The sequence below is a fragment of the Rufibacter sediminis genome, assembly GCF_014269285.1.
Classification (GTDB): domain Bacteria; phylum Bacteroidota; class Bacteroidia; order Cytophagales; family Hymenobacteraceae; genus Nibribacter; species Nibribacter sediminis.
Map to the genome: position 1 here is coordinate 56,395 of NZ_JACOAF010000041.1, position 115,343 is coordinate 171,737.

A 115,343-nucleotide genomic window follows, 5' to 3' on the forward strand; every position below is an offset into this window, starting at 1 on the left:
CTGGCGCAAAAAAGCGGTGAAGCTGCTGGAGCCCATCAAGCCGCAAATGGTGCTGGATATTGCCACCGGAACCGGCGATTTCGCCCTGGAAACGTTGCGCCTCCAGCCCAAACAGATCATCGGGATTGATATCTCCGAGGGCATGCTGGAGGTAGGCCGCGAAAAAATCAACAAGCGCGGGTTAAGCCATCTGGTTCAGTTGCACCTGGGCGATTCAGAGAATATCCAGTTCCCTGACAATCATTTTGACGCCATCACGGTGGCCTTTGGAGTGCGTAATTTCGAGAACCTGGAGAAAGGCCTCTCGGAGATGCTGCGGGTGCTGAAGCCGGGCGGCATGGTGGTGATTCTGGAATTCTCCAAGCCGCAGGCGTTCCCCATGAAACAAGGATACAATTTTTACTTCAAACATATTTTACCCGTTTTCGGGAAACTGATCTCAAAAGACAATTCCGCCTACACGTACCTGCCCGAGTCTGTGCAGGCGTTCCCGGATGGCAATAACTTCCTGAGCATTTTCCAGAGAATCGGCTTTAAAAACACAAAATGGCATTCACTTACCTTCGGCATCAGCTCCATTTACACCGGAACAAAATAACCGTTTTCTTATTTCTGCTGCTGCTGGGCGCAGGCCAGCACGCCACGGCGCAAGGCAAGCTCAAAGGCGAGAACCTGCCCGGCTATGAGTACAAAAAGCTGCGCTGGGGTTTCTCTCTGGGGTTGAACGCCTCTTGGTACCAGCTGGAGCATTCGCAGTACTATGTAGACCTGATGAAATCTGAGCCTGAGTTTTCCATGAATGAGAAGACCGGCATCGGGTTCAACGTCAACTTCATTACGTCTTACCGGCTTTCTCCCAACTTCTCGTTGCGGGCGCAGCCGGGCGTGGGCTACCACAGCCGGATCATTGAGTACAAAGGCGTGCCCGCCGATGACAACACCGCCGGGGGCGAAATCAACCAGGAGATCAACACCTTTGCCGGGGAACTGCCTTTGCTAGTGAAGTATGAGTCCAAGCGGCGCAAGAACACGCAGATGTATTTTGTTGCGGGCGTGAAGCCCTCGCTGGTCGTGGGCGGCATGAAGAAAGGGAACGACATCCTGCAAGTCAAGAACATGGATTTCGCCATTGAGTATGGCGTAGGGCTGGATATGTTTTACCCGTTTTTCAAGTTTGCGCCGGAGATCCGGTTTTCCAGGGGCATTGGCAACCTGCACAAACCCACCAACAGCGTCTTCAACAACAGCATCCAACAGCTGAACACCAACACCATCACCCTGTACCTCAACTTTGAATAAGTCGCGTATGAACCAAAAGATTGCCTTGGTGACCGGAGCCACCTCCGGTATTGGTAGGGCCACCGCCGTTAGCCTGGCGCAAAATGGATTCAAGATCATCGCCACCGGCCGTCGCACGGAGCGTCTCCAGGAACTGGTGCAACAGTTTGGCGCAGAAAACATTTACCCGCTGGAATTTGACGTGCGCGACAAAGAAGCCGTGCGGGCTGCCATTGCAGGGCTGCCCGCCGAGTGGCACAGCATAGAGGTGCTTGTCAACAACGCCGGGAACGCCCACGGGCTGGCCCCTTTCCAAAGCGGCGACCTGGATGATTGGGAAGCCATGCTGGACATCAACGTGAAAGGCCTGCTGTACGTGACCAAAGAAGTGCTCCCCATCATGATTGAGCGCAAAGCCGGTCATATCATCAACATTGGGTCCATTGCGGGCAAAGAGGTGTACGCCAACGGAAACGTGTACTGCGCCAGCAAATTTGCCGTAGACGCGCTTTCCAAAGCCATGCGCATTGACCTGGTGCACGAAGGCATAAAAGTGTCGGAGATCAACCCCGGGGCGGTGGAAACCGAGTTCTCAGAAGTGCGCTTCAAAGGCGACAAAGAACGCGCCGCCAACGTCTACAAAGGATTTGAACCGCTGCTCGCCGAAGACCTGGCAGAACTGATTCTGTTCATGGTGACCCGCCCCAAACGTGTGAACTTAGCCGAGGTGCTGATTCTGCCCGCGGCCCAGGCATCGGCTACCATCATCAACAAACAGTAACTGCCTCTTAAATAAAACAGAAAGGCTCACCGGTGTTACCACTGGTGAGCCTTTCTGTTTTGGGGCCGTTTTGCCGAAAGTAGGCCCAAAACGAACATCTTTCACGTTGGCTTTTCCGTTGCAGGAGAAAAGACGAAGCCCGATGGAATTTACCCAAATAAAGGAAACGTGTCTCTACGTGCAGGACCTGGACCGCACCGCCGCGTTCTACACCCAGGTGCTGGACTTGCCGGTGATTGGCCAGGTAGCCGGGCGGCATGTGTTCTTCCAGGTGGGCAGCTCGGTGTTGCTGTGTTTCAATGCGCAGAAAACCCGCGAAAGCAAAGACCTGCCGCCGCACTTCGGGCAGGGGCAGCTGCACCTGGCATTTGAATGTAACGCCGAAGAGTACGAGGCCTGGAAGGAAAAGCTGCGGCAAGCCGAGGTACCCATTGAACACGAACAGACCTGGCCGCACGCGCGCCAATCCTGCTACTTCCGGGACCCCGATCAGCACCTGCTGGAAATTGTGGTGCCCGGCATCTGGGAGAAATGACCCTGCTCCGCCGTTTAGATGAAAGTTACTTTAAGCCTTGTTTTGCGAAAACAGGCCCAAAACGGTTCCCTGCACCGGGGTTAGGACGAGCTTTGATTTTTGAGTAGCCGCAACACTTCCTGGTTTAGTTCGTGCTTTCCGGCAAAGGTGATGACCTCTGGGTGCAGCCCGGCCGCTTCCACCCGGACGAGTTGCGCCTGAACCTTGTCATCGGCTACAAAGGGATCTTGCAGGCCATAGACGTAGGTCAAATGGGTTTGCGAAAGGGTACGGCTGGCCGAGGTTATTTCCATGTCCTCGGGGAACACGCCCGCCCAGAGCACCAGTTGCTTCATGGGCCATTGCGCCTGCGCCAGCCAGCGGCAGGCGGTGGCACCTCCCTGCGAGAAACCCAGCACGTGCAACTCCGCATCAGGTGCCTCGTTCAGGGCCATTTCCCGCACCTGGTTCAAATAGTTTATATAATCGGTGATCTCGTGCAGGCGTTCTTCTTTCGTCATCCAGGTGGCACCTACGCGGCCGGAGAAGCCCTCCAGGTAAAACCTTGACAAGCCTTCCGGCGCCAGCACGGCAGTCTGCGCATCAGTTATGCCCTCAAAATGCCTTATGAAATAGCGGGCCAACTGCCCATACCCGTGCAGAACGATCCATAGGTGCCTGGTCTCAGGGGAAAGCGTGCCCAGTTGGTGGAGGTGCGCCGTGCGAGGTACGGAAATGGTGCGATGAATGGCGGCCAAATCAGAGCTGATCTTTGGTGAACATAAACGGCAGCAAATCCTCCACCGATTTCAGGCGCGTGATTTTTCCGTCCTCGGCCTGCATGATGAGCCGGATAGGCGCGTTCTGCCGGTTTTGGTACTCGGCCATAACCTGTCGGCAAGCGCCGCAGGGACAGGCTTTCAGGAAATGGGTTTCGTTTCTGCGGCGTACCGTCACCGCCATCATCTCCATCTTTTTATCAGGGTGGTTGGAGCCTACGCCAAACAGCAAGGTGCGTTCCGCGCAGAGACCGGAGGGGTAGGCGGCGTTTTCCTGGTTGGTGCCCTGGTGCAGGCTGCCATCCGAGAGGAGCAAAGCGGCACCCACCAGGTAATTGGAATAGGGAGCGTACGCCTTGTCGGTGGCTTGTTGGGCCAGGAGGAGGACCTGCCGTTCCTGAGGGGTTAATTCATCGGGGGAAGACACTACCTCATAGGTAATGGTGTGTTGTACTTGTTCTATCATAGGGTGCGGATTCCGCACGAGCACGTACGGGAGTCAAAGTTAACACGCTGGCCCGAAAAACCAAGAAGTGGTTGCCTAGCCCAGAGAAAATGCCCATTTTAAGGGTTCCATCTGTTCTCCCGCTATGAAAAAGATCCTGCTCCTGGGCGCTGGCCGCTCCGCTACCGTGCTTATCCAGTACCTGCTTTCCAACGCAACTGCCTATAACTGGGAGGTTTCCATCGGGGATGTGTCCGTAGATCACCTCGCGGAGCAAGTTCAGGTCTATCCGCAGCCCCGCACTTTTAATTTCGATGTACAGAACGAGGCGCAGCGAAATGCGGAGATCGGCGCAGCCCAAGTGGTGATTTCCATGCTGCCGGCTATGTTTCATCCGGTGGTCGCCCAAACGTGTCTGGCGCTGGGCAAACACCTAGTCACGGCCTCGTACGTACCGCCGCAAATCAGGGAGTTGCACGCTGAAGCCCAAGCGAAAGGACTGACGTTCCTGATGGAGTGCGGTCTGGACCCCGGCATTGACCATATGTCTGCCATGCGCATTATTCACCAGATCAAGGAGCAGGGCGGCACCATCACCTCGTTTAAGTCCTTCACCGGCGGCCTCATGGCTCCGGAGTCTGACAACAATCCATGGCACTACAAGTTTACCTGGAACCCGCGCAACGTGATTCTGGCCGGGCAGGGGACCGCCAAATACATAGAGAACGGCACCAACAAATACATTCCGTATCCGCAGCTCTTCCGGCGCACCGAGGCGTTTCAGGTGGAGGGTTTCGGGGCCTTTGACGGGTACGCCAACCGCGATTCGCTCTCGTACCGCGAGCCCTACGGCTTGCAGGACATTCCTACCATGCTGCGCGGCACGCTTCGGCGGCCCGGGTACTGCCAAGCCTGGCAGGTGCTGGTGCAACTGGGCCTCACCGATGATTCTTATCTGCTGGAAGACGCGAACCGCATGACCTACCGGCAACTGGTGGAAAGTTTCTTACCCGCCACGCTTCCGGGAGTTTCCTTAAAAGAGCGCGTGGCAACGTACGTGGGGCTTTCCGCGGAGGCCGAGGAACTGCGCCTGGTGGAGTGGACCGGTTTGCTGGACGATGTTCCCATCGGGCTGGAGCAGGCTACCCCGGCGCAGGCGCTGGAGAAACTGCTGGTGCAGAAATGGAAACTGAGCCCCGGCGACAAAGACATGATTGTGATGCTGCATCAGTTTGAGTACGAACTCCACGGAGAACTGAAAAGACTGACTTCCTCCCTGGTGGTAACGGGCGATGATAAGGTGCACACGGCCATGGCCAAGACGGTGGGCTTACCACTGGGAATTGCCGTCAAGCACCTGTTGGAAGGGAAACTGCACACCCGAGGCGTAGTAGTGCCTCTGCAAGCCGATCTGTACGAACCTATTCTGGCGGAGCTGGAACAGTACGGCATCTGCTTTACTGAGCGCGAGGAGTAAGGTTTGTTTTGAGCCCGTTTTCCGGAAAAGAGGCCTAAAAGATGAGGTAATAATCTTTCAGCAGCTCCCGGAAAGCGGCCGTGTACGCGTGGTCTTTCTCCCGAACGGCCAAAACGCTTTCCGTAACTGTGCTTGGCCTGCGGGAATAAGTGTGGATGGCCCGGAGCAGTTTGCCCTGCGGGGTTGCCTCCAGCCAGAGGATGTGGTTTGTGAAAAAGCCTTTTTGGTGCGCCTCCTGCGCAAACACCTTGGCTTCATGCGGCGGCAGCAGAATGTGCAACCGGCCCTCAGCCGTCAGGAACCGATGGGCGAAGGAAAGGATTTCTGTGAAGGAAAGCGTCTCCGTGTGTTTCGCCTGGTTTTTGGCCGCATCCGCTGATTTTAAGGAAGCTTGGAAAAACGGCGGATTGCTGATGATCACCTCGAACGGTTGAGGCTGGGTGGCTTCAAAAGCCTGCAAACTCAGCGAGAACAACTGGATGCGGTCTGCCCAGGGACTGGCCGCAATGTTTTCCTGCGCCTGCCGGGCGGCGGCGGCGTCAATCTCCACGGCCTCCAGAAAAGCCTCCGGTGCCCGTTGTGCCACCATCAGACTCAACAAACCCGTTCCCGCCCCAATATCCAGCACCCGCCGCGCACCAGAAACATCGGCCGCCGACCCCAGCACGCAGGAATCGGTGCAGACTTTCATCGCGCACTGGTCCTGCCTGATCAGGAACTGCTTGAACCGGAAATAGTTGTTGGCCACTTTTCTAGATGTGAAGATGAGGTAATTGGGAGATTTGAAGATGTGAGGATTGTGAAATACAAAAATGGAAGGTGATGGTTGAGCATGAGAGCTTCATCTGCACATCTCCATATCTTCACATTTCCTAATCAGCCAGCCGTTGGATTCGCTTCAAAGCCTTTGTCGGGGGGGAGGTTGGGTTGGAGGGCGGCGGCGACGGCCAGTTGGTCGCAACGCTCGTTCTCGGCGTGGCCGGCGTGGCCGCGTACCCACACGAAGCGCACCTGGTGTTTCCGGTAGATTTTGAGGAAACGCTGCCACAGATCGGGGTTGGCTTTGCCGGTGAAGCCTTTCTTCTCCCAACCGAAGACCCATTTCTTCTCCACGGCATCCACCACGTATTTCGAGTCGGAGTAAATGGTCACCGGAATACCGGGCTTGGTGATGGACTCCAGGGCTACGATCACGGCCAATAGCTCCATGCGGTTGTTGGTGGTTTTCCGGAAACCCTCGCTAATTTCTTTCACGTGCGGCCCGTACCGGAGAATCACGCCGTAGCCCCCTGGGCCAGGATTGCCCCGGGAGGCACCGTCGGTAAATACTTCTATCAAAATGCAGGCGGTTAGTCTGGCGCAAAATTACCCATACTAGGGCAAGCGGGGGCATGATCGGGTGAGAATATTTTAGAGCCTCGGGGTGAGCATCCTCCGGTTAGTGTCTTGGAACTGGTCCTCAGCGTCTTTGTCGCAGCCCGCGAGGCGTTACGGTACTGAGTTGACAATAGAAGATGTTGCGCTTTGGGGCCGTTTTCCGGAAAACAGGCCCAAAGCGGGAAGAACATGGGAGTTACTTCGCGTAGCCGAGAGTGGCGTTGAATCCCAGCCCCTCAAGAGGAATTGGGTGCTAGGTGCTTTGGCTGCTCTGCCGGAAATAGAAGTTGTCTTCTCTTTAGATGACGCCCGGTTGTGGTAAGTTGCTTAAGTGAGGCAGGCGATGCTATCCGTTTCTGGGGCTTTTTTACAAAAACAGGCCCTAAACAGGGTTAGATGCTCACGTGGGTTTTGAACAGCTTAATGGCGATGGCCAGCAGAATCACCCCGAATACCTTCCGGAGCACCTCGGTGCCGTTCTGGCCCAGTTTCCGCTCCAGCCAGTTAGAGCTTTTGAGCACGATGTACACAAACAGCAGGTTCAGCAGAATGCCGACCAGTACGTTGGGCAACGCGTAGGCCGCCCGCAGCGAGAGGAGGGTCGTCATGGTGCCCGCGCCCACAATCAGGGGGAAAGCCAGCGGCACAATGGAACCGGTTTTCACCTCGGGGTTGGAATGGAACAGGTGAATGCCCAGCACCATCTCCATCCCCATCAGAAAAATGATGATGGCCCCTGCCAATGCGAAAGACGCGAAATCAATTCCGAAGAGCCGCAGAATCCCGTCGCCCAGAAACAGGAACACAATCATGAGAATGCCCGCCACCAACGTAGCCTTCTCAGACTGGATGATTCCCTCGCGCTGGCGCAACTGGATGATGATGGGAATGGATCCTAGAATATCAATGATGGCAAAAAGAATGAGGCTAACGGAAACAATCTCTTTGAAACTGAAGTGGGGCATGGCGCGGTAAAACGGTTGGTTCCGCGAAATTAGTGATAATGGTTGGAAATGAAATTGCGGAGCGTTTCATATTCAGCATCCGCGATGGCCGGGAAGTTAGCGATCCGGAAGGTGGTCTTGGCCCAGGCACCGTAACCGTTTCCCAGGGTGATGCCCTGAAGGATGGCCAGCCGTTTGGCTTCCTGCACCCAGCGGTCGGGGCCCTTGACGGCAAGCACGGTAGGGGAGCGCACCTCGGGGTTCTCCACCAGCACTTCCACGTCGGTGAGTTCATCCAGGAACGCGTACAGCTCCTGCGCCCGCTGGGTGAGCAGCTGGTCTACGTTCTTGATGAGGGGCCGTTTCTCCAGTACTTTCTTGAGCAGGAACAGGTTGAGCACGTTGGGCGTGAAGGTAGTCTGGTAGTTCAGCATTTTCTCGTGCATGAACACCAGGCTGTTGTAGTACTTGCGGTCATTGATGCCCTTGGCCCGCTGAATGGTGCGCGGCGAGCAAACCAGAATGCCCATGCCAGACGGTAACCCAAAGCACTTCTGTACTGAGGCGAACCAGATATCGGCCCTGATGAATTTCAGGTTGAGACCGGCCATGCTGGAGGTGGCGTCTATAGCCAGCAGTGGGTCTTTGAACTGGTTCTGGAGTTTCAGGAGCGTGTGCATGCTCACCTGCGTGGCATTGGAGGTCTCGGTCTGGGTCACGCAAATCACGTCGGTGTCGTCTTCCACCGGCAAGTTGGGCACGTCCAGCACTTCCTCCAGCCCGAAGGCCTGTCCGTAGCAGTCGGGCCGCAACTTCTTGGCGTACTCGTACCACTTCTCCCCGAACGCCCCATTGTAGAGGTGTAGGCTTTTGTGCGGCGTGAGGCTCTGCGCGATAATCTCCCAGCACTCGGTGGCCGAGGAGGTGAAAAAGATAAAGTAGTCCTGCGGAATGTTCAGTTTCAGGCGCAGCAGGGCCACCAGCTCCCGCATCATCAGCACAAAGCGTTCGCCGCGGTGCGGAATACTGAGCATTCCTTCGTCATAGGCCATGGTCAGATAGTCACGTACCTCGGGGTAGACTTTGGACGGACCCGGATAGAAATTAAGCATGGGCAGGAGTAGTTGTGGTGGAACGAAGCGCGTGGTAAGCGGAAACAATACGGGGCATCTCAGGTAGGGGAGAAACTGTTTTAGGGCTGTTTTTCCAAAAACGGGCAAAAAACGAGCCAGACAGGCACCCCACTGAAATGACCTACACGTGAAAAACGTCTGCTGGTTACGCTTTGGTGTAGGTAAATCCTACCTTATTGGGCTTCTGCCGCTCAAAGTACTGCAAGGCAAGCCGATAGCTTTCTAACCCAAATCCGCTGATGCTGCCCACACAGCGACCGCCAATGTAGGTCACGTGCCGGGTGGCTTCGCGCGCGAACACATTGGAGATGTGCACCTCAATCACCGGTGTCTCAATGGCGGCAATGGCATCTGCCAGGGCCAGACTGGAGTGCGTGTAAGCCCCGGCGTTGAACACAATGCCCTGGTAGTGGAAACCCACCTCGTGCAGTTTGTCTATGAGCGCCCCTTCTGTGTTGGATTGGAAGTATTCCAGCTCCATGCCAGAGAACGCCGGAATGAGGTCTTTCTCCAGATAGTCTTCAAAAGAGCGGGAACCATAGATAGATTTTTCACGGCGACCTAATAAGTTGAGGTTTGGACCGTTAAGTATAAGAATCTTCATAGTAAGTCAGGCTTATGCGGCCTTTGGGAAAGTCCGCCGGATCACCCCCAAATGTACGTAATAACTACCTTTGCGTAACAATCTGCTTTTCGGCTAGAAAAGAATGCTAAAAAAGTATTGGCTATATAAAACACTTCTATATCTATATTAGCTATATTTATGCTTTACCTCCCCCAATGAAGTGGTCTGTTAGTCTCACCCAATTTAAAGGATATCTCCAACTGGAGAAGTCCTTGTCCAGCCATTCTGTAGAAGCCTATCTGCGGGATGTACGTAAGCTGGTGCAGTATTTTGAAGTCATCAATGAGAAAGTGGGCCCGCTGGCGGTGGAGGCCCATCACTTGCGAGGCTTTCTGGAATGGATCAATTCCTTGGGGATGACGGCCCACTCACAGGCCCGCACCATCTCCGGCATCAGGGCTTTCTACAAGTTCCTGATCATGGAAGACCAGCTGAACGCCGACCCCACCGAGACCATTGAAGCCCCCAAACTGCAGCGTAAACTCCCAGACGTACTGAGTTACGACGAGATTGTCACCCTCTTTGAGGCCATTGACGTGAGTACCCCCGAGGGTACCCGCAACAAGGCCATGCTGGAGACCCTCTACAGTTCCGGGTTGCGGGTAACGGAGTTGATTGAATTGAAAATCAGCAACTTGTATGAAGATCTGGGTTTCCTGCGGATAACGGGTAAAGGGAACCGAGAACGCCTGGTGCCCATTGGGAAAGACGCCCTGAAATACATCCGGCTGTATCTGGACGGGGTCCGGCGGCACCAGGTCATCAAAAAAGGCAACGAGGATTTTGTGTTCCTCAACCGCCGCGGCGCGAGTCTCAGCCGCGTCATGATCTTCAACATCATCAAAGACCTGGCCGCCAAGACCGGGCTCCAGAAAAGCATCAGTCCGCACACGTTCCGCCACTCGTTCGCCACCCACCTCATTGAAGGCGGCGCCGACCTGAGGGCCGTGCAGGAGATGCTGGGCCACGAATCCATCACCACCACCGAGATCTACACCCACCTGGACCGCGACTACCTGAAACAGATCATGCAGGAGTTTCACCCCAGAAGTTAGCCCATTATTCCAACTGGTAATAAGTGTCAATCTATTACCAGCGCGTTAAAATGCTTCTATTTTCTGTTTTTCGGCCGGAAAACGGGAAAAGGTCCTTGCCCGACACCTACTCCTGAGGCAGCAGAAAATGGCCTTCCGTAAAGTGCAAAACCGCTTTGTGCCCCGTTGAGAATGGTGCAAAGCGGTTTTTTACTATTCAGCTTGAAGAGATTGCTTGTCTTAAAAGACCCTGGAGCTGTTATTCTTCTGTTCAGGGAAAAATTATCTAAATCTCTCGCATATTCCTGCTTATTGACTGAAAAATTGTATTTTTAATCAACGGTACATTCTATTATTCCAAATCTAACTATCCTCTATTTCATATTTTTACTAAATCTATCATGAAGCGTTGGCTGTGTGGTGTACTCCTGTGCATTTTTTTCTCCTTTCATCTAAATGCAGCTACGAAAGCTGTCGCCACCGGTCCGGAACCCGGCTGGATCGTGAAAACTCAGTTCCGGGATAAACCCTCCACTTCCAGAAACGAAGGCTCCAACGGGTACCTGATCATCTTAAAGGATAACCAGGTGCATGTGGGGGAAGAAACAAGTTTCAGTCATTATACCCGTAAAATCACCACCAAGGCGGGAGTGCAGTATGCGTCTGAGATTGCGGTCAGCTATGATCCAGATTACCAGAAACTGGTTTTCCACCGGGTCATGATCTACCGCAACGGAAAACCTCTGAACAAACTGAACCCTTCTGAATTCAAGGTGGTGCAGGAGGAAAGCGAACGGGAACGTTTCATCTACAATAACAACCGTACCGCCACCCTTACCTTAGCCGATGTCAGGGTGGGAGATGTGATTGATTATTCCTTCTCCGTGACGGGGTTCAATCCCATTCAGCCCAAATATGCTGAGTTTTTCCGGTTTAGTACGCCAGAGGCCCTGGACCAACTTCTGGTTCGGGTGCTGGCACCCGCTAACCGTCCGTTGCAGCATAAGGTGTACAACACCAAACAGCAGATGCAGGTGAAACCGCTAGGAAACGTGCTGGAATACACCTGGAAAGCCGATCAGGTGCCGGCGCATGCCAGTGAGGACAATACTCCTTCCTGGTACGTTCCTTATTCCTACGTGTGGCTGTCTGAGTTTACGTCCTGGGCGCAAGTGAATGATTGGGCGCTCACCCTGTACACCAAACCGGTGGGTAAAAGCAAGGAGCTGGAAAAGACCATAGCGGCGATCAAGCAGGCCGATGGCTCAGACGAGGCGCGTCTGGCGGCGGCTCTAAAGTTTGTGCAGAACGAGGTTCGCTACCTGGGCAACGAAGGTGGCATCTATGGCTATCAGCCCAATGACCCCGCCAAGGTGTTTGAACAGCGCTACGGCGACTGCAAAGACAAGGCCTGGCTCTTGTGCTATATGTTAGGTCAGATGAACATCAAGGCGTATCCGGTGCTGGTCAATACGGGCATGCGCCAGTTTGTAAAGCAGGAGTTGCCTAGTCCTTATTCGTTTGACCATTGTGTGGTGAAAGTAGAGCTGTTAACCAAAAGCCTTTGGTATGACGCCACCATTTCGCACCAGGAAGGGGCCTATGACGAGATCTATTTCCCCAGGTATGAGACCGGGTTAGTCATAAAACCGGGCACCAAAGGCTTCACTGATATTCCGGTCAGCACCAATGCCACCATAAAATCAGTGGAGGAGTATACTTTGGGTGCCGTGAAGGATGAGGTCTTTTTCAATGTGCAGACTGATTATACCGGCTATGAGGCAGATTACATAAGGTCACATTATGCAGCCAATAGTCATCAGGAGATTGAAAAAGGCTACCTGAACTTCTATGCCAGTTCTTTCCCGGGCATAACTACCGAGCAGGAGCTGCTGGTCAATGACCAGGCCACGGCCAACCGGTTTACCACGTATGAAAACTACAAAATTGCCGATTTCTGGCAAGAGGGCACCAGCGACAACGGGAATCTCTGGACCGCCAGCATCTTGCCTTTAACCCTGTATTCCAAACTTGAACTGCCGTCTACCAGAATAAGAAACAGCCCGTTGGCCCTGGAGTATCCGTATGACTATGACCATACCATCAAAATACATGTGCCCAGCAACTGGAACGTCAAGGATGACGAGGTAGAAGTAGAGAACAAGGCCTTTTCCTACAAGCAAACCACTACTTATGATGCCCAAAACAGAGTGGTTGTGTTACACTTTACTTTCAAAACGCTCAAAGATCATGTGTCGGTTGAGGAAATGAAAGCCTACTTCACCGCCATCAAAAAGATCAAGGACGGCATGGGCTTTGAACTGACCCATTCTGGACCAGGCACAGGATCGGCTATCAAAATGGACGGAGACTGGATGTCTTTCGTGCTGGTCATGTTGTGTTTGGGGGTTGCCGGGTACGGTGGCTACCGGCTGTACCAGTATGATCCGGCGCCCGCCGATGTAACCCAGACCCATGCCCGCCAAATTGGCGGCTGGCTTGGCCTGGTAGGCTTTGGGCTCGTGCTGACACCTTTCCGGTTGATGTATGAAATTGCCACGGGAGAATGGATCAGCCTTGACATTTGGAACAAACTGGGTGACGCTGACTCGTCGCTCTACAACCCAGTGGCCTTGTGGGTGCTGGTGCTCACCATCGTGTACAACGTTTTCTTTTTCTGCTACTCCGTTTTAATTGTCACCCTCTTTTTCAAGAAAAGAAGCAGCTTGCCCCGGTTGGTCACCATCTTCTACGCGGTTTCGTTGGCCGGAATGATAGCAGACGCATGCGCCGTTAGTGCTTTGGGGGGAGATGTCACCACTGCCTATTCTTCCATCACCCGCTCCTTGTTTGCGGCGGCCATCTGGATTCCTTATTTCAACTTGTCCCGCAGAGTGCGCGAAACTTTCATCAACCGGTTATTTCCCAAGCAGGAAGATAGGGAAGAAGAGGCCTATTCCTCTTTCTGGGATGAACCTGAACTCCAGGAAGAGAAGCAGAAAGAACCAGTTGCCTAGAGTAGTTTGAAATCAAACTACTCTAGGCGCGAACCGGGATTTCTGACTTACTAGTGAGGTGTCAAAGATGTAAAAGGGAGAAGGTGCACTACTTTCTCCCTTTTGCTTTTATTTCTTCCTTGGCCGGCGACAGAACATTACGAAGCAATTGTCTGCCAAGGATTTTCTCTTCTAATGTTGCCCCGGTCATTTCTGAGCCGTTTTCTGAAAACAGCCTTAAAACAGAAAAGCTAAGACAGCAAGTCAAACAACTCAGCGGCGGCGGCGAACGGCGATTTCTGACCCTGGGTCACTTGCCCCGACACCGTTTCCCATTGGACTTTCACCGCTGGGTGTTGATAGAACCGTTCCTCCAGCTGCTGCCGGATGCTGTGCCGAAGCCAGTGCAGGTTCTGTTCTTGCCGCCGTTGCAGAAAATAGCCGTTCTGCTGCGTCAGGGTGACGTACTCGGTGACTGCATCCCAGATGGGCGCCAAGCCCGTCTTCTCATAGGCGGAGCAAACCGTTACTTTGGGGCTCCACTTGGAGGCACCTAACGGGAAAAGGTGCAGCGCACCCTGGTACTCGGCCTGGGCGCTGGTGGCAGCGTGGAGATTGGCGCCGTCGGCTTTGGTGATGGCAATGGCATCGGCCATTTCCATGATGCCTTTCTTGATGCCCTGCAACTCGTCACCGGCCCCGGCCAGCATCAGCAGCAAAAAGAAGTCCACCATCTCGTGCACCGCCGTCTCTGACTGGCCTACGCCCACCGTCTCCACAAAGATCACGTCAAAGCCCGCGGCCTCACACAAGAGAATGCTCTCGCGGGTACTGCGGGCCACACCGCCCAGCGTTTTACCGGCCGGCGAGGGCCGGATGTAGGCCCCGGGGTTCGCCGACAGCGTTTCCATGCGGGTTTTATCACCCAGAATGCTGCCGCCTGTGCGTTGGCTGGTGGGATCAATGGCCAGCACCGCCAGTTTCTTGCCGTGCTGCTCCAGCAGGTAATTGCCAAAAGCCTCAATAAACGTACTCTTGCCCACGCCCGGCACCCCCGTAATGCCTATCCGGATGGACTTTCCCGCGTGGGGCAGCACCTGTTCCATGACCGCGTGAGCCAGGGCCTGGTCTGAAGGAAGGGTACTTTCCGCCAGCGTGATGGCGCGGCTCAGGAGTACCCGGTTCCCGGATAGAACTCCGGCGGCGTACTCGTCTGGGGTGAATCGTTTCGGCACTCGTTTTGGGGCTGTTTTCTGAAAAGTACGCGAAAAATAGGAAATCGTCCTGCCTTCGGGTGTGGTTTCTGGAAAGTAGGTGGTAAACAGGTGCGGGTTGAAGGTCCTGGAGGTGTATTCGGGTGCGCCTAGAGCTGAGTGAAACTTCTGTGATGAGTACGCATATCGTCCCCCTTTGAAGGGGGTAGGGGGATGACCATGTAGTTTCAAAAGCCAATAGCTATTCTATCGCGCAAGGGCAACCACAAGGGATTGCCCCTACAAAACCCTTGCAATGCCTTTATCAGCATGCGTCATCATCTCCCTACCCCCTTCAAAGGGGGACAATCAGGTATCGACATAAATGCGCGAATTACAATAGATGCGAAGAAGCCTTAAAGCTTAGTTAGAAGGCAGCACCGCAGTGGTGGAAGGCTGTACGTTCTGGAAGTAGAAGGCCGGAAAGTTGGGGAGGCCCAGGGCGCTTTTCTGGGTGCCCAGGTTGATGCCGCTGTCTTTGTAGTCGCAGGATTCGCCCAGGCCGTTGGGGTTCCGGATGACGCCCAGCCAGTTGCTGTTGTTGCGGGCCACGTAAATGCGGCCATCGGGGCCGAGTTGCAGGGCGCCAATCTTGCGGCTGACACTTTTGGCCACTTGTTTGCCCGAGTGGATGATGGCATCTGGGCTGCCGGCGGCCAGATCGAACTGGAAGATGCGGGCCTCGCCACCGGCAATTCCATTTTTGCCCCCGTACAGCTTGGTGCCATCGGGCGAGAATTCCACGCCGTAGGCTTCGTCAAACTTCCCCAGATCCACGGCGATGGCTAGTTTCCCGTTTTCGTTGTTGAAACTGAAGACCTCAATCTTGTTCACGGCGGCCCAGGTGGCCACGGCTAGTTTATCGCCGCTGGGCGAGGCTTTCATGTAGCCAATGGTGGCGCCGTTGTCGCCGGAGTGAATGCTGCCCAGATGGCTTTCCACGGGTTTGAAGGTGATGCCGTCGGCGCTGACCAAATAGGCATAGAAGGCCGAGCTGTTCCAGCGGTGGGTGATGATCCAGTAGTCGCGGCCGTTGCGGTGTCTGATGGCGGTGAGTTTCTCGGTGACGGGCGCGAAGACGAGGTTGTTTCTGGAGACCACTTCGCCTAGGCCGCCGTTCCGGCTCAGGTCAATGAGATGGTACTGCAGCCCGTGGCTCTGGCCCTGGAAATCGGTGGTGAAAAGATAGTACAGGTGCTGCGAGCCGGGTTTGGGCACAATCACCGCCGATTGGGTGGAGGATTCATGGCCCTTCAGGGAATCGCCGCCGGCCATGATCTGCTTGTTGCGGTTCCAGACCTGCATGCCGTTGGTGTAAAACAGGAGATTCCCCAGCGCATCAGAGAGCACGGCGCAGCCTTCCTCCGAGAACATCTTGCCGTCTTTGAGCGGCTGCGGATTGGCCGGGTCCGCGAAGGACAAACCGGCATTGTTCCCGAAATACCAGGTAGTGACCTCCTTCTGGGCGACCGCCGCCAAAGAAATAAACCAAAAAGGAAGCAGCAGGAAAAATCTGTGGGTGTTCTTCATTTTCAATACCTCATTCATGTTGCCTGTCAATTTCAAAGATTAGGCCAGAAACCCGCCGGAGGTTTCCCCTTCCGCCTGCATGAAAACAAGCGCCGCGCTGCAGCGAAAGCAAAGCCCTAGAAGTAAACGGGTTACTCTCGGAGCTCCCTCTCCGGAACGACTTTCAGCTACCGTTCCACTGCTTGAATCGTAGCTATAACGCGAAAAACAGGCTATAATATTGTTCTCCGTTTTACGCCTCTTTTCCTGAAAACGGCCTCAAAACCCACTAGGCAGGTTCTTAAAACGAAAAAAGCGGCACCGGGTGGGTGCCGCTTTTTAGCGTTGGAAAGCCGGAGAAGGTTAGCTTCTCGGGTTCAGGGCTTCGTTGATCCGGTCAGAAAGATCCAGCAGGTGGTAGTTGCTCAGAGAATCTGACTGCCCTGCCGCCGAGGCCTTGATCAGGTTGTTGATGTTGCGTAACTCCGCTTTGGCCACGGAAATAACATCGCTTTGCTGAATGTCCATGGTAGGGCGGGAGCTGCCTCTGCCCGCGGCAGCCTGCGCGGCCGCGCCGGTGGGGGCCGGGGCTGGTTTCACCAGGTCAATCAGTTGCTCCACGTAGATTTTCTGCAGGTTCCGGCGGTACACATCAATGGCTTGTTTGTTTTTTACCTCCTTAAAGATGGAATTGTTCATGTCATTGAAGAAATCGGTGACCTTGTAGGCTTTGGCGCCGTCCATGGCTTCGCCGGCGATCAGTTTAGTCAACGTGCTGTTGCTGATGAGGCGGTTGAGCACCGTCTGCTGGCTCCGGGACACCACAATCATGGGGTTGGTACCGATGTTGTTGAGCACGTTAGGAGCCAAAAGCCAGGTTGGAGTGGTGAACAACTGCTTGTCCAGGAACGTCATGGCCTCTTTCTGCGTGGCGGCTGGCGTACGCTCGTACACCGCACCTTCCTGCTCCACGGTTTTAGGGTTCTCATAGATACCGCCGATGTTCTTGGCTACGTGGCCCATGTAGCGGTTGTACTGGGTCGTCAACTGGCCGTACATAGTCTCCAGGTTTTCATAGCCTTCGTTATCGGCTTTGGTCCACTCCGGTAACTTGGCCAGGATGCGCTGCAGGTTTTTGATGCCGTACTCAGAGGCTTTCATGGCGTTGTCGCTCAGGTCCTCGTTCTGGGAATGCGGATCATCGGGGTTGGTCTCCGTCCCGAACCAGTTGCGGCGGTTTTTCAGTTTCTCCACCGTCATCTTGTTCAGCATTGGAATCTCGGCCTGGGCGCTTTTGGCGTTGGGCAGCATGCGGTAACCCCACTCAATGGCCCACAGGTCATAATCGCCAATTCTGGGGTAAATGCCTTTGGGAGAGATGTTGTCCTCGGGCTGGGCCACGTAGTTGAAGCGGGCGTAGTCCATGATAGACGGCGTGTGGCCGTGCTCTTCCACCCATTTCTTGTTGCGCAGGTTCTCCACGGGCACCGTTGAGCTAGAGCCGTAGTTGTGGCGCAGACCCAGGGTGTGGCCTACCTCGTGCGAAGACACAAAGCGGATCAAGTCACCCATGAGTTCGTCAGAGAACTCCATTTTGCGGGCGCGCGGGTCAATGGCAGCCGTCTGGATGAAATACCAGTCATGCACCAGTTTCATTACGTTGTGGTACCAGTTGATGTGGCTTTCCATGATCTCGCCGCTGCGCGGATCCGCGATGCTGGGGCCGCTGGCATTCGGGATCTCGGAAGGCTTATACACGATGGCCGAGTGACGGGCATCGTCCAGGCTCCAGTTGGGGTTTTCTTTGGCGGAAGGGGCTTCTTTCCCGATGATGGCGTTCTTGAAACCGGCTTTCTCAAAGGCTTTCTGCCAGTCGTTCACGCCCGCAATCAGGTACGGTACCCATTTCTTCGGCGTAGCCGGGTCAATGTAGAACACGATGGGCTCTTTGGGTTCCACCAACTCGCCGCGCTTGTACTTGGCCAGGTCTTTGTCCTTGGGCTCCAGTCTCCAGCGTTTCACCATCTGGATTTCCTTGATCCCCTGGGGGTTGGCATCGAAGTCCGTATAGCCGACGGTGAAATAGCCTACGCGCGGGTCAAAGTAACGCGGCTGCATGGGCTTCTTAGGCAATACCACCATGGAGGTGTTCACTTCAATGGTGGAGGAACCGTTGAGGGTAGAGTTGGCTGCGCCCGCCGGAGCGGCTCCAAAGCCCGTGGTGGGTGGGGTGAGCACGTAGGTTTTCACGGTGGTCACCTCCACGTTCTGCGGGAAGCTGCGCACGTTCTGGATGTAGCTGCGATCTGGGATGAAGTTACCCAACCGGAAACGCGTTTTCCCGGCCGCCGAGCTGAACGAGAATATCTCGTTTTCGCCTTTGATGTAGTCGGTGATGTCAATCACGCTGCCTTTGTTGCCCGGGCTGTACGCGGCCACGTTGAAGGCGGCCACAATGGCCTGGATGTTGGAGCGCTGCACCGCCTGGTACATAGACTTGGTGCTGTCTGGGCTGTAGGTGGCGTAGGAGATCTTCCGCATGAAAATACGGTCGTCCGGTCCTTTCTCAAACATGATCACGGCGCTCCCGATCTGGTCACCGGCGTACCCCGAGGCGGAACGCACATCGGCCCCGGCTTTGGAAATACGGTTCACCACCAGAATCTCGCGGCCCAGCACCGAGTCTGCTAATTCAAAGAAGTACTTGTCTTCTACTTTGTGGGTCTTGAAAAAGCCCGCCTTGGATTGCGCTTTGTCGGTGATGACCTGGTCGTAAGGCTTGGGTTTGGCTTTCTGGTTGGCTGTACCGGCCATACCGGCGGCTCCGGCTACCCGCTTGGTGGAATCAGCGGGCTGGGTGGGACGCGTTTGGGAGACGGCAACTCCGGCAAAGGAGGAAACCAGCCCCAACGTCAAGAGGAATTTCTTCATGCTGCTGTAAAAGCTTGTTAGTTGTGTAAAGGGTTGCGTTGTGTAGGATGCACCCGCGTTAGACAAACAAGCCCTGGGAAGGTTTAATGAGGGGGGGAGAAAAGCAGAAAGTTTTGAGAAGTGGGTTTTGGGCCTGTTTTGCGAAAAGAGGTTCAAAAGGGCGTGTATAGGTTCACGCCTTTTTTGTTTACTCCTCCTCGAAAAAATCTAGATCAAGCTTCTTCACTTCATACGATTTAGATACTGAAACTCCCAGATTATAGTCAATCATATATTGAGCTAATTGCTGCCCATCAATTAAAACTATCTTGGTTTCATTTCGAGGTGTATAAGCAATGGCGTCTGTTGAAAATCTAGAAGTAGTAATGAAAACTCCTTTTTTAGCACCTTGACCTGCAAGAGCACCTACAAAGCTTTGTATGTCTGGTCTACCTACCGGGTTGTTGTCCCAGCGCTTGGCTTGGATGTAAATGACATCTAATCCAAGAATGTCTTCTTTGATAATTCCGTCAATACCACCATCTCCAGATTTACCAAGGGCTTTGCCAGCTTCTCTAAATGAACCACCGTAACCCATTTTAACTAAAAGTTGAACAACCAGTTTCTCAAAGAAGGCAGGAGTTAAAGCCTTAATCTTAGTTAAGATTTCCTCCACCAACTCTTGCCTAATTCCTTGGTAGGCGTTCTCAAGTATTTCTTCTGGAGTCGCAGTTGATTCAGTAATTGGTAATTGTTGTGCTGAGCCGGAACCGTTTGAATTTGTAGCTAATTTAAAATCTATAAATTCAGGAAATTGATTTAAAAACTTTACATTGATTGAAGGCGGATTTTGAGCTAAAACTTTCCGGCCTCTTTCAGTGACGTTGAAGTAAGATTTCTTTGAAGATTCTAATAAACCTGCCTTTTTGAGATAAGTAGTTGCCCAACCTACTCTGTTTGAAAAAGTAGGTTGGGTACCACTTGGTAAAAGCTCTGTTAAATCCTCTTGAGATAGGTTGAAATAGGTAGCAAGTGCCTCAACTGCTTCTCTTGTTTTATGTTCTTTGCCATCTGAAGCAAATTTCAGAAGAGGGAGCATGATTGTCTGGTAATCCGGAATAGCCATTGTTCTTCTTTAGAACTTCAAGATAGCTTTTATTTTACCCCTTCAGCAACTTCTCCAGGATCTCCTGCGCAGCTACGCTAATCACCGTTCCTGGCCCGAAGACGCCGGATACACCCGCGTCATACAGGAACTGGTAGTCCTGCGCCGGGATCACGCCGCCGGCAATGACCATGATGTCTTCGCGGCCCAGCTTTTTCAACTCAGCGATTAACGCTGGAATGAGGGTTTTATGCCCAGCGGCGAGGCTGCTCACGCCTACCACGTGCACGTCGTTCTCGGCGGCTTGCAGGGCGACTTCCTCTGGGGTTTGGAACAGCGGTCCGAGGTCCACATCGAAACCTAAATCTGCGAAGGAAGTGGCGATGACTTTGGAGCCGCGGTCGTGGCCGTCCTGGCCCATCTTAGCGACCATGATGCGGGGCCGACGACCTTCCTGTTGGGCAAATTGGTCGGCGAGCGCCTGGGCCTTGCCGAAGTTCTCATCGTCTGAAATCTCTGAACTGTACACGCCTGCTATGGATCTGATGGTGGCCCTATGACGGCCGAATACTTTTTCTAAGGCATACGAAATCTCGCCTAGGCTGCAGCGCACGCGGGCGGCCTGTACGGCTAGTTCCAGCAGGTTGCCCTCTCCGGTCTCGGCGGCGTTGGTGAGCGCGTCCATGGCGGCGAACACGGCGGCATCATCACGGTTTTCCCGTAACTGCGCCAGTCTTGCCAGCTGGGCCTTGCGTACGGCGGTGTTGTCAATGTCCAGAATCTCCAACTGCTCCTCGGTCTCCGGACGGAATTTGTTTACGCCTACAATCACGTCTTTGCCTGCGTCAATGCGGGCTTGCTTACGGGCGGCGGCCTCTTCTATGCGCATTTTGGGCAGACCGGTTTCGATGGCTTTGGCCATGCCGCCCAACCGTTCCACTTCCTGAATAAGATCCCAGGCGCGGTGCGCGAGTTGGTGGGTGAGAGCCTCCACGTAGTAAGAGCCGCCCCACGGGTCCACGGTTTTGGTGATGTGCGTTTCCTGCTGCAGGTAAATCTGGGTATTGCGGGCAATGCGCGCCGAGAAATCGGTGGGCAGGGCGATGGCCTCGTCTAGGGCGTTGGTGTGCAAACTCTGGGTTCCGCCCAGGGCGGCCGCCAAAGCTTCCACGGTGGTGCGGGCCACGTTGTTGAACGGGTCCTGCTCGGTGAGGCTCCAGCCGCTGGTCTGGCAGTGGGTACGCAGGGCCAGGGATTTATCACTCTTCGGGTTGAACTGTTGGATGAGCTTGGCCCAGAGCATTCGGGCGGCGCGCATCTTGGCAATCTCCATGAAGTGGTTCATCCCGATGGCCCAGAAAAACGACAGGCGCGGCGCGAAGGTGTCAATGTCCATGCCCGCGGCCAGGCCGGTGCGCACATATTCCAAGCCATCCGCCAACGTGTAAGCCAGCTCCAAATCTGCCGTGGCTCCGGCTTCCTGCATGTGGTAGCCCGAGATGGAGATGGAGTTGAACTTGGGCATGTGCCGGGAGGTGTACGCGAAGATATCGGCGATGATCTTCATGCTGGGCTCCGGCGGATAGATGTAGGTGTTGCGCACCATGAATTCTTTCAGAATATCGTTCTGGATGGTGCCGCTCAGCTGCTCGGGTTTCACGCCCTGTTCCTCGGCGGCCACAATGTAGAACGCCAGAATGGGCAACACGGCCCCGTTCATGGTCATGGACACGCTCATCTGGTCCAACGGAATCTGATCGAACAGAATCTTCATGTCCAGGATGGAGTCAATGGCCACGCCCGCCTTGCCCACGTCACCCACCACCCGCGGATGGTCTGAGTCATAGCCCCGGTGCGTGGCCAAGTCAAAGGCCACGGAGAGACCTTTCTGCCCGGCGGCCAGGTTGCGGCGGTAGAACGCGTTGGAGGCCTCGGCGGTGCTGAAGCCGGCGTACTGCCTAATGGTCCAGGGGTTTTTCACGTACATGGTGCTGTACGGCCCGCGCAAGTAAGGCGGCAGGCCGGCAGCGAATTCCAGGTGCTCAAAGGCAGCCGTGTCTTCTTTGGTATAGAAGTTCTGCAGCGGCAGGCGCTCGGCGGTCTTCCAGGGCTTAGGTGTTGTTTTAGGCTTCTTTTCAGAAAAAGGCCCCGAAAACGTGAATGGTATCTTGGTGAAATCTGGTTTCATATTTTTAGACGTAAGACGTAAGACGTAAGACACAAGACATTTTCCTGCTCTACATCTGGTTTCTATTCCTTATTCTCCTCTAAGGAACATAGTACTTGATCTTGTGCTTACTATGTAAACCGGTCCTGCCCACTTTTTGTCATCCTGAAAGGACCTTGTGGGCGACCTGTAACTCAGTTGGCTATTTACAAGAAGTCCAATTACGTGTTGATCCATTCTTTTCCGGATCAATGCCAACGTTTATTACACGTTGTTTTATTGGTTCTGCCTATCTACATCGCCTACCAGACCCTTGCAGGAGGATCAGCGGGAGGGAGGCGGCTTCGTCCGTTTTGGGCCTGTTTCCCCAAAACAGGCTCAAAACCGAAAAGAACTATTTACAATTCTAGACTCAGAACTCGCGACTCAGAACTAGCGCACTACGTGCGCTTATGCCCCCAGTCGTTCCTGGATGCGGGTGATGATTTCTTTGGTGTCACAGCCCTGGAAAAGGAACTCGTCGAAGCCGTGGGCGCGGAGCTCGTCTTTCAGGTGTAGGGGATCATCGGCTAAAATCAGCGCGGGGCCTTGTTTCTGCTGGGAGCGCATGCCCTTGGCGAAAGCCTCGGCAAAATCATGGAAAGCCTTTTCCGGAGCGGCCATGACAATCACCTGCACGTCCAGGTCCTTCACGCCCTGCAGCGCCGCCGAGACGTTGTCAAACTTCAGGACCTGCGTGGTGAAGCCGGAGCAGGTGAAAAACTCCCGGGCAAACGAGGCGTGGATGTTTTCCTGCAGGGCGTTGCCCATGTGCACCACCAGAGCGTGCGGCCGCCGTTTCTTCTTCCGGAAATGCAGCTCAGTGGCCAGGCGCATCACTTCGTAGGAGTACGCCGCGCGGGTGTTGTCAAAGTGTTTGCTCTGAATCAGCTTCTCGGGATCATAGTCCTGCTGCTCGTTGGTGTTGGGGAACTTGTTGGTGCCCACCAGTACCTCTTTGCCGCTGGCGATGTCCTTGAACTTCTGGTTGGTGGTTTCCTTGATTAGGTCCTGGATGAAACCCGCGTTGGAGGCTGGAATAAAGCCGCCCTGCGCCTCGATGTCCTGGAACAAAGCCCAGGCTTTCCCGGCGATCTCCTGGGTGAGGTACTCCAGGTAATAGGAGCCCGCCGCCGGGTCAATGGCCTGGTGCAGGTACGCTTCCTCGCGCAGGATGATGGGAATGTTACGGGCCAGGCGCTCACTGAACGCATTGCCCTCCCGGAAAGTACTGTCAAACGGCTCCACTTCCACAGAGTCAACCCCGCCCAGAATGGCGCTCATCATCTGGGTGGTGTGGCGCAGTAGGTTGGTGTGCGGGTCCAGCGTGGTCTGGTGCCAACGGGAGGTGGAGGCATGGATGCGCAGGGCCCCGGCCGCCTTTTTGGGTGCCCCGAAGGCTTCCACAATCTTGGCCCACAGCAGCCGCACCGCCCGAAACTTAGCGATCTCGAAAAAATAGTTGGTGCCCGCCGTCAGGTGAAACTGCATGTTCTGGAAGAGGCGTTCCACCGGCACAATCTGGCTGCTGAGGCCGTTGGTGTAGCACACCGCAATGGCCAGCGTAATGGCGATTTCCTGCACCAACGTAGCGCCTTTGTTGCTGAAATGCGCGCCGTTGATGGTGAGCGCGTAGAAGTTGGGGGCGTCCATGGTTTGCTCCAGCAGGTGCAGGGCGTGCTCCATGTCCAGTTGCCGGTAACTCTCTGAAGAGAGAATGGGCGCGCACTTCAGGAAACCCTGCAGCTGATCCACGCTGATTTGTTTCCGGTACAGACCGGTAAGCAGGTGGTGGAGAAAGTTGGCGGCTTCGGTGGAAACGGTGTAGGAAACCGGCGTCTTAGTTAAATCGATCTCCTGAATAAGGTAATCGGCGTCAAAATCATAGCCGTTCTCAATGATGAAATGGATACCGTCGGCCCCGCGGGAGAGGGCATCCAGGGCTTTGTCCACCGCCGCGCGGCCTTTGCCCTCCGCCTGAACGGGTTGCAGGTTCAGCCAGCTATTGGTGTCGGTTTTGGTGGAGCGCACGTACGGGAACTGCCCCGGCAGCGTCTGGTAGGCGGCATGCTGCGGGAGGTGCTCGCGGGTATAAAAAGGGGCCACGTCAATGCCCTCGTAACTCTGCCAGTGCAGGTCAGCGGGATCGGTGCCTTTCAGGTCTTGTTTTATTTTGGCGGCCCATTGCTCGGCCGTTACCGGTCCGAACTGAGGGAATAAAGCCTCAGAGGAGGTCGTGTTCGTCATAGAAAGAGCAGGCAAATGTGTGGTAAAGATAGCTTTTTGCCCGAACTGTTCTACGGCTGCCGGGGGATTCTGATGAGCGTTTCGGGGCTGTTTCCGGGAAAATAATCCCAAACTGGAAGAATCCAGAGCGATGTGCGCCGAAGAAGCCATTCAAACAGTGGCTAAGCCGATCAAAGGTGCTTTTTATGCCGATGTCGCCAAAAAAGGGGAGTAGCGGCGAGCCAAAGCTGCATTGGGGACGAGGGCACTGGCCGCCAGTTACCTTAAGGCCGTTTTGAGGGCGTTTTCTGAAAAGAGGCGAGCAACGAAGATAACCCGCGGCCCAATTCTGCGTCTGTATGCAGCATGGACATTGCAGAAAACACCTTATACATCGGCACCTCGGGCTACAGCTACGCATGGAAAGGCATCTTTTACCCCGAGGATATTAAATCAGCGGAGATGCTGCCTTTTTACGCCCAGCACTTCAACTGCACCGAGGTCAACAGCAGTTTCTATCATTTCACCATGGAGAAGACCATCCTGAAATGGCTTGAAACCACACCCGCGCACTTCAAATTCGCGCCCAAGCTGCACCGGTCCATCACCCACGAGAGCCGGCTCCAGAACATTGAGGAACCCCTGCGCAAGTGGATGGACCGTTTCCTGCTAATGGGTGAACGGCTGGGGCCGGTTCTGGTGCAGTTGCCGGGTTCGTTTCATTACAACGAGCTCATCGCGAAGCATTTCTTCACCCTGTTGCGCAACCTGTACCCCACTACCGTGTTCGCCCTGGAGGTTCGGCACGCCTCCTGGCACACCGAAGAGGTTTTGGAGCTGCTGGAGGAATTCGAAATATCATTGGTGGTAATCAGTGCCGGGAAGAAATGGCCCGCCCTGGCCACCGCCACTACTGATACGGTGTACATGCGCCTGCACGGCCACGAGCAACTGTACCGGGGCGCTTACCCCGAGGAGGAACTGGAGCGGTTTGCCTACATGGCTCAGGATTGGCTTCTGGACGAGAAAACGGTGTGGTGCTTCTTCAACAACACCATCGGCGGAAATGCTACCCAAGATGCCCAGAAGCTGCGGCAGGTTATCCTGAATCTGTAAAATGGTGTAAAGGGAAGGCAATCGGCGCAGACGCTCGCAGGTCTTTCAGACGCTACGAGGTCTTGTGAGTAAGCGGTATAGCGCTGGCAACGCCCTTTGGGCACCCCTCTTAATTTAGGATGGGTGCCCAAAAGGCGGGGGAAAGAGCGGTTAACGGAGTTGTGACCTTACTTCAGAGTCTCGCGCCGGCGTTCGGGGGAATTATTGCGATCCTAACCAACCATTACACGAAAATCTCCGCCAGCATGCAGCGGGCGCTTCCGCCGCCGTGGGCCTCAATGGTGCGCAGATCAGAGCGGACCATCTTGGTGCGGCGGTTGAGGTCTTCGTACTGGTCTTTGCGCAGGGCTTTGTAGGCTTTGTCTGACATCACCAATACCGGTTCGCCGGCTTTGTTGCGCACCTGCAGCATGTTGCCGGCCATCTTCTTCACCTGGGCCAGCGACAAGTCGAATATCTCTTTGCCCGTGTCTACCAGCGCTTCCAGCAACAGGCCTTGTTCCTCATCGTCGGGGATGGCTTCCAGGCACACCAGCGCGAAATCGGTGCCGATGCTCAGGATCACGTTGGTGTGGTAAATGGGCAAGTCGTTGCCGTCATAAGCATGAAACACCACCGGCCGGAAACCCAGTTTCTCGCAGAACACTTGAAGCGGCTCCAGGTGGGTGCGCTCCGAGAGGCAGGCGTACGCGATCTTGTGCTGCCGGTCCAACACCAGGCTGCCGGTACCCTCCAGAAATTTCCCCTCGTTCTCAAAGTGGGTGAGGTCGATGACTTCCTTGAACTCCAGGCCGTGCTCTTCCTGCAGCTGGGTCAACAAAGCTGGGTGACGCTCCAGGCGACGGGTGGGGGAGAGCATGGGGTACAGCACCACTTTGCCGCCTTTGTGAAAGGAAATCCAGTTGTTGGGGAAAACGGCATCGGGGGTGATGGGGTCTTCCACATCGTCCAGCACCACGGCGTCTATGCGGGCGGCCCACAGTTTCAGCAGAAACTGGTTGAATTCATCCAGTGCTTTTTGCTGTACTTTGGCCTCGGTGCCCGCCGGAACCTCCTGCTGGAAGCCGTTGGTGGCGGCCGTCTCGGAATTGGAGCCAAAGTGCGCCGGGCGCACCAGCAGGACCTGGGTGGCGAGCGGAACGTTGGGGTAAGCAGGTAGTTTATTTTCGGTTTCCATGGAATGCCTGGGTTTGGGTTCTGCAAGATACGGCAAAACCGGGAATGGTCTACCTCAAGGAGAAAATGCAGTGCCTTGGGGAATGATCGCCTCACTGGGTGCCAACTTCTGTTTTGGGGCTGTTTTCTGGAAAAGGGCCTGAAAGCAGCATCCCCGTTTCTGCTCTCAGGGAGGGAAGAAACGGGGATGCATTTACGATTATAACCAGGTTGTTGTGTTAGGCTATGGTTTTAGGTGAAGCACCGGCAGCAGCGCGGTTCCGCCAGAAATACCGGAAGCAACGGCCCATAATACCTCTGAATCGTTTAGGGAAGGTGGCCCGGCACCAGCGCTTTAGTTCCCTGATTTCGTGGGTGAGCAGCAGGCGCAAGCATTTCCGGAACTCTTTTTCAAACAGCACAACGTCAAAACTAACTTTTAAAAGAATGAATTTACTGTACTGTAAATAGGAGGTGTTCATGGTAGTGATGGTTTTGGATGATGTTGGGGGTTACAATAGGTGATTATCCAAGCCTCGCCGTGTAGGGGAGGAAGTAGTGGAACAGCCATAACGAACATTTGTTTGTCTACTGTACAGGGTATCTTGGAGAGATTAACAGGACCCCGGAGGATGTGTAGTACGCGCCACCGGAAGAACAGTTGCACGGGGCGGTAAGGCCGTGACTCGTTGTTGCGTGAAGTACTGAAACCGCGTATTACGCGCAGTGAGAGCCCTTTTTACAGCCAGCAAGCGGCTGCCATCTTGTTTGTCATCAGGACAGTAGGCAGGGCAGAGTTGCTGTAACTGCTGGGGCTGCGGGTATCTGTTTAGGTGATGAGGAAGCCTGATGAATGGGAGCATAGTTGATCTCTGTGGGTTAACCTATTCCATAAAGCTTGTAAAGAGAAGAGAAACAAGTATAGAGATAAACAGATTAAAAGTCAAGTGGTTAAAGGGTGGGCGCTTGGCCTGTGTAGGTAGTTTCTGGAACCGTTTTTGCCCTTAAATGCCAAAACTAACCCAAAAACGCCGTTAGATTTTTTAGACTGGCCCCCGTACCTTTGCTAAAATCAGTATTTAAACATGTCTTTATTTTCATACCTGCGCACCCGCCCGTTGTCCCTCAGTCTGGGAATTGCCCTGGCGCTGGTGGGCTGCCAAAAGGAACTGGTCCCCTCGGCCAGCCTCTCCACCACTGACATCCCGGTGAATACGCAGCTCACCGCTGACCCCACCGCCGAGAGCACCATCACGCCGTACCGCACGCGGGTAGACCAGACCATGAACGAGGTCATCGGGCAGGCGCCCGAAGCCATTGACCGGGGCCAGATTGAATCTCCCCTCGGGAATTTCGTGGCCGACCTGAGCCGTACCCAAACCATGACCGTGTACGGCAAACCCATTGACATGGGCGGCATGACCAACGGCGGCCTGCGCAACCCGCTGGACAAAGGCCCGGTGACGGTGGGCGATGTGTTTGAGATGATGCCCTTTGAAAACGAGATGATGGTGCTCACCCTCTCCGGCGAGACCGTGCAGGAGTTGTTTGACTTCGCCGCCCGCACCAAGATCCTGTTCGTGGCCAACGCTTCCTACACCCTGCGCAACGGCAAAGCCGAGAGTATTTTCATTGGAGGGAAGCCCTTCGATGCGAACAAAACCTACACCCTGGCCATCTCAGACTACCTGGCCAACGGCGGCGATAACATGGGTTTCCTGAAAAAGGCCCTCAAAACGGAGCAAACCGGTCTGCTGGCCCGAGACGCCATCCTGAACGAAATAAAGCAACTCACCGCCCAGGGCAAACCCGTGGTCTCCCAAAAAGACGGCCGCGTGAAAGTGGTTAATTAGATGAGGAGATTAGATAATGAGGAGATTTGGAAATGTGATAATGTGGAGATGAAAAATCATTTGCACATCTTCTCATCTTCAGATTCCCACATCTTCTCATTTTCACATCTTCAAATTCCCGAATCTTCAAATTGAAAAAGATGAATCGTCGCGATTTTATAAAGAACACGGTGGCCGGAACGGCTGGTCTGGCGGTGTTGGGGCTGCCGAGTTTGGGGAATGCGGCTGCTGCTCCCATCAAACTCACCATCTTACACACCAATGACATGCACTCCCGCATTGACCCGTTCCCCAATGATGGGCGCAAGAACGGCGGTATGGGCGGCATGGCCCGTAGGGCTACGCTGGTGAAGCAGATCAGGGCGCAGGAGCCCAACGTGCTGCTGCTGGACGCCGGCGATATCTGGCAGGGAACGCCCTATTTCAACTTTTTCGGGGGCGAGCTGGAGTACAAGCTCATGACCCAGATGGGCTATGACGCCGCCACGCTGGGCAACCACGACTTTGACAACGGACTGGAAGGGCTGCAGAAGCAGCTGCCGCACGCCGGTTTTCCGTTCCTCATCGCCAATTATGATTTTACAGACACTATCCTCAAAGATCGGTTCAAACCCTACAAAGTCTTCGTGAAGGAAGGCGTGCGCGTGGGCGTATTCGGGTTAGGGATTCAGTTGGCCGGTTTGGTAGCCGATAATCACTATGCCGGTACCAAATACTTAGACCCGGTGGCCACGGCCCAGAACATGGTGCAGACGCTGCGGGAAAAAGAGAAGGTAGACCTGGTGATCTGCCTGTCACACCTCGGCTACTCGTATGAGTACGACAAGATTGATGACCGTAAGCTGGCCCGGCAAGTAAGCGGCATCGACCTGATCATTGGCGGGCACACCCACACGTTCCTGGACGAGCCGGAGAAAGTCACCCACGCAGACGGGCACGTGACGCTGGTGAACCAGGTGGGCTGGTCGGGCATCAACCTGGGCCGCATAGATTTTACCTTCCATCGGAAAAACAAGGCAAAAACGGCTACAACGGCTTCTGTGCTCCCTTTGAATGACCGTGTTATAATTTCGTAATCTTCAAGTTTTTTTCTCTCAAGTTTTTTTCCATTTTTGTACCCCCCTGAAAAATTCGTCACTCAACAAAAGCGGGATTGGAAGAAGCGATGTTAATGGTAAAAGACTGTACAACCGTCTGGCATAACTGTTTACAGGTTATCAAAGACAACATAGGCGAGCAGAGCTACAAAACGTGGTTCGAGCCGATCGTGCCCTTGTCTTTGGCCGGAAACGTACTCACAATACAGGTGCCCAGCCAGTTCTTCTACGAGTGGCTGGAGGAGCACTATGTGGGTCTGCTCAAGAAAGTAGTGTTCCAGGAACTGGGCAGCGAAGGCCGCCTGGAGTACTCCATCATTGTAGACCAGGGCAATGACCACAGCAAACCGCAAACGGTTAACATTCCCACTAAAAAGGTTCCTACGGCGGTAGCCAACTCGTACCGCCCGGAGCAGAGTTTCCTGAAGAACCCGTTTGAGTCGAAAGCCATTGACCGGCACTTCTTCAACTCGCAGCTGAACCAGAGCTATACTTTTGAGAACTACATTGAGGGCGACTGCAACCGTCTGGCGCGCTCGGCGGGTTACGCGGTGGCCAACAAACCCGGTACCACGTCTTTCAACCCCTTGATGGTGTATGGCGGCGTAGGTTTGGGTAAAACCCACCTGGTGCAGGCCATTGGCAACCACATCAAGAGCAACAACCCAGACAAGTTCGTCCTGTACGTGTCGTCAGAGAAGTTCGTGAACCAGTTCATTGAGTCGTTGAAAACGAACAACGTGCAGGATTTCGCCAACTTCTACCTGCTGGTGGACATCCTCATCATTGACGATGTGCAGTTCCTGAGCGGTAAGGAGAAGACCCAGGAGATGTTCTTCCACATCTTCAACCACCTGCACCAAAGCGGCAAGCAGATTGTGATGACCTCAGACTGTCCGCCGCGAGATTTGAAAGGCCTGGAAGAGCGGCTGTTGTCCCGCTTCAAGTGGGGTTTGACCGCCGATTTGCAGAGCCCAGACTTTGAGACCCGCATGGCCATCATCTACAAAAAGATGCAGTCAGACGGCATTCACATCCCCGATAACGTGATTGAGTACCTGGCCTACAGCGTGGATACCAACGTGCGGGAACTGGAAGGGGTGTTAATTTCGTTAATTGCACAGTCCTCCTTGAACCGCAAAGAGATTGACCTGGAATTGGCGAAAGCGGCCCTGAAACACATCATTGAAGATGTGGAGACTGAGGTGAACCTGGACTTTATCCAGAAAACCGTGGCCGAGTACTTCCAGGTGAGTTTAGATTCACTCAAAGCCAAGACCCGCAAGAAAGAGATTGTGACGGCGCGCCAGGTGGCCATGTACTTCGCGAAGGAGTACACCAGCCACTCGCTCAAGTCCATCGGGTACCATTTTGGGGGCCGCGACCATTCAACGGTGATTCACTCGGTGCAGACGGTTTCAGACCTCATCGATACCGATAAAAAATTCAAGGCTTCCATTCAGGAGCTGCAGAAGAAGTTCAAGGTGAAGGCGGTTTAAATAACGCGTTTTCTCTAACATATGATTTCAAAAAAGGCCAAGTACGCCCTCAAAGCACTTCTTTATTTGGCGAAGCAGCATGACCGTGGTCTGGTGCTGATCTCTGAGATTGCCGCCGCAGAGCGCATTCCGCGCAAGTTCCTGGAAGCCATTCTGGTGGATTTAAAGGTGCAGCAGATTGTGCAGAGCACCCGAGGCAAGAACGGCGGCTACACGCTGGTGAAAGACCCGGCCCAGATCTCGGTGGGCAACGTCATCCGGATGGTAGACGGTCCCCTGGCCCCCGTGCACTGCGTAAGCCACCTGTATTACCGCAAATGCGAAGAATGCGTGGACGAGGCCACCTGCGAGATCCGCCTGCTCATGAAACGCGTGCGGGATGCCACCTGCGATATTCTGGATACCACCTACCTCGCCGATTTCTCCAAAGTCACCGCCTTGGTAGTGGAGAAAGAAGCCAATCAGATTTAAAGCGGTTTTAATAAATCAGAGCTGTCTGCCGTTTCGGGACTGTTTTTTGAAAACAGCCCCGAAACGGCAGTTTCGTTTGCAGCCTGTTCAGCTTCTGGTTTTTCTCTTTGAACTGAAATACTTCTCCTCCTCTTTCAGGCTCCCTTTCTGAAAAACGCTTCCAAAGTGCAGTGTCCCCCTTTGAAGGGGGTAGGGGGATGACTTCTGGTGTTTATCTTGTTTATTTTTGAATGGACATCTGCCGATGTTGCTTGCTGTCTCGCCGGTGTTAGTGTCTCTGCCGTCGTTGGTGTTCTCACCAACGACTTCAACTACCTCTCAGATTAGCTATCCGCTTTTGCTCTCTACTTCCTTTTTGCCAAGCCTCAGGGCTGCAGATGCGCTCTGTGGGCGTTTGTCAGGTTGATCCTTGCTGTTCAACCTAACCAAAAGAATCAAGAAGCCTCAAACTCGCTGACGCTCGAACAGTGAGGCTTCAGTTAGGTACAACCTGTTAAAAGCCTTCTGTTGCATAGGGAGCGTTGGCCGTTGCTGCTGGTGATGTTCTTGCGTGCGGCAGGTCGTGCCTCGGCCTCACGTAGGCCTTCGTGCCGCCCTGCCGCAGGGGCTTGTATGTTGAAGGGTGCTATGCATTACTTCACTGGGCAGGAAAGTAGAACTTGAGTTGATTTTTCCTTTGTGTCTTTAACTGCGAATATTCTGGTTGGGGAAGGATTTTCTTAGAAGCTTGGCAAGTTTCTGCAAGTTTAGTTGTATTTCCAGTAATTGGTTTCTTTATTTGTCTACTTCATCTATAGAGTTTATAAAGCCTTGTTGCTGTTTTGGCTCTGTTTTGCTCGTCTAAACAGGAGGGAGGATGAAGGAACAGATTGGAATCTATTCTCAAATCAAAAGATAAAACCATGGCATTACGATTAGGCGACATCGCTCCTGATTTCACGGCGGAAACCTCAGAAGGCACTATTCACTTTCACGAATGGATGGGCGATGGCTGGGCTGTGTTATTCTCGCACCCACGGGACTATACCCCGGTTTGTACCACCGAGCTGGGTGCCGTGGCCCGCATCAAAGACGAGTTTGACCGCCGCGGCGTGAAAGTGGCCGCCCTGAGCGTAGACCCCATTGACTCGCACCACGGCTGGATTCAGGACATCAACGAGACGCAGAACACCACGGTGAACTTCCCCATCATCGCGGACCCAGACCGGAAAGTGTCTGACCTGTATGACATGATTCACCCCAACGCCAGCGATACCTTCACCGTGCGCAGCGTGTTCATCATCGGGCCAGACAAGAAAGTGAAGCTGATCTTCACCTATCCGGCCTCCACGGGACGTAATTTCGCCGAGATCCTGCGCGTGATTGACTCGTTGCAGTTAACCGCCAACCACAGCGTGGCCACGCCCGCGAACTGGGAAAACGGTCAGGATTGTGTGATTCTGCCCTCGGTGAAGCAGGAAGAAGTAGAAGCCAAGTTCCCCAAAGGGCACGTGGTGGTGAAGCCTTACCTGCGGCTGACCCCCCAACCCAACCTGGACTAAGCGTTTTAAGCCTCCTTTCCAGTTTTTAAGCTAAAAGGAACGGGCCTAAAACAGAATCGGCCATTCTCTACAGAGAATGGCCGATTCTGTTTTAGGCCCGTTTTCAGGAAAAGACGCGGAAAGCGGGTTTAACGCCGCGCTGAAACCGAGGTGTCGGTGACCGGGATGGCGTGTTTGTCGGCTACTTCCATCAGTTTGGCTTTGGCAATCTGCTGCCCTTTGCGGCTACTGATGAGTTTGAGGTTCACCAGGCACTTGCTGCCGTCCCGCATCGTGAAACGGGCCTGGGCGTTGTTCAGGCTGATGCCCAGCACATCTTGCAGGTGAATGGCCACTTTCTTCTTGAAATGTCCCCGTTTCTCCACCACGTACGCCGGGGTGATCTCCAGGTAAGACTGCTGCCCGAACACAGACGTGTTCTGCGCCAGAATGAACAGCAGGTAGCCGAAGGCCAGAATCAGGAAGACATAATGGATGAAGTGGCGGTCGTTGGTAGAGGAATCCGGTTCCGTGAAAATAAGGAACAACCCGTAGGTCATCCACAGCAATACCAGGGCCAACTGCACCCCGAAGGAAATTTTATGGTCACGTGATGGCCGTAACCCAACTCTAGCCAATGATCTCATGCAATACTGTTATTGGACAAAGATAGTGAAAATTTAATACCCGGTCCTGCGGGGGCTACCGGATTAAGCGCCTTTGAGCGTAGCGGTGAGGGTCATCTCCGGTACAGAGGCCAGGGCTCTGGAGATAGGGCAGCCTTCTTTCGCTTTCTGCGCCAGTTCCTGCAGTTCATCGTTGGACAGGCCGGGGGCTTCCACCTCGGTGGTCAGGTCGATCTTCCGGATGTAGGGGCCGTTGTCCTGGCCCAGATGCACCTTCGCCTGCGTTCTCACGGAAGTAGCGGTTTTTCCCGCGCCTTCCAGCAGGCTGCTCAGGAACATGGAGAAGCAACCCGCGTGGGCGGCGCCTACCAGTTCCTCGGGGTTGGTGCCGGTCACGTCTTCCTCAAAGCGAGAGCCAAAAGAGTAGCGCGCATCCAGCGTGCCGCTTTGGGTGGAAACTGTTCCTTTTCCGCTTTTCAGGCCGCCTTCCCAGACGCCTGTACCAGTGTTATTTGCCATAGTCTTGGTAGATTTGGTTTGTTTATCCCTCAAGTTACTGGAAAAAAGCAGATTTGGTTCTCTCCGGCCGTATGCCCAAGGATACCAGCCGCCGCGTGCTTTTCTGGCCGATGCGGGAAATATCAAATCTCTCTCGTGCAGAATAGGCCCCATGTTTTCAGGCCGATTTTCTGAAACGATGCTCAAAACACGCGGGAGCCGATCTTCCTCCGGCGGACGCGAAGCCCAAATTCTGAGGGGAGAAGAAGCGTACGATAATCGCTTTCGGGCTGTTTAGCGGAAAACAAGCCAGAATCGCGGCTGCTCCCCTAAGCGAAGCAGAACTTCAAGAAGATTGCTATATTTACTCCCATTCACGTATGGGAACCACGGCAAATGCCAACGTTGCCGAGCCTGATCTTCGCAGTATTTCTTTCTAGCCAATTGACTACATGGGTATAAAAGCGTTCTTGAGTAAACCTTTAGCGGCATGGGTGCATAGCCAGCAGCAAAGCTGGATGGAAAGACCGGCCCAGGCCCAGCAGCAGGTTTTTAAGTCGATCATCGGCAAAGCCGCCAACACGGCCTTCGGGAAAGACCATTATTTCAAGGACATTCAGACCCCCAAGGAGTTCGCCCAGGCGGTGCCCGTGCGCGATTATGAGACCCTGCGGCCGTACTTTGACCGCCTGAAGCAGGGCGAGCGCGATGTGCTGTGGCCCGGCTTGCCGCTGTACTTCGCCAAAACCTCGGGCACTACGTCTGGCACCAAATACATTCCCATCACCCAGGATTCCATTCCCAACCACATCAACGGGGCCAAGAACGCGCTCCTGAACTACATCCAGGAGACGGGCCGCGCCCAGTTTCTGGACGGAAAGCTGATCTTTCTGAGCGGCAGCCCGGTGCTGGAGCAGATTTCGGGCATTAACACGGGGCGCTTGTCCGGGATTGTGAACCACCACGTGCCAGCCTATCTGCGCACGAACCAACTGCCCAGCTATGACACCAACTGCATAGAAGACTGGGAAACCAAGCTGGACGCCATCGTGCAGGAGACCCTGGACCAGCGCATGACGCTTATCTCGGGCATTCCGCCGTGGGTGCAGATGTACTTTGACAAAATCATGGCCCGCACGGGCAAGCAGATCAAAGACGTGTTCCCAGATTTCAACCTGTTTGTGTACGGTGGGGTGAATTTTGCGCCGTACCGGGCCAAACTGTACGAGAGCATCGGGCGCAAGATTGACTCCATTGAGACCTTCCCGGCCTCCGAGGGCTTCATCGCCTTTCAGAACACCCAGGAAGACCCCAGCTTGCTTCTGTTAGCCGACAGCGGCATTTTCTTTGAGTTCATTCCCGCCGAGGAGTACCACCAGCCCAACCCGCGCCGCCTGACCATGGCCGAGGTGAAGACCGGGGTGAACTACGCCCTCATCATCAACAGCAACGCCGGGCTGTGGGGCTACTCCCTGGGCGACACGGTGAAGTTTACCTCGCTCAATCCGCATAAATTGGTGGTGAGTGGCCGCCTGAAGCATTTTATCTCCGCCTTTGGCGAGCACGTGATTGGCGAGGAAGTGGAGGGAGCGTTGCAGGAAGCCATGAAAGAGTTTCCCGAGGTGGCGGTCACCGAGTTTACCGTGGCCCCGTATGTGAGCCAGGGCGATGGTGCCTCTTACCACGAGTGGTTCATCGCTTTTGACACGCCGCCCCACGAACCTGAACGCTTCGCCAAAGCCCTGAACCTGCACCTGCGCCGCCGCAACAGTTATTATGACGACCTGATCTCGGGTAACATTCTGGCTTGTTTGAAAGTGACCGCCCTGCCCCCAGATGCCTTTCAGCAGTACATGAAGCGGCAAGGCAAGCTGGGCGGCCAGAACAAAGTGCCCCGCCTGAGCAATGACCGGGCCCTGGCAGAGGGTTTATTGGAGGTTTGCAGCCTTTAAACCGGCGTTTTCGTTAGGCGATTACACGCTGCCACACCCTTCCGCGTTATCAAAGCACTTTCTGTAGATTGAAAACCCTGTAAATGGAAATACTCATCATCCTTATCCTTACGCTGCTCAACGGGTTTTTCGCCCTTTCAGAAATTTCCATCATCTCAGTGAAGAAAAGCCGGATTGAGCGCAAAGCCCAGGCTGGCAGCAGCAGTGCCAAAACCGTGCTGCAACTCCTCGCCGAGCCGGAAGATTTCCTTTCGGCGGTGCAGGTGGGCATTACACTCATCGGGATTGTGTCCGGGGCGTACGCGGGGGCGGCTTTGTCAGATGACATGTACCGTTTGCTGGTGCAGGTGCCGTTTCTGGCTCCGTACGCCAGTGCGCTCTCCATTGTGCTGGTCATCGGGCTGATCACGTATTTCTCCATTGTGGTGGGCGAACTCATCCCCAAGACGCTGGCCCTGGGCAACAGCGAACGGATTGCGCTGGCGGTGGCGCCCATCATCAAGGTATTTACCACGCTCACGCTGCCGCTGGTGAAATTGCTGTCGGTGTCTACCAACGTGGTGATCAAGCTGCTGGGGGTGAAAGATCCGCCGGAGGAGCAGCTGTCTGAGGAGGAGTTGCGGCAAATCATTAAGACGGCGGGCAAGCAGGGCGTGCTGGATAAAGACGAGAGTGACCTCCACCAGAACATCTTCAACTACTCGGCGCAGCGCGCCCGCGACCTGAAAACCCACCGCATGGACGTGGAATGGATCAACCTGCAGGATTCTATAGAGGTGATCAAGGAAAAACTGCAGCGCAGCGTGCACTCCCGGTTTCCGGTGTATGATACCGTGTATGAGAAAGTAGTGGGCGTGCTCACCTCCCGCGATTTCTATGAGAACCTGCTGGGTAAGAACCTGCCGCTCAAGAGCATTCTGCTGGAACCCCTGTTCATTCCCGAGACCATGTACGCCCACGCCGTCCTGAATTTGTTTCGGCTGCGCAAGCAGTACCTGGGCATTGTGGTAGATGAGTTCGGCTCTGTGGAAGGCATTCTCACGCTGCATGACATCCTGGAAGCCATTGTAGGCGACATTCCGGATACCGATGAACTGGCCGAGCCGCTGGTGGTGCGCCGTGACCAGCACTCGTTCCTGGTGAGTGGTTCCATTCCCGTACGCGAGCTGAACAAGAGTCTGAAAAAGAAGCTGCTGGAAGAAAAGTCCCCGGATTTCGCCACGCTGGCCGGTTTTGTGATCCAGCACCTGGGCCGTCTGCCCGAGGTGGGGGAGAAGTTTGCTTACCGAGATTTCAGTTTTGAGGTGGTAGACATGGACGGCATGAAGATTGACAAACTCATTGTGCAGGCGCTGACTGCCCCTGCGGGAGCAACCTCCGGAAACCCGCCAGTCGCTTAATCTCACCGGTTTGTCGCTCTAAAGCTGGGTTGATAGAACGGGTAGAAAACATTGGCTGGCCTGGAGGGTTACAGCCAGGTGAAAGGCGACGGTTTAGGGCCCCTTTTTTGAAAAACAGCCCCACAACAGAGAAAGCTATGCCCACGAGAGGCGTTTTACGGGACGGGTTTGGGCTTGGCAAGTGAAGAACTGCAAAGAAACTGCTGTTTTTCACCTAATTTCGCAAAAGTAGCCTCAAAACGGCTTCAAGAAGATTACATGAAGAAAAGAATAGCCATTCTTGGCTCTACGGGTTCCATTGGCACGCAGGCGTTGGAAGTGATACAGGCGCAGCCGCAGGCGTTTGAGGTGGAGGTGCTTACGGCCCATTCCAACGCCAATCTATTGATCAGCCAGGCCATCGCCGTGCAGCCCAACGCGGTGGTGATCACGCAGGAAGATCTATACGAGCAGGTGCGCAACGCGCTGGCGGCCCATCCCATCAAAGTATACGCGGGCATGAACGCCGTGAACAGCGTGGTGCAGATGGACACCGTGGACATTGTGCTCACCGCCATGGTGGGTTACGCGGGCCTGCAACCCACCATCAAAGCCATTGAGGCCGGCAAAACCATCGCCCTGGCGAACAAAGAAACCTTGGTGGTGGCCGGGCAGCTCATCACCCAACTGGCCCGTGAGAAAGGCGTGAACATCTATCCGGTAGACTCTGAGCACAGCGCGATCTTCCAGTGCCTGACCGGCGAGTTCCACAACCCCATTGAGAAAATTATCCTGACCGCCTCGGGCGGGCCGTTCCGGGGCAAGAACCGGGAGTTTCTGCAAACAGTCACCAAAGCGCAGGCCCTGAAGCACCCCAACTGGGAGATGGGTGCCAAAATCACCATTGACTCGGCGTCGCTCATGAACAAAGGGCTGGAGGTGATTGAGGCCAAATGGCTGTTCGGGCTCAGGAACGACCAGATAGAAGTAGTGGTGCATCCGCAATCTATCGTGCATTCGCTCGTTCAGTTTGAGGACGGTTCATTAAAGGCCCAGATGGGCTTGCCTGACATGAAGCTGCCCATCCAGTACGCCCTGAACTACCCAAACCGTTTGAAATCTGATTTTCCGCGCTTCAACTTCCTGAACTATCCGCAACTCACCTTTGAGCAACCTGATCTGGAGACGTTCCGCAATTTAGGATTGGCCTTTGCCGCCATGGAGAAAGGCGGTAACGCGCCCTGTATCCTGAACGCGGCCAACGAGGTTGCGGTGGCGGCTTTCCTGCGCGACGAGGTGGGCTTTTTGGAGATGTCTGACCTCATTTCTGACTGTCTCGCTAAAGTTGCGTATATTGCCGAGCCTTCTTTGGATGACTATGTGCAAACCGACCGGGAGGCCCGCCAACTAGCGTTACGCTTGCTACAGACGTAATCTTTACCCAACACATTTGACAGATAAACGACCGGGGCAGCGCATGCTGTTGCCTTGGCACAGACCTTATAAACACAGTAGATGGAAGCATTAGTAATGGCTGGCCAGTTAATTCTGGGCCTGACCATCTTGGTAGGAATACATGAGTTAGGCCACATGCTTACGGCCAAATGGTTTGGGATGCGCGTAGAGAAATACGCCATCGGGTTTCCGCCCAAACTGGTAAGCAAACAGGTAGGAGAGACCGAGTACATGATTGGCATGATCCCGCTGGGCGGCTTCGTGAAGATCTCGGGCATGATTGACGAGTCCCTGGACACGGCTACCCTCAACCAGGAGCCGGAGCCGTGGGAGTTCCGGGCCAAACCGGCCTGGCAGCGCCTCATTGTGATGATGGGCGGCATTATCTTCAACGTGATCACCGGTATCCTCATCTTCGCGGCCCTGACGTATATCTACGGCGAGAGCTACCTGCTGGCCAAAGACGTGAAGTACGGCATTGTCACCAACGAGGTGGGCAAGCAAATGGGCCTGCGCGACGGCGATAAGATTGTGGCCATCAACGGAAAGCCGCTGGTGGAGTTCAATGACGTTTACAGTCCCGATGTGTTGCTAGGTCAGAACGGTTCTTACACGGTAGAGCGCGACGGGCAGCAGGTACAGGTGCCGGTGCCGTCCAACCTCATCGACAAACTCGCCGATAACGACAAAGTAGGCTTCATTAATGCCCGGGAGCCGTTCGCGGTGAAATCCATCAAGGCGAAAACCCCGGCCGCGGCCGCCGGTTTGCAAGCCGGAGACCGCATCACCAAGATCGGCGAGAAGCCGGTTCAGTTTTACCACGAAGCCACTCAGGAACTGCAGAAAAACAAAGGCAAGACCATTGCGCTGCAAGTGGAGCGGGCCGGCCAGCCTAAAACTTTGAAACTGACCGTAGACGAAGACGGCACCATCGGGTTCTATCCAGAGCCCTTGCTGCCCCGCGCCACCCGTGAATACAGCCTGTTGGGCGCTATTCCGGTAGGGGCGGAGAAAGCGTTCTCTGTGATCACCACCAACATCAAAGGCTTCGCGAAGATTTTCCGGGCCGAGGTTTCTCCTTCCAAAGCATTGAGCGGCCCTATTGGCATCGCGCAGATCTTTGGCGGTAACTTCTCCTGGATTAACTTCTGGGCCATCACGGCCATGCTGTCCATGGTGCTGGCCTTCATGAACTTCCTGCCCATTCCGGCCTTGGACGGTGGTCACGTGATGTTCCTGACCTATGAGATCATCTCGGGCCGCAAGCCTTCAGACAAGTTTCTGGAAAATGCCCAGAAAGTAGGCATGGTCTTGTTGTTGGGTTTGATGGGATTCGCTATCTTTAACGACTTCTTTAAGTTGTTATTCAACTAGTTAGTGCCGCGTAAAAGATTCTGTTGATAAAAAAATGCCGGAGAAGACGCAAGATAACTGCGTCTTTCTCTGTTTGATGGGTAGAAGTAAAAACGATGATGAAAAGAGCAGTTGGTTCTGGATTTTGGCTGGCCCTGCTGGTAGGTTTCTTGCTCCCGGCCGTCGCCTGGGCGCATGAGTTCCACACCAGCATTACCGATGCCCGGTACAACCCCAAGAACCAGACCTACGAGTTGTCTGTGCGCGTCTTCGCCGATGACCTGGAGGAAGCCCTCACCCGCCGCCATAAAACCACCATCCGGCTAGACCGTTCTGAGCGCGTGAACAAACTGATGGCCGAGTACCTGCAAACGCACCTGGCCATCTCCTCGGTGAAAGGCACCCGGGCTACCCAGAAATTCATTGGCGCGCAGGAAGAGGCCGATGCTATCTGGCTGTACCTGGAAATCCCCGCCGGAAAAGTGCCCGCCGGGCAACTGTGGGTCCAGAACGCCCTCCTGATGGAGATTTTCGATGACCAGACTAATATCTTGAACCTGGAGATAGCCGGCAAAAAACGTTCGGTGCTCTGTCGCGTTGGTGAAACCCAACACACCGTGTCCCTCTGATTTTTTCTGAGAAATACCTGAGACGGCTGTAGGGGTTTACTTGGCCATCAGTATCTTTCTATGGGGTTGCAGCAGGTGCGGGATATGGAAATTAGGAAAGGTGAGAGCCTTGTATTGAAAAAGGAACCAAGTCGGCTACCCGCAGAGCGATCCAAGAGAAGGCGCTTTTATGTCTCTTTTGGACGGGTAGATTACAAGAAGGATGCTGTTTTGTCTCGCTGAGGAGCTGGGAAGAAGGGACGGGGAGACAGTGAATGTAAATTGATAGTACTACTTTATGAGAAAAAGCTTTCTACGCGTAATGGGTTTATTGGTAGGGTTAGGAGCCAGCAGCTGTTCCTCGGTGTACATGCCCAATGTGCCCAATACCCCCATGCTCACGTCTAAAGGGGAATTAAGTACCAGCGGGCACATCACCCTGAAAGGAAACGCCAGTTTCAACTCTGCTTACGCCGTCACTGATCACGTGGGCGTGCTGCTCAGCGGCGCCATGATGAACAATGACAACAAGAAGAAAGACTTCCGCCATAATCTACTGGAGGCGGGCGGCGGCTACTTCACCACCTTCGGACCCAACCAGAACCGCGTGCTGGAGGTGTATGCCGGCCTGGGCTACGGCAGCAGCGACAGAACCTACAAAGACAAAACGTCGGAAGGGCTCACCACCTATGACCGCCAGGAGACTAGCTTCAATAAATATTTCCTGCAGGTCAACTACTCCTCCAAGAAGAAGCGGATGCTGAAGCTGTTCGGGAATGAGCACTTCCTGAACTACGGCACGGCGCTCCGGCTAAGCTACGTGAATATGAGTGAGTTCGTACGAAATGATATCAAGCAGCCCACCGAGGACAACATCTTCTTTGAGCCCATCTTCTACACCCGTATGTCCCTGACGCCTTCCATCCAGCTCCAGTACACCAGCGGCAGCAATTTCGGGTTGAAGAACCGGGACTTTATGACGGCTGGTAACTCGGTGTTCAGTATTGGGTTTATCGTGAACGTAGGCGGCAGAAAACTGAAGCAAGACGCTCCCCGGCCAGAAGACAGAACGCCGGCACTGCCCTCTATTCCTAAATGGAACAAGAAAGGGAATACCATTAAGTTGTAGGAGCGCTAATCGCAAGAAGGTATTTCCAGTTGAAGTGTTTCAGGGCTGTTTTCTCAAAAAGAGCCTTGAAACACTTTTTCATTTTTGTAGTGGTAAGGGAGATGGGGGATTTTACCGTTGTAGGAACTTCGTGCATTTTCCTTTTATGATGAGTTTACTTCCATAGCTTTCTCTTCTACTTGTTTAGCTCCTTCTATTACTTTCTATGGTGCGGAAGTTACTTCCGTGCCTTTCCTTCTTTTCGAGTTGCTACTCCGTCCGCCGTTGTTGGTGTTCTCACCAACATCCAAGTGAACTTCCCTTAAGCAAAGATTCCCCCTTTGAAGGGGGCGAAGGGGGATGTTTACACCTGTTGATCCACTTTCTTTCCGCCTTTGCTCTTCATTTCCCTCCTCCCAAGCCATGAGGCTGCAGATGCGGCCTGCCCGCGTTTGTCACTTTTCTCCTGGATGAGAAAAGTAACCAAAAGAATCATGAAGAAAAGAAACTCGCTGACGCTCAGACAGTCTTTTCTTCACTTGTTATGACACCTGGTGAAAGCCTTCTGTTTCATAGCGAGCGTAAGCCGTTGCTGCTGGTGACGTTCTTGCTTGCACCTCCTCTGCACTGGGCTACGCATGCGGCCCAGTGCAGAGGAGGTGTATGTAATCGCCTCACTTCAGAACCGCAGCAATGCCTGTAGCGTCCTATGGACGGAGATGAATGTCTGTGTGCTGACTGGTTTCGCTCGCCTTTGTTGGTGTTATCACCGACAACTAAGATGGCGGATCAATTGCTCAAATTCCCCAGCTCGGAGGGGTAGGGGTGGTTCATCTTCTCCATAGTTCAAGTTTCTACCTTGGAACTGCTATGCGCCGAAATTTGCCAACGGGGAGGCGTTAACCTCAGGAAAACGTTGCTGATAAACCAACGCCAGGGAACCTCCAAATGAAACAGCCCTACTCACTAAGAGAGTAGGGCTGTCTGATGTTTTCGGGCCGTTTTCTGAAAAGTAGTCTTGAAACGTTAATGCAAGAATCACTTCAAAATTGATTACCAGTCTCCGCCGCCGGTGCCTGCGTCTTTGGGTTTGATCAGTTTGAATTCCACGCGACGGTTTACGGCGCGGTCTTCCAGGGTTAGTTCCGGTTTAATGGGTACTGAGCTGCCTTTGCCGATGGCGTCTATGCGGCCGGTGGCCAGGTTGCCCTTGCTTTCCAGGTACTTCTGGATGGAGACCGCCCGCCATTGGGAGAGTTCCAGGTTGGCAGTGGGGTCGCCGCTGCTATCGGTGTGGCCTTCAATGCTGAGGCGTACCTGCGGGTGATCCACTAAAAACAGCACAATGCGGTCCAGGGTGGGTTTCATGTCTTCCTTGATCTCGGCCTTGCCTTCGTCAAATTCCAGGTTCTTGAAGATCAGCGGGATGCTGTAGTCAATAAGGCTGGTCATGATCTTCATCACGGTGTCTTCCTTCAGGTTGATTTCCTTTTCAATGGAGAAGAAATCGGAGCTCTGGATGAGCATCATGTAGCGGCTGTTGTCAATGAGATCAAAGTCAAAGGAGCCGTCTTCGCGCAGGTATTTGGAGGCGACTTCAATGCCGTTGTCCAGGTCAATGATGGAGATAATGCCGTTGAGGGGCTTGTTGGTGGTAGAGTCCATCAGAACGCCCGTGAGTTTGGTCACCGCCAGCGGATGCGCCTCCATGGGCAGCGGGAACGAATACAGATCCAGGTTCTTGAGGTCGGTTGGCTCTGAGCGCGCGTAGTACAGGTTGGTGGAGTTGGCGTTGATGGTGAAGTAATACTCGCTGCCTTTGCCGTTCACCAGCGGGCCGATGTTGCGCGGCTCCTGCCAGTTCCCGTTAAGCCGATAGGCCTTGTAGATATCAAAGTCCCCGAAGTTGAGCAACTGCCCGCGTGAGCTGAAATACAGCACCTGGTACAGCGGGTGGAAGTACGGGCTCACCTCACTCTCGCGGGTGTTCACGATAGGCCCCAGGTTCTGCGCAGGCATCCACTGGCCGTTTTTGCCTTTGTGGGTGAAGTAAATATCGCTCATGCCAAAGCCGCCCAGGCGATCAGAGGCAAAGTAGAGGGTGTCTTCCTGCGGCGAAAGCGTGGGTTGTGAGTCCCAAGCCTTGCTGTTCACGTTGGCACCCAGGTTCTTGAGGTGCCCCCAGGAGCCGTCGGCCAGGCGGGTGGCCGAGTAGAGATCGCAGTTGCCCAAGCCATCGGGGCTTTCGCAACGGGCGAAGTACAGGGTGTTGCCATCGCGGCTGAGGCAGGCCGAGCCTTCGTTGTAAATGCTGTTGATGGGCTTGCCAAAGGACTCGCCTTCGTGCCAGAAACCGTTCTCAAAGCGGGAGAAGTACAGGTCCTCATCGGTGCCGGTGGCTTTCACGCCCTTGCGGCGCGAGGTGTAAATGAACAGTTCCTCGTCTGATCGCACGGCCGGGCCGTAATCCTCGGCTTTGGAGTTGATGGCGTCTCCCATGTTGGTGTACACGCCCCGCGGCGGCTTGAATGTCGCCACTGACTTGCGGTACTCCACCAGCTCATAGTAATACTGCAGCGGTACGTACAGGTCTTTGTTTTTCTTTTCCAAAGAGTCATAGTACTGCTGCACCTGCCTGATGTCGGTGCGGTGGTGTTTCAGGACCAGCCGGTAGTACGCCACCGCTTTGTCACGTTGCCCCAGCCGTTCGTAGAGTTGTCCCAAACGCCAGAGAAGTTTTGTATCTTTATAGAAATTTTCAATCCCGAAGTTGCCCACGTACTCGGTCAGCAGCGGAAGCACCTTGTCCCAGGCCTTCTTCTTCTCCAGTTTCAGGATGGTCTCGTACTTGGACTTATGATAGTAGTAGGGTACCCGGTTGATGTTAGGAAAATGCAACACGGGTTCGGCCTCCGGGGCTTTTTTGCGGAGCGAGTCCGTCACCGGCCGTTGTTTCAGGCGCAGGGTAGGCTTGGTTTGCCCCACCGCGGAGAAACCGATAAACGAAAACAGAAGAAAAAGTAAAAATCCAGTACGCAACATAACAGAAAGGGCACCTGAAAAGCATTATTTCAATATGCAGTACCAAATGTAGCTTTTTCTGTGATGAAATTATCCCTCTTCTATAGAATTCGGGCGATATATTGGCATAGGACTTGACAAGTATATATATTAAAGCCAAACAACACAACCGACGGGAGGATTGCTGTCAAATTGGCATCCTCAGAGACACGACGTATGAATTATACCCAAGAGAACTTACTCCAGCAACTCATGTTGTCCGATTTATCTGACGATGGCAATGGCGATATCATCTCCATTATCACCTCAGAGCTAGACGACGCCGAGGGCGCTGAAAAGAATAACCCAGAATCCCTGCCCCTTTTGCCCGTTAGAAACACCGTGTTGTTTCCGGGCGTGGTGCTGCCCATCACCGTTAGCCGGAAAAAATCGGTGCGGTTGGTGCGCAAAGCTTACCGGGGCGACAAAACCGTGGGCGTGGTGGCCCAGAAGAACATGTCAGCCGAGGAGCCTAGCCCAGACGATCTGTTTGAGGTAGGCACCATGGCCAAAATCCTGAAGATGCTGGTGCTGCCCGACGGCAATACCACCATTATCATTCAAGGGCAGAGCCGTTTCAAGATTGAAGAGGTAACCCAGGAAGATCCGTTCATGGTGGCCAAGGTTTCCTATTGCCCTGAGACCTTCCCCAACCAGAAAAGCAAGGAGGTAAAAGCCCTGGTGGAGTCATTGCAGGAGGCGGCCGCTAAAATCCTGAAACTCAATCCCGAGATTCCGCAGGAAGCGCAGGTGGCCTTGGACAACATTGACAGCCCTTCGTTTCTGACCCATTTTCTGTCTTCCAACATCAACGCCGAAGTAGCCCAGAAGCAGAAACTGCTGGAGATCAACGATGGCGTGGAGCGCGGCACCACCTTACTGCAACTCATGATGCGTGAGATCCAGATGCTGGAAATCAAGCAGGAAATCCACTCCAAAGTCCACACCGACATTGACGAGCAGCAGCGTGATTATTTCCTGCGCCAGCAGATCAAGGTGTTGCAGGACGAACTGGGCTTGGACGGCCCGGAGCAGGAAGTGGAGAAAATGCGCGCCACGGCCGCCAAGAAAAAGTGGCCCGAAACCGTTGCCAAGCATTTCAGCAAGGAACTGGACAAACTGAGCCGCCTCAACCCGCAGGCCGCTGAGTATCCTATTTCCCTGAACTACTGCGAATTCCTGCTGGATTTGCCCTGGAGCGATTATACCAAAGACAACTTCAACCTGAAGCGCACCAAAAAGATCCTGGACGCCGACCATTACGGGCTGGAAAAGGTGAAGGAGCGCATTCTGGAGTACCTGGCCGTGCTCAAGCTGAAAAACGACATGAAGGCGCCTATCCTGTGCCTCTACGGACCTCCGGGCGTGGGAAAAACCTCGCTGGGCCGTTCCGTGGCCAAAGCCTTGGGCCGGAAATATGTGCGCATCGCTTTGGGCGGCGTACGCGACGAGGCCGAGATCCGTGGCCACCGTAAAACCTACGTGGGTGCCATGCCGGGCCGCATCATCAGCCAGATCAAGAAAGTAAGCTCCTCCAATCCGGTCATGATCCTGGACGAGGTAGATAAACTGACTTCTGATTTCCGGGGAGATCCGTCTAGTGCGTTGCTGGAGGTGCTGGACCCTGAGCAGAACCATACCTTCGTGGACAATTACCTGGAGGTAGAGTATGACCTGTCTAAAGTCCTGTTCATCGCTACGGCGAACTCCTTGGAGACCATTCACCCGGCTCTGCGTGACCGGATGGAGATCATCGAGGTGACCGGCTACACCGTGGAGGAGAAAACCGAGATCGCGAAGCGTCACCTCATCCCCAAGCAGAAGGAAGATCACGGCTTGCAGCCCAAGGACGTGGCGTTCTCTACGGCCGCCATCCAGAAAGTGATTGAAGATTATTCCCGCGAGTCGGGCGTGCGGAACCTGGAGCGCAAATTAGGCGCGGTCATCCGGAACATTGCCAAATCCAAAGCTATGGAAGAGGAGTGGCCCGCTAAACTGGAGCCGAAGGACGTGGTGCGTATCCTGGGTCCGGAGATCTTTGACAAAGAACTGTACCAGGACAACGAAACCGCGGGCGTGGTGACGGGTCTGGCTTGGACCTCGGTGGGCGGCGATATTTTATTTATTGAATCGTTGCTGAGTCGCGGCAAAGGCAAGCTGACCCTGTCGGGGCAGTTGGGCGATGTGATGAAGGAATCTGCCATGACGGCGGTTTCTTACCTGCGCGCCCGTGCCGATGAACTGGGCATTGACTACCGCCTCTTTGACCAGTACGACCTGCACATCCACTTCCCCGAAGGCGCCGTGCCCAAAGACGGGCCCAGCGCCGGAATCGCCATCTTTACGTCCATCGCCTCGGTGTTCACGCAACGCAAGGTGCGGTCGCATCTGGCCATGACCGGCGAGATCACGCTGCGCGGCAAAGTATTGCCGGTAGGTGGTATCAAAGAGAAGATTCTAGCCGCAAAACGGGCGGGCATCAAAGACGTGATTCTGTGCCAGAAGAACCGCAAAGACGTGAACGAGATCTCGGCGCACTACATTGAGGGGCTGAACATCCACTATGTAGACCGCGTGGACGAGGTGTTGGATTTCGCGCTCTTACCGGAGAAAGTGAAGAAACCACTGGACCTGCGGGTCCGCGAGGAAGCGGTTCCGGCCAGAGCCGAGAGCTGATTTTAGCCTGTTTTCAGAAAAACGATGCAGAAACGCCTTTTCCTTTTGGGTCTTTTGTCTGTTGCCTTTGTGCAACTGGCCTTTGCCCAAGTGGGAGGGCGTTCTGTGTTTCGGTTCCTGGATGTGCCCACGCATGCGCGCGTGGCGGCCTTGGGCGGCGTAAACGTTTCTTCGGGTTTGGAGGATGTGAACGCCGTGACGGCCAACCCGGCGCTCATGCATGGCAAAACGGATAATCACCTGGGCCTCACTCACCTGAATTACCTGTCAGATGTCAGTCAGAACAACCTGAATTACACGTTGGAAAGCAGCCGCTGGGGTCGCAACGCTATTGGCGTGCAGTATCTGGACTATGGTTCGTTCACCCAGACCAACGAGGCCGGGGTAGAGGAGGGAAGCTTCAAGGTGCGGGATTACGCGTTTAGCTTGTCGCACGCGGCTACTATTGAGGTTTTTACCCTGGGGGCCACGGCCAAAGTGGCGGTTTCCAGCATTGCCGGAAACCAGGCGGTGGCGGCGTTGATCGACCTGGGCGGAACCTTCAAGCACCCGGAGCGGGATTTTGTGGTGGGATTGGCCATCAAGAACCTGGGCGTGATGCTGAAACCCTATGACGGCGCTGAACGCGAAGACATGCCGCTGGACATCCAGCTGGGCGCCAGCTACAAACCCGAGCATGCGCCGTTCCGGCTGTCGCTCACGGCGCACCAACTGCAACGCTTTGACATTGTCTACCTGGACCCCGACAAGCCCGGTACCATCAACGAGAACAACGAGGAGGTAAAGGAAAAGAAAACCTTCGGGGACAAGCTGGCCCGGCACTTTGTGGTGGGCGGCGAGTTTATTCTGGGTCCGGGATTTCAGCTGCGGGGCGGCTACAACCACCTCCGCCGGAAAGAACTGGTGGTGGAGAACGTAGGCGGCATGGCGGGCTTTTCGTTCGGGGCCTCGGTGAAAGTGCACGCGTTTCGGTTTGAGTACACTTATGCCAAGTATCACGTGGCGGGAGCCAGCAATTACCTCACCCTCAACACAGACCTGAACCGGTTTCTGAAGAAGAAGCTGGATTGATGTGAAGATGTGGAAATTTGGAGATGTGTGGATGGGAAAATGTGCGAATAACCCTCCCCAACTGTCATCCTGAAAGGATCTTGTGGGCGAACTCGGAAGGCGCCTCCCAGCGGTAGAGAACTGGAAGATATGTAATGCTTCCGTTTAGGAGCCGATTTCTGCAAAACAGGTCTAAATCAGGCGTGTTTTTCAACGAAGAGCCATTGAAGCAAGGTGATCACCAACAACTTTTCACCTACCCCGTTAACGCAGGTAAGTGCCAGACAAAAGAAGATTTGATAAATAAACCGGTGTTTCACCGTTAGAACAAGATAATTCAGTTTTATGGAGGAGCCGCTCCAGTTCATCTAAGCGCTCTTTCTCTCAATTATTCCATACCTATGTTAGATCCAAGCAAGTATTTAACCCCCAGCCAGATTGTAGCCGAGTTAGATAAATATATCATTGGGCAGCAGGACGCCAAAAGGAACGTAGCTATAGCGTTGCGGAACCGCTGGCGCCGGATGCACGCTGATCCTGAGATGCAGAAGGAGATCGTGCCCAACAACATCCTCATGATTGGCGCCACCGGGGTGGGGAAAACCGAGATCGCGCGCCGGCTGGCCAGCATCGCCGATGCCCCTTTCACCAAAGTGGAGGCCTCTAAGTTCACCGAGGTGGGCTACGTGGGCCGCGACGTGGAAAGCATGGTGCGTGACCTGGTAGAGCAGGCCGTGAACATGGTGAAAACCCGCAAGAAAGAAGAAGTGAAACAACAGGCCGCCCTGGTGGTGGAAGAGGTGATCCTGGATGCGCTCATCCCGCCCATCAACCAGCCGGGCAACCGCGACATGGTGGGCTTTGGCGGCAACAACCACACCTCCTCAGACATGCCTGATAGCGACCTGGAACTGAATGAGCGCACCCGTGAGCGGTTTCGGCAAAAAATCCGCAACGGTGAGCTGGAAGACCGCAAGATTGACATCAAGGTGTCGCAGAATCCTTCTTCCGGCGTGGGCGTGGTGGGACCGGGCATGGACGAGATGTCCATGATGAACATCCAGGAGATGATCGGGAACATGATGCCCAAGAAAACCAAGAAGCGAAAAGTGACCATCGCCGAGGCCCGCAAACTGCTGCTGGAGGAAGAAGCCGCCAAGCTCATTGATATGGACGAGGTCAAAGAAGAAGCGATTCAGAAGGCCGAAAACGCGGGCATCATCTTCATTGACGAGATTGACAAAGTAGCCAGCTCCAGCAACAAGGGCGGCGGCGGCCCGGACGTGAGCCGCGAAGGCGTGCAGCGTGACCTGTTGCCCATCGTGGAAGGCAGCACCGTGAACACCAAGTACGGCGTCATCAAAACCGACCATATTCTGTTTATTGCCGCCGGGGCGTTTCACGTGGCCAAACCCTCCGATCTAATTCCGGAGTTGCAGGGCCGTTTCCCCATCAGAGTGGAACTGCAGAGCCTGAGCAAAGACGATTTCTACCAGATCCTGAAATACCCTAAAAACGCCCTCACCAAGCAGTACGAAGAGCTGCTGAAGGCCGAAGGCGTGGAACTCAGCTTCACGGACGAGTCCCTGCACAAGCTCGCCGAGATCTCCTTCGAGGTGAACGCCGAGGTGGAGAACATTGGTGCCCGCCGCCTGCAGACCGTCATGAGCCGCCTGCTCAACGACATCCTGTTTGAAGTGCCTGACACCATTCCGCCTAACGCGCACCTCATGATCACCCCAGAACTGGTAGAGGAACGCCTGAGAGACATGGTCAAAAACCGCGACCTGAGTCAGTATATCCTGTAAGCAGGAAGTAGTTGTTCCCTGAAAGAACCCACTCATGTCATTCTGAAAGGATCTTGTGGGCGAACTAGAAAAGCTGCCCGCTAGCAGGATCTTTATCGAATGAATCCAAAACAGGAAGAGCCGCTGCCCATTGGGTAGCGGCTCTTCCTGTTTTGGGGCTGTTTTATGAAAAACGGGATGAAACGGCATCATGTCTTTAGTTCGAAACCTCTACAGATATGGATTATAGGTACCTACTAAAGAAATCTACTTTATCATGGGTGGCAATCATGATGCTTGTACTTACAGCTTGTCAAACAGAAAACTCCAAAATGGATCCAGAAGGGAACACAAGTGAGCTTTTTGTCATCGCAGGAGATAGCCGTGATTCATCAGAAATGGTGTATCTGTCTTCGGTTACTATATTTAAGGGCACAGATACCTTGAAAACTGCTGCTTCAGAATTTCCATCATATTATCTATGGCTTGGTAAGTTTGAGAAAGGCAGCTATACTTTATCTTATCGAAATATCTTTGATCAGCCTGTTAGCCAAGTTGTTAAGGCCACAGGTGCTGCTATTGATACGTTAGTTGTCTATGTTGATAAGGCAGATTACACAGATGTGGTTTGCCGCGCCAAAATAGACCGTTTAAAAGAAGGGGAACACTTCACCATCTGTTATACTTCTACAGGATGTGGTCATTTTGAAAGAGATTCTCTGACCATTTATAATGTGAAGGGTAGCTTGATCGCCTATAATAAGTTTAAAGCGGTGTTGTTGTCAAACAAGCAAGTGGAGGCAATTAGGGAATTTGAATATCAAGCTACTCTAATTAAAGGTGGAGGCTGTACAACTGTAGATTCATATCAAATCAAATTTAAAAAGGAGGTAAGCAAATGTGCTGATGGAAGTTGCCGTTGGGAAGGGTTTAAGATGCTAACAAAAAGGCTTTTTAAGAGAAGTACCTGAATAGTAGAAAGGAAACGAACACCATGTGCCCAGATTTGGAGAGAGGATGAAGTCTATACAAACTTTTAGCACTTAGTTTTGCGTATCACCTAATGAATTCCCGTTCCTAATCCCTAATGAACACTATGAACCACTACATCATCACCGGAGCCAGCCGCGGGTTGGGGAAAGCCCTCGCCGAGGCCTTGTTAGAAGACGAGCAGAACTGCGTGGTAGGCGTTTCCCGCCACAGCACCATCCAACATCCCCGCTACCGGCACCAGCCGCTGGATTTTTCAGACATTGCCGGGGTGGAGCATAACCTGCACAAAGTGTTCGCTCCGTTAGACGATGCACAAAAGATAGTGCTGGTGAACAACGCCGGGGTGATCGGCGAAATCGGGTACGTGGGGCAGAGCAAGAGCGAGCATTTCGAGTTCGTATTTGACGTGAACGTGATTGTGCCGGCCATGCTCATGAACATGTACCTGCAAAGCTACCAGCACCGCCAGAACTGCGAAAAAATGATTGTGAACATCAGCTCCGGCGCGGGGCAGAAAGCCAAAGATGGTTGGGCGGCCTACTGCGCCTCCAAAGCCGCGCTGGACATGCTCTCGCAGACGGCGCAGCTGGAGCAGGACCAACTGGGAACCGGCGTGCGGGTATTTTCTCTGTCGCCGGGGCTGATTGACACCGAGATGCAGGAGCAGATCAGGGAAGCCGATGCGGACCAGTTCAGCGGGGTGCAGCAGTTCAGGGACTACAAAACGCAGGGAGCCTTGGTTTCACCGGAGGAGGTTGCCCAGAAAGTCATCCAGCTCATGCGCGAACCCAGCCTAGCCGCGGGCGTGGTGTGCTCAGTCCGGAATTTCTAAGGAGCGTTTTAAGGCCGATTTCCGGAAAACAGGCGAGAAACGGCGGGAAGGTGGGGAAGATGGCTTTTTTGCCCTACTTTTGCATCTTCCTTCTTCTATCCATCTTACACCCGCATGAGCGCTCTAAAAAAACTGCTTGTCATCTGCTTCTTCGTGTACCTGCCCCTCCAGTCCATGGCTTGGGGAATGCTGGGGCACCGCATTGTAGGCGAAATCGCTGACCGTCATATCTCGGCCAAAACCAGGAAGAACATTCAGAAGGTGCTGGGCAACGAGACCATTGCCATGGCCAGCAACTGGCCCGATTTCATCAAGTCAGACCCCAGCTTCAACTACCTGGACACCTGGCATTACATCAACCTGAAAGAAGGCCTGAGCTTTGAACAGGTAGAAAAGCACCTGCACGCCGACACGGCCACCGATGCCTTCACCCGCCTGAACTACCTGATCGCTGAGCTGAAAAAGAAAGACCTGGCCCCCGAGAAAAAACAGATGAACCTGCGCCTGCTCATCCACATCATCGGCGATGTGCACCAGCCCATGCACGTGGGCCGTCCCGAGGATTTAGGCGGCAACCGGGTGCGTCTGGAGTGGTTCAACCAGCCCACCAACCTGCACCGCGTCTGGGATTCCCAACTCATAGAGTACCAGCAGTTGAGCTACACCGAGTACGCCGCCGCCATCAACTTCGCCTCCAAAGACCAGGTGAAAACCTGGAAGAAGCAACTGGCCCCGGTGTGGTTTTTTGAATCGTACCAGATTGCCCAGCAGCTCTACAAAGGCATCACCAAACCCGAGGAGAAACTGAGTTACCGCTACAACTTTGACTATATAGACACCCTGAACCAGCAGCTTCTGAAAGGCGGCATCCGCCTGGCGGGTGTGCTGGAAGAGATCTTCGGGTAATCCTCTATTTAGCTTATCAGCTGTTTTAGGGCTCTTTTCCGAAAACAGGCATAAAGAAAGCGGACACTCTCTTGCAGGGTGTCCGCCTTCTTTATGCTATCATATGTGAGCCTGTTTCGCAACGCAGCAGAAGTGGCAACCCAACTGTGCCTTATGGCCCTAGCTGCCCTTGTTGGTGTTTTCACCAACAAGCCAGACGCAGCCGCCTTTCCGCTTGCTGGTGAAAACACGCAGCAAGGGCGATGAAATCACTTGTCGGCTTTACGGAAGCGGTTCTACTCACATCTTTGTTTCAGGAGCTGTTTTTAGCTCATCACTATCTGACGCAAGCTTCCGTTTATACTGGTGTTTTGGGCTCGTTTTTGCAAAATCGGCCTTAAAACAGGAACCAAGAACCGGTTATAAAACGGCACAAGCCGAGGCGTGCGCCAGAAGGTAGCAGATCGATTTCAGAGGGCTGAGATGACAAAGCCGGTTCATCGTTTCACGTTCAAGGCCCGCAGTTCCTGGTCAATTTTCTGGTTCCACTTTTCCTGGGCCATCCGGTTGAGGCCGTGGTTGGTTTCGCCGTCGTATTGTTTCTGCAGGCGGTCCATTTCCCAGAGCGCCTCCAGGTACTGGTATTTGATGATGCTTTCGTAATCTTCCAAGGTCAGTTTCTCGGGCCGAAGGCGCTGTTTGTAGTGCTCTGACACCAGTTTCAGGATATCGAAGTGGCGCTGCTCGTGGTTGAGGGTGTACTCAGTGCGGGCATCGGGCAGTACTTTGGAAAGGCTCCGGAGGATGTACGGCTTGGTGAAGACCCGCACCTGGATGACGCCATTCTCCACGGTAGACTCAATGTCATTGGAGAGCCCGGGGAAAATGGACGCCGCGTAGTTCTGCGAAATTCGGGAACCACCCTGGAAATCGGACCAGTTCAAGGGCCGGTCGGGGTCGTAGAACAGGGTATCATCGTCCTGGTGCTGCTTGTAATCTTCAAAATGCACCTGAATTTTACGGGCCAGCTTCTCGTTGTGGGCGGCTTCCTGGTCAATCCAGCCGGTGAGGTACCGTAGGGATTCAGACAAGGTTTTCCGGAGGGTGGGTTCTACCGCCGTGGCATTGGTTACCGGACGGGCGTAGCGGGCGCCGCTTTTGTAATTGAACAGGTGCAGTTTCTTGCCCTCGCGCTGTACCTCAAAGGCCGCCGAAATCTGGATCTGGCCTTCCACCCGTCCGCCTGCGGCCGCTTTCTCGGTGACCTGGTATTCCTTCAGGCGCATGATGACGGGCCGGGCCGCCGGATTATGCGAGAAGCTTTCTTTGATGTACTTTTTGATGGCCGTGACGCTGCCGCCCTGCAGGTCCACCGTCTTGGTGACGGCGGCCGGCGTTACCGATGTCACCAGCAGCCCAATGGCTTTGGGGTTCTGCCGCTCATCAATCACATCGGCGATATAAAATTCCTTTGTCTGGAAGGGCAACTGCTCCGATTTGAGCACCAGCGGCTCCTGTTGGCTAACCGGTTGCCCCGCCCCGCTCATCACCAGCGAGAGGGGAATAGTCATAACCAGCAGAGGGAGCCGCTTACGCAGCCGCAGTATAGTTCTTCCCCAGGTTAATGGAGGAAGGAAAGAGAAAAGATTCATTTCTAAAGCAGTGAAAGCCTGCTCCTTTTGAGATAAAGGAGGGTCAGTTCCTGAACATGGCCAGAAAGGGATGGGTTCAACGCAGAACAGGAAAGGATTGAGGAAAACCTTAGGTTGCTGCTTTGGCTTAGAGGAAAAATAATCCTACTTTAGAAGAGGAGTTCCTTGGCAGGCCGGAGACGGTCCTCAGACCCAGATGCGTTGGTGAAATTCACACAACAGTTGTTCCGGGAAAACCATGGTGCCAGACAGAACCTGACGCTCTGGCCAACTGGCGGGGCGTTTTAGGTCGTCTTCTTTTCAGCTTACAGAAACCACTTTCCCTTTTCCATGGAACTAGATGTACTAGCCAACGATGACCATTTTTACCCCGAGAGCTCCCTTGGCTTTACTGAAGAACAGCAGGAGATCATTGAAGAATACCACCAGGTGCTGCCGGCCTGGAAATTCGGGTTACTCTGCTTTCTCTCCTTCAACCTGTACCTGATTTACTGGAATTACAAGAACTGGTATTTCATCAAGGAAATGGAGGAGCGGGAAGAGATTATGCCCATCTGGCGGGCCATCTTCGTGATTTTCTTTGGGCCTTCTTTGTATAAAAACGTCTTGGAACGGGCCCAATCAGTGGGGTACCCAAAGAGCTACTCGCCGGCGGTATTGTTCTCCGTTTATGTGTTGATTACGTTGTTGTCACGCCTGCCAGACCCGCTGTGGCTGCTCTCCCTGTTTTCCTTTCTGCCCCTGATTCCTGTGCTGCAGGCCCGTAACTACTTCTTCCGGAAAGCGAACCCAACCGGAAAAACCACTTCTGCCTTCACCGGAGGCGAGATCATTGTGGTGGTGCTAGGGGCAATTTTCTTTGCGCTGATACTAGTGGGGCTCACCGTAGGCGAAACATCTTACTAGTTTCATTTAAAAACGTATAATGCAGATAATGTTCGCCTTGCCGAGTAGGCAGATGTCGTCACGCGTTTGAAGTACCTGTTCGTTTTTCGCACGTTTTTAAAAAGGAGCCTCTAAACGTAAACTCCATGGAAAAGCACTTGTTTGTTCTGTTCGCGCTGATGTTCTGGGCCGGAGCCGCTTTCGCGCAGGCTCCTATAGATAGTTCCGGAACTTTGAAGACTCCTGAACTGCTGCCTTCCCTTTCAGACAAATTGAAGATAGAGGCGACACCACGCCGATTCGGCCTACCCCACCAGAAGCAAACCGATGTAGCCCCAGGAGCAGAAACCCTCCCGGATTCTCCCTCACAGGTGACGCCCATTTACAGCAACATGCCCATGGCCAAGATCCAAAAGAAGCGGGAAGCCATGCCTTCGGCCAAAGCCGATGAAACTGCCACCCAGTACCATCTGCTGAAGAAGCGCTACAAAGTGCTGCCCGTTCCCAGCGCTCCAGACAGCACTGGCCAGTAAGAGAAATGGCGTACCGTAGTCTGTTCCGTTTCAGGGCAATTTTCCGGAAAACAGCCTTAAAACGAGGAAGCTTTCCCGCAACTCAATGCAGGAAGGCTTCCTCGTTTATAAACGGTGATCTGTGTGTGAGCAAACTAGGCCTGCATCAGGAAGGCTTTGATGTACTCGTCCAGGTCGCCGTCCAGCACGTTCTGCACATCGGTGCGCTCTACCCCGGTTCTGATGTCCTTGATCAGCTTGTACGGGTGCAGCACGTAGTTCCGGATCTGCGACCCGAAATCGATGCGCTTTTTGGTGCTCTCCACCTTGTCGCGCTCCTCGTTGCGCTTGTTGATTTCAATCTGGTAGAGCTGCGATTTCAGCATCCGGATGGCGTGCTCCTTGTTCATAAGCTGCGAGCGCTCAATCTGCACCGCAATGGTGATGCCCGTTGGTTTGTGTTTCAGCCGCACGGCTGTTTCCACCTTGTTCACGTTCTGGCCACCCGCGCCGCCGGCCCGGTAGGTATCCCACTCAATATCGCCGGGGTTGACGGTGATCTCAATGGTATCATCTACCACGGGGTACACAAACACCGAGGCAAAAGACGTGTGGCGCCGTCCGCCAGAGTCAAACGGAGAGATGCGCACCAGACGGTGCACGCCAATCTCGGCTTTCAGGTAGCCGTAGGCAAAATCGCCGTCAAACTGCAGCGTCGCTGATTTGATACCCGCACCCTCGCCCGGCTGGAAATCGACTTGTTTCACGGAGTAGCCTTTGCGCTCGCCCCACATGAGGTACATGCGGTAGAGCATCTCGGCCCAGTCCTGGCTCTCAGTGCCGCCCGCGCCGGAGTTCACCTCCAGCACCGCGCCCAGCTGGTCTTCCTCGTTGCTGAGCATCCGCTTGAACTCCAGACCTTCTACGGTGGTTTCGGCGGCTTTGAACTCGGCGGCGATGTCTTCCTCCGACACGTCACCTTCCTTGTAGAAATCGAAAAGGACTTCCACGTCATCTACCGCCTTGGAGGTGTTCTCGAAATCATCGGTCCAGGTTTTGAGGCTCTTGGCTTCTTTCAGGACCGTTTCGGCTTTCTTGGGATCGTCCCAGAAATCCGGGGCCGCCGATTGGGCCTCAATTGCCGTTACTTGTTCTTTCTTGGCATCGTAGTCAAAGATACCTCCTCAACGCCTCTACCCGGCCTTTCAATTCTTTGATTTGTTCTTGGGTCATATCAGGATGTGGTCACTGAGCTAATAGTAATTAGCCGTTTTTACAAAGATACTAGTTATAAGGAAAGTTGGCCGAAAAGGTTGTAGCGGAGGCGATGGCTTCCAGGATATCCATTTTTGTGGAGGACGTGCGCAGTTTGGGTTGTTGGTGAGAACACCAACAACGGCGGGAGATAGTTGAAGGGGAGAGGTTAAGTCATGTAGAGGCATCTTTGGTAGCGCCTTTTCAGGGAAGTTCTGTTGGTTGGGGATGAGACGTGGGAGACAAAGCATGCCTTGTCTCTACAATCTGGGAATATTGGAATGTGTGGAAAGAAAGACGCAAGGGAAAAAAGACGCAAGGTATTGCGTCTCTACAGAGAAGACCTCACAGGTTTTCAAAACCTGTGAGGTCTGAGGCGCTCCTACTAACGCATTGCCAATTCCAGCCTTTCGGTTGAGCGCCTAAGCAGGTTCCGGTGCCGCAGGCATTGCGACCATAGGGAGCAAAGGAAGCTGGTACAGCGCGAGGCCGGAAGGCGGGGCCTCGCGGCCGTGAGCGCACGGAGGAAAACTATGCAACAAAACAGTTCATGCGCCTATGAAAATTGCGGTCCTTCGCCAGCACAAACGGAATGCATGCACCCACGCCAACACCGGTCATCCGCCAGCGGAAGCGTACTGCGTGCAGCAACCCCAACAGTGGCCCTTCGCCAGTGGCCAGTATATCCAAAACAGCAAAAAAAAGAAAAATCCGTTTTGGGGTCGTTTTCCAAAAACAACCCCAAAACGGATTCAAAGAAAATCAATATAAGACTACTGCACCGGCACTACCCATCCATGCGGATCTGGGGCCAGGCCGTAGCGGATGTTATCCAACTCAGTAGAAATCTTGTTGGAGAGCGTGCGCTCGCCTACCGGAGGCAACATCATCTCCTCGCCCCGGAAGGTGATGGATTGGATGTGGGCGATGGTGGCGGCGGTACCCGTCCCGAAAGCATCTTCCAGTTTCCCGGCATGGTAAGCATCGGCGATCTCCTGCACTTTGATGCGTCTTTCCTCTACCGGAACACCCCAGTCGCGGGCCAGTTGCAGCACGCTGTCGCGGGTGATACCGGCCAGGATGGAGGTGCTCAGCGCCGGGGTCACCAGCTTGCCGTCAATCACAAACATCACGTTCATGGTGCCGGATTCCTCAATGTAATTGTGCTCACGGCCATCGGTCCAGATGATCTGGTGGAAACCTTGGTCGTGGGCTTCCTTGGCGGGCAGCAACGAGCCACCGTAGTTCCCTGCCGCTTTCGCAAAACCAAAGCCGCCTTCCACGGCGCGGGTGTATTGCTCCTCAATTTTCACGCGCACGGGCTCCGCGTAATAGCCGCTGGCAGGGCTGCAGAAAATGATGAACTTATATTCGGTGGCCGGACGAACGCCCAGCAGTCCTTCTGACCCGAACATAAACGGACGGATGTACAAGGAATATCCGGGGCGCTGCGGTACCCAGTCGGCATCTAAGGCTACCAACTGCTTTAAACCCTCCATGAAAATGTCTTCGGGGATCTCAGGCATGCACAACCGAACCGCCGATTTGTTCATCCTAGCCCAGTTGTCCTGCGGCCGGAACAGCACCACTTTGCCTTCCTGGGTTTTATAGGCTTTCATGCCTTCAAACATGGCCTGGCCGTAGTGCAGCGCCGCCGTGGCGGGGCTCAGTTCAATGGGACCATAGGGCAAAATGCGGGGTTGTTGCCAGGCACCGTCCTTGAAGTCCACCTCCAGCATGTGATCGGCGAAGATTTTGCCAAACTGCAGGTTCTCAAGGTCTAGGCCCGCCAATTGGCTGGCCGTGGTGACTGTGGTATGAATAGACATGGATTCTGTTTGCATGAGTAGGTAATTTAGGTAATGATTATACGCAAATCTGGCGATTCTGAATAAAAAAAAGCCTCACATACGAGGCTTCCAAGTTATCTCTTTTACACCTAATTCAAAACCGATGGCGCGGCTCAGCACAAAGAGGAAGTCTGAGAGGCGGTTAAGGTACTGCACCACCAGCGCATCTACATGTGATTCTTCCTGCAGGGCAATGACCAGTCGCTCGGCGCGGCGGCAGACGGTGCGGGCCACGTGGCAGAACGAAACCGCCGGGTGCCCGCCGGGCAAGATGAAGTTGCGGAGGGGCGGCAACTCTGCGTCCAGCAGGTCCATCTGGTCTTCCAGCAACTGGATGTCACTTTGGTGCAGGTCGGGGGTCTGGACTTTGCCTTCCTTCACCGGATCAGTGGCCAGGGTGGAGCCGATGGTGAATAACCGGTCCTGGATCTCAGAGAAGAGCTGCTGCCGTTTCTGGTTTACTTCCTGGTCGCGCACCACGCCTAGAAAGGAGTTCAGCTCGTCTACGGTGCCGTAGGCCTCAATGCGCAGGTGTGATTTTTTAACGCGGGTCCCGCCAATGAGGGACGTCTCGCCTTTGTCACCGGTTTTGGTGTAGATTTTCATTCAGAGGTGTTCAAAGCGGCGGCCTGCAGGGCAGGTACCGTGATGTTCTGGTTTAGTTCATCAGACTCAATCAGGCCGTCGCGCAGGCGCACAATGCGGTGGGCGTAATGGGCGATGTCGTCTTCGTGGGTCACCATGATGATGGTGTTGCCTTTGGCGTGGAGCGCCTCAAACAGCCCCATGATCTCGTAAGAAGTCTTGGTGTCCAGGTTACCGGTGGGCTCATCGGCGAGGATAATACTGGGGTCATTCACCAGGGCCCGGGCAATGGCCACACGTTGGCGCTGCCCGCCCGAGAGCTCGTTGGGTTTATGTTGCGCCCTGGAACCCAAACCCACGCTGTTGAGGGCGGCCATGGCCCGCTCTTCGCGCTCACTTTTACCAAAACCGGCATAAATCAGCGGAAGCGCCACGTTGTCCAGCGAAGAGGAGCGGGGCAGCAGGTTGAACGTCTGGAACACGAAGCCGATCTCTTTGTTGCGCACGGTGGCCAGCTCGTTGTCCACCATGTTGCTGACATCGTTGCCGTTCAGGATGTAGGTGCCTGAGGTAGGCGTGTCCAGACAGCCCACAATGTTCATGAGCGTGGATTTGCCGGAGCCCGACGGCCCCATGAACGCCACATACTCGCCTTTTTTTATCTCAATGGAAATAGACCGCAGGGCGTGGATGGTCTCGGTGCCCATCTGGTACATCCTGGAAATATTCTCGGTTTTGATGATGGTGCTCATAGGGCTTGGGTTATTGCCATTCCTGCAGAAGCGCCTCGCTGGCCTGCAATTGGGGCTCTATTTCTTTTCTAAAAGTAAGGTATTCCTGAGGACTTACCAAAGGTTCCAGCTGCTCCAATCCTTGTAGGGCATACTCCCGCAGCCCCTGATTCAGGGCCACTTTTACGTAGGCTTTGCGCAGCGCCACCGAGGCCGGATTGTACCCGATACCCTCCAGCAGCAGGTCATACGCCCGCATGGGTTGCTTCTGCGCCACAAAGAAATCGGCGGCGGTCAGTTGGCCTGCTTCAGACCAGGGTGCCCGCTGTAACAGCTGGTTGAAAAGATTAGTCGCGGCTTTGGGGTTTTTATTACGCTGCGCCAGTAACGCCTGGTAGTAAAGCTGAACGTCTGCCTGGGCTGGGGTGAAATGCATCTTGGGCAGCTGGGCGGCCAGCTCCTGTACCTCGCCTTTTTTCCACCATATCTGGGCCTGTAACGCATTGGCGTCTGATTTTAGGGCTCCTTTTGGAAAACTGGCCGGAAAATGGATGCTCAACAAGTTCTGGGCCGTGTTCAGGTTGTTGTCCTGCAGGTAGCGGTTCACCAACGGCAAAGCGGCGGCCGGAGCCAACGCCGGGGTGGTGATGCCGTTCGCAATTTTCTCCACCTGCTCCAGGGGCAACGCGGCCGCCTTCATCTGCAGGAACTGTACTTTCATGGAATCTGGAGCGGTGACGGCTTGCTCCGGCGACATCTGCGCCACGATGGCCAGTTGCGTGGCCGCTTTTCGTTGGGCCGGGTCCGGGAAGTCAGCAGTGCCCAGGGCAATCTGCGTGGCTTGTCCGTAATTCCTCGCTAACGCCGAGGCGACCACGACATGCAGGTGCGCATCACGGTAGCCCGCTTGCCGGGCCTTCTGGAAATAATCGGCTGCCAGCGGGTACAGTCTGCCTTGCAGCATCCACTGGCCCAAAATGTCATAGTAGTAGCCGGCGGCTCCTCCGCTGTTGGCTGCCAACCCCTCCAGGACGGTTTTCGCCTGCCCGGGCTGAGGGGCGGAGGCATTGCCCTGCCGGAGCAGTAAGGCTTTGATCAACGTCAGGTCATCCAGGAATGGTTGGTTTTCCTCCTGCCGGAGCAGCGTGTTCAATCGGGAGAAGGTGCCGGTGCTGTCTTTGGCGTTCCCCGGGATAAGCTGCCGGTTGTAAAAGTGGGCGAAGGTCTGGGTACTCAGGGCGCTGTCCGGCGGCAGGGCCGGTAAGTTCTGCTGTGTAGGGCCGCCCAGCGCCAAAGAGATCGCCAGTCGGTTGGTCAGCAGAGGGCCGTACGTGCCGCCCGCGTATTGCTGGGCAAAGTCTTTGGCTTGCTGCGGAAATCTGTGGCTCGCCAGAAACGCTAATTGGTTTGCCTGAATGACTTCGGGTTCTTCGCTTTGGGCCAGGGCCGCATCCAGGTAAAACCCTGCCGAATCAGTGAACGCGGTGGTGCCGTACAGCAGGCCCAGGTTGTTGAGGAGCGGTGCGTGAGTGGGGAAGGTTTTCACGGCTTCCTGCATCACTTTCAGGTGGTCGAACAGGTCTGAGGAAGAAGTGAAAAGGTTGGCCAGCCGCAGGTAGCCTTCCGGCGAGGGTCTTCTTTCCAAGGCTTCGCGCAGGCGGTGCATCTCCAGGGTACGGCTGCCGCCCTGGTGGTACATATCCGCGAGGGAGAAGCTGGAACGCAGGTTGTTCCGGGACTGAATGCTGGCTTCGTTGTAGAACTGCTCGGCCAGCAGCGGTTGCTCTTCGGTTTGGCGGTACAGGTCCCCCAGATAGTTGTAGTAACCGGCTTGGTGCTGGAAATACAGGGCGTACTGGCTCCGGATGAGCATCACCAGCAGCAACACCGTGCCCATGAGGTACACCGTAAAGTAAGGCAACTGCCGCGGGTCATACACCACTTTGTACACCCGTAACTTCTGCTTAATCAACGGCCCGAAATTCACCAACACGTAAATGAAGAACGCGATGCCGTACGCCAGGTGCGTCAGGATAATGGCACTTCGGTACGCCTGCACCAGCGGGTCATTGGCCATCATAAGCGCATAGCCCAGGTTCAGAAACGTGAGCAGAGCCAAGACCAGGTACAGCGGAGCGGCCTCGGTCTCAAACCGGAAGAAACGGGTGTATTGCCCTTGCCGCTGTTTCAGGCCCCACAACCCAACCAACGCGGAGATCAGGAACACAAGTAGGGCATCCAAACCCGTGAACTCGAACTGAATCATGCCAGTCTGGCGCAGATACAGCAGCAACAAATTGCCCAGATACAGCACACTGATCAGGACGAACTGGATCAGCCCAAAACGGCGTTGTGGCTGTTGCGCCTGTGTGTTAAACCAAAGCAATCCGTGCAGGTTCTCGTAGGCCACCAACACCATGAACAGGACGGCGGCGACAAAACTGGCAAGGGTACTGTAGTTCACCACGTGCAAGGCGGTGAGCGGAGCGGGTAAGGGCGAGAAATGGAACAGGGCCAGGCTCAGCGCCAGAATCAGGAAACTGAAGAACAGGAAGCGGCCCAGAAAGGAAACCCGGGTCCAGAACGCCTGAAACATGAAACTGCCGGCCCCCAGCGTGCCCAGCGTAATGAGCAGCAGGATTCGGCTTGTTTCTGAGAAAATGCCCAGTAAATCCAGGTTGAAGGTGGAGAGCCAGAGCATGCCCAGCAACACCGCCGCGTAGTACGGAATGCGTTTCAGGGTGCTGGCCAGCGTCCAGAAAAAAGTGAGCGCCACGGCCAATCCCACAAAATACGTCCAGGTGGCCCAGAGCGGCAATTGCATGTCACCAATGGCGTACCGCTCAGTGACCAGGTAGGCGTTCACCTCCACGCGCAGCGGCGTGAGCAGGGGAGTAGCCGGGTCCAAGTGCGCCTCTGCGGGGAACAACTCGGCCTGTTTCTCCAGCGGAAACACGGTTTGCTGTCCATGCAAAAAGCCGTACACCCCAAAGATGACGGCAATCAGCGCTAATAGAACCAGAAGGAAATACAGAAAGCGGCGGCCAGGCTCCACCTGGGGCCAGAACGAAAAAACCTTCATCCAGGCTTACTCCAGTACTTTAGGAACCCGGAAATAATCTGAGTCTTTGCGCGGAGCCAGTTTCAGGGCGTCTTCGTGCCGCACGGTGTTCTGGGCGATATCCTCGCGCATCACGTTCAACTCCTCGGAGATATGGATCAGCGGCTCCACGTTCTGGGTGTCCAGCTGGCGCAGTTGGTCTACCCAGTTCAGGATGTTGTTCAGGTCAGTGAGCATTTCCTGCTCTTTGCTCTCGTCAAACTCAAGCCGGGCTAAATGCGCCAGCTGGCGTAAGGTTTCTATGTTGGTGCTCATGGTTTTTCTGATCTAAGGTCTGTTGGATAAGGGTGAAGGTTTGGTTTTTCAGGAACTCCAGGTCCTGTAGGGTCATGCCTTCGGTGGAAATTGGCGGATGGATGATCATCTCCAGCGGATGGTACCGGATGATGAGCTTGCCCTTCACATCGGGCAGGAACAGGTGGTTGTACGGCATGGTGATGGGCACAAGGGGCACCTGCTTCTCAATGGCCAGCTTAAAAGGACCATCCTTGAAGGGCAACAGTTTACTTCCGGACTCCGGCGAGATCTTGCCCTCGGGGAAAATCACGATGCTGCGGCCCGCCTCCAGGCTCTGCTTACTGGCGATGTAGGCTTTGGCGCTGCTGATGGGGCTGTCGCGGTCCACGGAGATGTAGAGCGCGTTATAAATCTTGCCCCACAGCGGCACTTTCGTCAGGGATTTCTTGCCCACGAAGTTCAGGAAACCCGGAACGGCCGCCAGAATCATGGGAATATCAATGTACGAGCTGTGGTTGGGCGCGAACACGTATTTCTGGGTAGGGTCCAGTTGCTCCACGCCTCTGACCTTCACCGGCATGAGGTACATGCGCAGCTGGAATTTAGACCACAGGCGGTTAAGCTGGTGGGCGTGCTTCAGGCGGTTGGGTTTGGCGATCAACACCCGGAACAACGGGTAGGAGGTGAGAAACGGTAATACAAACCACGCGGTACACCACACCGAATACGCCTTCTTGCCGATTCCTTTTAACCTGTTCATCTTTGCCAAAATTACGAATTAATAAGAAAAGCACCACACGTGCCCCCGGTAAAGCCGTTTAGGCCCTGTTTCCAGGAAAACGGCTTCAAAACGGCAAACGCGCCCCGCCGGCACTTAGTGCCAATTGCCCCCTTTTATTTGGGCCGACGCGTCAGGAGGATCTTCTCGGCCTTGAGCAAACCGGCAATGCTGATGGCGTCGGTGATCTCGCTGTCCATGGCCATGCGCACGGCCTCGTGTAAGGGTAACTTCCAGATTTTCAGGTCCTCGGTTTCCTCAAACTCGGTCTCGCCGGCGGTCAGGTCCTCGGCCAGAAAGATGAAGCCTTCCTCGTCGGTTACGGAGTTGGAGGTATGGATGCGGCCGATGTTCGTCCACTCGGCGGCGGTGAAGCCGGTCTCTTCCTTCAACTCCCGCTTCGCGGATTCCAGCGGATCAATGCCAATGGGGCCGCCGCCCATGGGAATTTCCCAGGAGTACTCGTTCACGGTGTAGCGGTACTGCCCCACGAGCCAGGTATTGCCCTCTTCGTCAATGGGAATGATCCCGATGGCTTTGTTTTTCATGGAAACCACACCGTAGATGCCCCGTCCGCCGCCCGGGTTGATCACCTGCTCCTCGCGCACGCTGATCCAGGGATTGCTGTAAATGGGCTTCGACTCTAAGGTTTTCCAGGGGTTTTCTGACGAGTGGTGGGGTTTTTCGGTGCTCATGGCGTCTTGCGTTTAAGGCCGGGGTGGAACCGCTGTTTCGGGGCTGTTTTACCTAAAACAGCCCCAAAACAGCTTGTTGAATATCTTATTAAAAAAGGGAAAGGTGCTTTACACGTGCGTGCGTACTGCCTCGGCGGCTTGCTGGTAGACTTCCTCGTACATAGGCACGATCTTGCTGATCTCAAATTCCTTGGCGCGGGCCAGGGCGTTGGCTTTGAAGGTGGGCAACTGATCGTCCTGCAGGAGAAAGAGCGTGTTTTTGACCATGTCTTTCACATCGCCCACGTTGCTCACGAAACCGGTCACGCCGTGCACGTTCAGCTCGGGTAAACCGCCGGCGTTGGAAGAAATCACCGGCACCTCGCAGGCCATGGCCTCCAGCGCCGCCAACCCAAAACTCTCTTTCTCAGAGGGCATCAGGAAGACATCGGCGATGGATAACAGTTCCTCTACGGCTTCCAGTTTTCCCAGGAACCGCACGTCTGAGCAGATGCCCAGTTTCCGGCAGAGGTTCTCCATTTTGGGTCGTTCGGGGCCATCGCCCACCAGCAGCAGCTTGCTGGGCATTTTCTCCCGCACTTTGGAGAAGATCTTGATGACATCGGCAATGCGTTTCACCGCCCTGAAGTTGGAGGTGTGCACCAGCAGTTTCTCGCCGAACGGCGCAATGGCTGACTTGAAGTGATCTTTCCGCTGCTTCTGGAAACGCTCCAGGTTGATGAAGTTGGGGATCACCACAATGTCCTTCTCAATGGGGAAGTACTCGTAGGTTTCCCGCTTCAGGTCTTCAGAAACGGAGGTCACCGCGTCTGACTGGTTGATGCTGAAGGTGACCACCGGCTCATAGGAAGCGTCTTTGCCCACCAGCGTGATATCAGTGCCGTGCAGCGTGGTGATGACTGGGATCTGGATGCCCTTGGTGAGCAGGATCTGCTTGGCCATGAACGCGGCCGAGGCGTGCGGGATGGCGTAATGCACGTGCAGCACATCCAGGTGCTCAAACTGCACAATGTCTACCATCTTGCTGGCCAGAGCCAACTCATACGGCGGATACTGGAACAGCGGGTAATTAGGGATATTGACCTCGTGGTAAAACAGGTTCTCGTTGAAATGGTCCAACCGGGCCGGCTGGCTGTAGGTGATAAAATGCACCTTATGTCCTTTTTGCGCCAAGGCTTTGCCCAACTCAGTGGCCACCACTCCGCTACCACCAAAGGTAGGATAGCATACAATTCCAATCTTCATGCGCGTATGTGTTTGCCGCGAAGTTACGGTTTCGGCTCTAACGATTGATATACTACGTCGTGAATCCGGGTGCGGATGTTGTATTTGAGTAGTTTATCGTTCTCGTGATCAGGATACACCCGGTTAGAGAGGAAAATATAGATAATGTTGTTCTCGGGGTCAATCCAGGCGCCGGTGCCGGTGAAACCGGTGTGCCCGAAGGTGCTCATGGGCGCCAGGTCTGAGGTGGGACCGTTCCCCTCGGGGTCTGGTTTGTCCCAGCCAATGCCCCGGCGGCTGTTTTGACTGCCTTTTTGGGAAAACTCGGTCACCACCGGGGTCTTGAAATATTGCTGGCCGCCGTACTTGCCGTTCTGCAGGTCCATCTGCATGAGAATGGCCAGGTCATTGGCCGTGGAGAAGAGTCCCGCGTGCCCCGCCTTACCGCCCAGAATGGCCGAGTTGCCGTCATGGACGGTGCCTTGCACGGGCACCCCCGCCTTGAAATCAGAGCTGGGGGCGGTAGGAGCAATCTGCTCTTTCAGGAATTTGTCCAGCGGATTATACGTGAGGGTGCTGGCACCCAGTGGCGCGTAGAAGTTCTGGGCCAGAAAGTCAGGGAGGGGCTGGTTCAGGAGCCGCTCGGCAATGCGTTTCATGATGTGCAGGCCTAGGTCAGAGTAGCGGTACTCAAACTTGCCGTTGGGGCTGCGCTTGCCCACCAGATCAGAGGTCACAATGGATTTCCACACCGAGTCTTCCAGGCGTTTGTTGCTGTACACGCCGGGCACCACCAGGTTGGGGAAGTCCTCAGAAGGCAGGCTGTCGTAGTAAATGGGATTCAGCTGGCCGTTTTTGAGGGTTTTTGTCCAAAACGGGATGTAAGCGGCAAGCCCGGCCTGGTGCAGCAGCACGTCTCTTACCGTGAGGCTGGCCTTATTGGAGCCTTTCAGGTCTGGCAGGTAGGTAACCAGTTTCTCCTCCAACTTCAGGCGGCCCTGGTCTTTCAGGAACATGACGGCCTGCAAGGTGGCGGCAACTTTGGTAATGGAGGCCAGGTCATAGATGGTTTTCTCCGTGACCGGTTGGGTGCGGTCATAGGTATAGAACCCGTAGGCTTTTTCCATTACCACCGTGCCGTCTTTCACCACCAGCACCTGGCAACCCGGGGTGGCCGCGTAGGCAATGGCTTCCAAGGCGATGTTGTCAATCTGCTTCAGGATGCTGGAGTTCATGCCCACGCTCTCGGGTACCGAGTATTTCAGGCGGCTCAGCGAAGGAGTGGAGATACCGGTACCCGCTTTAAACTTGGGCGAGGCCGTGACCGGCAAGCGTCCGTTGGCCGGAAGCGCCCCAAACAAGACCTGCGGCAGCACTTTGCGGGTCACGTCGTTGTCTTCGTAGCCGCAGACGAGCCAGTCAATGTCTTCAAAATTCTTGAGGCTGTAGGCGTTGCCCATCACCACCACCACTACTTTCTTGGTGGAATCGCGCTGCAGTTGCCGGATAAACCCGAGGGCGTTGCCCGGCAGGTTGTAGTTGTTGCCGGGGTTGTTGTTGAGGTTGTGCAAAGAGACCACCACCACATCGGTGCCGGCCAGTTCCCGCTGAATTCGGTTGTACACGCTGTCCGGGGCCACGCGACTGGTGACGGCAAATTTCCTGAACGGGGCGTATTTGTCCAAGGTCTGGGAAAGCACGTTGTTCAGCCCGGCACCCACGGAAACCGAGGCGAACTCGGTGGTGTCCAGCATCCTGAAGGGCAGCAGGTTGTTTTTGTTCGTGACCACGGTCACGGCTTGCTCGTAGAGTTGCTGCTGCAGTACCTGGCTAACGGGTCGGCTCAAGTCATGCGACAAATTCTCCAGGTTGACGGGTGCGTATTGGTTCAGGCCCGCCCAATATTTGGCGTGCAGCATCTTTCTCACACGGAGTTCAATTTCCTGCTCAGAGATGGTGCTGTCCGCGATGGCCTGGCGGATGCTGGCGAAGGCTTTGGGCACATCCTCTGAAAACAAAAGCACGTCATTGCCCGCTTTCAGCGCCAGGGCATCTACCTCGCCGGGTTTGTGGTAGCGGGTCACGCCCTTCATGTTCAAGGCATCGGTGAAAACCAGGCCTTCGTACTGCATTTTGCCTTTTAACAGGTCATTTACCAGATAAGGCGATAAAGTAGCAGCGCGGTTGGCAATGGAATCTAATTTGGGCACGTGCAGGTGGGCCACCATCACGCCCATCACGCCGGCGTCAAAAGAGCGCTTGAAGGGGTACAGTTCCACCTCGGTGAGGCGGGCCATGTCATGGGTGAGGACGGGTAAAGAGAAGTGAGAATCAGCGTCAGTGTCGCCGTGGCCGGGGAAATGCTTGGCTACCGCAATAATGCCGTGATCCTGCAGGCCTTTGATGTAGGCGATGCTGCGGGCGGTCACTTTCTCTTTGCTCTCCCCAAAGGAACGGTTCCCGATCACGGGGTTCTTGGGGTTGCTATTCACATCCACCACCGGCGAGAAGTTTACGTGGATGCCCAGTCGCTTGAGTTTCAGGGCGATCTCGCGGCCCATCAAATACACGTATCGGTCATCGGGCAGCGCCCCCAGCGTCATCTGTTTGGCGAAGTGCATGCTGCTGTCCAGGCGCATGTCCAGGCCCCACTCGGCGTCAATGGCCACCAGCAGGGGAACTTTGGCGATGCTTTGGTAGCGGTTGGTGAGCTTGGCTTGGCGCACGGGGCCGCCCTGCATGAACATGACGCCGCCAATGCCGTACTGGGTGATCAGGTTTTCGATTTCCCGGATGTGGCTCTGCGATTTGTTGGAGTACGCGGCCACCATGAAGAGCTGACCCAGGCGTTGGTCAGGGGTAAGCGTTTGATAGACACTGTCTACCCAGTGTTGCTCCTGTTCAGAAATGTTGCCCCGGCCACTAGGGCCGAACCCCGATAAAGCCATCCAGGCGCCCATCACTACGGTCAGTAGCCACAGGCTATGTCGCTTTAGCATTTCGCAACGCGTAATTTAATTTGAATAAAGTTTTCATAGGGCTAATTTCGCAGAGGAAAACTAGCCGCGGCAGTGCAGGCTCTGAAGTGTTTTAGGCCAGGTTTTGTGAAAACGGCTGTAAAACGGATTTGTTCAGAGCACCCCCTCCAAGATTCGGTTTCGGGCCCGTTTCCATAGAACCGGGGCAAAAACGCCGGGCCAGAAGAACGGGAAAGAAGCGAAAAGCCAGAAGGTGAGGGAGGTTAGGCTGCCGTTTAAGCTCGTAATATTACTCAAAATTTTGCTTTTGCGCCGCGAAAATACCGGAGGTGACGGTTTTCTCCCTCCAAAAAGCGGTTAAAAGGCAGTTCACACCACACTACGCAGGGAAGAGTTATGGCAGATATCATCCGATTGTTACCCGAGTACCTGGCCAACCAGATCGCCGCCGGCGAGGTGGTGCAGCGCCCGGCTTCCGTGGTAAAGGAGTTGTTGGAGAATAGCGTAGACGCGCGCAGCAGCAGCGTGACCTTGATAATCAAAGACGCGGGCAAGCAGCTCATTCAGGTGGTGGACGACGGCGTGGGCATGACCGAAACCGATGCCCGCATGTGCTTTGAGCGCCACGCCACTTCCAAAATAAAAACCACCGAGGACCTGTTCCGCATCAAGACCATGGGGTTCCGGGGCGAGGCCATGGCCTCCATTGCGGCCGTGGCCCAGGTGGAGATGAAAACCCGTGCCCGTGGCTCAGAACTGGGTACCTGCCTTTCCATTGAAGGAAACGACATTATCCAGCAGGAGCCCGTGGCCATGGGAGAGGGAACCGTGGTGAGCGTGAAGAACCTGTTTTTCAACGTGCCCGCCCGCCGCAACTTCCTCAAGAGCAACCCGGTGGAGATGCGCCACATCCTGGACGAGTTCCAGCGCGTAGCCCTGGCCAACCCCGAGATCGCCTTCGCCCTGTACCAGAACGAGGTGGAGGTCATGAACCTGCCCGCCGGCAAGCTGAGCCAGCGCATTGTGAGCATGTTTGGGAAGGAATACAAAGAGCAGATGGCCTCCTGCGAGGAGACTACGCCGTTTCTGACCGTGAAAGGCTACATCGGCAAGCCCGAGTTTGCGAAGAAGAGCCGCGGCGAGCAGTTTTTCTTTGTGAACAACCGGTACATCAAAAGCCAGTACCTGAACCACGCGGTGCTCACCGCCTTTGAGGGTCTGCTGCCCAAAGACAGCTTCCCGTTTTACGTCTTGTTTCTGGAAATCGCCCCGGAAACGATTGACATCAACGTGCACCCCACCAAAACCGAGATTAAGTTCGAGGACGAGAAAACCGTCTATGCCATTGTGCGCGCCGCCGTGAAGCAGAGCCTGGGCCTGCACAACATCGCCCCGTCCCTGGATTTTGGCGCCGATGTGAACTACATGCCCTTGCAGCCCATGAAATTCCCGGCCTCCATGGATTTTGAGACCGCCCCGGCGCAGGCTCCCCGCGCTTCTTCTGCCATGAACCATACCACCACGTTTCCTTCCCGCGCCTCGGCCGGAAGTAGTAGAGACGACAGCTATTCGGATTTCGCGCCCACCCGCGAGGTTTCCCGGGCCAACTCAGACGACAGCAGCCTTTTCCCCGAGGAGGAGGATTCCTTCGCGCCGGCCAAGAGCACCATGACCGGCGGCTCCAAAACCTTGCAGGTGCACCAGAAATACCTCATGGTGCAGGTGAAATCGGGTTTGATGGTGGTAGACCAGCAGGCGGCCCAGGAACGGATTCTGTACGAGAAATACAGCCAGGCCCTGGGCAAGCGCACCGGTGCCTCGCAGCAGCTGCTTTTCCCGCAGACGCTCCAGCTCTCGCCCGCCGATTTCTCGCTGGTGATGGAACTGTCGGAGGAGTTCACCGCGCTGGGCTTCGTGTTCAACGACTTCGGGAACAACACGCTGGTGGTGAACGGCATTCCGGCGGAGATTCCGCTGCGCGATGAGAAAGAGCTCATTGAAGGCCTGCTGGAGCAGTACAAGAACAACCTCTCGGCCATGAAAGTAGACCGGCAGGAGAACCTGGCCCGCGCCATGGCCAAACGCGTGGCCTCGCGCCTCACCGGCCGCCTGAGCGATCAGGAGATGAATGCCCTGGTGGACCGCTTGTTTGGCTGCCAGGTACCCAACTACACGCCCAGCGGCCAAAAAACCCTGGTGATTCTGCAGACCGAGCAACTGCAGGACCTGTTTCTGAGAAGTTAGTTTAAGGCCCTTTTCTGAATTTGGGCCCCTAAACGGCTCACCGCCTGATTATTTAGCCGGAGGAAGGTACCAATAGCGGGCTTTCCTCCGTACTGTTTGGTACAGAACCATTACTTTCGCAAACTGTTACCACAAGGGGGAGAAATCCGGCGATATGGTTTTGCCCGGCTTTTTCGTTTCCTTTAAACCGTGTTTCACTTAACATCCTGCTATGCCTCCCATCACGCCCATGGTGCGTAATCTGCTTATCTTGAACGTGCTGATGTTCTTTTTAAGCGACCGGCTCTTCCCAACGGAACTGTTTGCGCTGCATGACATCCGCTCAGAGGCGTTCCGTCCGCATCAGTTTGTCACCCACATGTTCATGCACGGCAGCCTCATGCACCTGTTCAGCAACATGTTCAGTTTGTTTATCTTCGGGCCGCTGCTGGAGAGATACTGGGGCGAGATGCGTTTCCTGACGTTTTACCTCATCACCGGGCTGGGGGCCAGTTTGCTGTACTCGGCGGTGCATTATTATGAGATCAGCCAGGTGTTGGAAGGCGCCTCGGCGTTCATGCAGAACCCAGACCCCATTGATTTCCGGAACCTGCTGCAGAAAGCGGGGGTAGACCCCAGAAGCCTGGAGTCGTTCCTGATTGATTTCAACCGCAACCCCACAGACGGGCAGATGATCCTGCAGGCCAAGGCCTATGCCACCCGCCTATCTGACGTGATCCTGAACAGCCCCATGCTGGGCGCCTCCGGGGCCGTGTTTGGTATTCTGATGGCCTTTGGCATGCTGTTCCCCAACACCGAGCTCATGCTGCTGTTTTTCCCCATTCCCATCAAGGCCAAGTACTTTGTGCTCCTATACGGGGGCTTTGAGTTATACTCGGGCTTCAACCGCACGCCGGGCGATAACGTAGCTCATTTTGCGCACTTGGGCGGGATGCTTTTTGCGTATATCTTATTGAAACTTTGGGAGCGGAAACGCAACAACTTCTATTAACCTATGACCAGCATTTTTGACGATATCCGATCGGCGTTCAGCAAGGGGAACAATGCCCTGCACCAGCTCATTTTCATCAATGTGGTGGTGTTTGCGGCCCTGATCATCCTGCGCACCGTCATGACCCTGAGCGGATCGGGCGGTACGTTCGCCTACCTGATGACCTTCCTGAGCATGCCGTCTAACCTGCAGCTCTTCGCGCTGCGGTTCTGGACCATCATCACGTATTTCTTCACCCATCTGGAGTTCTTTCACATTCTGTTCAACATGCTGAATCTCTACTGGTTTGGGATGCTGATACGCGAGTACCTGGGCGATAAGCGGCTGGTGAACCTGTACGTGCTGGGTGGTTTGGCAGGTGGCCTGATTTACCTGCTCAGCTACAACACCATTCCGTACCTGCAGCTGCGCGCCGAGGGGTCTTTTATGATGGGGGCCTCGGGGAGCGTGATCGCCGTGATGGTGGCCGCCGCTACCTTGTTGCCCAACTACACCTTCAACCTGATTCTGATTGGCCCCATCCGGATCAAGTACATCGCCCTGGTAATGGTGCTGCTCTCCATCTCGGGGGCTACCGGCGGAAATGCCGGCGGTAACATCGCGCACTTAGGCGGAGCTCTCCTGGGCTTCTTCTACGTGCGCCAACTGCAGGGCGGCTCAGACTGGGGCCGACCTTTACAGGCCATCCTGGGCTTTTTCAGAGGACTGTTCCAGCGGAGATCGCCGTTGAAAGTGGCCTATAAGAATCCCAATCGCCCGTACACCGCCTCGGCGGGTTCTTCCATGTCGTCCGCAGTAGGCACGCCCGGTAATCCGTCGCAGTTGGAAATTGACCAGATCCTGGACAAGATCTCCGTCTCCGGCTACGAAAGCCTGACCAAAGAAGAAAAGCAGAAGCTCTTCAAGGCCAGCCAGAAGTAGTTGCCAGTTTCAGGTTGCTAGTGGGTAGTGGTTTGTTTCTGTTGTGGGGCTGTTTTTCTGAAAAGAGCCTTAAACTAGAAAAGCCGCTCTGCTACTTTTGCTTCTATGGCCCTTCTGTGGCGCGGAAGTTACTTCCGTGCCTCTTCATAAGCAGAAGTAAGTCACTTCCGCGCCATAGGGGTAGATCGAGAGCCCCAATAGCATGTTCCTCTGAAAAGGTAGGGGCAATCCCTTGTGGTTGCCCTAACGGGAGCGAAGATCAACATCACTTAAATCAAAAGGCCTCGCAGTAACTCACTGCGAGGCCTTTTGATTTAAGAAACTTTATTTCCGTTTTGCGAGGGTTTTAGAGAAACCGGCCCCGAATCAACTTTTTGCCGGCTATCCTTCAGCATGTCCCCAATGGCCCCGATGTTACCCAGCACTTCTACGGCGGCAGTGGGCAGGAAAATCTTGTTGGCCGGACCCATGGACATTTTCTCCAGCGCCTCAAATGATTTGTAGGTCAGCACACGGTCGTCCAGGCCTGCTTCCAACAGCAACTGGATTCTCGTTTTCTCGGCTTCGGCCACATCGGAGATGGCGCGGGCCTGGCCCAGGGCCTGGAGTTCCGCCGAGGCGCGTTCGCCTTCCGCCCGCAGGATTTTACTCGTTTTGTCCCCCTCTGCCCGCAGGATCATGTCCTGCTTGGCAGCTTCGGCTTCCAGAATGGTGGCGCGGCGGTTCCGCTCGGCTTTCATCTGCTTGTCCATGGCTTCCTGAATGTCCAGCGGCGGTTTTATGTCGATGACCTCCACGCGCTCAATGCGCACGCCCCACTTCTCGGTGGCCTCGTCCAGCGCCGTCCGGATCTCGGCGGAGATCCGCTCGCGACCCGACAGGGTTTCGTCCAGTTCCAGGTTCCCGATGATCTGCCGCATGGTGGCGGTGGTGATGTTGCGCACGCCCAGCACGTAGTCAAAGATGCCATAGGTGGCCTGCTCGGGCCCTACCACCTGGTAAAACACGATGGTGTCAATGAGCACCTGCACGTTGTCACGGGTGATCACACTTTGGGGCGGCACATTGGTTTGCTGGATGCGCAGGTCATGGTACACGCGTACCCGGTCCACGATGGGGATGAACAAATTCAGGCCCGGGTGCATGATCCGCTGGAATTTGCCCAACCGCTCCACCACCGCTACCCGCTGCTGCTGGATAATCCGGACGGAAAGCGCGATCAGTACAATCACGGAGGCAAGAATAATAAGGGAGGTGGTCATAGGCGTATAGTAAGTGAGTGACGAATTCTCTGAACGCGGTTTGCTTTCAGGCAAGCTTTGAGGCCTTATTTCACGGGAACGACCTGGAGAACGGTGCTGCTCTGGTTCACCACCAGAATCCGCTGGCCTGCTACCAGTTCATCCTGGGCTTTGGCCGACCAGACCTCGTTCCCCACGCGTACAATGCCCAGGCGGCCGGGCAGGATGGGCTCCACCACCTCGCCGTGCCGGTTGATGAGGTCATGCACCGGGTCCTGGTAGCCGCGGGCCTGGCGCAGGCGGGTGGTTAAGGGTTTGGTTAACACCGTCAGGAGGGTGCCCGTTACACTAGCGGCCATGGGCGGCAGCCACAGATTCTCCGGGAACAGGTAGGCCAGCCCGGCAGCTACCAGGGCGGCAATCCCCAGCCAGAGCAGGTAGAACGTACCCGTCACCATCTCGGCCACCAGCAGCAGAATGCCGGCCACCAGCCAAATCCACCAGAATGCAACGTCCATTATTTCATTGGTTTATACTATTCAAGGTAGTGATTTTTAGGGGGATTAGCAAGCGGATGAAACAGGAATATAGTTTAGAGGCTATTTTTCGGAAAAGAGCTTAAAAACAGAGCAGCAGCAGAAAAGTAGCTGCTGACTTGTCTTGATTTTTGTTACTTTAGGAGACCTGAATTCAAGTTGTAACTCCGGCTCTAGGAAGAAATATTTCTACTCCTTTGCCGCTCCAGGTGCTGGTGGTTTTCTCCGTGGGATGATGCGTTTTGGGACTGTTTTCTCTAATACAGGGTTAAAACAGGAGAGCCCGGCCAATGGGCCGGGCTCTCCTGTTTTTGGTTGTTTATAGCAAGCGCTTAGGCGTTGGCGGGCATGTTGTCCAGCACATCCATTACTTCGCGCACGGCTTTTTCAGAGGCTTTCAACAGGGCCATTTCGTCCTCGTTCAGTTGCAGCTCGATTACTTTCTCAATGCCGTTTTTACCCAGCACGACCGGTACTCCCAGGTACGTGCCAGTGATGCCGTATTCGCCTTCCAGTTTGATACACACGGGGAACACGCGTTTCTGGTCACGGACAATGGCTTCTACCATCTGGGCCGCGGCGGAACCCGGTGCATACCAGGCCGAGGTGCCCATCAGTTTCACCAGCTCGCCACCGCCGTTCTTGGTGCGGTCTACAATGGCGTCCAGTTTGGCAGAATCAATCAGTTCGGTAACCGGAATGCCGCCCACCGTGGTGTAGCGCGGAAGCGGCACCATGGTGTCGCCGTGGCCACCCATCAAGACGGCCTGAATGTCTTTGGGAGATACGTTCAGTTCTTCGGCTAAGAAAGCGCGGTAACGGGCGGTGTCCAGGATGCCGGCCATACCCATCACTTTGGTGCGGGGCAGCTTGGAGGTGATGTGCGCGGCGTAGGTCATCACGTCCAGCGGATTAGACACCACAATGATGATGGCGTCTGGTGAGTGCTTGATCACGTTCTCGGTCACGGAACGAACGATACCGGCGTTGGTGCTGATGAGGTCATCGCGGGTCATGCCGGGTTTGCGGGGCAGTCCGGAGGTGATTACCACCACGTCTGAGTTGGCGGTGCGGCTATAATCATTGGTGACGCCCACGGTGCGGGTGTCATAGAGGTTGATCGGCGATTTCTGCCAGATATCCAACGCCTTGCCTTCGGCGAAGCCTTCTTTGATATCCACTAACACTACTTCATTGGCAATCTCGCGGTACGCCAAAACGTCGGCACAGGTGGCCCCTACGTTACCGGCTCCAACTACGGTTACTTTCATTCTGTTTAGGTTTGGTTAGATGATATACTACGCGGTTAAATTAGGAAAAAGGGCGGCACCTGAAAATTATTTCATGGCTGATTGCCTTTTAATTGTTGATTGTTAATTGCTGATTGTTGTTTTAGGGCTGTTTTCCTGAAAACAGCCTTTAAGCGCACCTCAGCTCCTTCTCTCTTTGTCAACCATCAGGCTGAAGTAATTACTATTCAAGAACAATTAACAATCAGCAATCGAACAATCAACTTCGGGTGACGGTGATTTCCAGCACTTCCTGGGTGTTTTCCGTGACTTTAAACCGGTTGTCCAGTTGCTGCCCCAGCACCCACGTCAGGGACGCGTCTGAGACTAGTACCCAAACATCGGGCTTAAGGTTGGCCGGTACTTTCTTATCGATCAAAAGATCGCTCACTTTTTTCTTTCCGTTCATGCCCAGCGGGATAAACCAGTCGCCTTCTTTCCAGGGGCGCAGCTTGAGCGGAAATTTCACCAGGTCGGCGTCCAGGGCGGCCACGTCTTTGGAGCGGGGCACTTTGTAGCCTTCGGCGGGTTTTCGGGCTATTTTCGCCAAATAAGGCCCGAAACGCAGTTCGGTGGTTTCTTCGGGCACGCTGATGCTCCCGAATTTCTCCAGCGGTTTAGGGGTGATGACCAGGTCTTCGCGGTCTTTCACCAGCACGTGGGTAGGGGAGGCGAAGGTCTTGCCCGAGAGGCCGTCCCAGGCGGCGGCGATCTCCTGGGCTTGGCTGTAGGAGAAGTGGAACGGTTTTAGCAATTCGTGCAGCAGAACCACCGGGGCGGCGCTGGTTTGCAGCGGGGCAATAGAAAGATAGGTGGCTCCGTTCTCCTGGCGTTGCGTTTTGGCCTTCGTTTCCTGAAAAGAGGCCTGAAACACGGCCTCGGCGCCTTGCAGCCGCTCCAGGGTGGAGGTGAAGGTTGCCTCCAGGTTGGGGTTAAGTTGCTTGAGCACCGGAATCACCTCATGGCGCACCAGGTTGCGGTTGTACTTGCGGCTCTCGTTGCTGGAATCTTCCCGCCACGCCAGGCGTTTGGTAACCAGCCAGTCATACAGATCGTCTTTGGTGAGGGGCAGGAGCGGACGGATGAGGTTGCCGTTTTGGGGCAGAATTCCGTGAAGTCCGGCCAAACTGGTGCCGCGCACCAGGTTCAGGAGCACGGTTTCCAGGGCATCGGACTGGTGATGGGCCGTGGCAATGACGTCATAGCCCAGCTGCTGGCGCATCTGCTCAAACCACTGATAGCGCAGGGTGCGGGCCGCCATCTGGATGGAAATGCCTTCCTGCTCGGCAAAGGCCTGGGTCTGGAACTGCTCGCTGTAGAACGGTGCGTCATACTGTTTGGCCAGTTTGCGCACGAACAGCTCGTCGGCGTCAGACTCCTCGCCGCGTAGCCCGAAGTTGCAGTGCAGCACGGCGAACGGGAATTTTAGACGGTGCAAGACATCGGCGAGCACCACAGAATCCAGACCTCCGCTCACGGCGGCCAGAATTCTGGTGTCAGCGGTGGCAAGTTGGTGGGTGTCTATATATTGTAAAACTTTCTGGAGCATTGGTGAAGGAAGGGTAGTTAGGTTAAATCAAGCGTACTATTCGGCTTTGGTGCGGCAAAAGGCCATGGAGAGAACTTGCTGCTGCCATTTCATGGCACCGTAGCGCGGCTATGCTGCTCAAAAATGGCATCGGCAGCACCTCACTCTAACCTTTTTCGCTGACAAAAACGAATGTTACGCTTGATCTTAGTAATTTTGTTTCTCTTATAAGCATTGATGAAGTTCACAAAGATAGGTTTAGTATCTCTTTTCTCCCTGTTCTCGGTTATTTTGGCTTTCGGCCAGGGAACACCTGCCCCTGCGCCGCAGGGAAACGGGCAACCAGTGGAGGTATCGGCCAATACGCTGCAGTCGGGGAGGTACAACGGCGAGGAGGTGCGCCGCCTGCTGGGCAACGTGGTCATGCGTCAGGGACAAACCACCCTTACCTCAGACTCCGCTTACCAATACGTAAGTGACCGGAACAAGCTGGAGGTGTTCGGGAACGTGCACATCACCCAGCCCGGCATGGACGCCACCAGCGCCACCGCCAGCTATGACGGTACCCGGCGCATCGCCAACATGCGCGGCGGCGTGACGCTGCGCGATGAGCAGATGACCCTGACCACGCCCTCGCTGGATTATGACCTCAACGCCAAGCGTGCCTACTACACCCAGGCCGGGAACATTGTGGGGCCAGACTACACCATCAACAGCCAGCTGGGAACTTACACCTCAGATGACAAGGTGCTTACCTTCAAAAAGAACATCAAGTACGTGGGGCAGAACGCCGAGGTGCTGAGCGATACCATGTCTTACAACACCGTGACCAAGGTGGTGGAGTTCTTTGGGCCTACCACCATCAAATCGCCGGACGGAACGCTGTTCGCGAACCGCGGAACCTACAACACCGTTACCCGCGAGTCTAATTTCCGGGGCAACGCCAGCATCAAAACGCCCGATTACCTCATCAGAGGCGAGGTGCTGACCTATGACAAAACCAAAGAGTACTACACCGCCTCCCGCAACGTCTCCATGACGGCTATCAAAGACACCACCGTGATTACCGGGCAAACGGCGCTGTACTGGCGGGCCCGGGGCCGGGCGAAGGTGTACGGTTCTCCGGTGATGCGCACCATTGAGAAACGCGATACCATGTACCTTTCCGCGGATACGCTGGTCTCGGTGGAGAACGTGAAAGACAAAACCAAAAAAGGCAAGCTCTTCGCTTACCACGATGTGCGTATCTTCAAGTCTGATCTGCAGGGCTTGTGCGATTCGCTCACCTATGACCAGAACGACTCCATCATTTACATGAGCCGGAACCCGCGCTTGTGGGCCAACAAAAACCAGATGACGGCAGACAGCGTGATCATGCAGCTGCGGAGCAACACCCTGGACCAGATGCGCATGTTCGGGAATTCCTTCGCTATTTCCATTGACACGCTGGAGAACTACAACCAGGTGAAAGGTCGCAACATGACGGCGCGGTTCGCCGACGGTAAGATCAGGCGCATAGACGTGAACGGAAACGCCGAAAGCCTATATTTTGCCCTGCAGGGCGATTCGGCCACCATGGGCATGAACCGGGCCGTGTGCAGTGACATGCGCATGATGTTCCAGGACGGGCAGGTGCAGTACATCACCTTTCTGGAGCAACCCGATGCCAAACTCATTCCACCCCACGAGCTGCAAGACCCCGATAAACGCCTGAAAGGCTTCGTGTGGCGCAGCGACGAGAAACCTACCCGTGCCTTTGTGCTGGAGAAAAGAGGCGGGAAAAAGGGCCCAGCCAAACCGAAAGATAAACCAGTGGCAGCCTCTACCTCAAAAGGAAAGAGCAGCAATAAGCCATCAGCCGGCACAACTGCTAAGCCTAAAGCCAGTGTGGCAAGTCCGCCCAAGCCAACAACCCAACAACCGGCCCAGCAGCAACCGGCTCAAGCGAAACCAGCCCGTAAGTTACCTTTGCTAAAGGGAGGAGGCTTCAAGAAGGCAGGTTCTTAAGTAGGAATTCAGGCATACTTAGGAGCTCTTGCTCATCGTTCTAGGTATATTCAAAAGATTTTTGTTATTTTTGCGCGCTTATGACCAAACTCATTCTTTCTTATTTCCCGGTTCTGCTCCTCGTTTTTCTGTTGGGCAGCTGTGGGCAATACAATAAAATCCTGAAAAGCGACGACGTAGACAAAAAGTACGCCGCCGCGCTCTCTTACTATGAAAAGGAAGAGTATGCCAAAGCTGGTGCGTTATTGGAAGACCTGATGCCTGTTTTGAAGGGACGCAGTGAGTATGAGAAGGCCAATTTCCTGTACGCCTACACCAAATACCACCAGCAACTGTACCTGGAGAGCTCTTTCCATTTCACCTCGTTCGGGCAGACTTTTCCGCGAAGCCAGTACGCAGAGGAAGCGGCTTTCATGAATGCCAAGTCGCTGACCAATGAGTCTCCCTCTTTGAACCTTGACCAGCAGAACACCGTTCAGGCCATGTCTGCTTTGCAGGAATTCATGCGGCGCTACCCGCAAAGCAAATACATGCAGGAAGCCAATGCCGTGTATGACGAACTGTCGCGTAAAATTGAGGTGAAAGCCTTTGAGAACGCCAAGCAATACTACAAGCTCACCAGCTATGATCCGCAGTACTACAAAGCGGCGGTGGTGACCCTGGAGAACTTCAGAAAAAGCTATCCGTCTTCCATCTACAATGAAGAAGCCGCTTACCTGCGCATAGAGGCGCAATACAACTACGCCCGCGAAAGTATTGAAACAAAGCAGAAGGACCGCTACGCCGAGGTGATCACCATGTACCAGACTTACGTAGATACGTATCCCAAAAGCAAATACCTGCGCGACGCCGAGAACATTTATGAGTCAAGCCGGCAAGCGCTGGAGAAACTGAGCAAAACCTCAGCCGCCGCGGCTACGGCAACCAATAACTAATTTTTGTAAATCCCAATTCACTAGACATATGGCCCAAGTACCAGCATCCATCGTAACGCGTAACATTTCTGACCTGGCGGTTGAGACCGGTAACGTATATCAGTCTATCTCCATCATCTCTAAGCGTGCCAACCAGATTGCCGTGAAGGTGAAAGAGGAATTGAACTCTAAACTGGCCGAGTTTGCCACCACCGTGGACAACCTGGAGGAAGTGTTTGAGAACCGCGAGCAGATTGAGATCTCCAAATACTATGAGCGTCTCCCTAAGCCTACCAACATGGCCATTGAAGAGTTTGTAGAAGGAAAAGTATACTTCCGTAACGCCGATGACGAAGAGCAAACCTCTTCCGCGTTTTAATTTCACGTTTCTGAATGCTTCGGCATAAGAAAATACTCCTGGGGGTTTGCGGTAGCATCGCGGCGTACAAAGCGGCGCTGCTGGTGCGGCTCCTCATCAAAGCAGAAGCAGAAGTGCAGGTGATCCTGACCACTTCTGCTTCTGCTTTTATAACCCCCGTCACCCTGGCCACGCTTTCCAAACGGCCCGTGTTGACCGAGTTCGTGCGCGATGACAACTCCGGTCTCTGGCACAACCACGTGGAACTGGGCCTCTGGGCCGATGCCCTGGTGGTGGCGCCCGCCAGTGCCAACACGGTAGGCAAATTCGCCCACGGCCTGTGTGACAACCTTCTGTCGGCTACGTATCTTTCGGCGCGTTGCCCGGTGTTTGTGGCCCCGGCCATGGACCTGGACATGTACCAGCACCCGGCGGTGCAGGAGAACTTCAGGTTGTTGCGCTCCTACGGGAACCACCTCATTGAGGCGGGGCACGGCGAACTGGCCAGCGGTTTGGTAGGGCAGGGGCGCCTGGCGGAGCCCGAGGAGATTGTTCAGGTTTTACAACAGCATTTTACCTCTCGTAACATTGTTTAGCGGCAAGAAAGTCCTGATTACGGCGGGGCCCACCTATGAGCCCCTGGACCCGGTGCGGTTCATCGGCAACCATTCCACGGGGAAAATGGGCTTTGCACTGGCCCGCTGCCTGGCCGAGGCGGGCGCTGAAGTTTCCTTGGTGTCTGGTCCTACGGCGTTGACCCTGGATCATGCGTTGGTGCACATCACGCCCGTAATGACCGCCGATGAAATGTTTGCCGCCTGCGCGAAAGTGGCCCCGGAAGCCGACCTCTGGATCTTTGCCGCCGCCGTCGCGGATTATAAACCCAAGGACACCGCCACCTCTAAGATAAAAAAAAGCGATGCTTCCTTTACCATTGAGCTGGTGAAGAACGTTGATATAGCAGCTACCCTGGGCCAGCAGAAACGCGAAGATCAGTTTGCCGTCGGCTTCGCGCTGGAAACCGATCAGGAACTGGAGAATGCCCGCGGCAAACTCCTTAAAAAGAAATTGGACATGGTGGTGCTGAACTCCCTGCGTGACCCCGGAGCCGGGTTTAAGCATGACACCAATAAAATCACCATCGTGAAGGCGGCTTCCGTAGAGGAGTATGCTTTGAAAAACAAAGACGAGGTAGCGCAGGATATTCTGGAATCCATTAAAGCTGAATGGGCATGTTTGCAAAAAAAATAGGATGGATGGTGCTGGGTTTGCTGTTACCGCTGTGGGCGCAGGCGCAGGAATTACGCTGCGAAGTGACCGTGAACAGCGAACAGGTGCAGGCCACCGACCGGCAGGTTTTCCAGCAGATGCAGAACGCCATCTCCGAAATCATGAACAATACCCGCTGGACGGGCGAGGTGTACCAGAACGAGGAGCGCATCAAGTGCAAGTTGTTCATCACGCTGCGGGCCATGCCCCAGATTGGCGTCTATGAGGCCAATACACAGGTGATCTCCAGCCGGCCCACCTACGGCAGCGGCTATGAAACCACCGTACTTTCATTTGTAGACACCAAGTTTGAGTTTGAGTACAACCCGGCGCAGCCGCTGCAGTACGCGCCCAATACCTATACCTCCAACCTCACCGCCATTCTGTCTTTCTACGCCTACACCATTATTGGCATGGACAACGACAGCTTCTCGCGGTTAGGCGGGGCCAATGCCCTGGCAGAGGCCAGCAACATCCTGAACCTGGTGACCTCGGCCGGTGCGGGCGGCGGCGGCTGGAGTGCCACTGCTGATACCCGTAACCGCTATTGGCTCATTAACAACCTGCAGGACCCGCAGTTTGAACCGCTGCGTTCGGCCCTTTACCTGTACCACCGGCAGGGGCTGGACCTGATGACGCAGGACCCGGAGAAAGCGCGCCAGAACATCCTGGAAGCATTACGCAACATTCAGCAGGTCGCACGGATCAGATCGGGTGCCGCGGCGCTCCGCTCGTTCTTCGAAGCCAAGGCGACGGAACTGAGCAACGCCTTCGCCTCGGCCACGCCCGCCCAGAAGCAGCAGGCCTTTGAGCTACTCACCCAGTTAGACCCCACCAACCGCGCCCGCTACGAATCCCTGACGAAACGATAAACGCCTTTCGGGCCTGTTTTCCAGAAAGTACCCGGTAAACGGAAACGACCTTTTGAGGCTCCTTTTCTAAAAACAGCCCCAAAACCAGAGAAGCCTTTCCAGCACCTAAGCCGGGAAGGCTTCTCTGGTTTTGGGACTTCCTGGTGTTTTGGGGCATTCCTAAAGTTAATGATTGAGTTATGGCGCTGGAGGTTGTCATTATCCGTCGGAATGTTTTTGAGCCGCTTTGCCCAAAACAGTTGAAAAGCGCCATCATCCGGGAAATTGCTAGGAAGAACTGTGGTTATCGAAAATCTACACGTCTCATTCATTATGGATACTTCCATCCTTTACTATCCTGTAAAAGCCCTTTCGGTGGTGTCAGTTGTTAACTTCACAAGTCAGTTGAAAAAGAGCTGGAAATTGATCTGAAAATCATGTTTCTTTAAAGCAGGTTGGTAGTTTCTATGCGTACTCATCGCCGCATAGACCGGGGAAGAAGGGAAGTTTTGGCGGAGGAGTTTTGCTAGCTTGGAGGAGTTGCCTTGAAGAAGCTGCACCGTTTGCCATCGGGCTACGTAAAGGAGGTGGGGCTGAAATGCAGAGGCGAACGCCGGGGCTTCACCGCAGATTTTCTGGAAATAATTTAGGCTATATTTATTAGTTTTGAAACTAAATAAATTAGCATCTTTGTCTATTGGAGTACACGTCACCACGCAAACAGAAAGAGGCAATCCTACTTTATGCTCGTAGATCTTAAGATTAAAAATTACGCCCTCATTGAACAGCTGGAGCTGCAACCCTCGCCGCTGCTGAACATTATCACCGGTGAAACGGGCGCTGGTAAATCCATCATGCTGGGCGCCATTGGCCTGTTGCTGGGGAACCGGGCAGACTCTAAATTGCTTTTCAACCAGAACGAGAAGTGCGTCATTGAGGGCGCTTTCAACATCTCGGAATACAACCTGGCGCCTTTCTTTGAAGAGGAAGACCTGGACTTTGAGCCCGTTAGCCTGCTGCGCCGGGAGATCAGCCCCAGCGGGAAATCGCGCGCGTTCGTGAATGACACGCCCGTGACGCTGGACCAGCTGCGGCGCATCGGGGAGCAACTCATGGACATCCACTCCCAGCACGACACCCTGCTGTTGGGCGACCAGAGCTACCAGCTGAACATCGTGGACTTGTACGCCCAGAACGAGGACCTGCGTGCCCGCTACGGCACCGCCTACCGCACCTATAGAAAGCTGGAGAAGGAGTACAAAGACCTGGAGGGGCAACTGGCGCAATCGCAGAAGGAGCTGGATTACAACACCTACCTTTTGAACGAACTCTCGGAAGCTAACCTGCAGGCCGAGGAACAGGAAAGCCACGAGCTGGAACTGAAGCAACTGGAACACGCCGAGGAGATCAAGCTGAAACTGAGCCAGGCCCTGCAATACATCTCAGAGAGCGAATACAACGCCGCCGGGGCCCTCAAAGATGCCAGCCATCTGGTGGGGCAGGTGACCGAATTCGGGGAAACTTTCCAGACCCTGAAAGACCGCCTGGACAGCTGCATGATTGAACTCACTGATATTGCCGGCGAACTGGAAGATGCTGAACGCAAAACTGAAGCCGATCCGCAGCGCGCCGAGCAACTGCAGGAACGGCTGGACCTGATCTATACCCTGCAGCGCAAGCACCAGGTGCGTACTGTTGAGGAATTACTGGCCCTGCAGGCCGAGCTGGAGATCAAAGTGAGCAGCGTCCATAACCTGGATGCCGCCATTGAGAAAACCAAAAAAGGCCTCACCGCGTCCTTGCAGGAAGTGGAAGCCCGGGCCGAGGAACTTTCCCAAAGCCGCACCAGCGTCTTCACCGTTTTCCAGGATGAACTGCACAGTCTGCTGTCTGAGCTGGGCATGCCCAACGCCCGCGTGGTGATGGAGCACAAGACATCGGCGCCAGCCGCTACCGGCATTGACGTGGTCAACATCCTGTTCAGCGCGAACAAGGGAGCCGCCCCGCAGACCCTGAGCAAAGCTGCCTCGGGCGGGGAGTTCTCGCGCCTGATGCTCTGCGTCAAATACCTGCTCGCCGACAAAACTGCCTTGCCCACCATCATCTTCGATGAGATTGATACGGGTATTTCCGGGGAGATTGCCGTGAAAGTGGGCCGCATGATGCAGCAGATGTCGCAGAAGCACCAGTTGATCTGCATCTCGCACTTACCGCAGATGGCCGCCCAGGGCGATACCCATTACTTCGTCTACAAAGAAGACCGCACCGACCGCACCATCAGCCGCATCCGGCAGTTGAGCCACCAGGAACGCGTGGTGGAGATCGCGCAGATGATCGCTGGGGCCAACCCCTCCGAAAACGCCTTCCAAAGCGCCAAGGAACTGCTCGCCCTCAGCGCCTGATCAGGCCGTTGCGTTTTAGGCGTATTTTGGTGAAAGGAAGCCCAAAACGATCAGATTGTAGATTCTCCTGGAGAAGAGAGTTGGATGTAACCCTTGCTCTCTGGCCCCGCCGATCATGTAGAGACAAGGCATGCCTTGTCTCACGCTTGCAGAAGAACCCTGCTAGCCGAAGGTGGTAAAATGCGCTTTGCTGTTTTAAGCTTCTTTTGGCCAAAACACACCTAAAGCAGCAGACTGCCACATTCTAAATAAGCGTATAACACGGATTTACTTCCATTACCAGTCACTAAACAGAAAGCCCGCTACCAACCTAGAGCGGGCTTTCTGTTTTAGGGCTGTTTTCTTGAAAGGAGCTTTAAAACGGCTGGCTGTTCTAGTTTTCTAAAGCCTAGCGTTCAAGTTTGAAATCTGGGTCAACGGTAGGGCGTTGCGGGGTGTTGGAAATGGCCCAGCCGGTGGCGTACATCCAGCGGGTCATACGGGCCAGTTTCTGGATGTTGATGCGGTTGGCCTCGTCTTTGGGCGTGTGGTAGTCGGGGTGCAGGAGGGTGGTGAAGAAGATGGCCGGAATGCCCGCGCGGGCGTAGGGGAGGTGATCGCTCCGGAAATACCAACCTTCGGGGTGCTTCTGGTCATCCCAGGACGTGTCCAGTTTGAATTTCGTGAAATTCTGATTCGCTTGCAGGGCCATGTCTACAAGGGCCGCAGAGTTCCGGTGGGGCTTGGTGGAACCTAAAAGCGCTGCGGAGTCCGGGGCGTTTCTCCCGATCATATCACCGTTCAGCACCGCCACCAGGGCTTCTTTCTTGACCGTGGGGTTTTCTGCGTACCAGCGGGAGCCCAGTAAGCCGCGTTCCTCGGCCCCGTGCCACACAAACAAGGCCGAGCGCTGTCCCGGGTTCTGCTTCCAGGCCCGGGCGATGGCGAGTAAAGCTACATTCACCGTGGCGTTGTCATCGGCCCCGTTCCAGATGGAGTCTCCGTCGATGGCGGTTCCCACGCCGTCATGGTCATGGTGGCCGCTGAACAGCACGTATTCATTTTTCAACGTGGGATCTGTGCCGGGCGCGCGGGCCACTACGTTGGCCGAGGGGTAGAGGTAACTGTCCACTTTCACGTGAATGCTGGCCGGTCCGCCGGACTTGCGTAACTGGTCTGGCAAAGACTGTCCGCCAGCGGAGGGGAGCGCAATCAGAATGGGAACGGCTCTGCTGTTGTTCTGGGCCTGCGTGGCTCCGCCTTCCAGTTGGTACGTTCCCTCTTCAAACCCGTGTCCGGCGAAGGCCAGGCTGGCTTGCGTGGTGGAATCGGCGATGAGCACGATGGCGGCCGCGCCGGCCCGGGTCAGCAGGGTGCCCTGTTGCCGCACCGCCGACAGGATGTAGCGATAGCCCCACAGACTCATGCCGGGAGCGGGCAGCGGGGAGGGCGGCATCAACTTCATGGCGACGATCTTGCCGCGCAGCGTTTGCCGGGTGATGTCAGACAGCGCGTTCAGCCAAATTGGGGTTCCGGTTACCTGGCCTTCTACCGGAGAGGTCACCCAAACTTCTTTGTTCAAGGCCAGCTTTCTGCCCGCCAGCGTAATCTGGCTTTGCGGGGAAACCTGGGTGCGGCGGAGGGGGAAGAACTGGAAGTACGTACCGTCATCTCCGGCGGGTTCCAGTCCGGCTTCCCGGGCGCGTTCGGCGGTCCAGGCCGCGGCCCGGAGCTCCTCCGTTTCACCCGCTCTTCGGCCGCGCAGACTGTCGCTGGCCATGGCGAAAAGATCGCGGCGCAGGTCTTCCTCTTTGATGGCGGAGAAAGCGGGTGGTGCTGTGGCGGAGGCTACGGAGGTGCCAGACGTGGCCGCGGGTTTGGTGCAGCCGGTTACCGCGAGCAGTGCTACCAAGGCGGCGGGCGCAAGCTGCTTTAAGGATTTGAAAGTTAGGCGTGTTTGGGTCATGTCAGGTGCGTTTGGAACCTTCAAGGAACCAAAAAGAAAACACAACCAGAAAGGTTTTGAAGATTATTTCAGGCCTGTTTTCCAGAAATCAGCCTTAAAACACCAAAGCCGCTGCACAGGGGCAGCGGCTTTGGGCGCAAGTTCAGGATCGGTTCGCTGGTTTAATCCTCGCGGTTGACGGTGTTAATGTCAAAGGCCGGCACGCAGATAGACCAGTATTCGCATTCCTCGTCAAACGGATTGGAGTACTGGATGCGGGCCCCGGCTTTGATGTGCAGGGTCTGGCCGGCGGTAAGCACCACGGTTTCCCCGTCAATCTCAATCTGCTTTTTGCCCCGTAGCACAATGGTGACCTCGTCAAACTCGGGCGTTTGGTGCGGTTCTCCCCATTGCGGCGGTGCCACCATGTGCGCCACGCTGAAGGCCTGGGTGCGGGTGCTGGCCAACCCGAAGTGCTCCTCAATGAGTTTGCCGTCTGAGGTGGGCACCCGGAAGGGCGAGGTCTGCAGAAAATATCTTTTTTCGCTCATCGGCTTAGTTGTTGGTGCCTTTGGTGGGGCATTCGCCTTTGGTGTACGCGGTTACCCCTTTGGTTTCTGCCGTGCAGGCGTTTCCGTAGGTCTTGCCATCGCAGCCGCACACGGGTTCGTATTGCATGGTGCAGGCGCGCTCGTTGTCAATTTTGGCGGGGTCAATGCAGGCCGTGGCGGTTTGCTGCGCGTTTTTGCAACCGAAGCTGATGCTGCCCAGCACCAGGGCTGAAAGAAGAAGTTGTTTTTTCATAGGAGGTATCATGTGGTGAAATATACGCAAATATGCCGGTCCAGCTTTTCTTAGCCGCAGGAACCGTCGGTTTTAGGGGTTATTTTAAGAAATAGCGGCAAAACGGCTAACCCGTATCCGTATAAATCCGTAAACAGCTTCAATATATATTGCGATATATATTTATTGTTTAGCATATTGCCGGAGCAAGGTCCGTCGTTTTAATGATGTTCCCGCCACGGACTTTAAACCAAATATCAACCCTTATTTTTTACCACTATGAAAAACGACAATTCAAAAATTTTGATCGCCGCCGCCGCTGGTGCCGCCGCTGGAGTAGTTGCAGGTATCTTGATGGCTCCAAGCAACGGAAAAGATTCTCGTAAAGATATCCTGAAAGCCGCTGGTCAACTGGCCGAAAGCGTGAATGGACAGATTGCTCCTTACCTGGAGAAACTGAGCGGCTTAACCAGCCTATTGGGCGGTTCTGAAGCTTCTAAAAACGCCGGTGCCGGTGATGCCGCTGGTGCCAACAACACTGGCGCTCAGTCATAAGCTGCCTTCGGATCTTCCGGCGCCGGGAAAGGCAGCAGGATAACCAAATGGTTTGACTATCGTTAAGAAGGAACGGACGTTTTGTAAACGGGACGAAAGTTCCCCTTAATAATAAAGCTCATGAAAGACGATAATGGAAAAGTGATTCTGGCCATGCTTGCCGGGGCCAGCGCTGGTCTTGTGGCTGGTATCTTGATGGCTCCCGAGGCCGGAGAAGCCACCCGCGATAGTTTGAAGAAATCGGCCTCTAAACTGGGGTCTGGGTTAGGCTCTAAACTGTCTGACTTAGGTTCCAGCGCAGGCGCGTTGCTCGGACGTAAATCTTCGGGCAGCGAAGATCCGGAGGTGGTGAACTTAGGTTCCAACACCACGGCTACCTCTCACCTGGACAATAACCCCACCGGCGGAAACGTAGAAACGATGACCGGCAACGATCCGCGTGATACGGCCACCGGTACTGCTCCTTCAGACATGGGAGCGGGCATTGGCGGCGGTGCCTACGGGGCCGATGCCGGAACCCTGGGTTCTGATACCGACGCGAATGCCTCTGGGGCAGATGCCGGTTCAGTCGCCTCGGCCACGAACAAACCTAAAAGAGCCAGCCGCGCCAAAGGCACTGCCAAGGGCGGCGGGGCCGGAGCAGACGCTTCCGTTTAAATTTTCAAACTTTTTTGACAGCATCTGTAACCTTCGGGTGGCAGAGCCGTTAAAGAGAAAAAGTATGATTGGTTAAATAATAAATTGCGAACCAGATGAAGTAACGCGAAGCAGATTATTGACGTTGAAACTTGATGAGAAAGATCGATTTAGATTTAGTTTTTTGAGTGATACGAGAATAGCTTAGCAACACAGACGAAAGTCACATCACAAGTAGCGAGTAGAAGTTATTTAACCAATATAAGAAAGCCTTCCCAGACGGGGAAGGCTTTCTGCATTTACGGCGTTTCCGTTTCAGGGCCATTTCCCCGAAAAGAGGCATAAAATAGAATTGGCATAAAATGGCTTGCTCAAAGGCTACAAACTTGCGTCTTGGCACGCGCACCCCGCTCTTCAGGTCGCATTCCAGATCTCGCAAGCATGACGGGCAATGCTTGGTTCGCTTCCATTATTCTGTATTCTGAAAGGAGGTCTTCTCCCATCTGCCCTCCTGAATGGATCATAGGTCAATCCCTAGTCGCGTTACCCTGAAGCCTTGCTAGTTCGCGCCCAAGATCTTTCCAAGATGACAGGAGGGGAAGGAGTTCGCCCTATGGCGCGGAAGTTACTTCCGTGACTTATGGTCGCGAGTCACGGAAGTAACTTCCGCGCCATAGAGGCCTTAGTAAACCAAGGAAACAAGATTCTTGTGGATACGAGGTGCAAGCTTATGTCAGCGTACACAATTCAAGTTTGATGTGCTTCAAAACAAAGACTTCTTGCTCAGGGGTTCATGGTTCGTTTTCCTGAAAAAAGCCCATAAACAGAAAGGCCGCTCTATTGGGAGCGGCCTTTCTGTTTATGAATGCTGATTACCATTAGCACATCAGCACATTAAAAAAATTAGCACATTAATTAATTATTCTCCGGCTTCATTTGCGGGAAGAACAGCACGTCCTGGATGGATTGGGAGTTGGTCATGATCATGCTCAGACGGTCAATGCCAATGCCCAGACCGGCGGTTGGCGGCATGCCGTACTCCAGGGCACGCAGGAAATCCTCGTCCAGTACCATGGCTTCGGTGTCACCGCGTTTGCCCAGTTCCAGTTGCTCCTCAAAACGAGCACGCTGGTCAATCGGGTCGTTCAGCTCAGAGAAGGAGTTACAGATCTCTTTTCCGTTGCAGATCGCCTCGAAACGCTCTACCAGGCCTTCTTTGCTGCGGTGCTTTTTGGCCAGCGGGCTCATCTCCACCGGATAATCGGTGATGAAGGTGGGCTGGATCAATTGGCCTTCGCATTTCTCCCCGAAGATCTCGTCAATAATCTTTCCTTTCCCGATGGTTGGGTCCAGTTTGATGCCCAGGCCAGTGGCCGTTTCGCGCAGTTGTGGCTCGTCCATCTCGGAGATGTCAATGCCGGTGAAGTGCTGGATGGCTTCAAACATGGTGAAACGCTTCCAGGGACGCGCGAAGTTGATCACGTTCTCGCCCACCTGCACCTGGGTGGTGCCGTGCAGCGCCAGGGCCACTTTCTCCACCATCTCTTCCACCAGGTCCATCATCCAGTAGTAATCTTTGTAGGCCACGTACAGCTCCACCTGGGTAAACTCCGGGTTGTGGAAACGGCTCATACCTTCGTTCCGGAAGTCTTTGGAAAATTCGTAAACGCCATCAAACCCGCCCACGATCAGACGCTTCAGGTACAGCTCATTGGCGATGCGCAGGTACAAGGTCATGTCCAGGGTGTTGTGGTGCGTCTTGAACGGACGGGCGGCCGCGCCGCCGTACAAAGGCTGCAGGATAGGCGTTTCCACCTCCAGATAGCCGCGCTCGTTCAGGTACTCGCGCATGGTGTTCACCAGCTTAGTACGCTTGATGAAGGTGTCGCGCACGTCTGGGTTCACCACCATGTCCACGTACCGCTGACGGTAGCGCAGTTCCGGATCAGTGAAAGCATCATAGACGTGCTCTACGCCGTTCTCGTCTACCTCACGCTTTACAATAGGAAGCGGCTTCAGGGACTTGGCCAGCAAAGTCAGCTCCGTGACGTGCACCGAGGTTTCGCCCACCTGGGTTTTGAACACGTAGCCTTTCACGCCTATGAAGTCCCCGATGTCCAGCATTTTCTTGAACACGGTGTTGTAAAGATCCTTGTTTTCGCCCGGGGCGATGTCGTCCCGCGACACGTAGATCTGGATGCGGCCACTGCTGTCCATGAGTTCGGCAAACGAGGCCTTGCCCATCACGCGGCGGCTCATCAAGCGACCAGCCAGGCTTACTTCCTGGTAATTGTTCTGCTCCGGATCGTAGTTGTCCTTTATATCCTTGGCCGTGGCGGTCACGTCAAAAAGTTCGGAAGGGTAGGGGTTGATGCCCATCTTCTGGAGCTCTTCGCGCTCATGGCGCCGGCGTAGTTCCTGTTCGCTTAAATGCATGGAAACGGTCTTTCAGTAATTACTTTATATCAAACCGCGAATTTCGGAAATTATTCCCATACATAGAGAAGTTGCCGCTTGAAATAGAAGGCTTTGCCGGAGGATACGGGCGGAGAGTTGCGGTTATTTGGAGGAAAAGGCGCATTAAAGCCGAAAAAAAGCGTTTAGGGGCCACTTTTAGAGAAGTAGCCCCTAAACGCTTCGGGTGATGGTACAGGTTAGATTGGGGAAAGTTAGCTGCACCTATGGCGCGGAAGTAACTTCCATGACCTGCTGATTCGATAAGTCACGGAAGAAACTTCCGCGCCATAGAGGATCGTGGTTCCCGGCGAGTCTGGAGACTCGCTTCATCCCACGGCACGAGTCTGGAGACTCGCGCCAGCGTTTTTTTTGGTGTTTTTTTTAGAAAACAGACCGAAAACGCGGGCATGTGGAATTAAGAATCAGTAACCTGTAATCAGTCATGAACACTACTTAACGCCACCTAACCATCAACAACTAACCATCAGCAATCAACAAAGAACAATCAACAATCAGCCATCAATTAGCCGGGCAGTTGCAGTTTGTTCAGCTCATCGGTGATGAAAGAGAGTTCGTCTTGGCTGAGTTGCACGTCCATGGCTTTGGCGTTCTGGATGGTTTGCTCGGCGTTGCGGGCTCCCACCAGCGCGATGGTGATGCCGGGCTGCGCGATGGTCCAACGGAGCACCAATTGGCCGAGGGTGGCGTTCTTGTCATCGGCCAGCGGCTTGATCTTGTCCAGGAAGGCGTTTACTTTCACCAGGTTCTCGGGTTGGTAAACGGGTAGGCTGGCGCGGTGATCTCCTTCGTTGAAGTGGTGGCCGGGTTTAATTTTGCCGGTGAGTAAGCCGCGTTCCAGCGGGCTGTAGGCCAAGATGGAGATGTTCTGCTCCAAGCTGTGCGGTACCACATCAGCTTCAATGTCGCGGTGCACCATGCTGTAGGGCACCTGGTTGGAAGCCAGCGTAAGGTACTTTTCGGCTTCCTGCATCTGGGCCACGTTGTAGTTGCTGACCCCGGCCTGCCGGATTTTGCCTTGTTTTATTAATTCTGCAACGGTTTCCATCGTCTCCTGAATGGGCGTGGTGGTGTCTGGCCAGTGGATTTGGTAAAGGTCAATGTAATCGGTGCCCAGGCGGCGGAGGCTGTCTTCGCATTCTTTGATGATGCTCTCGCGACCCGCGTATTTGTAGACATCGATGTCCTTGCCTTGGTTGTCCTGGCTGTGCATGGCGAAATCGCCTTTGGCCAGGTCCCAGCGCATGCCGTATTTGGTGAGAATCTGCACTTTGTCGCGCGGAATGCCTTTGATGGCCTCGCCCACAATCTCTTCGCTCAAACCTTGCCCGTAGATGGGCGCGGTGTCAATGGAGGTCATGCCGTGGTCATAGGCCGCCTTGATGGCGTCTACGGCTTCCTGACGCTCGGTTCCGCCCCACATCCAGCCGCCGGCTGCCCAGGCGCCAAACGTCAACACCGATACTTCCAGGTCTGAGGTTCCTATTTTTCTGTATTCCATTTTTCTTGTCGTTAAAGATAAAGTCAGAGGGTAAGCTTCTCTGGCGAGAAACGAACCTCCTGTATGTACGAAACCCAAAGAAAAGGATTGAGTTCAGTTGGAAGAAGATGGCGGTGGTAGTGTTGAGGATACCAAGCTGAAGTAGGGGAATTTACGACGGGAGCATGTAGAATCGTCATCTTACCCAAAGGACATCCGTAGAACAAAAGCGAGGTGGGTAGTAGGGCGAAACGTATTCTTGAAAGTTACTTACATGGAGAAAGAACAGATAAAACCATTCGCCGGAAAGGTGGTGGTGATTACGGGGGCCTCCAGCGGCATAGGCAAAGCCACGGCAATGGCCTTGGCCAAACAAGGAGCCTCGCTGGTGCTGGCCGCCCGCAGAGCCGAGATCCTGGAGCAGGTAGCCACCGACTGCATCCAATTAGGCGGCCAGGCCGTGGCCGTGACCACTGATGTCACTCAGGAACACAGTCTGCTTGCTTTGGCGGAAGCAGCGCTGGCTTTCGGGAGAAAAATTGATGTCTGGATCAACAATGCCGGTGCCGGAGCTCTGGGTGCTTACGACGAGACACCCATGGCGGCGCACGAGCAGGTCATCCAGATTAACCTGTTGGGCCACATGCGCGGGTCGTACGCGGTGTTGCCCATCTTCAAGCTGCAAGGCTACGGACACCTGATCAATACCATCTCGTTGGGGGCCTTCGCGCCCATGCCGTACGCCGTAGCCTATTCGGCGAGTAAATACGGGTTGAGGGGCTTTTCAGAAGCGCTTCGCGCCGAGCTGACCCAGTTTCCCGGCATCCAGATCAGCGACGTGTTCCCGGCGTTTATTGACACCCCGGGTTTTCAGCACGCCGGAAATTACATCGGGAAAAAGATAAAGCCCGCGCCGCCGGTGTATGAGCCGCAACTGGTGGCCGAGGCGATGGTGTCTTTGGTCCGGAAACCCAAACCCGGCGTAATGGTAGGCAGCTTCGGGTACCTGGCGCGGTTTTCCAATGCGCTCTTCCCCGGCTCCACTCGGAAATTCGCGGCGCGCATGATGGAGCAGTACTTTGAACAGGCCGACTCGGTGCCCCTCACGGACGGAAGTCTGTTTCAGCCGTCTAGGGTGGGAACAGACGTCTCGGGTGGCTGGCGGGAGCCTTCCTCCGGGAAAAGCAAAGGTACCGCCGCAGCCTTGCTGGTGGCGGGAATTGCCTCGGTGCTGTTCTACTTCAGCAGAAGAGGAGCGAGGCTGAGGTAACATTCCGTTTTAAGGCGCTTTTTTCGTTTTTGGCCCCGAAACGGAAGCGCGGACTGAAAACCGATGGCTGGAAAAGATAATCCTTCGGGCGCTTTCGCCGTTAAAGACACAAACACTTCCCCCACACAAACTATGAAATGTGAACTAAGCCTCGTCTTCGAGGAAAACGATGGAACCCTCCGCTGGATTTTCAACATCCTGATTTACGCCCACCAGATTAGTGAGCCGCAGGTGCGCAAGCTGCTGCAACCTACTCTAAAAGAGTTTCTGCACAAACGCAGTTACCAGGAAGTAATCCGGCTAGCCGAGACCGATATTGACGAGGGCGATTTCGTGCGTGATTACCTCAAGCAGAACCTGATCAAGTTCAACGCCTCGCAGGTGCGGGTGAAAGGGGAGAAGATCAAATCCATCTGCTTCACCATTGAACAGGCGGGCCACATGCAGGCCTCCGCCGATCCGGAATCGGTTGACCCCGAGGTGCTGGCCTTGTTTGAGGGCCACGAACTGAAACTGAAGCAAATCAACCACTGCGCCATTGAAGCCCTGAAACAGGCCGGGGCCAAAGGGGTACAGATTGAGAAGTTCAGCCACGAGTAAGATTGGGAGATGTGAAGATGTGAGGATTTGAAAATGCAGGGATGTGGAAATTTGTAGCGAATGCATAGATCTGCCTTAAAATGTTTTCGGCCTGTTTTTGTGAAAACAGGCCGAAAACGTTCGTATACGTTCTTCAATCATTCAGTCCCTCTCGCATTTACGCCAAAGATTACGCCGCGGCCGCCATTTGGTGGGTAGCGCCATCGGTGAACAGGGGCTCCACCTGCTGGTGCAACCGGTCAGTCACGAAGCCGCTGCGCAGGTGATCAGGCAACTCGGCCACCACCTTGCGGTATTTCGCCAGCCCCATCGCCTGGGCCACATAACTCTCGTGCAGGCCGTTCATGTAGCTGACAATAGCCAGCAGGCACTCATGGAAGAGCTTGAAGTCAATCTCGGCCTCCACAAACCGGTCAATCTCTTTCTGGGTGGAGGAGATGCGCAACCGGCTTAACAGGTCAAACAACGTGGTGTACCCCATGCGCCAGGTAATCTGCTGCCAGTGCTGCGCGGCCCACTTGTCCAGGATTTTCCCCGTCTTGCTGCTTCTGATGGCTGTGGCCGGATTCTTCTGCACCTGCTGCCGGATGGCGTTGGCCGTCAGTTTGCGCGTGGTCCGCAAAAACTGCCCAATCTGCGCCTGCGCCTCAATCTCCTTGCCCGCAATCTGCAAACCGGGTTTGTAGCCCGCCAGCGGCAAGCGGTGGATGCTGAAATCATTGTACGCCCCGGCCGCATAGAACCCGATGGCTCTGGGGTACGCATTCTTCACCACCAACCGCCCCGACTCTCTTCTGATGGCCGCCTCGTTGTTGGTCTTGGTGCCCAGCGTGTACAGAAAAGCCTGCAATCCCGCGAAGATGGAATAATACGCTTGCGGAAACGTCCAGTGCAGGGCGTTGCGCAAATACGTTTCATCCCCTAACTCAGCGGTGGCGCGCAAAGCATACTCAGTGCTCCAACTATTGTGCAACGTTCTGGCAATGGCCTGCAGGTCCTGCTCGGAGAGATCGGCGGAATGCTGTCTGAAAAAGGCATTATTCCGCAGGCCGGCTTCTTCTGCGCTGTGGTTGATATGATAGTTGATCGCAAAAAAGTAGTTTAGGAATACCTGCGCCGGAATAGATTTCCGCCAGGCAGAATCCTGTGGTTTTTGCTCTTCCTGAAAGAGCGGAATCACATTTTCATCTAGTACCTTCTTCATATAGTTTAAACACCTTTCCAAAGGCAAGAGTTGCATTTATGCTAATTATTTTAGTTGTCGATGCGGTTGATAGTCAGTTGTTTATAAAACAAATTCAAAAACATTAGCAAAGTTTCTGCTCGGCTTGACGCATGGAGTTTTGAAGCTGTTTTTGGGCCGTTTTGAAGAGAAGTTACCCAAAGTAAAACCTTGTTCTACAGCCCCATAGCTGGGCTGGCTTAGCCGAAAGTTAATGTACTGGTAACATGCCAGCCGGGTTGATTGGCTACTTTTGCGACAAGGTTCTTTTATGCTACAATCAGTTGTTAGTATATCGTTGGAATCCTATTTGTATAAGCAATCTAATCTCTTTCAGTTGTATGTTTAAACCTCTACAAAAGCTAAGTATCCTTTTCGTTGCTGTTCTTTGGTTAGGAAGTAGCGGGAAAGCGCTAGGGCAGATATTCTCCGAGGATTTCGATTATTCGGCCGGTTCAGAGTTGAAGGGCGCAAACGGATGGCGGCAAACGGGTACCGCCGCTTCGCCCACCATTCTAGTTTCCCCAACGGGCTTAAGTTATCCCGGTTCCCCGGCTTCCGGCGTAGGAAATGGAGCGCTGCTGAATGCCAACGGCGATGATGTGAACAAGGCCTTGCCCGTGACCTACGGAAGCGGAAAAACCGTCTATGCTTCCTTTCTGTTGAATGTGGCCATTGCCCGTTCGGGAGATTACTTTCTGCATTTAGGAGCCAATCCCATCGGTTCCGGCTTTTTCGGTCGGGTATATGTGAAAAGTGCCGGAGCTGGTTTTCAGTTAGGGGTGAGTAAAGCGACCAACGCCAGTCCCTTGCCCGCCGCCACCTATGGTGAACCGGTGTTCGACCTGAACACCACGTACCTGGTGGTGTTGAAGTACTCCATAGTGGAAGGAACAGGAAATGATGTAGCCGAGATTTTTGTCAACCCGGTGTTAGGCGGAGCAGAACCTTCCGTCCCGCTGGCGAAAGCCGAGATTACCAGTGCCGGTGAAGCCACCACCATTGGGTCAGTGGCTTTGCGTCAGGGTGGAGCCACTTCTGGGGCAAGTGTAACCGTAGACGGTATCAGGGTAAGCGATGCCTGGGCCGATGTTACCGCCGCCGCCCAGGCAGACATCACCCCACCCACCTTAGTTTCCACCACCCCTGCAAACGGAGCTGCCAACGTAGAAACCATCACTGACCTCACGCTGAATTTCAATGAAGCCGTAGTAGCCGGAACCGGTAACGTGGTCCTTACATGGAATGAAGGAACCATGTCAAAAACATTAAGTGCCTCTGATGCCCAGCTAGAAGGTGCCACGGTGACTTTCAAAAATGTGGAGCTGCTACCAGGTACAACCTATGCCCTTCGCATTGACAATGCGGCTTTTAAAGATGCTGCCGGTAATTCCTATGCCGGTTTAACCGGAAACGGAGTGTCTTTTTCCACTGCCGCGGTGGCCACGCCGGTGCTTACTTCTTCTACAGAAGCAATTGCGTTTCCGTTTACGGCTTTGGGCAAGAGCAGCATCTTGTCGTATGAGCTTTCCGGGTCAAATCTGGCGGAAAGCACCACGGTAACGGTTACCGGGCCTTTCCAGATTTCCAAAACCAATGCAAACTTCAGTTCGGCTTCTCTGACCTTTACTTCTGCTGAACTGGCCACTGCCCAAAAAGTGTACGTGCGCTTTTCACCCACCCAAGCCGGCAGTGTTACTGGTTCTATCACCAACACCACGGCCGGTGCTCAGTCCCTAGCAATCCCCCTGAGCGGGGTGAGTGCAGACCCGTACAACCAGAACTTCAATGACCCGGCCTTCCTGACCAACAGCGGTTGGACCAGATTTAGTGTAACTGGGGCGCAGGTGTGGGCCAGCACCAATTTCGGGCGCGATTGCCTAACCGGATGCAATGCCGCTACCCCCAACAAAGCCGTTCAGATCAATGGATTTGCCGGAGGAGTGAGTGTTCCAAACGAAGACTGGTTGATCTCTCCGGAGCTGGATCTGACTTCTTTCACCAACATGGCTGTTTTAGACTTCTGGACCATCTCTGCTTTTGCGGGTGACCAACTGAAGTTGATGTATTCAACGGACTTCACCGGAACCGGGAACCCCAATGCCGCAAACTGGCTGGAGATTCCTGGCGTTTTCCCGGCAGCTAACAGTAACCTTTGGACCTTGTCTCAGGGAATAGAGTTGCCTAAAACTGCCAAATACGTTGCCTTCGTGTACACCACCGCCTCGGGTGCCTCCCGCTGGACCGTGGATGATGTCAGAATCCAGGACCTGAGTAGCTTCCATACCATTCCCGCCGCCACCCTTTCTTTCGGCGAAGCGGCGAGTGGCACTACATCTGCTGCGCAGACCTTCACCTTCAGAGCCGTTGGGTACGGCAGCGTGACCCTTACCGCCTCCGCCGGTTTTGAGCTCTCGGCTGATAACGGAGGCACGTTTGCTTCCTCCGTGACTCTTCCGGAAACGGAGACCGCGGCCGCCGCTGGCAAAGCTATTCAGGTGCGTTTTGCGCCTGTTTCCAGACAATTGAAGGTAGAGGGAGCGGTAACTTTCACCAGCGCTGGGTTAAATGTGAGCACTATCCAACTGCTAGGTTCTTCTTACCTGAAGGCAGAGACCTTTGACATCGCCACCTACAACATGGAGTTCTTCGGAAACGGAAACCAGATTGGCACTGGCTTTGGCCCGGCCAATGCTCTCCTGCAAATCGCCAACGCCACCACTGTATTGAACCGTATGAACATGGACATCATTGGGGTGGAGGAAATCAGTGATGAAACGGCCCTTGACCAGGTGATTGCCAACCTGCCGGCGGGGTATGCCAAGCGCATCTCTCCGGTGTATTCGTATTCCATCAAGCCCAACTCGTCTACTGAGCCGTTCCCGGCCCAGAAGATAGGCTTCCTCTACAACACCGCCCATGTAACCCCGGTGGGCTTTAGAGTGATGTTTGAAGATCTGTACAGACAAGCGGTGGCAGGTACCACCACCCTCATCAATGATGATTTCTGGTCCTCGGGCAGGTTGCCGTACATGGGTATCTTTGATGTGCGGGCAGGGGGGATCACCAAGCGCATCCACGTGATCACCATCCACGCCAAATCAGGGTCAGCCACCTCAGACTTCAACCGGCGGGTAGCAGACATTCAGGTGTTGAAAGACACGTTGGATACTTACTACGCCAATCAGAATGTCATCTTGCTGGGTGACTTCAATGACAATGTGGTGGGTTCCATTAACGCTGGGGGCGTTTCAAGCTACAACTCTTTTGTAACAGACGTAGCAGATTACCAAGCCCTGACTTATCCGTTGGCCCAGGCCGGAGGCTTCTCGTTCCCGAGTTCCGGCAGCTTTCTGGACCATCTCATCATTTCCAATGAGTTAATGGATGAGTACCTGGAGCCTTCCACCACCATTGAAGATCCAAGAGGGTATGTGGCCAACTATTCCAACACCACCTCAGACCACTTGCCGGTTTTCTCCCGTTTCGCTTTCACTTCAACAGACCCTGTCGGGACAAAAGAAGATGAAAAAGACAAGTTCAGAATCTATCCTAACCCCACCACAACCGGAAACGTGGTGTTGCAATTGCCGGTGTTAGCTCCCAAAGGCGTCTTGCAGTTAACGGTTTACAGTTTGCGCGGAGAGATAGTCCTGCAGACCTCGGGTAATGAGCAAACCATGAACCAGCAGCTTTCTGCGAAAATGTCTGCGGCAAACCCAGGCATGTACCTGGTGAAAATACAGGCTGGGGACCGGGTGTACCAAGCCAGATTAATCAAAAAATAAGCCTTCATCCTTCCTTGAAAGCCTGCCAGAGAAATCTGGCGGGCTTTTTTTATGCCGATATATTTCTTTACTTACTGCCTTGTAGAAATCCGTTTATTGGCCGTTTTAGCCAAATCCCTCCCAAAACCCATGAAAAAGCGTTGCCCTTCCTCCTTGCTGCTACTGCTGTTGCTTTGGCAGTTCACCGGTTGCAAACCCACAGATCAACACGGTTCAACTGCCCAGACCCAGGGGGTGACAGGCGAGAAAGGCATGGTGGTAAGTGCCCACCCCGAGGCTTCCCGCATAGGGTTGGCGATTCTGCAACAGGGCGGCAATGCCTATGATGCCGCCGTGGCGACTGGTTTCGCCCTGGCGGTGGCCTATCCCGTGGCCGGAAACATTGGTGGCGGCGGCTTCCTGGTCTACCGCAAACAAGACGGCGAGATAGGGGCCCTGGATTACCGCGAGAAAGCGCCTAAAGCCGCATCGCGTGACATGTACCTGGATGCCCAGAAAAATGTAATCGCTGATGCCAGCACCTTAGGGCACCTGGCCGTGGGCGTGCCTGGCGCCGTTGACGGCTTGGCAGCCATGCACCAGAAACTGGGCAGTTTGCCCTGGGCAACAGTGGTGCAGCCCGCCATTGACCTGGCCCGCAAAGGCGTGGTGCTCACCGAGCGGGAAGCCAGAATGCTGAACGAGGACAGAGAAAACTTTATCAAAGCCAACAAGTTTATTCCCTCCGTGGTCAGAGACACTCCCTGGTGGAAAGGCGACGTGTTGGCCCTGCCCGAGCTGGCTTCTTCGCTGGAGCGCATCCGGGACAAAGGACGCGCCGGGTTTTACGAAGGCCAGACCGCAGATCTATTGGTAAAGGAAATGCAACGCGGCGGCGGAATCATTTCCCACCAGGATCTGAAAGAGTACCACTCTGTGTGGCGCACGCCCATTACTGGTACGTACCGAGGCTATAAGGTGATTTCCATGCCGCCCCCGTCTAGCGGCGGCATTGCCCTGCTGCAGTTGCTGCAGATGGTGGAGCCGTATGATCTGTCCAAATGGGGCTGGCAACAACCCAACACCGTACATGTCATGACCGAAGCCCAGCGCCGCGTCTACGCCGACAGGGCCACCTACCTGGGAGACCCTGATTTCGTGAAAGTGCCGGTTTCCTCCTTATTGAGCCCGGCTTACCTGAAAAACCGAATGGCCACCCTGGATATGGAACGGGCCACTCCCTCCAGCCAGGTACAGGCTGGTCAGTTACTGGCCCGGGAAAGCGACCAGACTACCCATTACTCCATCGTAGACCAGTGGGGGAACGCCGCCTCCATCACCACCACCCTCAACGGTGGATACGGCTCTAAAGTAGTCGTGGAAGGGGCCGGATTTATCCTGAACAACGAGATGGATGATTTTAGCGCCAAGCCCGGCGTTCCCAACATGTTTGGATTAATCGGGGGAGAGGCCAACGCCATCGCGCCGGGCAAACGCATGTTGAGTTCCATGACGCCTACCATCCTGGAGAAAGACGGAAAGCTGTTCATGGTGGTAGGTACGCCCGGCGGCTCCACCATCATCACCTCCGTTTTCCAGGCAATTCTGAATGTGGTGGACCATGGCATGGGCATGCAGCAAGCCGTTGCCGCCCCGCGTTTTCACCACCAATGGCTCCCCGACAGAATTGAGCCGGAAGCGGCTGCCCTTTCCCCTGAAGTCAGGGAAGTATTGCAGAAAAGAGGCCATACGCTGCAGGAAAGAGGCCGATACGGAGCCGTAGACGGAATCCTGAAGCGGAAAGATGGTCGTTGGGAAGGAGGGGCGGACCCCCGGGGAGATGATACGGCTCTTGGTTACTAAGTTCCATTCATGTTGGTAGGAAAGCCATTTGGAAGAGATTTGTATTAAGTTTCGGAAGCGTACTGCGGTGTTTATCGCTTGTTTTTGACAAAGGAGGCCCAAAACGGCAACTTTCCCTTCTACAGGATAGAAGAGGAGGTTGCCGGATTGGGCCTCTTCATTTTAGAAAAATCCTATTCGTTTAATTTCTTCCAGCGAAGAACGCTTCAGTATGTGTCTGCTTAGAAAGACCTGTATTTTTGCGAGGTAGTGAGCGTTGAAAAAAAATCACAAAAATAAAATTGAATTAAATCGGGTAAATGGCTCTGTTTGTGCACTTTTTGGTTTTACATTTGTGAAAACAAATATAGAAGGTTACAATTCTATGAACTTTATTTTGAAGGGTGAAGTTGTCTCAGCATCAGCAGCAAAGTCACTTATTTCATATCTGATACTCAACCGCTACTTTTAATACAATTAAACCAAGTTTCTTAATTACCCTTCATCAATGAATCTGAAGCAACTCCTTGCTTTTAGCTTGCTTTTGCTGGCTGCTAGCGTTTCCAAGGCCCAGGTTACTCCGCAACGCATGGTGATCCCGCGCCTTTACCAACAAAACTATTTTTACCTTAACCCGGCTTTTGCGGGGGCAGAGAGAAGAAAAGAGCTGGGCGTGAACGGTCACCTCAATTCCCTCAACGGAAGAGGTTCTTCCGCTCCTTTATCCGTGATTGCGCACTACCAGGGATATGTGAGCAATGAAAACCCGAACGGAATAGGCATGGTGGCCGTGTATGATCAATTTGGACCCTACTGGTTAGGCAAACTCGGGTTTTCTTACACCAAGCGTTTCCGGTTGGGCGAACAGAGTAGCCTCGCCTTCGGGGCGCAGCTGGCCGCCGAGTACCTGAACGTGGACTTAGCCGAGATGACTCGCACCGAAGAACGGAAAATGGTAGGCCACGACAATGACTTACGTCCTGATGTAGACGCAGGGGTGTGGTTAAACGTGCGTAACTTCTACGCCGGTGCCACCTTTGCCAGCTTACTGGAGCCAACCTTTAACCTGGTAGAAGACGCTGAACACGAAGGCATCAGAGAATTGCTGGTGACCGCCGGGTACAAAGTTGCCTTCGCGCCTGAGTTTAGCCTCACGCCTTCGTTTCTGATGAGTCAGCCCCTGAAAGACGGAAAGCAGGAATATCAGTTCGGGACCATGGCAAACATCAAATTCCTGACCGCCGGAGTAAACTACCGGGGCCAGTTTGACAAAACAGCCCCCTGGAACGTAAGTGCCGGGGTCAACATCAAAGACAACGTGCAACTCATGACTACGTTTGACATCACCAAAGAAGCGAACGGCGTTGCCAAACCAGATCCACAGGTAGAAGCAAACCTGAGGGTTCGGTTCTAAGACCGGTGGTAACACCAAAGAAAAGGGCTTGCCAATGGGCAGGCCCTTTTTTTATGGGCTTCCAGTTGGGAGCCCTTTTGCCCGCAACAACTCTTTTGCAGGGGCGGGAGTAGAAGGAGAAAACCATTTTTTCTTGTATGGACCTCTCCTATATCCTGAACGAGCTGGGCGAAAACCGGGCCACTTATTTCAATGCCGTTGCCCCGCCCATCATCCAGACCAGCAACTTTGCGTGCCGAACCATTGACGAGATGCGGTACATGCTCCAGCATGAGGCGGAAGTGGATTTCTACACCCGGGGCAACAACCCTACGGTTGACATGCTGGAGAAGAAGCTGGCCGCCCTGGAAGGAACCGAGCACGCCATCGCGTTTGGGAGCGGCATTGCGGCGGTGTCAGCAGCGGTGCTGTCTCAGGTCAAAGCGGGCGATCACGTGGTCTGCATAAAGAAGCCCTACACCTGGACAAATAAACTGATGCGGTATTTTCTGCCGCGCTACGGCGTAGAAGTCACCATGGTAGACGGCTCTGATGCCCAAAACTTCGCCCAGGCCAGCAAGGAAAATACCGTCCTGTATTACCTGGAGAGCCCCAATTCCTTCACGTTTGAATTACAAGATATAGCCCAGGTGACCGCCATCGCGCGGGAGCGAAATATCTGCACCATCATTGACAACAGCTTTGCATCTCCCTTGTACCAGAATCCGGCGGCCATGGGCGTGGATCTGGTGGTGCATTCGGCTACCAAGTACATCGGGGGCCACAGTGATGTCATGGGCGGCATCATCTGCGGATCGCGGGAGCGCATCAACCGGATCTTCAGCGCGGAGTTTATGACGCTGGGTGCCGTGCTGTCGCCGCATGATGCCTGGCTTCTGCTGCGGGGGCTGCGGACCTTGCCCCTCCGGATGGACCGCATCGCGAAAACCACGCGGCAGGTGGTCGCCTATCTGCAGCAAAAGGAACAAGTAGCGGAGATCCTCTGGCCGTTCCTGCCCGAGCATCCGCAGTACTATCTGGCCAGGAAACAGATGCGGAACAATACCGGGCAGTTCACCATCCGGCTGAACACCGATACCATCAAGGAGGTGGACAGGTTCTGTGACAGCCTGCAGCACTTTCTCATGGCCGCTTCCTGGGGTGGGCACGAGTCGTTAATTTATCCGGCGGCGGCGTCTTACAAAGAAGGAAACTATAGATCGTCGTTGCCGTTCACGCTCATCCGGTTCTACATCGGGTTGGAAGACCCGGAGTATCTGATCAAGGATTTGGAGCAGGCATTTCTGAAGATGAAAGGCTAAGTCGTTTAGGGCAGTTTTCAGGAAAAGGCATAAAAAACGCCGCTACTTTTGGTAGCGGCGTTTTTGTTTGGAGTGGCAAAGATTATAAAGCGTCTTTCAATACTGAAACGGCTTCCTGGATGTACAGGTCTTTCTTCGCGTTGCGGGTGAAAGCCTGGAAGCGGGCCGAAGCGGCTGTGTCACCAACTAACTTGGTCACGTCTGGCTTCAGTCCGGCCACATCCAGTTGCGGGATGTTCTTGCGCAGGTTCTCCAGTTTCTTAGACTCTTCCTGTGCCCGACGCTCTTCGGCTAAGTACGTGCTTAACTTCAGGGAGCGGGTAGACGTCTCGGTTCTGTCTTTCAGGCGCATGGCGCTTTGGTTGATCAAAGAGAAGGTTGGGCTGGCCGCTACTCTGGATTTGGAAGAGGCTTTCAACTTCTCGATAGAGAAATTAGGGCTGTTCCAGGTGTTAAACTTGGCAGACTGAATCTCGTCAAACGGAAGCGCGTATTCCTGCTCTTTCTCGCCGTACTTCAGGTACGTGTAGGTGTCTGGCAGCACGATGTCTGGGGTAACGCCCCGCAGCTGTACCGTCTTTCCGCTGATGCGGTAGTACTTCTGCGTTGTCAGTTTCAAGTGGCCCAGTGGTTTCACCGCGTCAAAAGAAGCGGGTAATACCTGGTCAAGGTCGAAGAACTGCTGCACGGTACCTTTCCCGTAGGTGGAGCTTCCCACAATCACCCCGCGTTTGTAATCCTGAATGGCGGCGGCCATGATCTCAGACGCTGAGGCGCTGTTCTCATTCACCAATACCACCAACGGACCACCAAACTGAACCTGCGGATCACGGTCTTCCAGCACGGCGGCTGGGCCATTGGCTGATTTCACCTGCACCACGGGGCCAGACTTGATGAAAAGACCCACCATGTCTACCACGTCCTGCAAAGAACCACCACCGTTGTTTCTCAAGTCCAGAATGATGCCCTGGGCGTTTTCCTGCTTCAGTTTCTGAATTTCCGCCGCCACGTCTTTGCCGCTGTTACGGCCACCGGCGTTTTTGAAATCGGCATAGAAAGCGGGCAGGTGAATGTACCCGATGGGTTTCGCTCCTTTTATCATCAACGATTTGGCGTAGCCTTCTTCGCGCACCACCACGTCTCTAATGATGGAGATCACTTTCATGGTGCCATCTACCTTTTTCACGTGTAGCCGAACCTCGGTGCCTTTTTTCCCTCTGATCATGGAAACGGCTTTGTCCAGGCGCATGCCTTGCACATCTACTGGTTCCTGATTTCCCTGGGCCACTTTTAGGATGGCATCGCCCGGTTTCAGCTCGCCCTGTAAGTAGGAGGGGCTACCGGGAGTGATGTCAGATACCTTGATGTTGCCGTCTTTTTCGGTTAAGGTGGCGCCAATCCCTTCTAAACGTCCGGAGAACTCAAAGTCAAAGTCCTCTTTCTCTTTAGGGGCATAATACTCGGTATGCGGATCGTAGATGTTGGCGAAGGAGTTCAGGTAGGAAGAACGGTAGTCTTCGTTCTCCAGCTGCACCATGCGTTTGAACAGATCGTCATAGTTCTCGCGCAGCTTTTTACGGGCATCGGCCTCAATCTCAGGCATGCTCTTCTTGGCTTCTTTAGAACCGGCGGAATCTGCTTTCTGCTGGCTGTCCAGGGCGTCGGCTACCCTGATGAGGGCCTGGTACTTGAGGTATTTGCGCCATTCTTCTTTCAAGGCGGCCGGCGAGGTGGCAAACTTCAGCTTCTCTGGTTTCACCTCAATGGTTTCCTCTCTCTCAAACTCAAACGGCTTGTCCAGAATCTCCTTGTAATAGCTTTCAGCCTCTTTCAGCCTTTTCTGGAAAAGGGTCATGGAAAGGTCAAAGAACTTAAAGGAACCGTTCTTGAACTCATCGTCCAGTTGGGTCTGGTAGGTAGCCAATTGGTCTACGTCTGACTGCAACAAGAATTTTTTATTATAGTCTAAGCGCTCTAAGTAGAGATTAAAGGCCTTTTTTGAAAATTCATCATCTAAACGCTCTGGCTTATAGTGGGCCGAGCTCAGCCCCTGCATGAGTACTTTGGTGAGTACTTCATTTTTCTGATCGCGCGCGGTGCCATCTGTCTCCAGCAGCCTGTAGGAGGCAATGCCAAACACCACTGAGGCGGCCGTGCCGTACGCAACCAGCTTGTTTTTAAGTGAAAACATATAGGATTCTCTAAGAAATGTCTGTTAGTGTATATACAAAAGTAGTGCCTGTTTTTGACGATGCAGTACTGTTACGTTAAACGTAGGCAAGCGTCAGAAAGGTGTGCCCGTAATAAGATTATTTACGAATGCATCGCAAGTAAGCAGAACGTAGCAGTAGTTGTTCTTTTTGGTCTTCTTTTTTTTAACAATCCGCCCGCCGGATTTGTTTCTCCCTGAAAATCAAATGCGAAGAAAATAGCCGGTTTCCTATATATTATTTAGAAAGAAGCCCGATATGGAATCTAGGCGGGAATTGCATCATGAGGGAAATGACACCTAAACTTCCACCTTAACTAACAACCTCATGGAAACGAATCCCGCTTACGCCGCCACCCTGGATGACATGATTTTTGAAGGCCGTAACAAAGCCTATGGTGCCTATGTGCTGCGCAGGCTGTACCACCGGCACATCAGCCAGGCCGCACTTTACGCCATTGCCTTATTCTTAATCGGGTTCTCCTTGCCCACGCTCGCCAATAAGTTTCTCAGAAAGATTGACGTCCCTGTTGTTAAACCTAAAGACAATGGGGAATGGGTGGATGTGGTCATTCCCCAACTGGAGGAGATAAAAGAAATAAAAGCGGTTGATCCCGCGGCGGCCAAAGCCACCGGACCCACCGTGAAGTACGTAGCCCCTAAAGTAGTGGAGGAAACCAAACAAGTCACCGAAGAGGTGCCCACGCAAGAACAACTCAAAACGGCCAACTCAGGCTATGTGACCTCAGAGGGACCCGGAGACGGAAACCTGAACAACCCGGAACCTGGCAACGGACCTGGTGCGGGCACCGGCACCGGCACTGACCCAGCAGCGACACCAGCGGCGGGCTATTTCCTGAGTGTGGAGCACATGCCCCAGTTTGAGGGCGGACTGGCTAAACTGATGGAGTTTGTGGGCAAGAACCTTCGGTACCCCAGGGCGGCCCAGGCCAGTGGCATTGAAGGAACCGTGGTGGTGAGCTTTGTGGTAGCCGCCACCGGCGATGTCACCGACATTCAGGTGTTGAAAGGATTGGGTTACGGAACCGAGGAGGAAGTGATCAGGGTGATGAAAAAGCTGTCCCGCTGGCAACCCGGGAACCAGAACGGAAGAGCGGTGCCCGTGCGCATGACGCTGCCTGTGCGGCTAGAATTGAAATAAGTAAATAAAGCTTCTAATTCATGTTTAATGCTTGCCTTGTTTTAGGGCCTTTTTCAAGAAATAAGCCTCAAAATAGTAACAATAATTAAGCTTGCTTGCTGGAAATATTTGCAACAAAAAATGCCCCGACTCAGAAAAGAGCCGGGGCATTTTTATAGGATTATTTCTCCCGATTAACGGTAGATGTGCTCACCACGGTTGGTGCGCCACTCTTGCTCAAAATATTCGGCGTCTTCGTGTGAACGAGGAGTTACGCCCATCACAATGTTGCCTTCTTTGATGCCAGACTCATATACTTTGGCCCGGTCTTCAGGAATACCTGAACCTACCAGTGCACCCAGTAAACCACCAGTCAGACCACCGGCTCCGGCTCCCGCCAGACCAGCTGCCAACGGACCTGCAATTACCAATCCAAGTCCTGGCAGCGCGATAGAAGTACCGATAGCGGCAATGGCTCCTACAATAGCACCTAATGTACCACCAATGGCAGAACCGGCTCCGGCACCTTCCAGAGCTTTGCTACCCAGTTCTGTGTCGTTGTTATCGCTGTCAGAGAAATGGCGCTTGCGGGCGTCATCGCTCATGATCACGTTGATATCGTCTTTGCTGTAGCCGCGGCTATGTAATGAATTATAGGCGCGCTCTGCGCTGTCTCGGTCTCTGAACATACCCGTCATCATGCTGCCGGAAGTATGGGTGTTACCAGTGCGATTTTCCATAGTTCGTTGTTTAATATTTAGTAGATGTAACATAGTGGTAATTACTAGGCCAGTCGCGAAACTGGCAACTGGCAATTAGATTATGCTTAACGCAAACAATACGTATAAGTTACATCTGGCCCCAGCACAAAAAGCAAAAACGCCAGTGCAGAGCACTGGCGTTTTTAGGTCATTTTTACAAAATAAGCCGCTAAATAAAGAGGTAATTGCTTAGTTATAGACCTTTACCATGTAAACGAAATCCTGCAGTTTTTTCAGCTGCTGCGGACGCGGATTTCCGGCCAGGTTATTTACTTTAGGCAAGGCAATGGGCTTGGGCAGGCGGTGCTCCGGTAATTGGTCCAGCAGGGTTAACAGGTACGCTGATTTCACCGCGAAGGCGGCTCCGTCAACTCCCAGCATTTTGCCGCTGATCACGCCAATCATGTTCCCGCGGTCATCCAGCAACGGCCCGCCGCTGTTCCCGGGGTTCAGCGGGATGGAGATCTGGTAAGAGGCGGTATCTCCGTAAACCCCGGACCGGGAGCTTAACGTTCCCTCCCCGAAAACTACGTCCTCTCTGGGATAACCCAGGGTGAAAACGCGCTCGCCCAGTTCACTTTCTTTCTGTTTAAAGGAGTAAGGCAGTTTCCCGAAGCCGGTGAACGCAGTATCGGTTACCCGTAACAGGGCCAGGTCACGCACCTGGTCTGAATAGATTTCCTCTACCTTGTACCGGGTGCCTTTCTTGTTCTCGATCATGAGCGAATCAGCGCCCTCAATCACGTGGTAACTGGTCACGAAATACCCGTCTGAGGTAAGCACAAAACCGGTGCCCGAGAATTGGCCGGGATTCAAGGCAGAGGTTTTAGGAGCCACGGGGTTGGTGTTGAGCAGGGCGTCCTGTTTCCGTTTCAGGTCATCCACCTCGCGGCGCAGCTCTACGTAACGGGCTGTTTGCTGCTTGGTGGCCGAGCGCCACATCTCCATGCCCAGCAAGCTGCTGAATACCGTGACAATGGCCACGGTGGCGGCCACGCCCATGGTGGCGGCGTAGCGGCGCATAAAGATCTGCATGGGCGTGCGTTTGCGCAGCACCGGAACAGTGGCCGGAGTGGCTTTCTGGTTTTCTTCCTGCCAGGCCTGATGGTGCCGGTTCAGGCGGTCGCGCAGCGTTTGCTGGCGCCCGTGGTTCTGCAAGGCGCCGGTGAACAGCTCCGTCTCCCGCACACGCTGGGCGAAGACCGGGTCAGCGGCCATGCGTTCCTGCAGCGCGCGGCGCTCAGCAGACGTCACCTGGTGCTGGTGGAAGCGTTCTAATAATTCAAGTAATTCCCTCTCACTCATATATAGGATGCATCCGGTGTCGGATGTCTGTTTTATACGTTTCCTTTGCTCAGGAAGGAACCTGGTAGTCTAAGAAGAAAAGCTTCTTGAGGCGCATCAGGCACTTGTACTTCTGGTTCTTGGCCGAGTCTACGTTGGTGTAGCCAAACTTCTCGGTGATCTCGGGCATGCCCATGCTTCTGAGGTAGAAATCCTCCAGCAGGGTTTTGCAGGGTTCGCCCAGTTGGGCCAGGGCATTGCCCATGGCTTCAAACTTGAGTTCGTTCTGCTCGGCCTGTTCGGCGTCGCCGTCTGCCTGGGGAGCCAGCTCAGACTCGGTGTCCTCGATCATGCCATGGCTGAACCGGCTGCTTCTGGACAGCCTCTTCAGCCAAAGCCGACGGCAGATGGAGTACAGGTAGGTTTTGATCTGGCAGTTCAGCTCCAGCTGGCCGGCCTTGATCTTCTCGTAGAAGACGATCACCGCTTCCTGGAAAATATCCTTGGCGTCATCGTCCGTCCCGTTGTTGCTCTGGACAAAGAACAAGACCATGGGAAAGTGGAGTTTGTATAACCTACTCAGTGCCGCATCGTCGTCCTGCAGAATCCCTTCTATGATGGCCGCATCGGTCACTAGCGCCTTACTAATCATGCTTGTCAATTAATACAGTTTCAGTCCATTAGTAACCCACAGAAAAAAAATAAAAAATTTCTGAAAATGATGGGTTACCTGCCGGGGGGTAGTGGTATAAAGGTTGAAATTAACGCTAAAACCCTTAAAAAAAATCACCATGAAAAAGGTATTTTCTCTTGCCCTAGTTGCTGGTATGTTCGTTTTCGCTTCTTGCGAGTCTAAAACTGCTGAATCTACTGAAACAACTACTGAAACTACAACTGATGCTGCTGCTACTGACGCTGCTGCAACTGATGCAACTGTAGGTGACACTACTTCAACTACTACCACTACTACTGATTCTGCTGCTACTACCACTACTGGTACTACAACTGCTCAGTAATTTGACGGTGTGCCTTGGCGCACCTTTAGATTAGGACAAGATAAAAGCGTCTCTTACGGTTTGCGTGAGAGACGCTTTTTCTTTTTAAGATAAAAATAAAGAAGAGCCGTTTGGGGGCCGTTTGTCTAAGACAAGCCCTAAACGGCTCTTCTTTTGCCAATGATCACGATTTGCGTTTGCGGCGCTCCAGTTCTTTCTTCACCAGTGAGAACTCACGGCTGCTTTGCCCGGCAATAGCAGTGTTTTCATCGGCGCGGCGCAACAGGTACGGCATCACGGCCTCTACAGGACCATAAGGAACATATTTGGCCACGTTGTACCCGGCGTGGGCCAGGTTATAAGAGAGATTGTCGCTCATGCCCAGCAGCTGCGCGAAATAGATGCGCTCATCTGAAGGTTGGATGTTGAACTCGTCCATCAGCTGCATGAGGTGGTAGGAGCTTTGCTCGTTATGCGTGCCGGCGCAGATGGCAATGCGGTCAATGTGCTCCACGCAGAAACGCAGCGCCTCATCATACAGGGCATCGGTGGCTTGTTTGGTGGGGTTGATGGGGTTGTTGATGCCGCGCTGCTGGGCCACCCGGCCTTCTTTCTCCATGTACGCGCCGCGCACCAGTTTGCCGCCCAGGTAGAAACCCAGTTTCTTGGCCCGCTCATAGTCGCGCTTGATCACATCCAGGCGGTCATGGCGGTAGAGTTGGTAGGTGTTGTAGACAATGGGGCGCTCCTGGTTGTAGAGTTCCATCATCTCCAGGCACAGCTGGTCAATGGTTTCCTGCATCCAGCTTTCCTCGGCGTCAATGAAGACGCGCACGCCCTGTTCAAACGCCCGCTGGCAGATGGTTTTCACCCGGGTGCGAGCCCGGCCAAACGCCGCTTTCTCGGCCTGGGTGAGTTCCTGGGTGGTTTGGGCCTTGGTGAGTAAGTCTGAATCTGCCACGCCGGTTACCTTGAACACGCTGAACGGGATGTGGTTGGAGTTGGCCGCCATGTCAATGGTGGAGATGATCTCCTGCACCGTGTGGTCAAAGCTGGCCTCGTTGCTTTCGCCTTCCACGGAGTAATCCAGAATGGTCCCGATCCCCGATCTGCCCAACCGCTCAATGGTGGGTTTGCATTCCTGGATGGTTTCGCCACCGCAGAACTGTTCAAAAATGCTTTTCTTGATCAGAAACTTGACGGGCAGGTTCCAGCTCAAAGCCTTCTTCATCATCCCGCCGCCCATTTTCACCATGGAGTTGTTGTTCATGGCCGCAAACAGGAGGTAGGTTTTGTAGAGTTCTGCATCTGATTTATCAGCAAACGCAATGGCGGTATTCTCAAAGGAAATGGTTGGTGCAGGGTTCATATTTAGTTGCTACAAATACACAATACAAAGATAACGTAAAAACGGATGTTAGTTGTTTTTAAGGCTCGTTTGGAAAAAACAGCCCGTAAACACAATGGTTGCTAACGGCTGCTCAAGTTATGGGGCAAACCGGCTGTCTGTTTGGGTCATACGCTCAGGGTTGCTCCTGATAGACGAATCCGTTTCTTGCTATAGGGCCACAATTTCACCCAAGAAAGAACTCCATTGTGTCTTGGAAAAAAGACCAGGCAAGTTCAGCTGGATCACAAGGGATAAGAGATGGCCAATTTTTCTTTGTTTTTTCTTTTGAACTGCCCCCAGCATTCCGTTCTTTAGCACCTCAACCCGTTTTGGGGCTCTTTTCTAGAAAACAGTCCCAAAACGCAATAAACACAGACAAGTTTGACCGAAGAGATTTTCATAGGCCCCAATGCCGTGGGGCAGCTCAAGGAACTGCTGCACAGCCGGGCGTTCAAAAAGACGGTGGTGCTGGTAGACGAGAATACGCATTGGCACTGCTACCCGCTCCTGAAACCCTACCTGCCCGATGGTCACCACGTGGTGCAGATCCAGAGCGGCGAGGAACACAAGAACCTGGCTACCTGCGAGCACGTGTGGCGCGAACTCACCGAGCAGAGTCTGGACCGCTGGAGTTTGCTGGTGAACCTGGGCGGCGGTGTGTTAACCGACCTGGGCGGATTTTGTGCCAGCCTGTACAAACGCGGCATCCGGTTCGTGAACGTGCCCACTACGCTGCTGTCTCAGGTAGATGCCAGCGTGGGCGGCAAAACCGGGATCGATTTCATGGGGTTCAAAAACCACATCGGGGTGTTTCAGGAGCCGTTGGCGGTGCTGGTGAACCCGGCCTTTCTGCAGACACTGGACATGCGCCAGATGAAATCCGGCTACGCCGAGATCATCAAGCACTGGCTCATCATGGATGCCGACAAATTCTTTGAGCAGCGCTACGTGGGTATGTTCACCGAGGACTGGACCGATCTGATCCGGCATTCCATCCAGATAAAATCTAGGGTAGTGACTGCCGATCCGCTGGAGAACGGTTTGCGTAAAATCCTCAATTTTGGGCACACCATTGGCCACGCCGTAGAGAGTTTTTACCTGGAGAAGCCCGGCCAGGTGCTGCTGCACGGCGAAGCCATCGCCGTAGGCATGATCTGCGAAGCCTGGCTGTCGGTGCAGAAAGGGCTGCTGCCCCAGGAAGAACTGGACCAGATAGAAACATTTATGCTGTCTATCTACGAGAAGGTGAACCTGCCCCAGGAAGATGTCCAAGCCATCAGCCAGCTGTGCCTGCACGATAAAAAGAACGACGGCGCTACCATCAACTGTACTTTGCTGCAGAAGATCGGCGAAGCCGTCTATGACCAACCTATCACCCTGCCCGAGGTACAGAGTGCCTTGCGCTATTACCAATTACTATGATTTCAGCTGCTGCCGTGCGCGTATCGCACCCCACGGGCGTGTTGCGCGGACGCGTGACCTTGCCCGCCTCCAAAAGTGAAGCCAACCGCGCCCTCATCATCCGGGCCTTATCGGGGAAAGATTTCCCCATCCATAACCTGTCAGACGCCAATGACACCCAATTGCTGAACCGTTTGCTCTCCACGCCCGCGGGCGAAGAGGTAAGCGCCGAAGATGCCGGAACGGTCATGCGTTTTATAACGGCCTATTACGCG

The 115,343-nt window shown here is 54.2% G+C and carries 93 protein-coding genes (2 of these 93 only partly in view); 49 read left to right on the plus strand and 44 right to left on the minus strand.

All coding sequences use genetic code 11. The features are described from left to right. From ubiE to H7U12_RS16430, 4 genes are all read left to right on the plus strand, one after another. Nucleotides 1-598, plus strand: partial view of a bifunctional demethylmenaquinone methyltransferase/2-methoxy-6-polyprenyl-1,4-benzoquinol methylase UbiE gene (gene ubiE / locus H7U12_RS16415; RefSeq protein WP_186640000.1) — the 3' portion only. It extends 125 nt beyond the left edge of the window; only the last 598 of its 723 coding nucleotides appear in the window; its start codon lies off the left edge, out of view; it ends in the stop codon at nucleotides 596-598. After that, nucleotides 547-1,299 (plus strand): type IX secretion/gliding motility protein PorT/SprT, encoded by a 753-nt coding sequence (gene porT / locus H7U12_RS16420; protein ID WP_186640002.1) that lies wholly within the window; start codon nucleotides 547-549, stop codon nucleotides 1,297-1,299. The genes ubiE and porT overlap by 52 nt, the downstream gene beginning before the upstream one ends. A gap of 7 nt (nucleotides 1,300-1,306) precedes the next feature. Then, a complete protein-coding gene (locus tag H7U12_RS16425; protein WP_186640005.1) occupies nucleotides 1,307-2,059 on the plus strand; it encodes an SDR family NAD(P)-dependent oxidoreductase in 753 nt (250 codons plus the stop codon). A gap of 142 nt (nucleotides 2,060-2,201) precedes the next feature. Beyond that, nucleotides 2,202-2,594 carry a VOC family protein gene (locus tag H7U12_RS16430; protein ID WP_186640007.1) on the plus strand — a complete coding sequence of 131 codons (393 nt, stop codon included), beginning with the start codon at nucleotides 2,202-2,204 and terminating at the stop codon, nucleotides 2,592-2,594. Nucleotides 2,595-2,674: 80 nt separating this feature from the next. Here H7U12_RS16430 and H7U12_RS16435 read toward each other — a convergent pair whose 3' ends face one another. Both H7U12_RS16435 and cdd read right to left on the minus strand, forming a co-directional pair. Beyond that, nucleotides 2,675-3,331 carry an alpha/beta hydrolase gene (locus H7U12_RS16435; protein ID WP_194362557.1) on the minus strand — a complete coding sequence of 219 codons (657 nt, stop codon included), beginning with the start codon at nucleotides 3,329-3,331 and terminating at the stop codon, nucleotides 2,675-2,677. 1 nt (nucleotide 3,332) lies between these two features. After that, on the minus strand, nucleotides 3,333-3,818 hold the full coding sequence (cdd, locus tag H7U12_RS16440; RefSeq protein WP_186640009.1) for a cytidine deaminase: 486 nt from the start codon (nucleotides 3,816-3,818) through the stop codon (nucleotides 3,333-3,335). 124 nt (nucleotides 3,819-3,942) lie between these two features. Here cdd and H7U12_RS16445 point away from each other — a divergent pair, with 124 nt between their 5' ends. Then, complete coding sequence (locus H7U12_RS16445; protein WP_186640011.1) at nucleotides 3,943-5,274, plus strand: saccharopine dehydrogenase family protein; 1,332 nt, start codon at nucleotides 3,943-3,945, stop codon at nucleotides 5,272-5,274. 34 nt (nucleotides 5,275-5,308) lie between these two features. On the opposite strand, the gene H7U12_RS16450 is transcribed toward H7U12_RS16445, so the two are convergent. The 5 genes from H7U12_RS16450 to H7U12_RS16470 all read right to left on the minus strand — a co-directional run bounded on the left by H7U12_RS16450 (nucleotide 5,309) and on the right by H7U12_RS16470 (nucleotide 9,332). Beyond that, nucleotides 5,309-6,022 carry a tRNA1(Val) (adenine(37)-N6)-methyltransferase gene (locus tag H7U12_RS16450; RefSeq protein ID WP_186640013.1) on the minus strand — a complete coding sequence of 238 codons (714 nt, stop codon included), beginning with the start codon at nucleotides 6,020-6,022 and terminating at the stop codon, nucleotides 5,309-5,311. Between the two features lie 128 nt (nucleotides 6,023-6,150). After that, nucleotides 6,151-6,612: a ribonuclease HI gene (rnhA, locus tag H7U12_RS16455; protein WP_062542489.1), complete on the minus strand. Its 462-nt coding sequence runs from the start codon at nucleotides 6,610-6,612 to the stop codon at nucleotides 6,151-6,153. Nucleotides 6,613-7,043: 431 nt separating this feature from the next. Continuing rightward, the gene (locus H7U12_RS16460) at nucleotides 7,044-7,616 is read right to left on the minus strand and encodes a MarC family protein (protein ID WP_186640015.1); all 573 of its coding nucleotides are present in this window, start codon (nucleotides 7,614-7,616) and stop codon (nucleotides 7,044-7,046) included. A gap of 29 nt (nucleotides 7,617-7,645) precedes the next feature. Then, nucleotides 7,646-8,707 (minus strand): aminotransferase class V-fold PLP-dependent enzyme, encoded by a 1,062-nt coding sequence (locus H7U12_RS16465; RefSeq protein WP_186640017.1) that lies wholly within the window; start codon nucleotides 8,705-8,707, stop codon nucleotides 7,646-7,648. 166 nt (nucleotides 8,708-8,873) lie between these two features. Continuing rightward, nucleotides 8,874-9,332: a type II 3-dehydroquinate dehydratase gene (locus tag H7U12_RS16470; RefSeq protein WP_186640019.1), complete on the minus strand. Its 459-nt coding sequence runs from the start codon at nucleotides 9,330-9,332 to the stop codon at nucleotides 8,874-8,876. A gap of 176 nt (nucleotides 9,333-9,508) precedes the next feature. Here H7U12_RS16470 and xerD point away from each other — a divergent pair, with 176 nt between their 5' ends. Then, entirely contained in the window at nucleotides 9,509-10,408 is a 900-nt protein-coding gene (gene xerD, locus H7U12_RS16475; protein WP_186640021.1) for a site-specific tyrosine recombinase XerD, read from the plus strand. 482 nt (nucleotides 10,409-10,890) lie between these two features. Continuing rightward, nucleotides 10,891-13,404: a DUF3857 domain-containing protein gene (locus H7U12_RS16480; RefSeq protein WP_186640023.1), complete on the plus strand. Its 2,514-nt coding sequence runs from the start codon at nucleotides 10,891-10,893 to the stop codon at nucleotides 13,402-13,404. A 230-nt stretch (nucleotides 13,405-13,634) separates the two neighbouring features. On the opposite strand, the gene meaB is transcribed toward H7U12_RS16480, so the two are convergent. From meaB to H7U12_RS16510, 6 genes are all read right to left on the minus strand, one after another. Then, nucleotides 13,635-14,618: a methylmalonyl Co-A mutase-associated GTPase MeaB gene (gene meaB, locus H7U12_RS16485; RefSeq protein ID WP_186640025.1), complete on the minus strand. Its 984-nt coding sequence runs from the start codon at nucleotides 14,616-14,618 to the stop codon at nucleotides 13,635-13,637. Between the two features lie 381 nt (nucleotides 14,619-14,999). Continuing rightward, complete coding sequence (locus tag H7U12_RS16490; protein ID WP_186640027.1) at nucleotides 15,000-16,166, minus strand: YncE family protein; 1,167 nt, start codon at nucleotides 16,164-16,166, stop codon at nucleotides 15,000-15,002. A 342-nt stretch (nucleotides 16,167-16,508) separates the two neighbouring features. Continuing rightward, nucleotides 16,509-19,076 (minus strand): zinc-dependent metalloprotease, encoded by a 2,568-nt coding sequence (locus H7U12_RS16495; RefSeq protein WP_186640029.1) that lies wholly within the window; start codon nucleotides 19,074-19,076, stop codon nucleotides 16,509-16,511. Nucleotides 19,077-19,263: 187 nt separating this feature from the next. Then, nucleotides 19,264-20,181: a restriction endonuclease gene (locus H7U12_RS16500; RefSeq protein ID WP_186640031.1), complete on the minus strand. Its 918-nt coding sequence runs from the start codon at nucleotides 20,179-20,181 to the stop codon at nucleotides 19,264-19,266. Nucleotides 20,182-20,215: 34 nt separating this feature from the next. After that, nucleotides 20,216-22,348, minus strand: a complete 2,133-nt coding sequence (scpA, locus tag H7U12_RS16505) for a methylmalonyl-CoA mutase (protein ID WP_186640033.1) — start codon at nucleotides 22,346-22,348, stop codon at nucleotides 20,216-20,218. 429 nt (nucleotides 22,349-22,777) lie between these two features. Then, nucleotides 22,778-24,613 carry a methylmalonyl-CoA mutase family protein gene (locus tag H7U12_RS16510; protein ID WP_186640035.1) on the minus strand — a complete coding sequence of 612 codons (1,836 nt, stop codon included), beginning with the start codon at nucleotides 24,611-24,613 and terminating at the stop codon, nucleotides 22,778-22,780. Nucleotides 24,614-24,958: 345 nt separating this feature from the next. On the opposite strand from H7U12_RS16510, the gene H7U12_RS16515 reads away from it, so the two are divergent. Beyond that, nucleotides 24,959-25,708, plus strand: coding sequence for a DUF72 domain-containing protein (locus H7U12_RS16515; RefSeq protein WP_186640037.1), 750 nt, complete (start codon nucleotides 24,959-24,961; stop codon nucleotides 25,706-25,708). A gap of 223 nt (nucleotides 25,709-25,931) precedes the next feature. Here H7U12_RS16515 and ctlX read toward each other — a convergent pair whose 3' ends face one another. Then, on the minus strand, nucleotides 25,932-26,885 hold the full coding sequence (gene ctlX, locus H7U12_RS16520) for a citrulline utilization hydrolase CtlX (RefSeq protein ID WP_186640039.1): 954 nt from the start codon (nucleotides 26,883-26,885) through the stop codon (nucleotides 25,932-25,934). 217 nt (nucleotides 26,886-27,102) lie between these two features. Continuing rightward, nucleotides 27,103-27,345: a hypothetical protein gene (locus H7U12_RS16525; protein ID WP_186640041.1), complete on the minus strand. Its 243-nt coding sequence runs from the start codon at nucleotides 27,343-27,345 to the stop codon at nucleotides 27,103-27,105. A 603-nt stretch (nucleotides 27,346-27,948) separates the two neighbouring features. On the opposite strand from H7U12_RS16525, the gene H7U12_RS16530 reads away from it, so the two are divergent. From H7U12_RS16530 to H7U12_RS16550, 5 genes are all read left to right on the plus strand, one after another. Beyond that, nucleotides 27,949-28,716, plus strand: coding sequence for a 5'-nucleotidase C-terminal domain-containing protein (locus H7U12_RS16530; RefSeq protein WP_186640043.1), 768 nt, complete (start codon nucleotides 27,949-27,951; stop codon nucleotides 28,714-28,716). Nucleotides 28,717-28,856: 140 nt separating this feature from the next. Beyond that, nucleotides 28,857-29,792, plus strand: coding sequence for a bifunctional metallophosphatase/5'-nucleotidase (locus H7U12_RS16535; protein ID WP_186640045.1), 936 nt, complete (start codon nucleotides 28,857-28,859; stop codon nucleotides 29,790-29,792). Nucleotides 29,793-29,887: 95 nt separating this feature from the next. Further along, entirely contained in the window at nucleotides 29,888-31,312 is a 1,425-nt protein-coding gene (dnaA, locus tag H7U12_RS16540) for a chromosomal replication initiator protein DnaA (protein WP_186640047.1), read from the plus strand. A 21-nt stretch (nucleotides 31,313-31,333) separates the two neighbouring features. Then, the gene (locus tag H7U12_RS16545; RefSeq protein WP_186640049.1) at nucleotides 31,334-31,783 is read left to right on the plus strand and encodes an RrF2 family transcriptional regulator; all 450 of its coding nucleotides are present in this window, start codon (nucleotides 31,334-31,336) and stop codon (nucleotides 31,781-31,783) included. Between the two features lie 902 nt (nucleotides 31,784-32,685). Then, entirely contained in the window at nucleotides 32,686-33,324 is a 639-nt protein-coding gene (locus H7U12_RS16550) for a peroxiredoxin (protein ID WP_186640051.1), read from the plus strand. A gap of 128 nt (nucleotides 33,325-33,452) precedes the next feature. On the opposite strand, the gene H7U12_RS16555 is transcribed toward H7U12_RS16550, so the two are convergent. Together H7U12_RS16555 and H7U12_RS16560 are read right to left on the minus strand one after the other, a co-directional pair. After that, nucleotides 33,453-33,950 carry a hypothetical protein gene (locus H7U12_RS16555; RefSeq protein ID WP_186640053.1) on the minus strand — a complete coding sequence of 166 codons (498 nt, stop codon included), beginning with the start codon at nucleotides 33,948-33,950 and terminating at the stop codon, nucleotides 33,453-33,455. Between the two features lie 63 nt (nucleotides 33,951-34,013). Then, entirely contained in the window at nucleotides 34,014-34,448 is a 435-nt protein-coding gene (locus H7U12_RS16560; RefSeq protein WP_186640055.1) for an OsmC family peroxiredoxin, read from the minus strand. A 431-nt stretch (nucleotides 34,449-34,879) separates the two neighbouring features. On the opposite strand from H7U12_RS16560, the gene H7U12_RS16565 reads away from it, so the two are divergent. From H7U12_RS16565 to H7U12_RS16590, 6 genes are all read left to right on the plus strand, one after another. Further along, nucleotides 34,880-36,379 carry a GH3 auxin-responsive promoter family protein gene (locus H7U12_RS16565; protein ID WP_186640057.1) on the plus strand — a complete coding sequence of 500 codons (1,500 nt, stop codon included), beginning with the start codon at nucleotides 34,880-34,882 and terminating at the stop codon, nucleotides 36,377-36,379. Nucleotides 36,380-36,462: 83 nt separating this feature from the next. Beyond that, entirely contained in the window at nucleotides 36,463-37,779 is a 1,317-nt protein-coding gene (locus tag H7U12_RS16570; RefSeq protein WP_186640059.1) for a hemolysin family protein, read from the plus strand. A gap of 258 nt (nucleotides 37,780-38,037) precedes the next feature. Then, complete coding sequence (locus tag H7U12_RS16575) at nucleotides 38,038-39,192, plus strand: 1-deoxy-D-xylulose-5-phosphate reductoisomerase (RefSeq protein WP_186640061.1); 1,155 nt, start codon at nucleotides 38,038-38,040, stop codon at nucleotides 39,190-39,192. Nucleotides 39,193-39,273: 81 nt separating this feature from the next. Beyond that, entirely contained in the window at nucleotides 39,274-40,587 is a 1,314-nt protein-coding gene (gene rseP, locus H7U12_RS16580; protein WP_186640063.1) for an RIP metalloprotease RseP, read from the plus strand. 95 nt (nucleotides 40,588-40,682) lie between these two features. Next, nucleotides 40,683-41,195 carry a DUF6702 family protein gene (locus H7U12_RS16585; protein WP_186640065.1) on the plus strand — a complete coding sequence of 171 codons (513 nt, stop codon included), beginning with the start codon at nucleotides 40,683-40,685 and terminating at the stop codon, nucleotides 41,193-41,195. A 301-nt stretch (nucleotides 41,196-41,496) separates the two neighbouring features. After that, nucleotides 41,497-42,303, plus strand: coding sequence for a hypothetical protein (locus H7U12_RS16590; protein WP_206683942.1), 807 nt, complete (start codon nucleotides 41,497-41,499; stop codon nucleotides 42,301-42,303). 1,032 nt (nucleotides 42,304-43,335) lie between these two features. Here H7U12_RS16590 and H7U12_RS16595 read toward each other — a convergent pair. Further along, complete coding sequence (locus H7U12_RS16595; RefSeq protein WP_186640067.1) at nucleotides 43,336-45,324, minus strand: OmpA family protein; 1,989 nt, start codon at nucleotides 45,322-45,324, stop codon at nucleotides 43,336-43,338. A 195-nt stretch (nucleotides 45,325-45,519) separates the two neighbouring features. On the opposite strand from H7U12_RS16595, the gene lon reads away from it, so the two are divergent. The 6 genes from lon to H7U12_RS16625 all read left to right on the plus strand — a co-directional run bounded on the left by lon (nucleotide 45,520) and on the right by H7U12_RS16625 (nucleotide 53,586). Next, on the plus strand, nucleotides 45,520-48,018 hold the full coding sequence (lon, locus tag H7U12_RS16600; RefSeq protein WP_186640069.1) for an endopeptidase La: 2,499 nt from the start codon (nucleotides 45,520-45,522) through the stop codon (nucleotides 48,016-48,018). 24 nt (nucleotides 48,019-48,042) lie between these two features. After that, nucleotides 48,043-49,089 (plus strand): type IX secretion system protein PorQ, encoded by a 1,047-nt coding sequence (porQ, locus tag H7U12_RS16605; RefSeq protein ID WP_186640071.1) that lies wholly within the window; start codon nucleotides 48,043-48,045, stop codon nucleotides 49,087-49,089. 380 nt (nucleotides 49,090-49,469) lie between these two features. Continuing rightward, the gene (hslU, locus tag H7U12_RS16610; protein ID WP_186640073.1) at nucleotides 49,470-50,876 is read left to right on the plus strand and encodes an ATP-dependent protease ATPase subunit HslU; all 1,407 of its coding nucleotides are present in this window, start codon (nucleotides 49,470-49,472) and stop codon (nucleotides 50,874-50,876) included. A gap of 218 nt (nucleotides 50,877-51,094) precedes the next feature. Next, a complete protein-coding gene (locus H7U12_RS16615) occupies nucleotides 51,095-51,826 on the plus strand; it encodes a hypothetical protein (protein ID WP_186640075.1) in 732 nt (243 codons plus the stop codon). A 125-nt stretch (nucleotides 51,827-51,951) separates the two neighbouring features. Then, on the plus strand, nucleotides 51,952-52,680 hold the full coding sequence (locus H7U12_RS16620) for an SDR family NAD(P)-dependent oxidoreductase (RefSeq protein WP_186640077.1): 729 nt from the start codon (nucleotides 51,952-51,954) through the stop codon (nucleotides 52,678-52,680). Nucleotides 52,681-52,794: 114 nt separating this feature from the next. Further along, complete coding sequence (locus H7U12_RS16625; protein WP_186640079.1) at nucleotides 52,795-53,586, plus strand: S1/P1 nuclease; 792 nt, start codon at nucleotides 52,795-52,797, stop codon at nucleotides 53,584-53,586. A gap of 476 nt (nucleotides 53,587-54,062) precedes the next feature. On the opposite strand, the gene H7U12_RS16630 is transcribed toward H7U12_RS16625, so the two are convergent. Beyond that, a complete protein-coding gene (locus H7U12_RS16630) occupies nucleotides 54,063-55,136 on the minus strand; it encodes a hypothetical protein (RefSeq protein ID WP_186640081.1) in 1,074 nt (357 codons plus the stop codon). Nucleotides 55,137-55,547: 411 nt separating this feature from the next. On the opposite strand from H7U12_RS16630, the gene H7U12_RS16635 reads away from it, so the two are divergent. Beyond that, nucleotides 55,548-56,123 (plus strand): hypothetical protein, encoded by a 576-nt coding sequence (locus tag H7U12_RS16635; RefSeq protein WP_186640083.1) that lies wholly within the window; start codon nucleotides 55,548-55,550, stop codon nucleotides 56,121-56,123. A gap of 125 nt (nucleotides 56,124-56,248) precedes the next feature. Then, nucleotides 56,249-56,635 (plus strand): hypothetical protein, encoded by a 387-nt coding sequence (locus H7U12_RS16640; RefSeq protein ID WP_186640085.1) that lies wholly within the window; start codon nucleotides 56,249-56,251, stop codon nucleotides 56,633-56,635. A 134-nt stretch (nucleotides 56,636-56,769) separates the two neighbouring features. On the opposite strand, the gene prfB is transcribed toward H7U12_RS16640, so the two are convergent. From prfB to H7U12_RS16690, 10 genes are all read right to left on the minus strand, one after another. Continuing rightward, nucleotides 56,770-57,847 (minus strand): peptide chain release factor 2 gene (gene prfB / locus H7U12_RS16645; RefSeq protein ID WP_186640087.1). Its coding sequence is split into 2 segments (ribosomal slippage): nucleotides 56,770-57,786 and nucleotides 57,788-57,847, totalling 1,077 coding nucleotides; the frame shifts between segments, so codons are not numbered across the junction. Between the two features lie 794 nt (nucleotides 57,848-58,641). Further along, the gene (locus H7U12_RS16650) at nucleotides 58,642-59,697 is read right to left on the minus strand and encodes a branched-chain amino acid aminotransferase (protein WP_241749480.1); all 1,056 of its coding nucleotides are present in this window, start codon (nucleotides 59,695-59,697) and stop codon (nucleotides 58,642-58,644) included. 75 nt (nucleotides 59,698-59,772) lie between these two features. After that, the gene (locus tag H7U12_RS16655; RefSeq protein ID WP_186640091.1) at nucleotides 59,773-60,324 is read right to left on the minus strand and encodes a cob(I)yrinic acid a,c-diamide adenosyltransferase; all 552 of its coding nucleotides are present in this window, start codon (nucleotides 60,322-60,324) and stop codon (nucleotides 59,773-59,775) included. Further along, complete coding sequence (locus H7U12_RS16660) at nucleotides 60,321-61,055, minus strand: ABC transporter ATP-binding protein (protein WP_194362558.1); 735 nt, start codon at nucleotides 61,053-61,055, stop codon at nucleotides 60,321-60,323. Before H7U12_RS16660 ends, H7U12_RS16655 begins: the two co-directional genes overlap by 4 nt. 10 nt (nucleotides 61,056-61,065) lie before the next feature. Next, on the minus strand, nucleotides 61,066-64,116 hold the full coding sequence (locus tag H7U12_RS16665) for a tetratricopeptide repeat protein (protein ID WP_186640093.1): 3,051 nt from the start codon (nucleotides 64,114-64,116) through the stop codon (nucleotides 61,066-61,068). Between the two features lie 6 nt (nucleotides 64,117-64,122). Continuing rightward, on the minus strand, nucleotides 64,123-64,410 hold the full coding sequence (gatC, locus tag H7U12_RS16670) for an Asp-tRNA(Asn)/Glu-tRNA(Gln) amidotransferase subunit GatC (protein ID WP_186640095.1): 288 nt from the start codon (nucleotides 64,408-64,410) through the stop codon (nucleotides 64,123-64,125). Then, nucleotides 64,358-65,152, minus strand: coding sequence for a lysophospholipid acyltransferase family protein (locus H7U12_RS16675; RefSeq protein WP_186640097.1), 795 nt, complete (start codon nucleotides 65,150-65,152; stop codon nucleotides 64,358-64,360). Before H7U12_RS16675 ends, gatC begins: the two co-directional genes overlap by 53 nt. A 134-nt stretch (nucleotides 65,153-65,286) precedes the next feature. Next, nucleotides 65,287-65,865, minus strand: coding sequence for an NUDIX domain-containing protein (locus tag H7U12_RS16680; protein WP_186640099.1), 579 nt, complete (start codon nucleotides 65,863-65,865; stop codon nucleotides 65,287-65,289). A gap of 108 nt (nucleotides 65,866-65,973) precedes the next feature. Then, nucleotides 65,974-67,110: an N-acetyl-alpha-D-glucosaminyl L-malate synthase BshA gene (bshA, locus tag H7U12_RS16685; protein WP_186640101.1), complete on the minus strand. Its 1,137-nt coding sequence runs from the start codon at nucleotides 67,108-67,110 to the stop codon at nucleotides 65,974-65,976. A 23-nt stretch (nucleotides 67,111-67,133) separates the two neighbouring features. After that, nucleotides 67,134-70,088, minus strand: a complete 2,955-nt coding sequence (locus H7U12_RS16690) for a glycoside hydrolase family 3 N-terminal domain-containing protein (RefSeq protein ID WP_241749481.1) — start codon at nucleotides 70,086-70,088, stop codon at nucleotides 67,134-67,136. 375 nt (nucleotides 70,089-70,463) lie between these two features. Between H7U12_RS16690 and mutL the strand changes: the two genes are divergently transcribed. The 3 genes from mutL (at nucleotide 70,464) to H7U12_RS16705 (ending at nucleotide 74,223) form a co-directional block, all read left to right on the plus strand. Further along, on the plus strand, nucleotides 70,464-72,311 hold the full coding sequence (gene mutL / locus H7U12_RS16695; protein WP_186640103.1) for a DNA mismatch repair endonuclease MutL: 1,848 nt from the start codon (nucleotides 70,464-70,466) through the stop codon (nucleotides 72,309-72,311). Between the two features lie 211 nt (nucleotides 72,312-72,522). Then, nucleotides 72,523-73,302, plus strand: a complete 780-nt coding sequence (locus H7U12_RS16700) for a rhomboid family intramembrane serine protease (protein ID WP_186640105.1) — start codon at nucleotides 72,523-72,525, stop codon at nucleotides 73,300-73,302. 3 nt (nucleotides 73,303-73,305) lie between these two features. After that, nucleotides 73,306-74,223 (plus strand): rhomboid family intramembrane serine protease, encoded by a 918-nt coding sequence (locus H7U12_RS16705; protein WP_186640107.1) that lies wholly within the window; start codon nucleotides 73,306-73,308, stop codon nucleotides 74,221-74,223. A 314-nt stretch (nucleotides 74,224-74,537) separates the two neighbouring features. Here H7U12_RS16705 and H7U12_RS16710 read toward each other — a convergent pair whose 3' ends face one another. The 4 genes from H7U12_RS16710 to tilS all read right to left on the minus strand — a co-directional run bounded on the left by H7U12_RS16710 (nucleotide 74,538) and on the right by tilS (nucleotide 78,838). Further along, nucleotides 74,538-75,485 (minus strand): SPFH domain-containing protein, encoded by a 948-nt coding sequence (locus tag H7U12_RS16710; protein WP_186640109.1) that lies wholly within the window; start codon nucleotides 75,483-75,485, stop codon nucleotides 74,538-74,540. A gap of 65 nt (nucleotides 75,486-75,550) precedes the next feature. Next, a complete protein-coding gene (locus tag H7U12_RS16715; protein ID WP_186640111.1) occupies nucleotides 75,551-75,982 on the minus strand; it encodes an NfeD family protein in 432 nt (143 codons plus the stop codon). Nucleotides 75,983-76,332: 350 nt separating this feature from the next. Then, nucleotides 76,333-77,271, minus strand: coding sequence for a malate dehydrogenase (gene mdh / locus H7U12_RS16720; RefSeq protein WP_186640113.1), 939 nt, complete (start codon nucleotides 77,269-77,271; stop codon nucleotides 76,333-76,335). A 238-nt stretch (nucleotides 77,272-77,509) separates the two neighbouring features. Beyond that, a complete protein-coding gene (gene tilS, locus H7U12_RS16725; RefSeq protein WP_186640115.1) occupies nucleotides 77,510-78,838 on the minus strand; it encodes a tRNA lysidine(34) synthetase TilS in 1,329 nt (442 codons plus the stop codon). Between the two features lie 216 nt (nucleotides 78,839-79,054). Here tilS and H7U12_RS16730 point away from each other — a divergent pair, with 216 nt between their 5' ends. The 7 genes from H7U12_RS16730 (at nucleotide 79,055) to recN (ending at nucleotide 86,618) form a co-directional block, all read left to right on the plus strand. Then, nucleotides 79,055-80,824 (plus strand): OstA-like protein, encoded by a 1,770-nt coding sequence (locus H7U12_RS16730; RefSeq protein ID WP_186640118.1) that lies wholly within the window; start codon nucleotides 79,055-79,057, stop codon nucleotides 80,822-80,824. Nucleotides 80,825-80,904: 80 nt separating this feature from the next. Next, nucleotides 80,905-81,759, plus strand: coding sequence for an outer membrane protein assembly factor BamD (locus H7U12_RS16735; RefSeq protein WP_186640120.1), 855 nt, complete (start codon nucleotides 80,905-80,907; stop codon nucleotides 81,757-81,759). A 28-nt stretch (nucleotides 81,760-81,787) separates the two neighbouring features. Beyond that, nucleotides 81,788-82,117, plus strand: a complete 330-nt coding sequence (locus H7U12_RS16740; RefSeq protein WP_186640123.1) for a DNA-directed RNA polymerase subunit omega — start codon at nucleotides 81,788-81,790, stop codon at nucleotides 82,115-82,117. A 14-nt stretch (nucleotides 82,118-82,131) separates the two neighbouring features. Further along, on the plus strand, nucleotides 82,132-82,692 hold the full coding sequence (locus H7U12_RS22885; protein WP_186640125.1) for a flavoprotein: 561 nt from the start codon (nucleotides 82,132-82,134) through the stop codon (nucleotides 82,690-82,692). Beyond that, nucleotides 82,685-83,347 carry a phosphopantothenoylcysteine decarboxylase domain-containing protein gene (locus H7U12_RS22890; protein WP_186640127.1) on the plus strand — a complete coding sequence of 221 codons (663 nt, stop codon included), beginning with the start codon at nucleotides 82,685-82,687 and terminating at the stop codon, nucleotides 83,345-83,347. The genes H7U12_RS22885 and H7U12_RS22890 overlap by 8 nt, the downstream gene beginning before the upstream one ends. Next, a complete protein-coding gene (porD, locus tag H7U12_RS16755; protein WP_186640129.1) occupies nucleotides 83,329-84,237 on the plus strand; it encodes a type IX secretion system protein PorD in 909 nt (302 codons plus the stop codon). The genes H7U12_RS22890 and porD overlap by 19 nt, the downstream gene beginning before the upstream one ends. Nucleotides 84,238-84,959: 722 nt before the next feature. Continuing rightward, nucleotides 84,960-86,618, plus strand: coding sequence for a DNA repair protein RecN (recN, locus tag H7U12_RS16760; RefSeq protein WP_186640131.1), 1,659 nt, complete (start codon nucleotides 84,960-84,962; stop codon nucleotides 86,616-86,618). A 388-nt stretch (nucleotides 86,619-87,006) separates the two neighbouring features. Here the strand turns inward: recN and H7U12_RS16765 are convergent, their stop codons facing one another. From H7U12_RS16765 to H7U12_RS16775, 3 genes are all read right to left on the minus strand, one after another. Further along, on the minus strand, nucleotides 87,007-88,563 hold the full coding sequence (locus tag H7U12_RS16765) for a M28 family metallopeptidase (protein WP_186640133.1): 1,557 nt from the start codon (nucleotides 88,561-88,563) through the stop codon (nucleotides 87,007-87,009). Between the two features lie 161 nt (nucleotides 88,564-88,724). After that, on the minus strand, nucleotides 88,725-89,093 hold the full coding sequence (locus H7U12_RS16770; protein ID WP_186640135.1) for a cupin domain-containing protein: 369 nt from the start codon (nucleotides 89,091-89,093) through the stop codon (nucleotides 88,725-88,727). Between the two features lie 4 nt (nucleotides 89,094-89,097). Further along, nucleotides 89,098-89,346, minus strand: a complete 249-nt coding sequence (locus tag H7U12_RS16775) for a Kazal-type serine protease inhibitor domain-containing protein (RefSeq protein WP_186640137.1) — start codon at nucleotides 89,344-89,346, stop codon at nucleotides 89,098-89,100. Nucleotides 89,347-89,604: 258 nt separating this feature from the next. Between H7U12_RS16775 and H7U12_RS16780 the strand changes: the two genes are divergently transcribed. Next, nucleotides 89,605-89,880 (plus strand): YtxH domain-containing protein, encoded by a 276-nt coding sequence (locus H7U12_RS16780; protein ID WP_186640139.1) that lies wholly within the window; start codon nucleotides 89,605-89,607, stop codon nucleotides 89,878-89,880. Nucleotides 89,881-90,000: 120 nt separating this feature from the next. Beyond that, nucleotides 90,001-90,537: a YtxH domain-containing protein gene (locus H7U12_RS16785; protein ID WP_186640143.1), complete on the plus strand. Its 537-nt coding sequence runs from the start codon at nucleotides 90,001-90,003 to the stop codon at nucleotides 90,535-90,537. An 894-nt stretch (nucleotides 90,538-91,431) separates the two neighbouring features. Here H7U12_RS16785 and lysS read toward each other — a convergent pair. Together lysS and H7U12_RS16795 are read right to left on the minus strand one after the other, a co-directional pair. Beyond that, nucleotides 91,432-92,952, minus strand: coding sequence for a lysine--tRNA ligase (gene lysS / locus H7U12_RS16790; RefSeq protein WP_186640146.1), 1,521 nt, complete (start codon nucleotides 92,950-92,952; stop codon nucleotides 91,432-91,434). 544 nt (nucleotides 92,953-93,496) lie between these two features. Continuing rightward, nucleotides 93,497-94,492, minus strand: a complete 996-nt coding sequence (locus tag H7U12_RS16795) for an aldo/keto reductase (RefSeq protein ID WP_186640149.1) — start codon at nucleotides 94,490-94,492, stop codon at nucleotides 93,497-93,499. 253 nt (nucleotides 94,493-94,745) lie between these two features. On the opposite strand from H7U12_RS16795, the gene H7U12_RS16800 reads away from it, so the two are divergent. Beyond that, nucleotides 94,746-95,741: an SDR family oxidoreductase gene (locus tag H7U12_RS16800; protein WP_186640151.1), complete on the plus strand. Its 996-nt coding sequence runs from the start codon at nucleotides 94,746-94,748 to the stop codon at nucleotides 95,739-95,741. Between the two features lie 132 nt (nucleotides 95,742-95,873). Then, nucleotides 95,874-96,341: a hypothetical protein gene (locus H7U12_RS16805; RefSeq protein ID WP_186640153.1), complete on the plus strand. Its 468-nt coding sequence runs from the start codon at nucleotides 95,874-95,876 to the stop codon at nucleotides 96,339-96,341. A 169-nt stretch (nucleotides 96,342-96,510) separates the two neighbouring features. Here the strand turns inward: H7U12_RS16805 and H7U12_RS16810 are convergent, their stop codons facing one another. After that, entirely contained in the window at nucleotides 96,511-97,545 is a 1,035-nt protein-coding gene (locus H7U12_RS16810; protein WP_186640155.1) for a hypothetical protein, read from the minus strand. 359 nt (nucleotides 97,546-97,904) lie between these two features. Between H7U12_RS16810 and H7U12_RS16815 the strand changes: the two genes are divergently transcribed. The 4 genes from H7U12_RS16815 (at nucleotide 97,905) to H7U12_RS16830 (ending at nucleotide 105,887) form a co-directional block, all read left to right on the plus strand. Further along, nucleotides 97,905-101,351 carry an Ig-like domain-containing protein gene (locus H7U12_RS16815; protein ID WP_186640157.1) on the plus strand — a complete coding sequence of 1,149 codons (3,447 nt, stop codon included), beginning with the start codon at nucleotides 97,905-97,907 and terminating at the stop codon, nucleotides 101,349-101,351. A 129-nt stretch (nucleotides 101,352-101,480) separates the two neighbouring features. Continuing rightward, nucleotides 101,481-103,193: a gamma-glutamyltransferase gene (gene ggt / locus H7U12_RS16820; protein WP_186640159.1), complete on the plus strand. Its 1,713-nt coding sequence runs from the start codon at nucleotides 101,481-101,483 to the stop codon at nucleotides 103,191-103,193. A 487-nt stretch (nucleotides 103,194-103,680) separates the two neighbouring features. Beyond that, nucleotides 103,681-104,586 carry a PorP/SprF family type IX secretion system membrane protein gene (locus H7U12_RS16825; RefSeq protein WP_186640161.1) on the plus strand — a complete coding sequence of 302 codons (906 nt, stop codon included), beginning with the start codon at nucleotides 103,681-103,683 and terminating at the stop codon, nucleotides 104,584-104,586. A gap of 137 nt (nucleotides 104,587-104,723) precedes the next feature. Then, nucleotides 104,724-105,887: a trans-sulfuration enzyme family protein gene (locus H7U12_RS16830; RefSeq protein WP_186640164.1), complete on the plus strand. Its 1,164-nt coding sequence runs from the start codon at nucleotides 104,724-104,726 to the stop codon at nucleotides 105,885-105,887. 82 nt (nucleotides 105,888-105,969) lie between these two features. On the opposite strand, the gene H7U12_RS16835 is transcribed toward H7U12_RS16830, so the two are convergent. After that, nucleotides 105,970-108,078 carry a carboxy terminal-processing peptidase gene (locus H7U12_RS16835; protein WP_186640166.1) on the minus strand — a complete coding sequence of 703 codons (2,109 nt, stop codon included), beginning with the start codon at nucleotides 108,076-108,078 and terminating at the stop codon, nucleotides 105,970-105,972. Nucleotides 108,079-108,424: 346 nt separating this feature from the next. Between H7U12_RS16835 and H7U12_RS16840 the strand changes: the two genes are divergently transcribed. Continuing rightward, the gene (locus H7U12_RS16840; RefSeq protein ID WP_186640168.1) at nucleotides 108,425-109,258 is read left to right on the plus strand and encodes an energy transducer TonB; all 834 of its coding nucleotides are present in this window, start codon (nucleotides 108,425-108,427) and stop codon (nucleotides 109,256-109,258) included. 173 nt (nucleotides 109,259-109,431) lie between these two features. Here H7U12_RS16840 and H7U12_RS16845 read toward each other — a convergent pair whose 3' ends face one another. The 3 genes from H7U12_RS16845 to H7U12_RS16855 all read right to left on the minus strand — a co-directional run bounded on the left by H7U12_RS16845 (nucleotide 109,432) and on the right by H7U12_RS16855 (nucleotide 111,934). Continuing rightward, nucleotides 109,432-109,977 (minus strand): hypothetical protein, encoded by a 546-nt coding sequence (locus H7U12_RS16845; protein ID WP_186640170.1) that lies wholly within the window; start codon nucleotides 109,975-109,977, stop codon nucleotides 109,432-109,434. 210 nt (nucleotides 109,978-110,187) lie between these two features. Continuing rightward, nucleotides 110,188-111,303, minus strand: coding sequence for a S1 family peptidase (locus tag H7U12_RS16850; protein ID WP_186640172.1), 1,116 nt, complete (start codon nucleotides 111,301-111,303; stop codon nucleotides 110,188-110,190). A gap of 49 nt (nucleotides 111,304-111,352) precedes the next feature. Beyond that, the gene (locus H7U12_RS16855; protein ID WP_186640174.1) at nucleotides 111,353-111,934 is read right to left on the minus strand and encodes an RNA polymerase sigma factor; all 582 of its coding nucleotides are present in this window, start codon (nucleotides 111,932-111,934) and stop codon (nucleotides 111,353-111,355) included. A gap of 103 nt (nucleotides 111,935-112,037) precedes the next feature. On the opposite strand from H7U12_RS16855, the gene H7U12_RS16860 reads away from it, so the two are divergent. Next, nucleotides 112,038-112,298, plus strand: coding sequence for a hypothetical protein (locus H7U12_RS16860; RefSeq protein WP_241749483.1), 261 nt, complete (start codon nucleotides 112,038-112,040; stop codon nucleotides 112,296-112,298). A gap of 163 nt (nucleotides 112,299-112,461) precedes the next feature. Here H7U12_RS16860 and H7U12_RS16865 read toward each other — a convergent pair whose 3' ends face one another. Next, on the minus strand, nucleotides 112,462-113,646 hold the full coding sequence (locus H7U12_RS16865; protein ID WP_186640176.1) for a proline dehydrogenase family protein: 1,185 nt from the start codon (nucleotides 113,644-113,646) through the stop codon (nucleotides 112,462-112,464). A 402-nt stretch (nucleotides 113,647-114,048) separates the two neighbouring features. Between H7U12_RS16865 and aroB the strand changes: the two genes are divergently transcribed. Both aroB and H7U12_RS16875 read left to right on the plus strand, forming a co-directional pair. Then, on the plus strand, nucleotides 114,049-115,089 hold the full coding sequence (gene aroB, locus H7U12_RS16870; RefSeq protein ID WP_186640178.1) for a 3-dehydroquinate synthase: 1,041 nt from the start codon (nucleotides 114,049-114,051) through the stop codon (nucleotides 115,087-115,089). Next, nucleotides 115,086-115,343 carry the 5' end (the start) of a 3-phosphoshikimate 1-carboxyvinyltransferase gene (locus H7U12_RS16875; protein ID WP_186640180.1) on the plus strand. Its footprint extends 984 nt past the window's final position, so 258 of the gene's 1,242 nt are visible here — the first part of the coding sequence; the start codon lies at nucleotides 115,086-115,088; the stop codon falls past the right edge of the window. The genes aroB and H7U12_RS16875 overlap by 4 nt, the downstream gene beginning before the upstream one ends.

What these genes read in the sequence shown, in the direction of transcription:
- H7U12_RS16545 (WP_186640049.1), top strand. Translation starts at nt 31,334, where the DNA reads ATGATTTCAAAAAAGGCCAAGTACGCCCTCAAAGCACTTCTTTATTTG.
- gatC (WP_186640095.1), bottom strand. Translation starts at nt 64,410, where the DNA reads ATGAGCACCAACATAGAAACCTTACGCCAGCTGGCGCATTTAGCCCGG.
- H7U12_RS16560 (WP_186640055.1), bottom strand. Translation starts at nt 34,448, where the DNA reads ATGGCAAATAACACTGGTACAGGCGTCTGGGAAGGCGGCCTGAAAAGC.
- ctlX (WP_186640039.1), bottom strand. Translation starts at nt 26,885, where the DNA reads ATGGAAACCGAAAATAAACTACCTGCTTACCCCAACGTTCCGCTCGCC.
- ggt (WP_186640159.1), top strand. Translation starts at nt 101,481, where the DNA reads ATGAAAAAGCGTTGCCCTTCCTCCTTGCTGCTACTGCTGTTGCTTTGG.
- lysS (WP_186640146.1), bottom strand. Translation starts at nt 92,952, where the DNA reads ATGCATTTAAGCGAACAGGAACTACGCCGGCGCCATGAGCGCGAAGAG.
- H7U12_RS16690 (WP_241749481.1), bottom strand. Translation starts at nt 70,088, where the DNA reads ATGCTAAAGCGACATAGCCTGTGGCTACTGACCGTAGTGATGGGCGCC.
- H7U12_RS16775 (WP_186640137.1), bottom strand. Translation starts at nt 89,346, where the DNA reads ATGAAAAAACAACTTCTTCTTTCAGCCCTGGTGCTGGGCAGCATCAGC.
- H7U12_RS16705 (WP_186640107.1), top strand. Translation starts at nt 73,306, where the DNA reads ATGACCAGCATTTTTGACGATATCCGATCGGCGTTCAGCAAGGGGAAC.
- H7U12_RS16565 (WP_186640057.1), top strand. Translation starts at nt 34,880, where the DNA reads ATGGGTATAAAAGCGTTCTTGAGTAAACCTTTAGCGGCATGGGTGCAT.
- H7U12_RS16510 (WP_186640035.1), bottom strand. Translation starts at nt 24,613, where the DNA reads ATGACGAACACGACCTCCTCTGAGGCTTTATTCCCTCAGTTCGGACCG.
- H7U12_RS16555 (WP_186640053.1), bottom strand. Translation starts at nt 33,950, where the DNA reads ATGAGATCATTGGCTAGAGTTGGGTTACGGCCATCACGTGACCATAAA.
- H7U12_RS16550 (WP_186640051.1), top strand. Translation starts at nt 32,686, where the DNA reads ATGGCATTACGATTAGGCGACATCGCTCCTGATTTCACGGCGGAAACC.
- H7U12_RS16595 (WP_186640067.1), bottom strand. Translation starts at nt 45,324, where the DNA reads ATGTTGCGTACTGGATTTTTACTTTTTCTTCTGTTTTCGTTTATCGGT.
- H7U12_RS16445 (WP_186640011.1), top strand. Translation starts at nt 3,943, where the DNA reads ATGAAAAAGATCCTGCTCCTGGGCGCTGGCCGCTCCGCTACCGTGCTT.
- scpA (WP_186640033.1), bottom strand. Translation starts at nt 22,348, where the DNA reads ATGAAACCAGATTTCACCAAGATACCATTCACGTTTTCGGGGCCTTTT.
- H7U12_RS16515 (WP_186640037.1), top strand. Translation starts at nt 24,959, where the DNA reads ATGGACATTGCAGAAAACACCTTATACATCGGCACCTCGGGCTACAGC.
- H7U12_RS16615 (WP_186640075.1), top strand. Translation starts at nt 51,095, where the DNA reads ATGGATTATAGGTACCTACTAAAGAAATCTACTTTATCATGGGTGGCA.
- H7U12_RS16840 (WP_186640168.1), top strand. Translation starts at nt 108,425, where the DNA reads ATGGAAACGAATCCCGCTTACGCCGCCACCCTGGATGACATGATTTTT.
- H7U12_RS16640 (WP_186640085.1), top strand. Translation starts at nt 56,249, where the DNA reads ATGGAAAAGCACTTGTTTGTTCTGTTCGCGCTGATGTTCTGGGCCGGA.
- hslU (WP_186640073.1), top strand. Translation starts at nt 49,470, where the DNA reads ATGTTAGATCCAAGCAAGTATTTAACCCCCAGCCAGATTGTAGCCGAG.
- H7U12_RS16835 (WP_186640166.1), bottom strand. Translation starts at nt 108,078, where the DNA reads ATGTTTTCACTTAAAAACAAGCTGGTTGCGTACGGCACGGCCGCCTCA.
- H7U12_RS16465 (WP_186640017.1), bottom strand. Translation starts at nt 8,707, where the DNA reads ATGCTTAATTTCTATCCGGGTCCGTCCAAAGTCTACCCCGAGGTACGT.
- H7U12_RS16575 (WP_186640061.1), top strand. Translation starts at nt 38,038, where the DNA reads ATGAAGAAAAGAATAGCCATTCTTGGCTCTACGGGTTCCATTGGCACG.
- H7U12_RS16495 (WP_186640029.1), bottom strand. Translation starts at nt 19,076, where the DNA reads ATGAAGAAATTCCTCTTGACGTTGGGGCTGGTTTCCTCCTTTGCCGGA.
- H7U12_RS16425 (WP_186640005.1), top strand. Translation starts at nt 1,307, where the DNA reads ATGAACCAAAAGATTGCCTTGGTGACCGGAGCCACCTCCGGTATTGGT.
- H7U12_RS16800 (WP_186640151.1), top strand. Translation starts at nt 94,746, where the DNA reads ATGGAGAAAGAACAGATAAAACCATTCGCCGGAAAGGTGGTGGTGATT.
- H7U12_RS16865 (WP_186640176.1), bottom strand. Translation starts at nt 113,646, where the DNA reads ATGAACCCTGCACCAACCATTTCCTTTGAGAATACCGCCATTGCGTTT.
- tilS (WP_186640115.1), bottom strand. Translation starts at nt 78,838, where the DNA reads ATGCTCCAGAAAGTTTTACAATATATAGACACCCACCAACTTGCCACC.
- porD (WP_186640129.1), top strand. Translation starts at nt 83,329, where the DNA reads ATGTTTGCAAAAAAAATAGGATGGATGGTGCTGGGTTTGCTGTTACCG.
- H7U12_RS16845 (WP_186640170.1), bottom strand. Translation starts at nt 109,977, where the DNA reads ATGGAAAATCGCACTGGTAACACCCATACTTCCGGCAGCATGATGACG.
- H7U12_RS16735 (WP_186640120.1), top strand. Translation starts at nt 80,905, where the DNA reads ATGACCAAACTCATTCTTTCTTATTTCCCGGTTCTGCTCCTCGTTTTT.
- H7U12_RS16620 (WP_186640077.1), top strand. Translation starts at nt 51,952, where the DNA reads ATGAACCACTACATCATCACCGGAGCCAGCCGCGGGTTGGGGAAAGCC.
- H7U12_RS16585 (WP_186640065.1), top strand. Translation starts at nt 40,683, where the DNA reads ATGATGAAAAGAGCAGTTGGTTCTGGATTTTGGCTGGCCCTGCTGGTA.
- H7U12_RS16530 (WP_186640043.1), top strand. Translation starts at nt 27,949, where the DNA reads ATGTCTTTATTTTCATACCTGCGCACCCGCCCGTTGTCCCTCAGTCTG.
- H7U12_RS16500 (WP_186640031.1), bottom strand. Translation starts at nt 20,181, where the DNA reads ATGGCTATTCCGGATTACCAGACAATCATGCTCCCTCTTCTGAAATTT.
- H7U12_RS16625 (WP_186640079.1), top strand. Translation starts at nt 52,795, where the DNA reads ATGAGCGCTCTAAAAAAACTGCTTGTCATCTGCTTCTTCGTGTACCTG.
- H7U12_RS16850 (WP_186640172.1), bottom strand. Translation starts at nt 111,303, where the DNA reads ATGAGTGAGAGGGAATTACTTGAATTATTAGAACGCTTCCACCAGCAC.
- H7U12_RS16535 (WP_186640045.1), top strand. Translation starts at nt 28,857, where the DNA reads ATGAATCGTCGCGATTTTATAAAGAACACGGTGGCCGGAACGGCTGGT.
- porQ (WP_186640071.1), top strand. Translation starts at nt 48,043, where the DNA reads ATGCAGAAACGCCTTTTCCTTTTGGGTCTTTTGTCTGTTGCCTTTGTG.
- H7U12_RS22885 (WP_186640125.1), top strand. Translation starts at nt 82,132, where the DNA reads ATGCTTCGGCATAAGAAAATACTCCTGGGGGTTTGCGGTAGCATCGCG.
- H7U12_RS16700 (WP_186640105.1), top strand. Translation starts at nt 72,523, where the DNA reads ATGCCTCCCATCACGCCCATGGTGCGTAATCTGCTTATCTTGAACGTG.
- H7U12_RS16570 (WP_186640059.1), top strand. Translation starts at nt 36,463, where the DNA reads ATGGAAATACTCATCATCCTTATCCTTACGCTGCTCAACGGGTTTTTC.
- H7U12_RS16650 (WP_241749480.1), bottom strand. Translation starts at nt 59,697, where the DNA reads ATGTCTATTCATACCACAGTCACCACGGCCAGCCAATTGGCGGGCCTA.
- H7U12_RS16635 (WP_186640083.1), top strand. Translation starts at nt 55,548, where the DNA reads ATGGAACTAGATGTACTAGCCAACGATGACCATTTTTACCCCGAGAGC.
- mutL (WP_186640103.1), top strand. Translation starts at nt 70,464, where the DNA reads ATGGCAGATATCATCCGATTGTTACCCGAGTACCTGGCCAACCAGATC.
- H7U12_RS16740 (WP_186640123.1), top strand. Translation starts at nt 81,788, where the DNA reads ATGGCCCAAGTACCAGCATCCATCGTAACGCGTAACATTTCTGACCTG.
- H7U12_RS16805 (WP_186640153.1), top strand. Translation starts at nt 95,874, where the DNA reads ATGAAATGTGAACTAAGCCTCGTCTTCGAGGAAAACGATGGAACCCTC.
- porT (WP_186640002.1), top strand. Translation starts at nt 547, where the DNA reads ATGGCATTCACTTACCTTCGGCATCAGCTCCATTTACACCGGAACAAA.
- H7U12_RS16590 (WP_206683942.1), top strand. Translation starts at nt 41,497, where the DNA reads ATGGGTTTATTGGTAGGGTTAGGAGCCAGCAGCTGTTCCTCGGTGTAC.
- H7U12_RS16660 (WP_194362558.1), bottom strand. Translation starts at nt 61,055, where the DNA reads ATGAGCACCATCATCAAAACCGAGAATATTTCCAGGATGTACCAGATG.
- H7U12_RS16490 (WP_186640027.1), bottom strand. Translation starts at nt 16,166, where the DNA reads ATGAAGAACACCCACAGATTTTTCCTGCTGCTTCCTTTTTGGTTTATT.
- H7U12_RS16765 (WP_186640133.1), bottom strand. Translation starts at nt 88,563, where the DNA reads ATGACCCAAACACGCCTAACTTTCAAATCCTTAAAGCAGCTTGCGCCC.
- H7U12_RS16525 (WP_186640041.1), bottom strand. Translation starts at nt 27,345, where the DNA reads ATGAACACCTCCTATTTACAGTACAGTAAATTCATTCTTTTAAAAGTT.
- rseP (WP_186640063.1), top strand. Translation starts at nt 39,274, where the DNA reads ATGGAAGCATTAGTAATGGCTGGCCAGTTAATTCTGGGCCTGACCATC.
- H7U12_RS16770 (WP_186640135.1), bottom strand. Translation starts at nt 89,093, where the DNA reads ATGAGCGAAAAAAGATATTTTCTGCAGACCTCGCCCTTCCGGGTGCCC.
- H7U12_RS16815 (WP_186640157.1), top strand. Translation starts at nt 97,905, where the DNA reads ATGTTTAAACCTCTACAAAAGCTAAGTATCCTTTTCGTTGCTGTTCTT.
- recN (WP_186640131.1), top strand. Translation starts at nt 84,960, where the DNA reads ATGCTCGTAGATCTTAAGATTAAAAATTACGCCCTCATTGAACAGCTG.
- H7U12_RS16855 (WP_186640174.1), bottom strand. Translation starts at nt 111,934, where the DNA reads ATGATTAGTAAGGCGCTAGTGACCGATGCGGCCATCATAGAAGGGATT.
- H7U12_RS16630 (WP_186640081.1), bottom strand. Translation starts at nt 55,136, where the DNA reads ATGACTATTCCCCTCTCGCTGGTGATGAGCGGGGCGGGGCAACCGGTT.
- H7U12_RS16795 (WP_186640149.1), bottom strand. Translation starts at nt 94,492, where the DNA reads ATGGAATACAGAAAAATAGGAACCTCAGACCTGGAAGTATCGGTGTTG.
- H7U12_RS16785 (WP_186640143.1), top strand. Translation starts at nt 90,001, where the DNA reads ATGAAAGACGATAATGGAAAAGTGATTCTGGCCATGCTTGCCGGGGCC.
- H7U12_RS16470 (WP_186640019.1), bottom strand. Translation starts at nt 9,332, where the DNA reads ATGAAGATTCTTATACTTAACGGTCCAAACCTCAACTTATTAGGTCGC.
- lon (WP_186640069.1), top strand. Translation starts at nt 45,520, where the DNA reads ATGAATTATACCCAAGAGAACTTACTCCAGCAACTCATGTTGTCCGAT.
- H7U12_RS16665 (WP_186640093.1), bottom strand. Translation starts at nt 64,116, where the DNA reads ATGAAGGTTTTTTCGTTCTGGCCCCAGGTGGAGCCTGGCCGCCGCTTT.
- dnaA (WP_186640047.1), top strand. Translation starts at nt 29,888, where the DNA reads ATGGTAAAAGACTGTACAACCGTCTGGCATAACTGTTTACAGGTTATC.
- mdh (WP_186640113.1), bottom strand. Translation starts at nt 77,271, where the DNA reads ATGAAAGTAACCGTAGTTGGAGCCGGTAACGTAGGGGCCACCTGTGCC.
- H7U12_RS16810 (WP_186640155.1), bottom strand. Translation starts at nt 97,545, where the DNA reads ATGAAGAAGGTACTAGATGAAAATGTGATTCCGCTCTTTCAGGAAGAG.
- xerD (WP_186640021.1), top strand. Translation starts at nt 9,509, where the DNA reads ATGAAGTGGTCTGTTAGTCTCACCCAATTTAAAGGATATCTCCAACTG.
- H7U12_RS16675 (WP_186640097.1), bottom strand. Translation starts at nt 65,152, where the DNA reads ATGAACAGGTTAAAAGGAATCGGCAAGAAGGCGTATTCGGTGTGGTGT.
- cdd (WP_186640009.1), bottom strand. Translation starts at nt 3,818, where the DNA reads ATGATAGAACAAGTACAACACACCATTACCTATGAGGTAGTGTCTTCC.
- H7U12_RS16830 (WP_186640164.1), top strand. Translation starts at nt 104,724, where the DNA reads ATGGACCTCTCCTATATCCTGAACGAGCTGGGCGAAAACCGGGCCACT.
- H7U12_RS16430 (WP_186640007.1), top strand. Translation starts at nt 2,202, where the DNA reads ATGGAATTTACCCAAATAAAGGAAACGTGTCTCTACGTGCAGGACCTG.
- H7U12_RS16710 (WP_186640109.1), bottom strand. Translation starts at nt 75,485, where the DNA reads ATGACCACCTCCCTTATTATTCTTGCCTCCGTGATTGTACTGATCGCG.
- H7U12_RS16780 (WP_186640139.1), top strand. Translation starts at nt 89,605, where the DNA reads ATGAAAAACGACAATTCAAAAATTTTGATCGCCGCCGCCGCTGGTGCC.
- bshA (WP_186640101.1), bottom strand. Translation starts at nt 67,110, where the DNA reads ATGAAGATTGGAATTGTATGCTATCCTACCTTTGGTGGTAGCGGAGTG.
- H7U12_RS16825 (WP_186640161.1), top strand. Translation starts at nt 103,681, where the DNA reads ATGAATCTGAAGCAACTCCTTGCTTTTAGCTTGCTTTTGCTGGCTGCT.
- H7U12_RS16730 (WP_186640118.1), top strand. Translation starts at nt 79,055, where the DNA reads ATGAAGTTCACAAAGATAGGTTTAGTATCTCTTTTCTCCCTGTTCTCG.
- H7U12_RS16655 (WP_186640091.1), bottom strand. Translation starts at nt 60,324, where the DNA reads ATGAAAATCTACACCAAAACCGGTGACAAAGGCGAGACGTCCCTCATT.
- H7U12_RS16715 (WP_186640111.1), bottom strand. Translation starts at nt 75,982, where the DNA reads ATGGACGTTGCATTCTGGTGGATTTGGCTGGTGGCCGGCATTCTGCTG.
- H7U12_RS16460 (WP_186640015.1), bottom strand. Translation starts at nt 7,616, where the DNA reads ATGCCCCACTTCAGTTTCAAAGAGATTGTTTCCGTTAGCCTCATTCTT.
- H7U12_RS16680 (WP_186640099.1), bottom strand. Translation starts at nt 65,865, where the DNA reads ATGAGCACCGAAAAACCCCACCACTCGTCAGAAAACCCCTGGAAAACC.